Source organism: Pseudomonas chlororaphis subsp. chlororaphis (assembly GCF_003945765.1).
GTDB lineage: Bacteria > Pseudomonadota > Gammaproteobacteria > Pseudomonadales > Pseudomonadaceae > Aquipseudomonas > Aquipseudomonas chlororaphis.
The window spans coordinates 922,747-1,038,089 of the sequence record NZ_CP027712.1; the positions used below are offsets into that span (position 1 = coordinate 922,747).

Below are 115,343 nucleotides of genomic sequence, written 5' to 3' on the forward strand. Positions count from 1 at the left end.
GTTGCAGGCGCCGGGTGGGTGCTCCGGCGCCGGTTCTTTCGGTGTCGCGATCAGTGCACCAGCATGCCGGTGAACCAGTAGGCCTGGGCCAGGGTGATCAGACCGACGATGGTGGCAAAGAATAGGCTGTGCTTGAGGGTGAAGCGGAACAGGTCCGATTCCTTGCCTACCAGGCCGGTGGCGGCGCAGGCCACGGCGATCGATTGTGGCGAGATCATCTTGCCGGTCACGCCACCGCTGGTGTTGGCCGCTACCAGCAGGGTGTCGTTGACGCCGATCTGGTGCGCGGTGGTGGCTTGCAGCGAGCTGAACAGGGCGTTGGACGAAGTGTCCGAACCGGTCAGGAACACCCCCAGCCAGCCGAGGAACGGCGAGAAGAATGGGAACGCCGCGCCGGTGCCGGCCAGCACCAGGGCCATGGTCGAGGACATGCCGGAATAGTTGGTGACAAAGGCGAAGGCCAGCACCATGCCGATGGACAGGATCGGCCAGCGCAGTTCGTAGAAGGTCTCTTTCAAAGTGGTCAGACCAGTTTTGAAATTGATCTTCAGCACCAGCATCGAGATCAGCGCGGAGAAGAAAATCGCTGTGCCGGTGGCGGAAATCGGGTCGAGCTTGAACACCGCCGGAATCGCGGTCGGAGTGGCGACGATTGGCGCGCTCTTGATCACCAGCTGATCCAGGTGCGGAATCGCGAAGTTGAATACCCAGCTGTACATCGAGCCGCCGGCGGCGAACATCGCCTTGAACGGCTTGAGGGTCCAGATGGTGACCAGCACGGTGAGAATCAGGAATGGCGACCAGGCCTTGAAGATTTCACCGAAGCTGTAGGGTGAAGGCTGAGTGGTGCGCGGCTGGCCGAAACCGCCGTTGCGCACGGCAGCGGCGCCGACGCTGGCGGTGGCCGCGGCGAACGAACGCTTGGGTTGCCAGACCTTGAGGAACAGCGTCAGGGAAACCAGGCTGGCCAGGGCCGAGGTGATGTCCGGCAGCTCCGGGCCGATGAAGTTCGAGGTGAAGTACTGGGTCACGGCAAAGCTCAGGCCGGCCACCAGCGCCGCGGGCCAGGTCTCTTTGACGCCACGCAGGCCGTCCATCATGAACACCAGCCAGAACGGCACGAACAGCGACAGCAGCGGCAGCTGGCGGCCGGTCATGGCGCCGATCTTGAATGCGTCGATGCCGGTTACCTGGCCCGCCACGATGATCGGGATGCCCAGGGCGCCAAAGGCCACCGGGGCGGTGTTGGCGATCAGGCACAGGCCGGCGGCGTACAGCGGATTGAATCCCAGGCCCACCAGCAGCGCGGCGGTAATGGCGACCGGCGCGCCGAACCCGGCGGCACCTTCGAGAAAGGCCCCGAAGCAGAAACCGATCAGCAGCACCTGCAGGCGCTGGTCGTCGGTGATCGACAGCACGGAGCTGCGGATGACCTCGAATTGGCCGCTCTTGACCGTCAGTTTGTAGAGGAACACGGCGGCGACGATGATCCAGGCGATGGGCCACAGACCGTAGGCAAATCCATAGCCAGCAGCGGCAAGCGCCATGTCGGCGGGCATCTGGAAGGCGAAGATCGCCACCAGAATCGATAGCCCCAGGGTGATGCTGCCGGCGACGTGTCCTTTGAGGCGGAACACGGCCAGAGCCAGGAAGAAGAAGACGATCGGGATGACGGCGGCGAGGGCGGACAGGCCGAGGCTGCCGAGCGGGCTGTAAAGCTGTTGCCAGGTTTGCATATGGGGTGGCCCCTAATTGTTGTTGGTCAGGCACTGGTCAGCGTATTTGGTTAATTGGTAATACCAATTTACAATCGCTGTTGGCTAGGGTAAAAGCCTTGTGAGCGGTGTGTCAATTTGCCGCCCTAAAACTTTTGTCGAAGGTGCGGTGCAGATGGCATCTGATCCGCTCGCCGACATGCGTTCTGATAGGTGCTGGCGGGGCCCCGATAGGCCAGAATAGAGAGCCCGGCGCGCGGTCGGGATCGTGGAGAGTGAGTTATGGGGTTTGATCAGATTCGTCAGCGCCGTTTGTCTGACGATATTGTCGAGCGGCTCGAGGGGATGATCCTCGAGGGCACGCTGAAGTCCGGTGAGCGCCTGCCGGCGGAGCGTGCGTTGGCGGAGCAGTTCGGTGTCTCGCGACCGTCGTTGCGCGAGGCGATCCAGAAACTGACGGCCAAGGGCTTGCTGGTCAGTCGCCAGGGCGGCGGCAACTATGTGGTGGAGTCGCTGGGCTCGACCTTCAGCGATCCGCTGCTGCAGTTGTTGGAAAGCAACCCTGAAGCCCAGCGTGACTTGCTGGAGTTTCGTCACACCCTGGAAGCCTCATGCGCCTATTACGCAGCATTGCGTGCCACCGAGGTGGATCGTGAACGGCTTACCGCGGCTTTCGAGGAGCTGCAGGATTGCTATTCCCGGGCCGGGGATGTGAGTCGGGCGGAAGAGGGGGCGGCAGACGCGCAATTTCACCTGGCGATTGCCGAGGCCAGTCACAACGCTGTCTTGCTGCACACCATTCGCGGGCTATTCGATCTGCTCAAGCGCAACGTGGTGACCAACATTGGCGGCATGTACAAGCAGCGCACCGAAACCCGCGACATGCTGATCAGCCAGCACCGTGATCTGTACCAGGCGATTATCGAAGGACGTGCCGAGCAGGCGCGCGAAGTCTCCAGCCGGCACATTCTGTATGTGCAGGAAGTGCTGGAAGAGGTGCGTCAGGAAGTGCAGCGCGTGGCCCGGGCGGAGCGGCGCAGGGGGATCTAAGTCTTATCGCGAGCCAGCTCGCTCCTGGTAGGAACGAGCTGGCTCGCGATCATGGCATCAAGGCAGAAGAGCGTTACTCTTCCTTGCCCTTGTTGCGCACCGCGCGATGCAGCTCACGATCGGAGTCGCGCTCGCGTTCGGTATGACGCTTGTCGTATTCCTTCTTGCCCTTGCCGAGTGCGATCTCGCACTTGACCATGTGCTTGCTCCAGTAGAGCGACAGGCACACGCAGGCATAACCCTTCTGCTGCACGGCAGCGAACAGCTTCTCCAGCTCGCGCTTGTTGAGCAGCAGTTTGCGCGAGCGCACGGGGTCGGCGATCACATGGGTGCTGGCGGTGGTCAGTGGCGTGAAGTGGCTGCCCAGCAGCCAGGCTTCGCCGTCCTTGAGCAGCACGTAACTGTCGACCAGTTGTGCCTTGCCTGCACGCAGACTCTTTACTTCCCAGCCGGCCAGGACCATGCCAGCCTCGAACCGATGTTCGATGAAGTAATCGTGACGCGCCTTTTTATTTTGCGCGATGGTCCCTGTTGGGTGTTTCTTCTGTTTAGCCATAGGGGCGGCATTATAGGCAGTTGCACGCGTGTCGGCTACGGTGAAGCTGCGTGCTTGAGCAGGTTGAGTGAATCCCGGACAATGCGCGCTCTTTTTTCTCGGTTGGGCGCGTTTTTGATGTCGACGGACAAGGTTTCTGTCCACGGCGGCTGGGCCAGTCGCTGGGTTTTCATACTCGCTGCGACTGGTTCTGCCGTGGGCCTGGGAAGTATCTGGAAATTCCCCTATATGGTCGGCGTCTACGGTGGCGGCGCCTTTGTCCTGGTATTTCTCGCCTGCATCGCGCTGATCGGTGTGCCGGTGATGCTGGCGGAAACCCTGATCGGCCGTCGCGCCCGGCAAAGCCCGGCCAATGCCTTGAAGGCGCTGGCCCTGGAGGCCGGGCATTCGGCCAAGTGGTCCTGGGGCGCGTTCGCCGGGATGATCACGGCCTTGTTGATTCTTTCCTTCTACAGCGTCGTTGGTGGTTGGTCGCTGGACTACATCATCGATATGGGGCGTGGTGATTTCCAGGGCGTGACGGCGGATCAGGTCGGCGCCTATTTCGGCACGGTGATTGCCGACCCCTGGCGGCTGACGCTGTGGCACACGCTGTTCATGCTGTTGTCGGCGGTGGTCATCGCCAAGGGCGTGGTGGCCGGGCTTGAGCGCAGCCTGCGGATCATGATGCCGCTGTTGTTCGTGATGCTGCTGATCCTGCTGGGTTACAGCCTGACCACCGGGCATTTCATGGAAGGCGTGCATTTCATGTTCGACTTCAGCACCGACAAGCTGCTCGACGGCCTGTTGCCGGCCATGGGACATGCGTTCTTTTCCCTGAGCGTCGGTGTCGGTTCCATCATGATCTACGGCGCTTACATGCCGAAGCATTCGTCCATTTCCGGCACTATTGTCGGCGTGGCGCTGCTGGATACCTTCGTTTCGCTGCTGGCGGGGCTGGCGCTGTTCCCGATCGTGTTTGCCGCGGGGTTGAACCCGAGTGAAGGTCCAGGGCTGATGTTTGTCAGTTTGCCTTTTGCCTTTGGTAATGTGGCGTTCGGCCAGCTGATGGGCGTGGTTTTTTTTGTCCTGGTGGCCATTGCCGCCTGGAGCTCGGCGATCTCGCTGCTGGAGCCGATGGTGGCTTACCTGGTGGAGCGGACTCGAATCCGCCGCGGCTGGGTGACATTCTGGCTGGCGTTTACCTGCTGGTTCGTCGGATTGGGAACGGTGTTCTCCTTCAATATCTGGCAGCAGGCCAAGTTTTTCGTGAACGAAGGCGGGGCTTTCCACCTCTACCAATGGGGGGCGGCGGGTGGTCTGGATTTCTTCGGGGTGATCGATTTCTTCACCTCGCGGATCATGTTGCCCTTGGGTGGCCTCTGCTTTGTGGTGTTCGCGGGTTGGGTAATGGGGCGCGAGGCGGTTCGTGATGAGCTGTCGATCCGCAGTCCGCTGCTTTTTGCCCTGACCCTGTTTTTGATGCGCTATGTGGCGCCCATCGGCATTCTTATAGTGTTTGCCGCCCAGTTGTGGAAATGACGCTGACATGACGACACATATTCAACGCTCGGCCCTGTTGCCTTATCCGGCGCAGTTTTTGTACGACCTGGTCAACGACGTGGCGCGCTACCCGGAGTTTTTACCCTGGTGCTCGTCGGCCGAGGTGCTGGAGAGCAGTGAGGTGCAGATGCGCGCCAGCCTGGCCGTTGCCAAGGGCGGGCTCAGCCAGCATTTCGTGACGCGCAATACCCTGGTGCCGGGCCAGTCGATCGAGATGAACCTGGAGGAAGGGCCGTTCAACCAGTTGCACGGCGTGTGGATTTTCAAGCCGCTGGGCGAGAAGGCCTGCAAGATCAGCCTGGATTTGTCGTTCGACTACGCCGGTCCACTGGTTCGCGCGACCTTGGGGCCTTTGTTCAACCAGGCGGCCAATACTCTGGTCGATGCGTTTTGTCAGCGGGCCAAGCAGTTGCATGCTTGAGCCCATGATCGAAGTCGAGGTGGTGTATGCCGCGGTCGACCGGCAGGTATTGCTCAGTGTTGCGGTGCCAACGGGGACTACTGTTCGTGCGGCAGTGAAAGGCTGTGGGATAGGCGCGCAATTTCCAGAATTGGATCTGGACAATTGTCCGCTGGGGATCTTTGGCAAAGCGGTTGCGGACCCGGGGAAGCAGCCGGTTCGGGCGGACGACCGCATCGAAATCTACCGCCCGCTGCTGGCTGACCCTAAAGAGGTCCGACGTCTGCGCGCGGCAAAGGCGGCGCAAGCCCGGGCTCGTACTTCAGAGTCCTGAACAAATCGACAGGCAACAAAAAGCCCGGACTCGCCGGGCTTTTTTATTCCGCCACAAATTATTGCGGCGAGGTGTCCAGAGGTTCTGGCGTTGGCACCGGAACGGTCTCGACGTTGTCGACGTCCTTCTGGATCTGATCGAGCAGAGAGCCAGGCTTGGCCGGTTTTTCCGGTTTTGGCTGTTCGGCGTTTTCAGTAGGGGCGGTCACGGTGGTGCCACTGTCCTTGCCCAGGATGGCTTCGTCACGGCTTACGCCAGGCATGAAGTCACCGGAAAGGCTGACCAGTTGGTCGTTACCGTTGAAGATAACGCTGACGCGCTCCTGCTGGCGTTCACCGCCACCTGGTTGCAGGCTGTACAGATAATCCCAGCGATCGGCGTGGAACGTGTCGGTCAACAGAGGGTTGCCCATGATAAACCGTACTTGCCGGCGGGTCATTCCCGGGCGTAACTGGTCTATCATGTCCTGCGTGACGACATTGCCCTGCTGGATGTCGATTTTGTAAACCCCGGGGAATGAACAACCGGCGAGTGCGAGCAGTCCCACGAAGGTGAAACTGGTTAGCAAGAGCTTGGTGTTTTGCATCGGTGGGCGACTTCCACTATCTTGGCTGGGACAACGTAAACCCCGATCATACCCGCATTAAGAGAAGCTGCGAAGCAGCATCCGCGAGAAAGCTGACCATGGTTGAAAATAGCGAACTACGTAAAGCCGGCCTTAAAGTGACTCTGCCACGGGTCAAAATTCTACAAATGCTCGATTCCGCCGAGCAGCGACACATGAGCGCCGAGGATGTTTACAAGGCGCTGATGGAAGCTGGCGAGGATGTCGGTCTGGCCACGGTTTACCGTGTTCTGACCCAGTTTGAAGCAGCAGGCCTTGTGGTACGCCACAACTTTGATGGCGGTCATGCTGTATTCGAACTGGCTGACGGCGGTCACCACGACCACATGGTCAACGTGGATTCCGGTGAGGTGATCGAATTCTTCGACGAAGAAATCGAGAAGCTTCAGAAGGCGATTGTCGAGAAGCATGGCTTCGAGTTGGTGGATCACAACTTGGTGCTGTACGTACGCACGAAGAAATAAGCATGTCGCGCGGATGCTGTCCGCGAAACGATCGAAGGCGACCCAGGGGTCGCCTTCGTGCTTTCTGCTCTTTATTAAAGTGGCGGGGACTCAAGCCTTGGCGGTAACCACCATTTTTTTCGCGTGGGCCAGCGACTCCTTGGTCAGGTCGATGCCGCCCAGCATCCGCGCTACCTCTTCGATCCGCTCGGTCTTGCCCAGTTTGGAAACCGCGGTGTGAGTCGCATCGCTGCCGCGCACCTTGTGCACAAAAAGATGTTGATGGCCCTGGGCTGCCACCTGCGGCAAGTGGGTGACCGTCAATACCTGGCCGCGCTCGCCGAGGCGACGTAGCAGTTGGCCGACGATCTCCGCGGTCGGGCCGCCGATGCCGACGTCCACTTCGTCGAATACCAGGGTCGGGACACGAGAGGTCTGTGCGGTAATCACCTGGATTGCCAGGCTGATCCGCGACAGTTCGCCCCCGGATGCGACTTTAGCCAGGGCCTTGAGCGGCTGGCCGGGGTTGGCGCTGACCAGCAGCTCGACCTGCTCGAGGCCGTTGGGCTGCAGTTCATCGCCGCTGTTGGCGTGCAGTTCGATGGTGAAGCGGCCGCCAGGCATGCCCAGGCGCTGGATTTCCTGTTCGACGGCGCTGGCCAGGCTGGTTGCGGCCTGCTGGCGCAGCTCGCTCAGCTCCCTGGCTTTTTCGTGATAGTGCCGGGCATAGGATTTCAGCTCATCGCCCAGGCGCTCAATGGATTCGTCATTGGCATCCAGAGTTTCGATTTCCTCCAGCAGTTTCTGCTGCATGGCTGCCACCTCGGTGGGCTGGATCCGGTGTTTGCGGGCCAGGGTATAGATGGCGTCCAGCCGCTCCTCCAGTTGTTGCAGGCGCGCCGGGTCCGCATCGAAATGGTCGACGAAGCGATTCAGTTCGCCGACGGCTTCTTCGACCTGGATTTGCGCGCTGGCCAGCAGGTTGGTGGCTTCCGCCAGGGCGCCGGAGGTGTTGCCGATGCTCGACAGGCGATTGAGGCTCGCTGTGAGGGCGCTGAGGACGTTGCCCGAATCACTTTCGCTGCAATGCTCGACGACCTGCCGGCAGATGCCCAGCAGGCTTTCGGCATTGGTCAGGTTCTTGTGTTCGAGTTCCAGTTGCTCGAGTTCGTTTTCACCCAGGGCCAGGTTTTCCAGTTCCTCCAGCTGATAGCTGAGGAGCTGGTGGCGCGCCCGCTGCTCGTCCCCGGAGTTGGACAGACGCTCCAATTCCTGGCGGGTCTGGCGCCAGCGCTGGGCCGCCAGCGATACCTGGCGAGCCAGGTCGGTGGCGCCAGCGTATTCGTCGAGCAGGCGGCGGTGGGTATCGGTTTTCAGCAGCGACTGGTGTTCATGCTGGCTGTGGATGTCGATCAGCAGTTCGCCGAGTGCCTTGAGGTCGCCTAGCGGGCACGGGGAGCCATTGATGTAGCCACGGGAACGGCCTTCGGCGGTGATGACCCGGCGCAGGATGCATGGGCTGTCGTTGTCCAGGTCGCGTTCGGCGAGCCAGGTGCGGGCCTCGGGAATGTCTTCCAGGTCGAAGGTGGCGAGAATGTCGGCCTTGTCGGCACCTGGGCGGACTACGCCACTGTCGGCGCGATCACCCAGGGTCAGCCCCAGGGCGTCGAGCATGATCGATTTGCCGGCGCCGGTTTCACCCGTGATGACGCTCATCCCGCGATCCAGTTCCAGATCGAGATGCTCAACGATGGCGTAGTTGTGTACGGACAGGTGCACCAGCATAAAGGCCGCTCCCAAGCTTTAGGTCTGGTTATTTATACAGTGTTTTGTTTTCGGCTGACAATGCCCACCCTTAGCTCGATTCGCTTGCTTGACGGATTTTTTTATCGTGTGCGGGAATAATTGGTGACCGGCGTTTGGGGCCGTCCAATGATTTTTGCCGAGGGCGCGGCCCTTGAACCTGGAAAATGCGACCCCATATACCGGGGCAGAAGCGTGAGTTGAGCTCGCGGACGATATTGAAAGGAGAATTTTATGGCTGACGAACAGACGCTGGATACGCAAAATCTCGACGCCAATCAGGCCCCCGAGGCCTCGGGCGAAGATCTGGCGGCTCGTGTGCAAGTGCTCGAAGAGCAGTTGGCTGGCGCTCAGGATCAGGCATTGCGTGTTGCGGCCGATCTGCAGAACGTCCGCCGCCGTGCCGAGCAGGACGTAGAAAAAGCTCACAAATTCGCCCTCGAGCGTTTTGCTGGCGACCTGCTGCCAGTGATCGACAGTCTCGAGCGCGGTCTTGAGTTGTCCAGCCCGGACGACGAAAGCATTCGCCCGATGCGTGAAGGTATCGAACTGACCCTGAAGATGTTCCAGGACACCCTGAAGCGTTATCAGCTGGAAGCGATCGATCCGCATGGCGAACCGTTCAACGCTGAACAGCACCAGGCGATGGCCATGCAGGAAAGTGCCGACGTCGAGCCGAACAGCGTTCTCAAGGTGTTCCAGAAGGGCTATCAGCTCAACGGTCGCCTGCTGCGCCCGGCCATGGTCGTGGTCAGCAAGGCACCCGCACCGGTTTCGCCTTCGATTGACGAGAAGGCTTGAAATCGCGCGCAGGGCCCCCATTTATAGGTCAAGCGTTTAAGTGCTACCGCAGTCGGCCACCACTGCTGCGGCAACAAAATCTAAAGTTTCGGGAGAGTTAACATGGGCAAAATTATCGGTATCGACCTGGGGACTACCAACTCCTGCGTCTCCATTCTTGAAAACGGCAACGTAAAAGTTATCGAAAACGCTGAAGGCGCGCGTACCACGCCGTCCATCATCGCTTACGCCAATGATGGCGAAATCCTGGTTGGCCAGTCGGCCAAGCGTCAGGCCGTGACCAACCCGCACAACACCCTGTACGCGGTGAAGCGTCTTATCGGTCGCCGTTTCGACGAAGAAGTAGTACAGAAAGACATCCAGATGGTCCCTTACAAGATCGTCAAGGCTGACAACAACGACGCCTGGGTTGAAGTGAACGGCCAGAAAATGGCTCCGCCACAGATCTCGGCTGAAATCCTCAAGAAAATGAAGAAGACCGCCGAAGACTACCTCGGCGAGGCTGTGACCGAAGCGGTGATCACCGTTCCGGCCTACTTCAACGACAGCCAGCGCCAGGCGACCAAAGACGCCGGCCGCATCGCGGGTCTGGACGTAAAACGTATCATCAACGAACCGACCGCGGCCGCTCTGGCTTACGGCATGGACAAGGCCAAGGGCGATCACACCGTGATCGTTTATGACCTGGGTGGCGGTACCTTCGACGTATCCGTGATCGAAATCGCTGAAGTCGATGGCGAGCACCAGTTCGAAGTACTGGCAACCAACGGTGACACCTTCCTCGGTGGTGAAGACTTCGACATCCGTCTGATCGACTACCTCGTGGACGAGTTCAAGAAAGAAAGCGGCATGAACCTCAAGGGTGACCCGCTGGCCATGCAGCGCCTGAAAGAGGCCGCTGAAAAAGCCAAGATCGAGCTGTCCTCGAGCCAGCAGACCGACGTCAACCTGCCGTACATCACTGCAGACGCCACTGGTCCTAAGCACCTGAACGTGAAGATCTCCCGCGCCAAGCTGGAGTCGCTGGTCGAAGACCTGGTTCAGCGCACCATCGAGCCTTGCCGCATCGCCATGAAAGACGCCGGTATCGACGTCAGCAAGATCGACGACGTGATCCTGGTCGGCGGTCAGACCCGCATGCCGTTGGTGCAGAAGCTGGTCACCGATTTCTTCGGTAAAGAAGCACGCAAGGACGTGAACCCGGACGAAGCCGTTGCCATGGGTGCTGCCATCCAGGGCGCGGTACTGGCCGGTGACGTGAAAGACGTACTGCTGCTGGACGTCAGCCCGCTGACCCTGGGTATCGAAACCATGGGCGGCGTGATGACCGCGCTGATCGAGAAAAACACCACGATTCCTACCAAGAAATCGCAAGTGTTCTCGACTGCCGACGACAACCAGGGCGCAGTGACCATTCACGTGCTGCAGGGCGAGCGTAAGCAAGCCGCGCAGAACAAGTCCCTGGGCAAGTTCGACCTGGCCGAGATTCCACCAGCTCCACGTGGCGTGCCGCAAATCGAAGTGACCTTCGACATCGACGCCAACGGCATCCTGCACGTAGGTGCGAAAGACAAGGCGACCGGCAAGACCCAGTCGATCGTGATCAAGGCCAACTCCGGTCTGTCCGAGGAAGAAATTCAGCAGATGGTTCGTGATGCTGAAGTCAATGCTGAAGAAGACCGCAAGTTCGAAGAGCTGGCCAGCGCGCGCAACCAAGGCGATGCCCTGGTTCACTCGACTCGCAAGATGATCGCTGATGCGGGCGACAAAGTGACTGCTGAAGAGAAGGCTGCGATCGAAGCTGCCGTGGTTGCCCTTGAAGCCGCTATCAAAGGCGACGACAAGGCTGCCATCGACGCGAAGGTCGAAGAGCTGTCGAAAGTGTCGGCTCCGGTCGCTCAGAAGATGTACGCCGAGCAGGCTCAGCCGGCAGAAGGCGCAGCTTCGCAGGGTGAATCGGCCGAGAAGGCCGACGACGTCGTCGACGCTGAGTTCGAAGAAGTAAAAGACCACAAGTAAGACTGCTTGTTGGTCGGCCGGTTGACTGCCTTTGTGCGGTGACTGGTAGGATGTCGCCGCGCGGGAGCTTGCTCCCGCGTTGGCGTGTCTGGAGCAAGCGAATTTTTTACGGCGTGCGGCTCTTTTCGCGCGCTGGCGGTACGGTCGGAAATGCTCCTGCTTTCCGTTCGGGATTACCGCAGTTGTCGGCCAGTCTGTTGGCCGTCTATCCAAGACCAGGATCGTTGAATTGACGTGAGTTGGGTCCGGGCCTGTATTGGGGCTCAACGAGTTTGGCGAGGCTCAGGAGAGCATTGTCGAACGTCCTTAAGAGTGTGAAGACTTATGGCAAAGCGTGACTATTACGAAGTATTGGGTGTGGAGCGAGGCTCGAGCGAAGCCGACCTGAAAAAGGCTTACCGCCGCCTGGCGATGAAGCATCACCCGGACCGTAATCCCGGCGACAAAGCGTCGGAAGATATGTTCAAGGAGGCCAACGAGGCCTACGAAGTATTGTCTGACTCGAGCAAGCGCGCGGCTTATGACCAGTACGGTCACGCCGGTGTCGATCCGAGCATGGGCGGTGGTGGTGCCGGCTTCGGTGGCCAGAACTTCTCCGACATCTTTGGCGATGTCTTCAGTGATTTCTTTGGTGGCGGTCGTGGCGGCTCCCGTGGCGGGGCTCAGCGTGGCAGCGACTTGCGCTACACCCTGGAGCTGAACCTGGAAGAGGCGGTGCGCGGCACCACCGTGAATATCCGCGTTCCGACGCTGGTCAACTGCAAGCCTTGCGATGGCTCGGGCGCCAAGAAAGGCTCCTCGCCTGTGACCTGTCCGACCTGTGGCGGTATCGGCCAGGTGCGCATGCAACAGGGCTTCTTCTCGGTGCAGCAGACCTGCCCGCGTTGCCATGGCCAGGGCAAGATCATTTCCGATCCGTGCGATTCCTGTCATGGCGAAGGTCGCGTCGAAGAGTACAAGACGCTGTCGGTTAAGGTGCCGGCGGGCGTCGATACCGGCGACCGCATTCGTCTGTCCGGCGAAGGAGAGGCGGGAACCCAGGGCGGCCCTACGGGCGACCTGTATGTGGTGATCAATGTGCGTGAGCACTCGATCTTCCAGCGCGACGGCAAGCACCTGTTCTGTGAAGTGCCTATCAGCTTCGTTGATGCGGCGCTGGGCGGCGAGCTGGAAATCCCGACGCTGGATGGCCGGGTCAAGCTGAAGATCCCTGAGGGCACCCAGACCGGCAAGCAGTTCCGTGTGCGTGGCAAGGGTGTGGCTCCGGTGCGTGGCGGCGGTGCTGGCGACTTGATGTGCCGGGTTGCGGTGGAAACGCCGGTGAACCTGAGTCGTCGTCAGCGTGAATTGCTCGAAGAGTTGCGTGGTTCCCTGGCGGACGACAATACCCACTCGCCGAAAACCACTGGCTGGTTCGAAGGCGTGAAGCGCTTCTTCGGCGACCTGTAAGGAGCGAAGCATGCGACGTATAGCTGTGATGGGCGCCGCAGGGCGCATGGGTAAGAACCTGGTGGAGGCCGTGCAACAGCGCTCGCCGCTATCCGGGCTTACCGCGGCGATCGTGCGGCCTGGCAGTTCGTTGGTCGGTGCCGATGCTGGCGAGCTGGCATCGCTGGGGCGCATCGGTGTGCCGATGTCCGACAGCCTGGAAAAGGTTGCCGATGAATTCGATGTGTTGATCGATTTCACGCTGCCGGAAGTGATGCTGAAGAACCTGGCGTTCTGCCGCAAGGCGGGCAAGGCCATGGTGATCGGTACCACGGGCTTGGGCGCCAAGGAAAAGCAGGTGCTGGCCGAGGCAGGCAAGGATATTCCGATCGTGTTCGCCGCCAACTTCAGCGTTGGCGTCAATCTGTCGCTGAAGCTGCTCGACATGGCAGCCCGTGTGCTGGGCGATGATGCAGACATCGAAATCATCGAGGCGCATCACCGGCACAAGATCGACGCGCCTTCGGGAACTGCTCTGCGCATGGGCGAGGTGGTTGCCGATGCGCTGGGGCGTGATCTGCAGAAGGTCGCGGTGTATGGCCGTGAAGGCCATACCGGCGCTCGTGAGCGTGAAACCATTGGTTTCGCCACGGTCCGGGGTGGTGATGTGGTGGGCGATCACACGGTGTTGTTCGCTGCTGAGGGCGAGCGTCTGGAGATTACCCATAAGGCTTCCAGTCGCATGACTTTCGCCAAGGGTGCAGTACGTGCTGCGTTGTGGCTGGACGGTCGTCCGGCGGGTCTTTATGACATGCAGGATGTGCTGGATCTGCGTTGAGATGCATCCAAAACAGGGCCAGGCTTCGCGCTTGAGCCCTGTTTTACCCCGCTAAGCGATGTTCTGTCGCATTCCTCTGCCTTTAAGGCTCTTTAGCGGTGGACCAAAAAAGCCTTTTTCTGTAAGCTACAGCTTTAGTGTGTCCACTAAAAGCGCGCAGAATAATTCAGTGAAGAAGCGGGGTGACGTGTCCATACGTCACTCCGCTTTTTTACAACCTGCGATCGCCCTTTCAGGCTTTATTTACGGGAGGTCTTCTTGACTAAGCCAGCCATACTCGCCCTTGCTGATGGCAGCATTTTTCGCGGCGAAGCCATTGGAGCCGACGGTCAAACCGTTGGTGAGGTGGTGTTTAACACCGCAATGACCGGCTATCAGGAAATCCTTACCGATCCTTCCTACGCCCAACAGATCGTTACCCTGACTTACCCGCATATCGGCAATACCGGCACCACGCCGGAAGACGCCGAGTCCGATCGTGTCTGGTCGGCCGGTCTGGTGATTCGCGACCTGCCACTGGTTGCGAGCAACTGGCGTAACACCCTGTCCCTGTCCGATTACCTGAAAGCCAACAATGTTGTGGCGATCGCCGGTATCGACACCCGTCGCCTGACGCGCATCCTGCGCGAGAAAGGCGCGCAGAACGGCTGCATCATGGCCGGTGACAATATCTCCGACGAAGCGGCGATTGCCGCAGCGCGCGGCTTCCCTGGCCTGAAAGGCATGGATCTGGCGAAGGTCGTCAGCACCAAGGAAAGCTACGAGTGGCGCTCCAGCGTCTGGAGCCTGAAGACCGACAGTCATCCGACCATCGAGGCTTCCGAGCTGCCGTACCACGTGGTTGCCTACGACTACGGCGTCAAGCTGAACATCCTGCGCATGCTGGTCGAGCGCGGTTGCCGCGTGACCGTAGTGCCTGCGCAAACTCCGGCCAGCGACGTCCTGGCACTCAAGCCTGATGGCGTGTTCCTGTCCAACGGCCCTGGCGACCCCGAGCCTTGCGATTACGCCATCCAGGCGATCAAGGACGTGCTGGAAACCGAGATCCCGGTCTTCGGTATCTGCCTGGGCCACCAACTGCTGGCACTGGCCTCCGGCGCCAAGACGGTGAAGATGGGCCACGGCCACCACGGTGCCAACCACCCGGTCCAGGACCTGGACAGCGGTGTAGTGATGATCACCAGCCAGAACCACGGTTTTGCGGTGGACGAAGCCACCCTGCCAGGCAACGTGCGGGCGATCCACAAATCGCTGTTCGACGGTACCCTGCAAGGCATCGAACGTACCGACAAGAGCGCATTCAGCTTCCAGGGCCACCCTGAAGCGAGCCCGGGCCCGAACGATGTGGCGCCGCTGTTCGATCGTTTCATCAACGAGATGGCCAAGCGACGCTGAGTGCTCGCCCCTGAAGGTGGCCCCGGCCTCGGCGGCCCCTTCAGCGCTTCAGAGATTTGATCAAGACGGCTTGCCGACTGACCTGCGGATTTGAGTGACAACCCATGCCAAAACGTACAGACATTAAAAGCATCCTGATTCTCGGCGCTGGCCCGATCGTGATCGGCCAGGCCTGCGAATTCGACTACTCCGGCGCCCAGGCCTGCAAGGCCCTGCGCGAAGAGGGTTACCGGGTCATCCTGGTGAACTCGAACCCGGCGACCATCATGACCGACCCGGCCATGGCCGACGCCACCTACATCGAGCCGATCAAGTGGCAGACCGTTGCCAAGATCATCGAGAAAGAACGTCCGGACGCTCTGCTGCCGACCATGGGTGGCCAGACTGCGTTGAACTGCGCCCTGGACCTGGAGCGCGAAGGCGTTCTGGAGAAGTTCGGCGTGGAAATGATCGGCGCCAATGCCGACACCATCGACAAGGCCGAAGACCGTTCGCGCTTCGACACCGCGATGAAGGCGATCGGCCTGGAGTGCCCGCGCTCCGGTATCGCCCACAGCATGGACGAGGCCAATGCGGTCCTCGAGAAGCTGGGCTTCCCGTGCATCATCCGCCCGTCCTTCACCATGGGCGGCACCGGTGGTGGCATCGCCTACAACCGTGAAGAGTTCGAAGAGATCTGCGCCCGTGGCCTGGACCTGTCGCCGACCAAGGAACTGCTGATCGACGAATCGCTGATCGGCTGGAAAGAGTACGAGATGGAGGTGGTCCGCGATAAGAAGGACAACTGCATCATCGTTTGCTCGATCGAAAACTTCGACCCGATGGGCGTGCACACCGGTGACTCGATCACCGTGGCTCCTGCGCAAACCCTGACCGACAAGGAATACCAGATCCTGCGCAACGCCTCCCTGGCGGTACTGCGTGAGATCGGCGTGGAAACCGGTGGCTCCAACGTCCAGTTCGGCATCTGCCCGAACACTGGCCGTATGGTGGTGATCGAGATGAACCCGCGGGTATCCCGTTCTTCGGCCCTGGCTTCGAAAGCCACCGGCTTCCCGATCGCCAAGGTCGCCGCCAAGCTGGCCGTGGGTTACACCCTGGACGAGCTGTCGAACGACATCACCGGCGGCAAGACCCCGGCGTCCTTCGAGCCGTCCATCGACTACGTCGTGACCAAGCTGCCACGCTTCGCCTTCGAGAAGTTCGCCAAGGCTGACGCCCGCCTGACTACCCAGATGAAGTCGGTGGGTGAGGTGATGGCCATCGGCCGGACCTTCCAGGAGTCCCTGCAGAAAGCGCTGCGCGGCCTGGAAGTGGGTGTCTGCGGTCTGGATCCGAAGCTCGACCTGAGCAACCCGGAAAGCATGAACGTGCTTAAGCGCGAACTGACCGTGCCGGGCGCCGAGCGTATCTGGTACGTGGCTGATGCCTTCCGTGCCGGTATGACCGTCGAGCAGATCTTCGGCATGAACATGATCGACCCTTGGTTCCTGGTACAGATCGAAGATCTGATCAAGGAAGAGGAGAAGGTCAAGACTCTGGGGCTGTCGGCCATCGACCGCGACCTGATGTTCCGCCTCAAGCGTAAAGGCTTCTCCGACCAGCGTCTGGCCAAGCTGCTGGGCGTGACCGAGAAGAACCTGCGTACCCACCGCCACAAGCTGGAAGTGTTCCCGGTCTACAAGCGCGTCGACACCTGCGCGGCCGAGTTCGCCACCGATACCGCCTACCTGTACTCGACCTATGAGGAAGAGTGCGAGGCTGCACCTTCGGGTCGCGACAAGATCATGATCCTGGGTGGCGGTCCGAACCGTATCGGCCAGGGCATCGAGTTCGACTACTGCTGCGTGCACGCGGCACTGGCGCTGCGTGACGATGGTTACGAAACCATCATGGTCAACTGCAACCCGGAAACCGTTTCCACTGACTACGACACCTCCGATCGCCTGTACTTCGAGCCGGTGACCCTGGAAGACGTACTGGAAATCGTCCGCGTCGAGAAGCCAAAAGGCGTGATTGTCCAGTACGGCGGCCAGACTCCGCTGAAACTGGCGCGTGCCCTGGAAGCGGCCGGCGTGCCGATCATCGGTACCAGCCCTGACGCCATCGACCGTGCCGAAGACCGCGAACGCTTCCAGCAGATGGTCGAGCGCCTGAACCTGCGTCAGCCGCCAAACGCCACCGTGCGCAGCGAAGACGAAGCGATTCGTGCCGCGGCCAAGATCGGCTACCCGCTGGTGGTGCGTCCGTCCTATGTACTGGGCGGCCGGGCGATGGAAATCGTTTACGAAGAAGAAGAACTCAAGCGCTACCTGCGTGAAGCGGTGCAAGTGTCCAACGACAGTCCGGTGCTGCTGGACCACTTCCTCAACTGCGCCATCGAGATGGACGTGGACGCGGTCTGCGACGGCAAGGATGTGGTGATCGGCGCGATCATGCAGCACATTGAACAGGCTGGCGTGCACTCCGGTGACTCCGCTTGCTCGCTGCCGCCGTACTCGCTGCCTGCGCACATCCAGGACGAGATGCGCGAACAGGTCAAGAAGATGGCCTTGGAGCTGGGTGTGGTCGGCCTGATGAACGTGCAGCTGGCCCTGCAGGGTGAGCAGATCTACGTCATCGAAGTGAACCCGCGTGCTTCCCGTACCGTGCCGTTCGTTTCCAAGTGCATCGGTGTCTCCCTGGCGATGATCGCCGCGCGCGTCATGGCGGGTAAGACCCTGAAAGAGCTGGGCTTCACCAAGGAAATCATTCCTAACTTCTACAGCGTCAAGGAAGCAGTGTTCCCGTTCGCCAAATTCCCGGGTGTCGATCCGATCCTCGGCCCGGAGATGAAGTCGACCGGCGAAGTGATGGGTGTCGGTGACACCTTCGGTGAAGCCTTCGCCAAGGCCCAGATGGGCGCTAGCGAAGTGCTGCCGACTGGTGGTACCGCGTTCATCAGCGTGCGTGACGACGACAAGCCGCTGGTTGCGGGCGTGGCTCGTGATCTGATCAACTTGGGCTTCGAAGTGGTCGCCACTGCCGGTACTGCCAAGCTGATCGAGGCGGCAGGCCTGAAGGTGCGCCGTGTGAACAAGGTGACTGAAGGTCGTCCGCACGTGGTCGACATGATCAAGAATGACGAAGTCACGCTGATCATCAACACCACCGAAGGTCGTCAGTCGATCGCTGACTCTTATTCCATTCGTCGTAACGCCTTGCAGCACAAGATCTACTGCACCACCACCATTGCTGCGGGCGAGGCCATCTGTGAAGCGCTCAAGTTCGGTCCGGAAAAGACCGTGCGTCGCTTGCAGGATCTACATGCAGGATTGAAGGCATGAATAAATACCCAATGACCGTCCAGGGCTCCAAGGCCCTGGAAGAAGAGTTGACGTTCCTAAGCAAGGTCGAGCGGCCACGCTTGAGCCAGGCCATCGGTGAGGCTCGAGAGCTCGGTGACCTCAAGGAAAACGCTGAATACCATGCTGCCCGCGAGGAGCAGGGAATGGTTGAAGCGCGCATCCGTGATATTGAAGGTCGCCTGCAAAACTCGGTTGTCATCGATGTGACGAGCATTCCTCATACAGGCAAGGTGATTTTCGGCACTACCGTCGAAATCGCCAACGTCGAAACCGATGAGAGCGTCACTTACCAGATCGTTGGTGAGGATGAGGCTGATATCAAGCTCGGAAAGATCTCTGTAGGTTCGCCCATTGCCCGTGCCTTGATCGCTAAGGAAGAGGGTGATGTGGTTGCCGTTAAAACGCCTAGCGGCGTGATCGAGTATGAGATTGTCGAAGTCCGCCACGTCTGAACGAGGGCGCCTGCTGAATGCGGGCGCCATGCTTTGGCAACTGACTCAGATGTTGTGGGTCGGTGGTGTGTGGTTGTTGCATGTCGGCTTGTTGCCGGTGCTGGGCCAGATTGGCCTGGCGCCGCTGCTGATCGAAGAGATCGGTAATGTGCTGAGTGCGCTGCTGGTTGGTTTTTCAGCGGTATGCATTGTTCTTCAGATGCTGGTATTGGTACGTGCTGAAGGGCTGGTGAGCCTGTGGCGGGATATGCGAGGGCAGCTGCTGTTGGTGGCGTTTTGTGCGTGCACGATGTATTTCGTGGTGCGCTTCGGGCTGTCGGATGTCGAGCGCTGGCAGCTGTTCAGCTATCTTGTCTTGGCTTTTTCCGGTCTGGTGCTGGTATTGCAGCCGGTGCCTGGGTGGAGTGGCAGGGCGCGCGAAGCACGCCCTTGACCCCTGTCGACGTCAGTGGAAGCGATGGACGTTGGACAGTTGCTTGTTTACCTTGGCGTTCTTGCGATAAATCAGCGCCATTTTGCCGATGACCTGCACCAGATCCGCTTTGCCGGCCTTGCACAGTTCTGCAATGGCTTCCAGGCGGGACTCGCGTTCGAGGATGTTGAGCTTGATCTTGATCAGCTCATGATCGCTCAAGGCGCGTTCAAGTTCGGCCAACACACCTTCGGTCAAACCGTTGTCAGCCACAGTCAATACTGGTTTCAGATGGTGGCCAATGGATTTGTACTGTTTCTTCTGCTCTTGAGTGAGCGGCATAATCTGACCCCTGCGTCTGATCTTTTAAAAAGCGGCGGCCAGTTTACCCGAGCGCGTCCGGGACCGCCCACTTAATCACGACCCGTTTTATTTTTTGAGGTGGCCCGTGGCCCGTTCCAAGACAAGCCATAACTGGCTGAAAGAGCACTTCAACGACCCATTCGTCAAAATGGCGCAAAAAGATGGGTACCGTTCGCGTGCCAGCTACAAGCTGTTGGAAATCCAGGAAAAGGATCGCCTGATCCGTCCTGGAATGAGTGTTATCGATCTGGGCGCGGCGCCAGGGGGCTGGTCGCAGGTGACCAGTCGTCTGATCGGCGGGCAGGGGCGACTGATCGCTTCCGACATTCTGGAAATGGATAGCATCCCTGATGTCACCTTCATTCAGGGCGACTTCACCGAAGATGCAGTGTTGGCTCAAATCCTTGAGGCGGTCGGAAATTCCCAGGTGGACCTTGTGATTTCCGATATGGCCCCCAATATGAGTGGTACGCCTGCCGTAGATATGCCGCGGGCGATGTTTCTGTGCGAGTTGGCACTTGATTTGGCGGGGCGGGTTCTGCGTCCCGGTGGCGACTTCCTGATAAAGATTTTCCAGGGAGAAGGTTTCGACGAATACCACAAGAACGTTCGCAAGATGTTCGACAAGGTGGTGATGCGCAAACCGAGTTCTTCCCGTGATCGTTCTCGCGAGCAGTATCTGCTGGGACGTGGCTTTCGCGGGCGTATCGAGTAAAGGTTGTTTTTGACCGGGTTGATAGTTTTTTCGTATTTCGCCCCGGGGGCTTAAGCGAATATTGTGTAACCTGGGTTTCACAAAGGGTTACAGACGGCGCCTGCCAGAGCTGTAGGTAATGTAGTAAGTTAGGTCGGTGAATATCATGCGAAGCGCGCGCCAGCAGCGGAGCTTGCTTCAGAGGGTAGTTAATTGAACGATATGGCAAAGAATCTGATCCTGTGGTTGATCATCGCGGCTGTCCTGGTGACGGTGATGAACAACTTCTCCAGCCCTAACGAGCCGCAGACCCTCAACTATTCCGACTTTATCCAGCAAGTTAAGGATGGCAAGGTCGAGCGCGTAGCCGTTGATGGTTATGTGATTACCGGCAAGCGCAACGATGGCGATAGCTTCAAGACCATTCGTCCTGCGATTCAGGACAACGGCCTGATTGGTGACCTGGTGGATAACCACGTGGTCGTCGAAGGCAAGCAGCCTGAGCAGCAAAGCATCTGGACCCAACTGCTGGTCGCTAGCTTCCCGATCCTGGTGATCATCGCCGTCTTCATGTTCTTCATGCGGCAGATGCAGGGTGGTGCTGGTGGCAAGGGCGGGCCGATGAGCTTCGGCAAGAGCAAGGCGCGCCTGTTGTCCGAAGATCAAGTGAAGACCACATTGGCGGATGTCGCGGGTTGCGACGAGGCCAAGGAAGAAGTGGGTGAACTGGTTGAGTTTCTCCGCGATCCGGGCAAATTCCAGCGCCTGGGTGGACGTATTCCTCGCGGCGTGTTGATGGTTGGCCCGCCGGGTACCGGTAAGACCTTGCTGGCCAAGGCCATCGCCGGTGAAGCCAAGGTTCCGTTCTTCACCATTTCCGGTTCCGACTTCGTCGAAATGTTCGTTGGGGTGGGTGCCAGCCGCGTTCGCGATATGTTCGAGCAGGCCAAGAAACATGCCCCGTGCATCATCTTCATCGACGAGATCGATGCCGTTGGACGCCATCGTGGTGCCGGCATGGGGGGTGGTCATGATGAGCGTGAACAGACACTCAACCAGCTGCTGGTAGAGATGGATGGCTTTGAAATGAACGACGGCATCATTGTTATTGCCGCCACCAACCGTCCTGATGTGCTGGACCCAGCGCTGCTGCGTCCTGGTCGCTTCGACCGTCAGGTTGTGGTTGGTTTGCCGGATATCCGTGGCCGCGAGCAGATTCTGAAAGTTCACATGCGTAAAGTGCCAATGGGTGAAGATGTCGCCCCGGCCGTGATTGCCCGTGGTACGCCCGGCTTCTCTGGTGCCGACCTGGCCAACCTGGTGAACGAGGCGTCGCTTTTCGCTGCTCGTAGCGGCAAGCGTATCGTCGAGATGAAAGAGTTCGAGCTGGCAAAAGACAAGATCATGATGGGCGCGGAGCGCAAATCCATGGTCATGTCCGAGAAGGAAAAGCAGAACACGGCTTATCACGAAGCGGGTCACGCCATTGTCGGTCGCGTAGTGCCTGAGCACGATCCGGTCTACAAGGTTTCGATCATCCCGCGTGGTCGGGCTCTGGGTGTAACCATGTTCCTGCCGGAAGAGGATCGCTACAGCTTGTCCAAGCGTGCGCTGATCAGTCAGATCTGCTCGCTCTACGGCGGTCGTATCGCTGAAGAAATGACATTGGGCTTCGATGGTGTAACTACCGGTGCTTCCAACGACATCATGCGCGCGAGCCAGATTGCGCGGAACATGGTGACCAAATGGGGGCTTTCCGAAAAACTGGGTCCGTTGATGTACGCCGAAGAAGAGGGCGAGGTCTTTCTGGGACGCAGTGCTGGCAGCCAGCATGCAAGCCTGTCTGCGGAAACCGCCAAGCTGATCGACTCCGAAGTTCGTAGCATCATCGACCAGTGCTATGGCACCGCCAAGCAGATCCTCACGGATAACCGCGACAAGCTGGATGCGATGGCCGATGCCTTGATGAAGTATGAAACCATCGATGCCGAGCAGATCGACGACATCATGGCTGGTCGTACCCCTCGCGAGCCTCGCGACTGGGAGGGCGGCTCGGGTACCACGCCTCCGGTGGTGCAGAACGAACGTCCAGAGACACCGATCGGCGGTCCGGCTGCTGACCACTAAGGTTTGAAATGACTTCTATGTCGTCCTCGACCCGGTTGCCTTGCGGCAACCGGGTTCTTGATTTGGCCCATACACATGTCATGGGCATTCTTAATGTAACTCCCGACTCCTTCTCCGATGGTGGCCGTTTCAGTCAGCTTGATGCTGCCTTGCGCCATGCCGAAGGTATGGTGCTGGCGGGCGCGACGCTCATCGATGTGGGGGGCGAGTCCACTCGTCCTGGTGCACGGGCAGTATCGCCGCTTGAAGAGCTTGAGCGGGTAGCACCTATCGTCGAACGCATCCATCGTGAACTGGATGTCATTATTTCGGTCGATACATCCACGCCTGCGGTCATGCGTGAAACTGCGCGTCTAGGTGCGGGATTGATCAATGATGTCCGCTCGTTGCGGCGGGATGGTGCGCTGGATGCTGCAGCAGCTACAGGTTTACCGGTCTGCCTTATGCATATGCTCGGTGAGCCTGGCGATATGCAGGACAATCCGCAGTATCGGGATGTAACCAAAGAAGTGGGGGAATTCCTGGCTGACCGTATGGCTCAGTGTGCAGCAGTGGGTATCGGATCGGAACGGATCATTCTGGATCCGGGTTTTGGCTTCGCGAAGACCCTGCAGCACAACTTGAGCCTGTTCAAGCATATGGATGCCCTGCATGCCCTTGGTCGACCTCTGCTGGTCGGAGTTTCACGAAAGAGCATGATAGGTCAGGCATTGAGTCGCCCCGTCGGCGAGCGGCTGTATGGCGGACTGGCTCTTGCCGCTCTGGCAATGTCCAAAGGGGCAAAGATCCTGCGGGTCCATGATGTGGCTGAGACGGTGGATGTCGTGCGGATGATTACAGCTGTGGAGTCAGCCGAATAAGAATGATGGAGCACTTATGAGCAAGAAATACTTTGGCACCGACGGCATTCGCGGTCGTGTGGGCGTGTACCCTATTACTCCCGATTTCATGCTCAAGCTGGGCTGGGCTGCGGGTATGGCCTTTCGCAGTATGGGTGCCTGTCGTGTGTTGGTGGGCAAAGACACGCGCATTTCCGGTTACATGTTCGAGTCTGCGCTTGAGGCGGGCCTGTCCGCTGCTGGTGCGGATGTAATGCTGCTGGGTCCGATGCCCACTCCTGCCATCGCCTATCTGACTCGCACTTTCCATGCCGAGGCGGGGATCGTGATCAGTGCCTCGCATAATCCTCACGATGACAACGGCATCAAGTTCTTCTCGGGTGAAGGCACCAAGCTCCCGGATGAAGTCGAGTTGATGATCGAAGAGTTGCTGGATGCGCCGATGACTGTGGTGGAGTCCAGCAAGCTGGGTAAGGTATCGCGCATCAATGACGCCTCGGGCCGTTACATTGAATTCTGTAAGAGCAGCGTTCCTTCCAGTACCAGCTTTGCGGGTCTGAAGATTGTTGTCGATTGTGCCCATGGTGCGACCTACAAGGTAGCGCCCAGTGTTTTCCGTGAGTTGGGCGCTGAAGTGGTGGTGCTCTCCGCACAGCCTAACGGTCTGAACATCAACGACAATTGCGGCTCGACCCACATGGGGCAGTTACAGGCTGCGGTATTGGCCGAGCACGCCGATCTGGGTATCGCCTTCGATGGTGATGGCGACCGGGTGTTGATGGTCGACCATACAGGCGCCATTGTCGATGGTGACGAACTGTTGTTCATCATTGCCCGGGATCTGCATGCGCGTAACAAGCTGCAGGGTGGTGTGGTCGGTACCTTGATGAGCAATCTGGGTCTCGAGCTGGCTTTGGCTGATCTGGGTATTCCATTCGTGCGCGCCAATGTCGGTGACCGTTATGTCATTGCCGAGCTGCTTGAGCGCCAATGGCTGGTAGGCGGTGAAAACTCCGGCCATATCGTGTGCTTCCAGCACACCACCACGGGTGATGCGATCATTGCCGCCCTGCAGGTGCTGATGGCACTGAAACGGCGTGATGAAGGCTTGGCACAGTCGCGTCAGGCGCTGCGCAAATGTCCGCAGATTCTGGTCAATGTCCGTTTTGGCGGTGGTGCCAATCCTGTCGAGCATCCGGCTGTGAAAGAGGCCTGCGCGCGTGTCACTACCGCGATGGCTGGGCGTGGGCGGGTGTTGCTGCGCAAGTCGGGCACCGAGCCTTTGGTTCGCGTCATGGTCGAAGGTGATGATGAAGCCCAGGTCCGTGGCTATGCTGACGAACTGGCAAAACTGGTTGCGGAAGTTTCTGCCTGATTTCGGCTTGCCAGTGTTGATGCGGTTGGGTAACATCTGCGCCCACTTTGACCGACGAGGTACAGCATGCGTCGCCCTATGGTAGCTGGTAACTGGAAAATGCACGGTACCCGCGCCAGCGTCGCTGAGCTGATCAATGGCCTGCGTCATCTGGCCTTGCCTAGCGGTGTTGATGTCGCGGTATTCCCGTCTTGCTTGTATATCAATCAGGTGATTGATGGCTTGAAAGGCAAGTCGATTTCGGTCGGCGCGCAGAATTCTGCGGTGGAGCCCATGCAAGGTGCGCTGACAGGGGAGATTGCTCCGAGTCAGCTGGTGGATGCAGGTTGTTCCCTGGTGTTGGTTGGGCATTCCGAGCGTCGCCTGATGATGGGTGAGCGTGACGGTACGCTGAATCGCAAATTCGCAGCAGCACAGGCTTGTGGTTTGAAGCCGGTCTTGTGTGTAGGGGAAACCCTCGAGCAGCGCGAGGCCGGGAAGACTCTTGAAGTTGTCGGGCGTCAGCTGGGTAGCATCATCGAAGAGTTGGGTGTTGGCGCGTTTGCCAATGCCGTTATCGCTTACGAGCCGGTCTGGGCCATTGGTACCGGGCTGACTGCTTCGCCGCAACAGGCCCAGGATGTGCACGCAGCCATCCGGGCGCAGTTGGCGGCAGAGAATTCTGAAGTGGCACGAGGTGTGCGGCTTCTATACGGCGGCAGCGTGAAGGCGGCCAATGCGGTCGAACTGTTCGGCATGCCGGATATCGATGGGGGGCTCATTGGTGGAGCTTCCCTGAATGCAGATGAGTTCGGTGCGATTTGTCGCGCCGCGGGAAACTGAAAAAATGCTGGAAACAGTCGTAGTCGTTTTTCATCTGCTGGGTGCGCTGGGCGTAGTGGCTCTGGTATTGCTGCAGCAGGGTAAAGGTGCGGACGCTGGCGCGTCTTTCGGAGCAGGTGCTTCAAATACTGTGTTCGGAAGCCAAGGTTCCTCTACCTTTCTTAGTAAGTTTACTGCTATACTTGCCGCAGGTTTTTTCATAACCAGCTTAGGGTTAGGTTACTTTGCTAAAGAGAAAGCTCATGAGCTGACTCAAGTAGGTTTGCCAGATCCAGCGGTGCTTGAAGCGCCAAAGCAAAAACCGGCTTCTGATGATGTCCCGGTGCTCCAAGAGCAAAAGTCGGCAACCAATGCGACTGACGTACCTCCAGCTCAAGAGCAGAAGTAAGAAGAGTTTCAGGCAGTAACGTAGTCTATGCCGAGGTGGTGGAATTGGTAGACACGCAACCTTGAGGTGGTTGTGCCCATAGGGTGTAGGGGTTCGAGTCCCCTTCTCGGTACCAATTATCAGGAGAGCCCGCTGTTGCGGGCTTTCTTGTAGGTGGAAGGTTACATTGACCCAAAAAGGGATCGGTCGTATACTTCCGCCCCAGCTTTGTCGCGGGGTGGAGCAGTCTGGTAGCTCGTCGGGCTCATAACCCGAAGGTCGTCGGTTCAAATCCGGCCCCCGCAACCAGTTTTAGCGGAGCCCCTTTTCAGGGGCTTTTTGTTAGCTGGACACTTTATAACGCCGCTATTCAACGGCGTTTCCGGGATGGGCGCTTCGCCCATTTTTTATTTGCACAAGCATGCACGAGGGGGTTCAGGTGTCGAGCAAGCTAGAACAGTTGCAGGCCTTGTTGGCCCCGGTGGTCGTGGCCCTTGGCTATGAATGCTGGGGTATCGAGTTTTCGGCTCAAGGTCGCCACTCACTGTTGCGCGTTTATATCGATAAAGAAGGCGGTGTGCTGGTGGACGACTGTGCCATCGTCAGCCGTCAGATCAGCGGCGTTCTGGATGTCGAAGATCCGATCTCCGTTGAATACACCCTTGAAGTTTCCTCTCCTGGCATGGAACGCCCGCTGTTCACCCTTGAACAGTTTGCCAAGTATGTCGGTGAACAAGTGAAGATCAAGCTGCGCTCGCCTTTTGAAGGCCGGCGTAATTTTCAGGGCCTTCTCCGCGGGGTGGAGGAGCAGGACGTCGTGGTGCAGGTGGAAGACCACGAGTTCCTGTTGCCGATCGACATGATCGACAAGGCCCACATAATTCCCAGTTTTGACTGAGACGCGGATCCCGCGGATCCAATGGCTTGCGAAAGGCGAGGCGTACGATGAGCAAAGAAGTACTGCTGGTTGTTGAGTCGGTATCCAATGAAAAGGGTGTACCGGCAAGCGTAATTTTTGAAGCGCTGGAGCTGGCTCTGGCCACTGCTACCAAAAAGCGTTTCGAGGACGAAGTTGATCTGCGTGTGGAAATCAATCGCCACACCGGTGCTTACGAGACTTTCCGTCGCTGGACGGTAGTCGAGGAAGCCGATCTGGACGATCCGGCTGTGGAAACCTGGCCGAGCAAGGTCCAGGAAACCCATCCGGGCGCTAAGGTCGGTGATGTCGTCGAGGAAAAGATCGAGTCGATCGAATTCGGCCGCATTGCTGCGCAGACCGCCAAACAGGTCATCGTGCAGAAAGTCCGCGAAGCCGAGCGTGCTCAAGTTGTTGACGCTTACCGCGAGCGCTTGGGTGAAATCATCTCCGGCACCGTGAAAAAGGTGACCCGCGACAACGTGATCGTCGACCTGGGTAACAACGCTGAAGCGCTGTTGGCCCGTGAAGACATCATTTCCCGCGAGACTTTCCGTGTTGGCGTGCGTCTTCGTGCGCTGCTCAAGGAAATCCGCACCGAGAACCGCGGCCCGCAGCTGATCCTGTCGCGCACCGCGCCGGAAATGCTGATCGAGCTGTTCCGTATCGAAGTGCCGGAAATCGCCGAAGGCCTGATCGAAGTCATGGCTGCCTCCCGTGATCCGGGTTCGCGCGCCAAGATTGCGGTCCGTTCCAAAGACAAGCGCATTGACCCTCAGGGTGCGTGCATTGGCATGCGCGGTTCGCGCGTCCAGGCCGTTTCCGGTGAGTTGGGCGGTGAGCGTGTGGATATCGTCCTGTGGGACGACAACCCGGCGCAGTTCGTGATCAACGCCATGTCGCCGGCTGAAGTCGCGGCAATTATCGTCGACGAAGATGCCCATGCCATGGACATCGCCGTTGGCGCAGACAATCTGGCTCAGGCCATCGGTCGCGGTGGTCAGAACGTGCGTCTGGCTAGCCAGTTGACTGGCTGGACCCTGAACGTGATGACCGAATCGGACATCCAGGCTAAGCAGCAAGCTGAAACCGGCGACATCCTGCGCAACTTCATCGATGAGCTGGAAGTCGACGAAGAGCTGGCACAGGTGCTGGTTGATGAAGGCTTCACCAGCCTGGAAGAGATTGCCTACGTACCGTTGGAAGAAATGCTCAACATCGACGGCTTTGACGAAGACATCGTCAACGAGCTTCGCGCTCGTGCCAAGGATCGCTTGTTGACTAAAGCCATCGCTACTGAGGAAAAGCTGGCAGACGCCCATCCGGCCGAAGACCTGCTCTCGCTTGAGGGTATGGACAAGGATTTGGCGATGGAACTGGCGGTGCGCGGCGTAATTACCCGCGAAGACCTGGCCGAGCAGTCTATTGACGACCTGCTCGACATCGACGGCATTGACGATGATCGTGCCGGCAAGTTGATCATGGCCGCCCGAGCCCATTGGTTCGAGTAATAGGCGCGGCCTGAGGAGAGAAGTGCATGACGCAAGTCACGGTGAAACAACTGGCCGATGAGGTCAAAACACCGGTAGAGCGCCTGTTGCAGCAGATGCGTGAGGCAGGTCTGCCGCACACCGCCGCCGAGGAACATGTGACCGACAGTGAGAAGCAATCGTTGCTGACTCACTTGAAGAGCAGCCACAAGGCGAAAGTGGAAGAACCGCGCAAGATCACGTTGCAGCGTAAAACCACCAGCACCCTGCGTGTGGCTGGCAGCAAAAGCATCAGCGTTGAAGTACGCAAGAAGAAAGTCTTCGTACAGCGCAGCCCGGAAGAAATCGAAGCCGAGCGCCAGCGTGAACTGGAAGAACGTCGCGCAGTAGAAAATGCTGCACGTCAGAAGGCTGAAGAAGAAGCCAAGCGTCGCGCCGAAGAAGAAGCGCGTCGCCAGCCTGCTGCTGCGCAACCTGCTGCCGTTGAAGCGGTTGCCGCACCTGCGGTGGTTGCCGAGCCGATTGTTGAAGATGTTCCTGTTGTCGCTCCAGCGCCGGTCGCTGAAGTGCGCAAGAAGGACGAGCAGCGTCGTCCGGACAAGAGCCGTAACGACGACAACCGTCGTGGTGGCGATGGCGAGCGTAAAAACGCTCCGCATCGTGCTTCCGTCAAGGAAAAAGCTCCGGCTCCACGCGTTGCCCCACGTACCACCGACGAAGAAAGCGATGGCTTCCGTCGTGGTGGTCGCGGCAAGGCCAAGCTGAAGAAACGCAATGCTCACGGTTTCCAGAGCCCAACCGGCCCGGTCGTGCGTGAAGTGAAGATCGGCGAAACCATCACTGTTGGCGATCTCGCCCAGCAGATGTCGGTCAAGGCTGCCGAAATCATCAAGTTCATGTTCAAGCTGGGCACCCCGGCCACCATCAACCAGGTACTGGACCAGGAAACTGCCCAGCTGGTTGCTGAAGAGCTGGGCCACAAAGTGACCCTGATCAGCGACACCGCCCTGGAAGATTCCCTGGCCGAGTCCCTGAAGTTCGAAGGTGAAGCGGTTCCTCGTGCGCCAGTAGTGACCGTAATGGGTCACGTTGACCACGGTAAGACCTCGCTGCTCGACTACATCCGTCGTGCCAAGGTAGCGGCTGGCGAAGCCGGCGGCATCACCCAGCACATCGGTGCGTACCACGTTGAAACCGAACGCGGCATGGTCACCTTCCTCGATACCCCGGGTCACGCCGCGTTTACCGCCATGCGTGCTCGTGGTGCCAAGGCGACCGACATCGTGATCCTGGTGGTTGCAGCGGACGACGGCGTGATGCCGCAGACCGTTGAAGCCGTTCAGCACGCTCAGGCGGCTGGCGTACCTCTGGTGGTCGCGGTGAACAAGATCGACAAGCCGGGTGCTGACCTTGATCGCATCCGTAGCGAACTGTCGGTTCACGGCGTGACTTCCGAAGACTGGGGTGGCGATACTCCATTCGTTCCGGTTTCCGCGAAGATGGGTACCGGTGTCGACGAATTGCTCGAAGCCGTACTGCTGCAGGCCGAAGTGCTCGAACTGACCGCCACTCCTTCGGCTCCTGGCCGTGGTGTCGTGGTTGAATCGCGCCTCGACAAGGGCCGTGGCCCGGTGGCGACCGTACTGGTTCAGGACGGTACCCTGCGTCAAGGCGACATGGTGCTGGTCGGCTCGAACTATGGCCGCGTGCGCGCCATGCTCGACGAGAACGGCAAGCCGATCAAGGAAGCAGGTCCGGCCATTCCGGTCGAGATCCTCGGCCTGGACGGTACCCCGGACGCTGGCGACGAGATGAGCGTGGTTGCCGACGAGAAGAAAGCCCGTGAAGTGGCTCTGTTCCGTCAAGGCAAGTTCCGCGAAGTCAAACTGGCTCGCGCTCACGCCGGCAAGCTGGAGAACATCTTCGAAAGCATGGGCCAGGAAGAGAAGAAGACGCTCAACATTGTCCTCAAATCCGACGTCCGCGGTTCGCTGGAAGCTCTGCAAGGCGCTCTGAACGGCCTGGGCAACGACGAAGTACAAGTGCGCGTAGTCGGCGGCGGCGTCGGTGGTATCACCGAAAGCGACGCCAACCTGGCCCTGGCTTCCAACGCTGTACTGTTCGGCTTCAACGTGCGTGCCGATGCCGGCGCTCGCAAGATCGTCGAGCAGGAAGGTCTGGATATGCGTTACTACAACGTGATCTACGACATCATCGAAGACGTCAAGAAAGCCCTGACCGGTATGCTGGGCAGCGACGTTCGGGAGAACATCCTGGGTGTTGCCGAGGTTCGTGACGTGTTCCGTTCGCCGAAGTTCGGCGCGATCGCCGGTTGCATGGTGATCGAGGGTGTCGTTCACCGTAACCGTCCAATCCGTGTACTGCGTGAAGACATCGTTATCTTCGAAGGCGAGCTGGAATCCCTGCGCCGCTTCAAGGATGACGCTTCCGAAGTGCGTGCCGGCATGGAATGCGGTATCGGCGTGAAGAGCTACAACGACGTCAAAGTCGGCGACAAGATCGAAGTCTTCGAGAAGGTTCAGGTTGCTCGCAGCCTCTAACTCGCGCACTTCAAGAGCCATGATGGCCAGTTGCACGCAAATGCACGGCGCATCGTCCGGACTCTAAACGCAACGCCCGGTCTGGCTTCTGTCAGGCCGGGCGTTTGCCGCTTTCAGACCTTGCGGGTTTCACCGCGAGGCAGCAACAGGTAACAAGACATGGCAAAAGAATACAGCCGCACCCAACGTATCGGCGACCAGATGCAGCGTGAGCTCGCTCAGCTGATCCGTCGTGAAGTCAAAGATCCGCGCGTCGGCCTGGTCACCATCACCGCCGTTGAAGTCAGCCGTGACGTCGGTCACGCCAAGATCTTCATCACCGTGATGGGCCAGGACAACGCTGACGATATCGCTCAGAGCATCAAGGTGCTCAATTCGGCCGCCGGCTTCCTGCGTATGCAGCTGGCTCGCGAGATGAAGTTGCGCAGCGTTCCACAGCTGCACTTCCACTACGACGAAAGCGTCGTGCGGGGGGCGCATCTGTCGGCCCTGATCGAGCGCGCCGTGGCCGAAGACAGCCAGCACGCCGCTACACCCGAAGACGCCAAGGAGTAAGCGGTGGCTCAGGTCAAGCGTATCCGTCGTAACGTCAGCGGTATCATCCTGCTCGACAAGCCGCTGGGGTTTACCTCCAACGCCGCGCTGCAGAAAGTCCGCTGGTTGCTCAACGCCGAGAAGGCCGGGCATACCGGCAGCCTCGATCCCCTGGCCACCGGTGTGTTGCCGTTGTGCTTTGGCGAGGCGACCAAGTTCTCGCAATACCTGCTCGATTCCGACAAGGGTTACGAAACCCTGATGCAGTTGGGCAAGACCACCACCACGGCCGATGCCGAGGGTGAAGTCCTGCAGACTCGCGAAGTGACCGTTGGTCGCGCCGATATTGAAGCGGTGCTGCCGGAATTTCGTGGGCAAATCAGCCAGATACCGCCTATGTACTCGGCCCTCAAGCGTGATGGCCAGCCACTTTACAAGCTGGCCCGTGCAGGCGAAGTGGTGGAGCGCGAAGCGCGTTCTGTTACTATTGCGCGCTTGGAATTACTGGCCTTTGAAGGCGATACTGCGCGGCTAGCGGTGGACTGCAGCAAGGGCACCTATATCCGCACCCTGGTGGAGGATATCGGTGAGAAGCTGGGTTGTGGTGCATACGTCGCGGAACTGCGTCGCACCCAGGCCGGCCCTTTCAGTCTGGCCCAGACCGTCACGCTGGAAGAGCTTGAAGCGGTACATGCCGAAGGTGGCAACGAAGCGGTGGATCGCTTCCTGATGCCATCGGACAGCGGCCTGCTGGATTGGCCGCTGCTGCAGTTCTCCGAACACAGCGCGTTCTACTGGCTCAACGGCCAGCCGGTACGGGCTCCCGATGCACCGAAGTTCGGCATGGTGCGGGTACAGGATCATAACGGTCGCTTTATCGGTATCGGTGAAGTGAGCGAAGACGGGCGCATCGCGCCGCGTCGACTGATTCGGTCGGAATGACCGAAACCAGCCTGTGTAACAGCAGGCTGGAGAGGGTGGCTGTTAACAGGCACGGTCACAGCTCATTTATAGATACGGGGATTTGTCCCTGGCCTGTTGGTGGCGTTTCTCGGAACGCTGCCTTTTGAGAGGAAAGCCAAATGGCACTCAGCGTTGAAGAAAAAGCTCAAATCGTAACCGACTACCAGCAAGCTGTTGGTGACACTGGTTCGCCAGAAGTGCAAGTTGCACTGCTGACCGCCAACATCAACAAACTGCAAGGTCACTTCAAGGCCAACGGTAAAGACCACCACTCCCGTCGTGGTCTGATCCGCATGGTTAACCAGCGTCGTAAGCTGCTGGACTACCTGAAAGGCAAAGACCTGAGCCGTTACAGCGCTCTGATCGGTCGCCTGGGTCTGCGTCGCTAATCAGCGATTGCGCTAGAGGTTGGTTGTTTGCCGTGCGTCAGTGGGTTTCCCACAGGCGCATGGCAGGCTCCCAGCCTCAAGTTTTATCTGGACCGTAGTTTTACCTGGACAATAAAGGCCGGGCCGACTCCCGGGATTGCCCAAGAATTTCGCAAGAAACCAGTTCCCCCAAGAGCCACAAAGAAGGTAGGACACCGTGAACCCGGTAATCAAAAAATTCCAGTTCGGTCACTCGACCGTTACCCTCGAGACTGGCCGTATCGCCCGTCAGGCCTCCGGCGCAGTATTGGTCACCGTTGACGACGACGTCAGCGTATTGGTGACCGTGGTTGGCGCCAAACAAGCCGATCCAGGCAAGGGTTTCTTCCCTCTGTCTGTTCACTACCAGGAAAAGACTTACGCTGCCGGTAAGATCCCTGGCGGTTTCTTCAAGCGTGAAGGCCGTCCTTCCGAGAAAGAAACCCTGACCTCGCGTCTGATCGACCGCCCGATCCGCCCTCTGTTCCCAGAAGGCTTCATGAACGAAGTGCAGGTTGTCTGCACCGTGGTTTCCACCAGCAAGAAGACCGATCCGGACATCGCTGCGATGATCGGTACCTCGGCTGCGCTGGCGATTTCCGGCATTCCTTTCGATGGTCCGATCGGTGCTGCCCGCGTTGCTTTCCATGAAAGCACCGGCTACCTGCTGAACCCGACTTACGAGCAGCTTCAGGCATCTAGTCTGGACATGGTCGTAGCCGGTACCGAAGAAGCGGTACTGATGGTTGAATCGGAAGCCAAAGAGCTGACCGAAGACCAGATGCTGGGCGCCGTACTGTTCGCCCACGACGAATTCCAGGCCGTTATCCAGGCCGTCAAAGAGCTGGCTGCCGAAGCCGCCAAGCCAACCTGGGACTGGGCTCCGGCTCCAGAAGCCACCGACCTGCTGGGCGCTATCCGCTCCGAGTTCGGCGAAGCGATCTCCCAGGCTTACACCATCACCGTCAAGGCCGACCGTTATGCACGCCTGGGCGAGCTGAAAGACCAGGTCGTCGCCAAGCTGTCCGGCGAAGAAGGCCAGCCTTCCGCCGGCGACGTCAAAGCCGCTTTCGGTGAAATCGAATACCGCACCGTTCGCGAAAACATCGTCAACGGCAAGCCACGTATCGACGGCCGCGACACCCGCACCGTACGTCCGCTGAACATCGAAGTCGGCGTTCTGCCGAAGACCCACGGTTCGGCCCTGTTCACCCGTGGCGAGACTCAGGCCCTGGTCGTCGCGACCCTGGGTACCGCCCGTGACGCACAACTGCTGGATACCCTGGAAGGCGAGAAGAAAGACCCCTTCATGCTGCACTACAACTTCCCTCCGTTCTCGGTGGGCGAGTGTGGTCGCATGGGTGGCGCTGGTCGTCGTGAAATCGGTCACGGCCGTCTGGCCCGTCGTTCGGTTCAGGCCATGCTGCCAGCCGCCGACGTGTTCCCCTACACCATCCGCGTGGTATCGGAAATCACCGAGTCCAACGGTTCCAGCTCCATGGCTTCCGTGTGCGGTGCTTCCCTGGCACTGATGGACGCTGGCGTGCCGATGAAGGCACCGGTTGCCGGTATCGCCATGGGCCTGGTCAAGGAAGGCGAGAAATTCGCCGTCCTGACCGACATCCTGGGTGACGAAGACCACCTGGGCGACATGGACTTCAAGGTAGCCGGTACCGCCAAAGGCGTCACCGCGCTGCAGATGGACATCAAGATCAAGGGCATCACCGAAGAAATCATGGAGATCGCCCTGGGCCAGGCCCTGGAAGCTCGCCTGAACATCCTCGGCCAGATGAACCAGATCATTGGCCAGTCGCGTACCGAACTGTCGGCCAACGCTCCGACCATGATCGCGATGAAGATCGACACCGACAAAATCCGTGATGTCATCGGTAAAGGCGGCGCGACCATCCGTGCGATCTGCGAAGAGACCAAGGCTTCGATCGACATCGAAGACGACGGCTCGATCAAGATCTTCGGCGAAACCAAGGAAGCCGCAGAAGCTGCGCGTCAGCGCGTTCTGGGTATCACCGCGGAAGCCGAGATCGGCAAGATCTACGTTGGCAAGGTTGAGCGCATCGTCGACTTCGGCGCATTCGTCAACATCCTGCCTGGCAAGGACGGTCTGGTTCACATCTCCATGTTGAGCGATGCTCGCGTCGAGAAAGTGACCGACATCCTGAAAGAAGGTCAGGAAGTGGAAGTGCTGGTGCTGGACGTGGACAACCGCGGCCGTATCAAGCTGTCCATCAAAGACGTGGCAGCAGCCAAGGCTTCGGGCGTTTAAGACTCCCGTCGCACTAAGCTGAACAAGCAAACGCCCCGACTGGTTCGGGGCGTTTTGCTATCTGCCGTTTGGGTCTTGCTCCCTGCCGGGCGGGTGACATGGCAAAACCCCGGTCCCGGTGCTAGGTTTAGCCCAGCGCCCGTGTAGCTCAGCCGGTAGAGCAGCGCACTCGTAACGCGAAGGTCGCAGGTTCGATTCCTGTCTCGGGCACCAGTTGGCAGTTCAAGACGTATAAACAACAAAGCCCGCATCGAGCGGGCTTTGTCGTGTTTACTGGCCTTGAATCACTTCACCTTGCTTCTCAGGTCCTCGAGGCTGCGTTTGAGTTGGTCCAGGTTCTGGCCCTGATTGCTGACCTCGCTCTTGAGGCTGGACAGCTCGCTGGAGCTCGAACTGGAGCTTGAGCTGCTGCCACGCTTGAGGTCATCGATCTGACTCGCCAGCTTATCCAGGGTGCTGGCTTGAGTGCTGACTGTGCTCTTGAGGCTGGACAGCTCGCTGGAGCTCGAACTGGAGCTTGAGCTGTTGCCACGCTTGAGCTCCTCGATCTGCTTGCCGAGCTTGTCCAGTTCACTGGCCTGGCTACTGACCGTGCTCTTGAGGCTGGACAGCTCGCTGGAGCTCGAACTGGAGCTTGAGCTGTTGCCACGCTTGAGCTCCTCGATCTGTTTGCCGAGCTTGTCCAGTTCGCTGGCCTGGTCGCTGGTAACGCGCTTGAGGTTGTTCACTTCACTGGTGCTCGAACTGGAGCTTGTGCCGCTGTTGCGCTTGAACTCTTCAAGCTGGGTTTCCAGCTTTTTCAGCTGGTTGGCTTGCTCGCCGGTGGTTTTCTTGAGGTTGCTCACCTCACTGGCAGTGGAGCTGGAGCTGCTGCCGGTGTTGCGTTTGAGCTCTTCGATCAGGCGCGCTTGGCTGTTGACGACGTCCTTGAGCTTTTCCAGTTCGGCGCTGCTGCTCTTGAGGCCGTCCTGCAGCTTTTGTAGGTCGTCCACGGTGAAGCCGCTGGGGCGGACGGTGTACTTGAGGTCTACTTCCTGGTGCAGGGCCGAGATCCTGTCCGAGTACGAGGCGCTGCTGGAGTTGAATTCGACGGCCTGGGCGGAGAGTGACAGGCTGCTGAGGATCAGGGTGGAGAGGCTGGTGGCGAGGAAGGCGGACGAACGCTGAGTGCGGCTGAACATCACTGGGTTTCCTTGTGAAGTGCCGATATGGCACATCGCTATGACTGCGTCCTTGCCTTCTTGTTCCAGGGGCAAGAAGGCGGCTCGGGGAGTGGAATGTAACAACGTATTTTTCGTGAAAGTGCCTTGAGCGAACGGACAGGTTTTTTGTCGGTGCGCTGTAAGGATTCGTATGCATCCGCAGACAAAGGCCCTATATTCGCAGCCTGTCTGAATGGTTTTCAGATGATCCCGAATGGTTCACGGCCAGATAAATCGGCTTTCACAGCGCTTTTTTGCGGCAAAGAGATCCCAACGATCCAGATCCATCTTCCATTCCCATGATCAGAGAGAACGAGATGATTCCTAAAGAAGCCAGAATTGACGTAGCCCTTGAAAAGTACCTGGCTGCCACGCCTTCCCTGCAGGAAGAAATCAGCGCCCTGAGCCCGCAGGAGCAGAAGCAGCAGGCCCAGTGGGCGTTCGAGGACGAAGCGGAGTCGCGCGGCATCGAGCCGTGGGAGCTTGTGCTGGAGTTGGTGGCCGAGTCGCCCGAGGAACTCAAGGCCATGCGCCTGGAGGTCCATCAGGAGGTGGCCGAGGCCCTGGGCATGGACCTTCAGGACTACCTGGAACTCAACGAAATCGACGACTGATGCAAAAACGCCAGCCTTTCAGGGGCTGGCGTTTTTCTTTGGGGTACTGCGCAAGGCTTTTGAAAATCAGAGGCTCAAGCGCATCGACAGGTCGACCGCCTTCACATCCTTGGTCATCGCCCCGATCGAAATGTAATCGACGCCGGTCTCGGCGATCGGGCGCAAGGTGCTTTCATTGATCCCGCCGCTGGCTTCCAGCTTGGCCTTGCCGGCATTCAGGCGAACCGCTTCACGCATGTCGTCCAGGCTCAGCTCGTCGAGCATGATGATGTCCGCGCCCGCCGCCAGGGCTTCCTTGAGTTCTGCCAGGCTTTCCACTTCGACTTCCACCGGCTTGCCCGGGGCGATCCTGTGGGCGGCGCTGATCGCCTGGGCGATACCGCCGCACGCGGCAATATGGTTTTCCTTGATCAGGAAGGCGTCGTACAGGCCGATGCGGTGGTTGTGGCAGCCACCGCAGGTCACCGCGTACTTCTGCGCCAGGCGCAGCCCCGGCAGGGTCTTGCGGGTATCCAGCAACTTGACCTGGGTATCGGCGACGAAGTCGGCGTAATACTGTGCGCGGGTGGCCACGCCGGACAGCAGCTGCAGGAAGTTCAGGGCGCAGCGTTCGCCGCTGAGCAGCGAACGGGCCGGACCTTCGAGGTGGAACAGGGCCTGGTTGGGGCTGACGCGCTCGCCGTCACGCACCTGCCAATGCACGGCGACCCGCGGATCGAGCTGGCGGAACACCGCGTCGACCCAGGCCGTGCCACTGACGATCGCCGCTTCGCGGGTAATGATGGTGGCTTTGGCCAGGCGTTCGGCCGGGATCAGTTGCGCGGTGATATCGCCGCTGCCGATGTCTTCCAGCAACGCACGGCGCACGTTGGCTTCGATTTCGGCGGTCAGGTCGGCGAGGCGTAGATTCGGCATAGCGGGCTCCACAAACAAAGTGGCCCGATTATAGGGCCATGGCGCAAGCGAACCCAAGGCGAGCGCCTTCCCGTGGCTGCATTTGGTCGCCTGGCATGAGCCGTTTGCGAGAAAGGGCGGTCGCTATAGGAGCGCTATTTCAAAGCCCGCGCAGAGTCTGCTGGCACAAGAAGGGGCTTTTGCCAGATAATCCGACTTCTAATTGACGTCATAGCTTTGACGTTTGCCTGGCTCCCCACTATTTGAAATGCAGCGGTGCGTATCGATGCCCGCTGGGACTCGACTGTGAGCGTCGACCGACCTTTTATTGCGCGGCAGAGAAAACCTTTCAGGAGGCTTGGATGCACAACGACGGGAATGTAGTGCCTTTGCACAAGGTGGCTACGGATCAGGCGAACGCTTCGCCGCTCGCCCGCCTGCCTGTGATTCTGCTTCAGGTCCGTGACAAGGCCGCCCAGCAACTGCGCCATGGCCTGCAGGAACTGTTCGATAACGCCGACGACACCTTGTTCGAGATGGCCGACCGGGCCCAGAACAATGTCGACCAGAACACCTTTTTCGAAGCCATGCGCGACCTGCGCCTGAAACGCAAAAGCATCGAGCGCGGCTTCCTGGAAAAACTCTTTGAGGCCTTTGTCGGCCTGGTCCAGTACGACCCTGCGCCGGCGATCGCCCAGGCCGTCGCCTACGTCCCACCCGCTGACACCTGCCAGGATGACCTGGAGCGCACCGTGGCCCTCGAGGCGATGGTCGCCAAGGCCGGCAATCGTGACGGCTTTGCCCTTGGCCAGCTCACCGCGCGCCTGAACGCGCTGCTGGGCAAGCGCCTGGATGACCGCAGCAACCCCTTGGGCCCGGCCATGCTCTGCGAGTATTTCCTCGAGTCTGGGCGCAGCCTGGGGGTGGAGATCAAGGTCAAGCTGATCATTCTCAAGCTGTTCGAACGTTATGTGCTCAGCGAAGCCGACCAGCTGTACGCCGAAGCCAATCAACTGTTGGCCGCCACGGGCGTGTTGCCGGAGCTCAAGCCCGCGCCGGCGCGCCGGTCTATCGATCAGGCGGCCGCAAGTATCCAGGCCACGCCGGAGCCCGGCGAGGCGCAGATGGACGAAAGCGTTCAGCAAGTGTTCGCCGCCTTGCAGGAGCTGCTGTTGCATGTCCGCGGCAGCGTGGTGCCGACCCTTGAGGCGAGCGCCGAAACCCAGCCCATTTCCACCCGTGACCTGCTGCGCCTGCTGTCTCACCTGCAGCACTACGTGCCGGCGGGCACCCAGGACGATTTCGACCTGCGCAACCACTTGGAACAGCTGCTGACCCGGGTCAGCGTGAAAAGCGGCAAGTCGCGGGTGGTCGGGGTGGCCGACGAGGACGTGATCAACCTGGTGGCCATGCTCTTCGAATTCATCCTGGCCGATCGCAACCTGCCGGAATCCTTGAAGACCCTGATCGGCCGCTTGCAGATCCCCATGCTCAAGGTCGCGGTGCTGGACAAGAGTTTCTTCAGCCGCAGCAGCCATCCGGCCCGCCGCCTGCTCAATGAAATTGCCGCCGCGGCCATGGGCTGGGGCAGCTGCGACGATTATCAGCGCGACAGCCTGTACCTGCGTATCGAGCAGGTGGTGCAGCGGTTGTTGAGTGACTTCGTCGACGACCCGGCGATCTTTTCCGAGCTGCTCGCCGAGTTTCTCGCCTTCACCAGTGACGAGCGGCGCCGCAGCGAGCTGCTGGAGCAGCGCACCCGTGACGCCGAAGAGGGCCGGGCCAAGGCTGAACTGGCGCGCCGTCGCGTCGAGCGGGTGTTAAACGAGGGATTGCTGGGCAAGGTCCTGCCGCTGACGGTCGTCGAGTTCGTGCAACAGGCCTGGAGCAAGGTCTTGCTGTTGACCTGTCTCAAGCATGGCGAGCAGTCCAGCGAATGGCGCCAGGGGCTGCAGACCATGGAGCAACTGATCTGGAGCGTGCAGCGTCACACCGATCCGGATGCCGCCATGCAACTGCTGGCGCTGGTGCCCGACCTGCTCAAGGCGCTGCGCGACGGCTTGAACAGCGCGGCGTTCGATCCGTTCGCCACCAGCGAGTTCTTCAGCCAGTTGGAAGCCTTGCACCTGCAGGCGTTCGAGCACTTTGCTCAGGACGCCGGGCCGCATCGGCCGGGCGTGGCGGACGAGCAGCCGGCGATGGTCGCGGTCGAGGAGCACATCATCCTGCCCTGTGCCGAAGAGGGCCCGCTGGAGGCCGCGCCCCTGGCGCTGGCGGCCAACGATCCCGGGTTGCTGCGGGTCGAACAGCTGCGGCTGGGGGCCTGGGTCGAATTCCTCGAGGACGAGGACAACAGCGTGCGCTGCAAGCTGGCGGCCATCGTTCAACCCGGCGACAAGTACATCTTCGTCAACCGCACCGGCATGAAGGTCCTGGAGCGCACCCGGGTCGGCCTGGCCCTGGAGTTTCAGCGCGGGGCCGTGCGTGAGCTGGACGACACCTTGCTGTTCGACCGGGCGCTGGAATCGGTGATCGGCAGTTTGCAGCGACTCAATCGCGGCAAGTGATCGCAACCTGGGCGTGGAACGCGGCATACTGAGCCGTCACAGGCTTTGTTGAAGGAATCGGTATGCAGTTGGACCCCGCAAGCGGCTGGTGTCACGGCGTTCGCCATTGCCCGTCACCCAATTTCAACGCACGCCCCGCGGATGAAATTTCCCTGCTGGTGATCCACAACATCAGCCTGCCGCCGGCGCAATTCGCGACGGGCAAAGTGCAGGAATTCTTCCAGAACCGTCTCGATGTCACAGAGCACCCCTATTTTGCCGGGATCGCCGACTTGCGCGTGTCAGCACATTTCCTGATCGAACGTGACGGAACCGTGACTCAGTTTGTCTCCTGTCTGGACCGCGCCTGGCACGCGGGTGTGTCGTGGTTCGACGGGCGCGAAAGCTGCAATGATTTTTCCCTGGGGATCGAACTGGAAGGCACCGACGAGCTGCCATTCACCGATGCCCAGTACGACGCGCTGGTTGCCTTGACCCGGCAGTTGCAGCAGGCCTTCAAGGCCATCACCCCACAGAGGATTTGTGGGCACAGCGATATCGCTCCGGGGCGCAAGACCGATCCGGGGCCCGGATTCGACTGGGTACGCTATCGCGCGGCCCTGAACGAAGGGGAAGGACAATGAGTTTTCTGGTGTTGTTGCTGGCGGTCTGGATCGAGAAGTTCTCGGCCTTGCGCCAGCGCGTTCAGCATGACGAGCCGTGGCTGCGCCAACTGCTTGGGCAGGAAGCCAGCCCGCGTCTGGCCAAGCGTCCCTGGTGGGTGCTGGCGCTGCTGGTGCTGCTGCCGGCAGTGCTGCTGGGGTTGCTGTTGCTGGTACTGGAGCCGCTGGCCTACGGCCTGCTGGCGTTGCCGGTGCATCTGCTGGTGGTGATCTACAGCCTGGGGCGGGGCGACCTGCTGGGCGAACTCGGACCGTTCCGCGATGCCTGGCGCCGCGAGGACCTGCAAGCCGCGGCGCATGTCGCCAAGCGCGACCTGGATATCTGCGCCGACAGTGGCGAGCAGTTGCTCGAGCGGGTTCAGGGGCACCTGCTGTGGCAGGCCTACCAGAGCTTTTTCGCGGTGATCTTCTGGTACTTCCTGCTGGGCCCGGTGGCCGCATTGAGCTATCGCCTGCTGGCGCTGGCCGCCGAGCACAGCAAGAACCCGGCGGTCGCCGAGCGCGCCGGGCAGTTGCGGCATGCCTTCGACTGGTTGCCGGTACGCCTGCTGGCGGCCAGCTTTGCCCTGGTGGGCAACTTCGTCGCGGTCAGCCGCGTGATGCTCCACGAACTGCTGAACTGGAACATCAGCGCCGCGCAGCTGGTGGAAAAGGTCGGCCTGGTCGCCGCGGAAATCCCTGCGCCGATCACCGGGCCGGACGGCATTCTCAGCCTGGACCGGATCTGGGAACTGTTGCTGCGGGCCGCGGTGCTCTGGTACGCCGGTTTCGCCCTGTGGACCGTGCTGCCCTGACGACGAGCAGCGAGTGAGCGCTGGCGAGCCCCGGTCTCGCCAGCGCAACTGAAGCCTTCCATCCGTCCGCCGTCCCCGCGGTTAACCTTAAGTTACAAACCCTTTTGCCGATTTGAGCTATACAGAAGCAGCGCCAAATAGTGGCTATCTGCCGTCTTCGCGTACCTGCCAATAAAAATAAAAGCAAAAAGGGAGACTTCTTGTGAAGAGCTTGCTCTATCCCGCCATTGCCCTGATGAACCGCCTGAGCTTCGGCATGAAGTTCAGCTTGATCAGCGTGCTGTTTTTTCTGCCGATGCTGGTCACCAACTTTTATCTGGTGCGCGATTCCTACCGTGAATTCCAGGGCACCCAGGTCGAGCTGCAAAGCCTGGACCTGCTGGGCAGCAGCCTGACCTTGCGCCGCGACCTGGAAACCCTGAACAACCTGGTGCAGATCAACGCGACCCTGGGGCAGTCCGGCAAGGCCGGGGATATCGAGAGCAAGATAGGCACCCTGGAAAAGTCCGTGCTTGAGCGCTTGCAGGGCTTGGCTGCGGTCACCGTGGACCCCGAGCAGATCGGCGTGTTCGACGGCAAGCGCGATGAAATGATCGCCGCCTTCAAGGCGCAACAGGCGGAAAGCTCGCTGCAAAGCAAAAGCGCGCTGATTGGCAAGCTCCTGGGCAATGCGCAGATTTTCAGCCAGATCATCGCCAGCCAGTCGGGCCTGAGCCGCGACACCCAGAGCGATGTGCGGCAGCTGAGCGAACTGCTGACCAGCGTCACGCCCCAGGTGACCCAGGTCCTCGGCGAAGGGCGGGCGATGGGCGCGTATTCCCTGGGCCAGGGCTTTCTCAACTCATCCGCCAGCACCCGTTTCGACGAGTTGCTGGTGCAGATCGAAAAACTCCAGGCCGAATACGGCCTGAAACTGCAGGATGCGCTGGGATCGAGCAAGGCCGCCCAAGGCGCGCTGGACGCCCTGGCCAGCGCCAGTAAAGGCAGCCTCAAGCAAGCCAGCGAGCTGTTCGAAGAACAGGTGGTGATGGCCGATACCCTGGATGCACCCTGGCAGGGTTTTTACGATCAGGTCAGCGGGCTGATGGCGCAGACCTACCAGCTCAACGAGGCGACCCTGAAGTTCCTCGGCGAGGAACTGCAACAACGGCTGGGGCAGAACCGCACGCACATGGTGCTGCTGGTGGTGGCGCTGGCGGCGGTGTTCCTGCTGATCTTCTATCTCTACGGCGCGTTCTATGTCTCGACCCGCACCACCCTCAAGCGCCTGGGCGCGATGATGGACAAGGTGGCGGCCGGCGACATGACCGTCACCTTCGATGCCCAGAGCCGCGATGAACTGGGGGAACTGGGCACTGTGTTCAACGGCACCGTGGCGAAGATCCACGACCTGATCGAGTTGGTGGGCAAGACCGTCGGCGAAGTCGAGCACCAGGCCGGGCAGGTGGAAGCCGTGTCGGCCCAGAGCAACCAGGCGGTGGCCGGGCAGCGCAGCCAGATCGAGCAGGTGGCGACGGCGATGAACCAGATGTCCGCCACGTCCCAGGAAGTCGCGCGCAGCGCCGCGGCCGCGGTCAGCAGCGCCCACAGCGTCAACGACGAGACCATCAGCGGGCGCGGGCTGGTGGAATCCCAGCAAGGCAGCATTGCCCAGTTGGCCAGCGAGATCGACCAGTCGGTGTTGGTGATCAATCAACTGGCCAGCGACAGCCAGGCCATCAGCCGGGTGCTGGAGGTGATCAAGAGCATCGCCGAGCAGACCAACCTGCTGGCCCTCAACGCCGCCATCGAAGCGGCCCGCGCTGGCGAGCAGGGCCGCGGCTTTGCGGTGGTGGCCGACGAAGTGCGGACCCTGGCCAAGCGCACCCAGCAATCGACCGAGGAAATCGAGCAGATGATCGTCAAGCTCCACGGCGGCGTGGGGGCTGCGGTCAAGGCCATGGGCATCAGCCACCAGATGGCCAATGGCACGGTCGGGCAGTCGGAAAAGGTCCAGCAGGCGCTGGAGAACATCCTCGGGGCAGTGGGCATGATCGTCGACCAGAACCAGCAGATCGCCGCGGCGGTGGAGCAGCAGACCGCGGTGGCCCACGACATCGATCAGAACATCGTCGAGATCAACCGCGCCGGCGAGCGCACCGCCGAAGGTGCGTACCAGACTGAAAACGCCAGCCGCCAGCTGTCCGCGCAGGTGGTGCAGTTGAAGCAGTTGATCAGCGCGTTCCGGGTCTGATTCAGGCGCTGTGGGGCCAGCCGAACAGCGCGCAAGCGTTGGCGGTACTGGCCGCCGCCAGTTGTTCGGGGCTGATGGCCATGAGCTCGGCCAGGGCCGCGCAGATGTCGGGCAGGTGCTGCGGGCTGTTGCGCTGGCCGGGGTACATGGCCGGCGCCATGTCCGGCGAATCGGTTTCCAGCACCACCGCGTCCAGCGGCAAGTCGGCGATGACCTTGCGCAGGCGCAGGGCCTGCGGCCAGGTTGCGGCGCCCCCCAGGCCCAGTTTGAACCCCAGCTTGAGGTACTCGCGGGCTTCCTCGCGGCTGCCGGCGAAGGCGTGGATGATGCCGGCGCGCTTGAGCTTGAAGCGCTTGAGGGTGGCAATCACCGCGGCATGGCTGCGCCGTACGTGGAGCAGGGCCGGTAGCTGGAAGTCCGCAGCCAGCTGCAGTTGCGCTTCGAACAGCTGCTGCTGGCGCTGGCGATCCAGCTGCTCGAGAAAATAATCCAGGCCGATCTCGCCCACCGCGCACAGCTGCGGATGGCCCGCCAGGCGGCTCAGCCAGTCGCCCAGCTCAACCAGGTCGGCCGGTTGGTGCTCGTCGAGATAAACCGGGTGCAGGCCGAAGGCGGCGTGCAGGTCGGCATCGCTCTGCACCAGCTCCCAGAGCCGCTGCCAATTGCGCTGATAAACCCCCAGCACCACCATCCGCCGCACGCCGAGGGCGCGGCTGGCAGCCAGCAGCGCCTGACGATCCGCATCGAAATCCGGAAAATCCAGATGGGTGTGGCTGTCGATCAGTTCCACGTTCAAGCCTCGTGAATGCGCTGCTTGAAGGTTCGGGCGATGGCGTTCACGCCGGGTTGGTAATGGGCTTCTTCAATGGCGGCCAGGGCCAGTTGCAGGGCCTTGTCGGCGATCAGCTGGTGCTGCTGGGCCATGGCATTGACCGGCAGCGGCAAAAAGTCCAGAAGCTGGGTATCGCCGAAGGTGCCCAGGCGCAGCGGCCGCGACTTGAGCGGAAAGTCATGCAGCGCGTCGAACACTCCTTGCAGCAACACATAGGAGGTGGTCACCAGGGCATCTGGCAGATGGCCCAGGCGCTCCAGCAGCGCCTCCATCAACTGGCGCCCGCAGTCGCGGCTGAAGGCTTCGCCCTGTTCGATCAGCACCTGGCCGTCGAAACCTTCCAGCGCCTGCTTGAAGCCGGCGGCGCGTTCGCGGCTGATGCCCAGCTCGGGGCGGGCGCCGATCAGGGCGATCTGCCGCGGCTGGGGCTGCAGCAGGCTGCGGGTCAATTGCAGGCTGGCTTGTTGATCGTCGCTGATCACCGAGCAGAAAAACTCCGGTTCCATCACCCGGTCGATGGCGATGATCGGCAGGCCCTGGGCCTGCAACAGGCGATAAGTGTCATCCTCCGGCGGCAGGCAGCTGGCGACGAACAGCGCATCGCAGCGGCGCGCGCGGAACAGTTGCAGCAACTGCCGCTCGCTGTCCGGGGCATCGTCGGAGCTGGCGATCAGCAGCTGGTAGCCACGGGCGCGGGCGCCTTGTTCGAGCAACTTGGCAATGCGCGCGTAACTGGGGTTTTCCAGGTCCGGCAGGATGAAACCCAGGGTCCGGGTCCGCCGACTGCGTAGCCCGGCGGCTTGAGGGTTGGGCGTGAAGCCATGTTCCTCGACCACCGCCCGGACCCGTTCGACGGTCGCGTTGCTGATGCGTTGCTGTTCGGCCTTGCCGTTGATGACGTAGCTGGCGGTGGTGACGGACACACCGGCCAGTCTGGCGATATCGCTGAGTTTCAACCCGGGTTTTCCTTGTTTTCTGGAGCTTGCCCCGACATTTTCGCCAATCCTAACCGATATGGGCAGGCGACCAATGTCGGAACGTGCAGCCGACAGGTAGGACTTCAAGGATGATTGATTATCGAGTAACGTGCCCGTCATTGTAGATTAAACGTTTCAGCACGCGTATTTTCTAGGAATATGAGCAAACGGAAACAGGGCCTTGCCAAGCCGACGGTCCCGTTTGTGGCATTAACGCCGCCTGACTGATTCACTCAAAACAATACCTAGCGCCCCAGCGCTAAATAGGAGAAAGCATGCTCGAGCTCACTATTGAGCAGATATCCATGGGCCAGTCGGCCGTGGATAAGTCCGCCGCACTGCACCTGCTCGCCGACAAACTGGTGGCCGACGGCCTGGTCGCCGAAGGTTACCTGGCTGGCCTGCAGGCCCGCGAAGCCCAGGGCTCGACCTTTCTCGGTCAAGGTATTGCCATTCCCCACGGCACCCCGGAAACCCGCGACCAGGTGTTCGCCACTGGCGTGCGCCTGCTGCAATTTCCCGAGGGCGTGGACTGGGGCGATGGCCAGATCGTCTATCTGGCGATCGGCATCGCCGCCAAATCCGACGAACACCTGCGCCTGCTGCAACTCTTGACCCGCGCCCTCGGCGAAACCGACCTGGGCCAGGCCCTGCGTCGCGCCAGCTCGCCCGAAGCCCTGCTGAAACTGCTGCAAGGCGCGCCGCAGGAGCTGGCGCTGGATGCGCAGATGATCGGCCTGGGCGTGGCCGCCGAAGATTTCGAAGAACTGGTATGGCGCGGCGCCCGTCTGCTGCGCCAGGCCGATTGCGTGAGCAACGGTTTTGCCGCGGTGCTGCAACAGGTCGAGGCGCTGCCCCTGGGCGATGGCCTGTGGTGGCTGCACAGCGAGCAGACCGTCAAGCGCCCGGGCCTGGCCTTCGTCACCCCGGACAAACCGATTCGTTACCTCGGCCAACCCCTGGCCGGGCTGTTCTGCCTGGCCAGCCTGGGCGAGGCCCATCAGGCCCTGCTTGAGCACCTGTGCGCGCTGCTGATCGAAGGCCGTGGCCATGAACTGGGCCGGGCCACCAGCAGCCGTGCGGTGCTGGAAGTGCTGGGCGGCGAACTGCCGGCCGACTGGCCGAGCGCGCGCATCGTGTTGGCCAACGCCCACGGTTTGCATGCGCGCCCGGCGAAGATCTTGGCGCAGTTGGCGAAAAGCTTCGAGGGCGAGATCCGCGTGCGCATCGTCGACACACCGGGCTCCGCCGTCTCGGTGAAGAGCCTGAGCAAGCTGCTGAGCCTCGGCGCCCGCCGTGGCCAGACCCTGGAGCTGATCGCCGAACCGAACATCGCCGCCGACGCCCTGCCAGCCTTGCTGGCGGCCATCGCCGAAGGGCTGGGGGAAGAAGTCGAACCGGTGGCACAAGCCAGCGCGCCCCAGGACGTGCCGGAAGAAATCGAGGTGCCCATCAGCGCGCCGGCTTCCGGCAGCCTGGTCCAGGCCATCCCGGCGGCGCCCGGCATCGCCATCGGCCCGGCGCATATCCAGGTGATCCAGCCATTCGACTACCCGTTGCGCGGCGAATCCACCGCCAGCGAGCGCGAGCGCCTGCAAACGGCCCTGGCCGAGGTCCGTCATGACATCGACGGCCTGATCCAGCGCAGCAAGGCCAAGGCGATTCGCGAGATTTTCGTGACCCACCAGGAAATGCTCGACGACCCGGAACTGACCGACGAAGTCGACACCCGCCTCAAGCAGGGCGAAAGCGCCGCAGCGGCCTGGATGACGGTGATCGAAGCCGCCGCCCGGCAACAGGAAGCCTTGCACGATGCGCTGCTGGCCGAACGCGCCGCCGACCTGCGGGACATCGGCCGGCGGGTGCTGGCCCAGCTGTGCGGAGTGCAGACCCCGGTCGAGCCGGATGAACCCTACATCCTGGTGATGGATGAGGTTGGCCCGTCGGACGTGGCGCGCCTCGATCCGGCGCGGGTGGCCGGCATTCTTACCGCCCGTGGCGGCGCCACCGCCCACAGCGCGATCGTTGCCCGCGCCCTGGGGATTCCGGCGCTGGTCGGCGCCGGGGCTGGCGTGCTGCTGCTCAAGCCGGGCACACCGCTGCTGCTCGATGGCCAGCGCGGTCGCCTGCATGTGGACGCCGATGCCGGCACCCTGCAACGGGCCACCGAAGAGCGCGATACCCGCGAGCAACGGCTCAAGGCCGCCGCCGAACAGCGCCATGAACTGGCGCACACCACTGATGGCCATCACGTCGAGGTCTTCGCCAATATCGGTGAAAGCGCGGGCGTGACCAGCGCCGTGGACAACGGCGCCGAAGGCATTGGCCTGCTTCGCACCGAGCTGATTTTCATGGCCCACCCACAAGCGCCGGACGAAGCCACCCAGGAAGCCGAATACCGCCGCGTGCTCGATGGCCTGGCCGGGCGGCCGCTGGTGGTGCGCACCCTGGATGTCGGTGGCGATAAACCGCTGCCGTACTGGCCGATCGCCAAGGAAGAAAACCCCTTCCTCGGCGTGCGCGGCATCCGCCTGACCCTGCAACGTCCGCAGATCATGGAAGCCCAGCTGCGCGCGCTGCTGCGCTCGGCGGACAACCGCCCGCTGCGGATCATGTTCCCCATGGTCGGCAGCGTCGACGAATGGCGCGCCGCCCGCGACATGACCGAGCGCCTGCGCCTGGAGATCCCGGTGGCCGACCTGCAACTGGGGATCATGATCGAAGTGCCGTCCGCCGCCTTGCTGGCGCCGGTGCTGGCCAAGGAAGTGGACTTCTTCAGCGTCGGCACCAACGACTTGACCCAATACACCCTGGCCATCGACCGTGGTCACCCGACCCTGTCGGCCCAGGCCGACGGCCTGCACCCGGCGGTGCTGCAACTGATCGACATCACCGTGCGCGCGGCCCATGCCCACGGCAAGTGGGTCGGTGTGTGCGGCGAGCTGGCGGCCGATCCGCTGGCGGTGCCGGTGCTGGTCGGCCTGGGTGTGGACGAACTGAGCGTCTCCGGACGCAGCATCGCCGAGGTCAAGGCACGCATTCGCGAACTCAGCCTGACCCAGGCGCAAACCCTTGCTAAACAGGCCCTGGCCGTCGGCAGCGCGAACGATGTGCGCGCCCTTGTGGAGGCCATGTAATGGCAAAGATTCTTACCCTGACCCTGAACCCGGCGCTGGACCTCACCGTCCAGCTGACGCGCCTGGAGCCGGGGCAGGTCAACCGCAGCGAAGCCATGCACACTCACGCCGCAGGCAAGGGCGTGAACGTGGCCCAGGTGCTGGCCGACCTTGGCCATCAGCTGACCGTCAGCGGCTTTCTTGGTGCAGACAATCCCCAGGCCTTCGAGGCGTTGTTCGCCCGGCGCGGTTTTGTCGACGCCTTTATTCGCGTGCCGGGGGAAACCCGCAGCAACATCAAGCTGGCCGAACAGGATGGGCGCATCACCGATCTCAACGGCCCCGGCCCGGAGGTCGACGCGGCGGCGCAACAGGCGCTGCTCGAACGCCTGGAACAGATCGCCCCGGGGCATGACGCGGTGGTGGTGGCCGGCAGCCTGCCGCGCGGCGTCAGCCCGCAATGGCTGCACGCCTTGCTGACCCGTCTCAAGGCACTGGGTCTGAAAGTGGCGCTGGACACCAGCGGCGAAGCCCTGCGCGCCGGCCTGGCCGCCGGGCCCTGGCTGGTCAAGCCGAACACCGAGGAGCTGGCCGAGGCCCTGGGCAGCCCGCTGCTGTCGCTGGCGACCCAGGCCGCAGCCGCCAGGCGCCTGCACGCCCAGGGCGTCGAGCATGTGGTGATTTCCCATGGCGCCGAAGGCGTGAACTGGTTCAGTGCCGCGCCGGCCCTGCAGGCGTTGCCGCCGAAGGTCAGCGTGGCCAGCACCGTCGGGGCCGGCGACTCGTTGCTGGCCGGCATGCTCCACGGCCTGCTCAGCGCCCACGCTTTTGAACAGACCCTGCGCACCGCCACGGCCATCGCCGCCATGGCCGTGACCCAGATCGGTTTCGGCATCACCGATGCCGCGCAGTTGGCACAGCTTGAACAGGGGGTGCGTGTTCATCCCCTCATAGAACAATAAGAGGGTTGGTCATGAAGTTAGCCATTGTTACCGCCTGCCCGAACGGCATGGTCACCAGTGTGCTGTGCGCCCGGTTGCTGGACGCCGCGGCCCAGCGCCAGGGCTGGAGCACCAGCGTCGAAGTGCATGACGAGGCGCACCCGGAACGGCAATTGTCGGCCGCCACCCTCGAAGCGGCCGAGTGGGTGCTGGTGGTCAGCACCGGGCCTTTGGACATGTCGCGCTTCGTCGGCAAACGGGTGTTCCAGAGCTCGCCTTCCGTGGCCCTGCAGGACGTCGACGGCGTGCTGCGCCGTGGCGCCGAGGAGGCCCAGGTGTATGCCGCGGCCGCAGCCGTGGCCGAGCCCGCGCCGGCCAGCAAGAACGCGCCACGGCTGGTGGCGGTCACCGCTTGCCCGACCGGCGTGGCCCACACCTTTATGGCGGCCGAGGCCTTGCAGCAGACCGCCAAGCGCTTGGGGTACGAGCTGCAAGTGGAAACCCAGGGCTCGGTGGGTGCGCGCAATCCGTTGAGCGCCGAAGCCATCGCCGCGGCGGACGTGGTGCTGCTGGCCGCGGACATCGAAGTGCCCACCGAGCGCTTCGCCGGCAAGAAGATCTACCGCTGCGGTACCGGCATCGCCCTCAAGCAAGCCGAGGCGACCCTGAACAAGGCCCTGGCCGAAGGCCAGGTGGAATCGGCAGCGGCGGGCGCTGGCGCGGCGCCGGCCAAGCAAGAGAAAACCGGGGTCTACAAGCACCTGCTGACCGGTGTGTCGTTCATGCTGCCGATGGTGGTGGCGGGGGGCTTGATGATCGCCCTGTCCTTCGTCTTCGGCATCACCGCGTTCAAGGAGGAGGGGACCCTGGCCGCGGCGCTGATGCAGATCGGCGGCGACACCGCGTTCAAGCTGATGGTGCCGTTGCTGGCCGGTTACATTGCCTATTCCATCGCCGACCGCCCGGGCCTGGCGCCGGGGATGATCGGCGGCATGCTCGCCAGCACCCTGGGCGCGGGCTTTATCGGCGGGATCATTGCCGGTTTCATCGCCGGCTATGCGGCCAAGGCCATCAGTAAATACGCGCGCTTGCCCCAGAGCCTGGAGGCCTTGAAGCCGATCTTGATCATCCCGTTGCTGGCCAGCCTGTTCACCGGCCTGGTGATGATCTATGTGGTGGGCAAGCCGGTGGCGGGCATGCTCGCCGGCCTGACCCACTTCCTCGACAGCATGGGCACCACCAACGCGATCCTGCTCGGGGTACTGCTCGGCGGCATGATGTGCGTCGACCTTGGCGGGCCGATCAACAAGGCGGCCTATGCCTTCTCCGTGGGGCTGCTGGCGTCGCAGAGTTATGCACCGATGGCGGCGACCATGGCCGCCGGCATGGTGCCGCCGATCGGCCTGGGCATCGCCACCTTTATCGCCCGGCGCAAGTTTGCCCAGAGCGAGCGGGAAGCCGGCAAGGCGGCGCTGGTGCTGGGGCTGTGCTTTATCTCCGAAGGGGCGATTCCGTTCGCCGCCAAGGACCCGTTGCGGGTGATCCCGGCGAGCATCGCCGGCGGCGCGCTGACCGGGGCGCTGTCGATGTATTTCGGCTGCAAACTGATGGCGCCCCATGGTGGGTTGTTTGTGATGCTGATTCCGAATGCGATCAACCATGCGTTGTTGTATTTGCTGGCGATTGTGGCGGGGAGTTTGCTGACGGCGGTGGTGTATGCGCTGGTGAAGCGGCCGGAGGCGGCTGAGCTGGCGCTGGAGCCGGCCAAGGCCTGATGGCTGTTCTGCGTTGACTTCGATGGCGCCCGGGTGGCGCCATTGTTGTTTCTGGTGATCGCTGACTCTGTAGGAGCGAGGCTTGCCCGCGATTGCGCCCGCTCCGGCGCTGCATTTTTTGGACGGGGTACATATCCGTTTCTGCGGTAACGGCTGCTGGCGGTTTCGCCCTTACGGCGAGTCACTTTTTTTCAAACGCCAAAAAAAGTAACCAAAAAACGCTTGCCCCTGCGTACGGCCTTCGCTGCGCTCAGGTTCCCTCGCTCCGGCGTCCATCAGGGGGCATCGACTCCGGTCGGCTTCGCTTCAACCTCCATACGATGTCCTCGACTGCGTCGAGGGGCGCTGCGCGCCATCCCCCTGATGAACACCTCCACTCGGCCTTCCGATGGGGCGGGTGGATCAAGAGCAGAATCAAAAGCCAAAGCCAAAGCCAAAGCCAAAGCCGGAGCCAAAGCCGGAGCAAAAGCGATGTTGCGGTTTGATGGTGGCCGGGTGGCCGACGTTAAACCCTGTAGCCGCTGCCGAGCCTGCGAGGCTGCGATCGACTGCGCAGCAGGCGCAGGATCTTGAGCCCGCTGGAGGACCTTCGGTCCTATCGCAGCCTGCGGCAGCGGCTACAGGGATCGCGGTTATATCGGAGTTTTTTGTAGGAGCAAGCTTGCTCGCGATCAGGTCCCGCGGCTGACAGGTTTGTTGTGTAAGACGCTGTCTGAAAGTGAGGCTCTTCGCTTTCCTTTGTAAGGCTTTTCCGAGAAACTCCGGGCCGCTTGCGTCTGGGAAGGGCGCTGTCTAGCCTCGGGTTTGTCACTGGTTTTTCAGTGGCCGGGTTTAGCAGCTCGGTAAGTCTCAGGCGTATAAGACACCATGTCTTCCTGGTCGGATTTTATTCTGGCTGGTCTGTTATGGCGGCTGTACGTGGGGCACCTTCGGGTGCGCCGGGTTCCTGAGCCCTGGTCTGCTAACCCGCGTCCAGCTGCCACCCTCAATCGTTTAGCAGCGACGGGTGAACGCTCCATTGCTCGGGAGTTACACCATGAAAAAACTCGTCCCCGATCCACCCGTTTCCCTGCCGTTCTCACGCCGCAATCCAGACCACGACCAGGCCAATGAGCAGGTCCGTCAGGCGTTGGCCAACCATCCGGTGGAAGGTTCGTTGCTCGCAGCCTTGAAACCCACCGCGGCGGGGCCTGCGGGTAACGATTCGCTCTTCACCGTCCGCCCCGGCATCAGCGCCGAAGAGGCGTTGCTTCACGTCTCTATGCTGCTCAAATCCGCCGAGGAGGTTTCCGACGAAATCACCGAACACGCCAGCGGTATCGAGCGTGGCCTGATCTGGTCGTTGGTGCATTCCGTGGAGATGGCGCGCGGAGTGGTGGACGCCTTGCTCGACGGTAATCGCCTCTGATCGACAACTGGCCGCTGACCGCGTCGCCCAGGGCGAACGGGTTCACTGCCGAATAGGCAGCTGCGATAAACGCATTGAAGGTATGGCCCAACTCGCTTTAACGACTGGCGTTAATGGTCGGTAGAGTGGGAGCTCGCCTCGATCCCGGTCGGGGCGTTTTTTGTCTGTAGACCCGTAAGAGGCGAGCTACCAAAACAGCCACGTCATCAAAGTTCAGAATCGTCTTACAGCCTTGCCTTTCGCCACTTGCTAGGTTCGGGGAGTTGCAAAGAATCAGAGCCTCCCCCCACGGATCAGCTAAGGCAAGGATGATAAATGCTCCCCTCTGCTCGCCTGGGCGACAAACACGTCTGCCCACTTCCAGGTCATGGCACCACCTCGATTACCTCCGCTTCCAGTGACATAAACATCAACTTCATGGGTGCCGCCCGAGTTGGAGACACCTGCGGTTGTGGTGCGGTTATTACCACGGGGTTTCCCTCGATCATCTTGAACGGGCGCCCAATGGCTCACCTGGGCAGCCCTACCAGTCACGGCGGAACGATCATCTCGGGCAGCCCCGATACTTTCGGAGGCTTCCAGTTCGGTGGTGCAGCAATCCAGGCTATCGTTGACTTCGCCAAGCTAGGTGCCGTGCGCGCGGACGGCTCAGTGAACGATCAGCTGATGTCTGAGCTGTTGGCCGATCCACAACTGGAGCAGCGCGCCTTGCTCTCGGGCGCTCTGGTGCAACCTGGCAGTTCGTCCTTAACAACCCCGAAGGAGCCGTTGACTCCCGAGCTAATCGCAGTCGCCGGCAGCCAGCACGACACAAGCTCGGGCAACCAAATGATGTTCATCGGCCAGGCTGTGCGCGAGCTGGCTGAATTCAAGCGCAGCAAGCCTGCCCTGGCGCGGACGCTGGTGGTATTCACTCCGTCGTACAGTGAAGCAATGCTCAGTGCTGCACGCGGATCCGCCGATGGCTATGGTGCTGGCTTTATTGGCGTGGCCAACGTCCAGGAGCTGATCGACTACCTGAACCAAGGCAAGGACCGCAAGCAATCCCCCATCGAACACCTATCGCTATTCAGCCACGGAGTTCCGCATCGGATCGCCTTTGGCTATCAGCTTGCCGGGGACTTCCAAATGTCCTTGGATGTACTGAGCTACGATAAAATTTTACCTTCGGCGTTTACCAGTTCGGCGCAGATCGACAGTTACGCCTGTAGGACCGGCATGGGTAATCGCTCGGACTTCCCCGTCGAAGACGGCATTCAGTTCTTTCCGCAGACGAATGAGAGCCTGGCGCAGTTGCTGGCCAATCATCTGCAGATCAAGGTGCACGCCTTTGTTCGACGCTCGGACTACAAGAACACCTGGGGTTCGTTCGATGAGCGCCGCATGGGCGATCTTTGCGGAATCAGTGGCAACGCAGCACCTGGGAAAGAATGGTGCAGGAAGTGGGGCACATTGAAGGACGAGCGAAAGCTATCTCACAAGAAACATAGGTTCACCTATCAGACCATGGGGGCCATCAACCCTGTGATCTCAGGTGACACACCAGTTGGCGTACCAGGAGGCCATTTTGAGTTTCTACCGAAGTAAAGGCTTCTGGATAGCCGTCACAATTATTTCTCCCTTGCTGCTGACCGCGGCCAACTACGGACTCAAGGTAATGACGAGTGTATACAAGACAGACTTGGGCAACGGCGTAGTGATCTATGCCGACGATTACGTGAAGACCGGACGCTGGGTGTTCGACTGCGAGTATTCACGATTGATCAGCCGTGAGCCGCTGCCAGTCCCTCTCTCCGAACTGGAAAGCGTAGGGAGACTCACCATTGGCAATGCCCTCCTGAAAGAGGTAGACGAGCAGCCTGCCAAGGAGGCATTGAAGGCTGTTACGGGCAATCGCGACTGGTATAAGAATCTGCGCTATCTCTACTCTGCACTGGATGAGAGTAGCGACTTGAATTCCCATGCGTTCTATCTGGTCGCCCAGCACGCTGGCCGGTCATGGGCTGTGGAGGTAGACCAGTCAATCGGCTACGACGGCATGTCTCACTTTACCGTGACTATTGAACCCTACGATCCCAAAACCTACGTGGACTACGCAAAGGCGCTCCAGGCCGCCGCCAAGAGCTGTCCTGTTCCACAGTAAAAGCAGGCACAGCTCCAGGAGCTGGTGGATCTGGTGAAACAGGACCAGACCATGGGAGCTATCAACCCTGTGATTTCAGGCGACACGCCCATTGGAGTACCAGGAGGCCATTTTGAGTTTCTACCGAAGTAAGCCCTTCTGGATCGCAATAGCCATTTTCTCACCGCTACTACTGGTTGCGAGTTACTACGGGTTCAAGTTGATGACGAGCAAATTCAAGACGGATTTTGGCAACGGCGTGGTGATCTATGCCGACGATTATGTAAAGACCGGTCGCTGGGTGTTTGACTGTGAATATTCGCGCTTGATCAGTCGTGAACCACTAACAGCACCAATAGCAGAGCTTGAAGGAACCGGGAAGCTAACAATCAGTGACATGTACTCCCTGAAAGAGACTGACAGGGAGCAGGCAAAGGTGGCAATTAGAGCGATAACTGGAATTGACGGCTGGTACAAAAAACTACGCTATCTCTACTCCGGCCTGGATGAAAACAGCGATCTCAATTCGCACATTTTTGATCTGCTAGCCAGGCATGATGGTAGGCAGTGGGCATTGAAAGTTAGGCAGAGAATTAACTACCAGGGCAAGTCGAGTTTCAGGATTACTGCAGAGCCATACGATCCAGAAACTTACGTGGATTACGGCAAGGCACTCCAGGCCGCAGCCAAGAGCTGTCCTGCTCCACAGTAAATGGCGGGCCTGATCCTTTCCGTCCTTGAATCACCCTGAATGAGCACACGCTGACAGCTGCGGCGGGCAGGTAGCATTCGATTACGAGCCGCTCGCCACAGATGATCGAGCCTGAACGAATGTCTGCACTCGCGGAACAGGCGTTCACTGCCGTACAGGCAGCCCCAACGCCTATCCCCCAGCATCCGCCAGTGCCGGGAATAACACCGCGTCCCGTTTTTGCAGCCATGACATTTGCCAGCCCCGTCCCTTGTCATATCCCCTTCATCGCCGCCTACTAAGGTTGCCTTTTGACAGGTGGTCAGGGAGCAACCATGAGCGATTTCACTCTCGGTCGGCGGCGTTTGATTCAGGTGGCGGGTGCGGGGTTGTTGCTGCCGGGGCTGGCGCCGGTGGTGATCGCGTCGCCCAAGGACCGGCCGAAGATGGTCGATGGCGTGCAATCCGGGGATTTGCTGGGCGATCGGGCGATGGTCTGGAGCCGTACCGACCGGCCGGCGCGGATGGTGGTGGAGTGGGATACCCGCAGCCTGTTCAGCAATCCGCGGCGGTTTGTCTCGCCGCTGGTCGATGCCCGCACCGACTTCACCGCGCGGGTCGAGCTGGGCGGTTTACCCACCGATCAGGCGATTTTTTATCGGGTGTATTTCGAGGACGCGCAGACCGGCGTGCGCAGCAAGCCCTGGTTCGGCCATTTGCGCAGCGTGCCGCAGACTCGCCGCGATATCCGTTTTGTGTGGAGCGGCGACACCGTCGGCCAGGGTTTTGGCATCAACCCGGACATTGGCGGCATGCGCATCTACGAGGCCATGCGCCGGCGCCTGCCGGACTTTTTTATCCACAGCGGCGACACCATTTACGCCGACGGCCCGGTGCCGGCGCAGTTGACCACCGAGAACGGCCGGGTGTGGCGCAATATCACCACCGAGGCCAAGAGCAAGGTCGCCGAGACCCTCGACGAATACCGCGGCAACTACCGCTACAACCTGCTGGACGAGAACGTGCGGCGCTTCAACGCCGAGGTGCCGCAGATCTGGCAGTGGGACGACCATGAGGTGGTCAACAACTGGTCGCCGAGCAAGGTGCTGGATGAGCGCTACACCAACAAAGATATCCACACCCTGGTGGGGCGTGCGCGGCAGGCCTGGCTGGAGTACGCGCCGATGCGCTTGCAGAGCGCCGACCAGGGCGGGCGCATCTATCGCAAGCTGAGCTACGGGCCGCTGCTGGATGTGTTCGTGCTGGACATGCGCAGCTATCGCGGCGGCAACGACGACAACCTTGGCGCGGCCAAGCCGTTCCTCGGCCGCGAACAGCTGGACTGGCTCAAGCAGGGGCTCAAGCACTCCAAGGCGCAGTGGAAGGTGGTGGCGGCCGACATGCCCATCGGCCTTGGCGTGCCGGACGGCGAGGTCAGCCCCGGCGTGCCGCGCTGGGAGGCGATCGCCAATGGCGACCCGGGCCCGGCCCAGGGCCGCGAGCTGGAGATCGCCGAGTTGCTGGCGTTCCTGCGCAAGCACAAGGTGCGCAACCATGTGTGGCTGACGGCGGATGTGCACTACTGCGCGGCGCACCATTACCACCCGGACCGCGCGGCGTTCCAGGATTTCGAACCGTTCTGGGAATTCGTCGCCGGGCCTTTGAATGCCGGCAGTTTCGGGCCCAACGCGCTGGACCAGACCTTCGGCCCGGAGGTGGTGTTCCAGAAGGCGCCGCCGGCGCAGAACACCTCTCCGTTCGCCGGGTTCCAGTTCTTCGGCGAGGTGCAGATCGAAGGGCAGAGCGGGGAGTTGAAGGTGACGCTGCGGGACCTGGACGGGGTGGCGGTGTTCGAGCGCAAGTTGCAGCCGGTGTAGTCATGTAGGAGCGAGGATTGCCCGCGATGGCGGTATCAAGGCCGCTACCGGCCTTTGGCCTATCGCGAGCAAGCTTCGCTCCTACAGAAGCGTGGAGTGGGTCAGTAGACGTCGCGGCGATAGCGGCCTTGTTCGATCAGCTGTTCGACGACCTCGGCGCCCAGCACCTCGTTGAGCACCTGATCCACGCCCGAGGCCATGCCTTGCAGGCTGCCGCAGATGTAGATCGCGGCGCCGTCGGCCAGCCATTGCTTGAGGCGTTCGGCCTGTTGGCGCAGGCGATCCTGGACGTAGATCTTCTCGGCCTGGTCGCGGGAGAACGCCAGGTCCAGGCGGCGCAGATCGCCGGCGGTCAGCCATTCCTGCAACTCGTCCTTGCAATAAAAGTCATGCTCGGCGTTGCGCTCGCCGAAGATCAGCCAGTTGTCTTGTTGGCCGTCGGCGATGCGCGCCTTGAGCAGGCTGCGCAAGCCGGCCAGGCCCGTGCCGTTACCCAGCAGGATCAGCGGGCAAGGCTCGGCCGGCAGATGGAAGCCGCTGTTGCGCCGCACCCGCAGGCTGATGGCCGAACCGACCGGCGCATGCTCGGTGAGCCAGCCGGAGCCGATGCCCAGGCTGCCGTCGGGGTGACGCTCCTGGCGCACCAGCAACTCCAGCTGGCCATCGCTGGCAATCGAGGCGATGGAGTATTCGCGCATGGCCAGCGGCACCAGGGCATCGACCAGCGCCTGGGCATGCAGGCCCACCAGGTGGGCACGGTTTTCCGGGAGCTGGCGGCTGGCCAGGGCCTGGGTCAGGGTTTCCGTCAGGCCGTCGAGCTGCACCGTGGCGCTGCCGTCCAGGCCGAGGCCGTCGAGGAAGAACTCGATGGCCCACGCGCAATTGCGCGGCAGCACTTCTACCAGGTCGCCGGCCAGCCAGCTGCTCGGCTGCGGTGGGGTGAGGCCCAGCAGGTAGACGCCCGAACCGCTGCTGTCCGGGTTCAACAGCTCGCGTTGGTTCAGGGTCCAGTTGTCGTAGGCGGGTGCCTGCCACAGGTCCACCGGCGCCTGGCCGATCAACTGGCCCAGTTGCTGCTGCCAGTGGCGCAAGGCGTAGCTGTCGCCGCTGTCGACTTCCACCGGGGCGAACAGGGTGTTGCCGCCATGTTCGGCCAGCCAGCCATGCAGGCGCTTGGCAAAACCGCAGAAGTGCGGGTATTGCCGGTCGCCCAGGCCCAGTACGGCGTACTTGAGGTTGTCCAGGGACAGGGCGCGGCCCAATACCTTGCGCTCGAAGCCCCGGGCGCTGTCCGGCGCTTCGCCGTCGCCGAAGGTGCTGACCACGAACAATGCGTTCTGGGTATTGAGCAGGTCCTGCTCGCTGACGCTGGCCAGCGGCTGGACCTTGGTCGGTACGCCGGCGGCCTGCAATTGCCCGGCGGTCTGCCAGGCCAGTTGTTCGGCGAAACCGCTCTGGCTGGCGAAGCCGATCAGCCAGGCCGAGGCATCGCCGGTGTCGGTGCTCAGGCCCTGGCGCGCGTCCTTGATCTGGCGTTTCTTGCGCCGGCGATCCAGGTACAGCAGCCAGCCGGTGATAAAGAACAGCGGCATGGTCAGCGAAGCAATGGTCACCAGGATCCGCCCGACAATGCCGAAGTAGCTGCCCACGTGCAGGGCATAGATGCTGGTCAGCAGCTGGGCCTTAAGGCTCTTGTCGCTGTAGCGGTCATGGCGGCTGACCACGCCGCTCTTGGGGTCGATGGTGATCTGGTTCAGCGCCCGGTCATGGGGCGAATTCTTCAGCAGGTAGAACACGGTCGCCGGCTGGCCGGCCACTGCTGGCATGCGGATGTTGTAGGAACTCAGGTCCTTGCCGGCGGTGCTGTAGATACCCAGCCACATGGCGTTGTAGTCGGCGGTCGGCGCCGGGCCCTTGGGCGGCGCGCCCCGGTTTTTCATGCGTTGGCTCTGTGGCGAGTCGGCCAGCAGTTTGTTCAGGCCCTTGTTGTACCACTCGTAGGACCAGGACAAGCCAGTCAGCGCGGCCAGTAGATAGAACAACAGGCACCAGGTCCCGGCCACGGCGTGCAGGTCCCAGTTGAAGCCACGGCCTTTTTTCGCCCAGTCCAGGGTCAGCCAGGCGCGCCAGCTCGCCACCTGGCGCGGCCAGCGCAGGTAGAGGCCGGACAGGCAGAAGAAAATCAGGATCAGGGTGCAGGCGCCGGTGATCTGCCGGCCGCTGTCGCCCATGGCCAGGAAACGGTGCAGTTGCAGCATCAGGCCGAAGAAGTCCTGGCCCAGGGCGGCGCCCATGAATTCGCCGGTGTAGGGGTCGAAATAACGCATTTCGCCACGGCGCTGGCCTGGTGGCGGGGTGAACCACACGCGGGCAGCGTTGCCGCTGTCGGCTTCCACGGTGAGCATCGACACGGTCTTGCCCGAGGCCGCCTGGATTTTTTCCACCAGCTCGGCGGGTGGCAGGACGCCGGCCGGCTGCTTTTCCACCTGCAGTGTGGAAGGGTTGAGGGCACGCAGGATTTCATCCTGGAACGACACCGTCGCGCCGGTAATGCCCATCAAGGCCAGGACCAGGCCGGCGCTGATGCCGAAAAACCAGTGCAACTGGAACAGGGTTTTCTTCAACACATCGACCGCCTCGTTGGTTCTTAAGTCTGTGCCACGGCGCGCATTATGCCGTGAGTTGTCGAGAAACATTCTTTCTTACGCACAAAAGCCCCACTCATGAAAATGTGTGGGGCTTATGGGGTGTAGCCGCTGCCGAAGGCTGCGATCGATCTGGGCGGTATTCCGACAACGCGGGCGCGGGATCTAGAGATCGCTGAAGGCCTGCGGCCTTATCGCAGCCTTCGGCAGCGGCTACACGACGCCCGGATGCGCCAGGCGTCGCATTCCACCTCGTCAGAAGTGGAAGTTGGTGGTGAACAAGGCGGTACGGCCGGCTGCCTGGTTGGCAAAGTGCGCCGAGTAGGCTTTGTCGTAGTAGGTCTTGTCGGTCAGGTTCTGCACGTTCAGCTGCAGGTCGACGTTCTTGCTCAGCTTGTAGCTGGCCATGGCGTCGTAGCGGGTGTAGGACGGCACATACACGGTATTGCCGGCATCGCCATACACCTCGTCGACATAGAACGCACCGCCGCCTACGGTCAGCTTCGGCAACACTTCATAAGTGGTCCACAGGCTGAAGCTGTTTTTCGGCGTGTTCGGCATTTCATTGCCTTTGTTCGAACCGGCGCTGACGACCCCGTTACGCCCATTGAGGCCGGCGTCCACCAGCTCGCTTTTCAGGTAGCTGTAGCCGGCGAAGACTTGCCACTTGTCGGTGATCTTGCCGCTGGCCGACAGCTCCAGGCCGTCGACGCGGGATTCACCGGCGTTCTGGTAGGTCAGGGCGTCCACCAGGATGCGGGTGTTTTTCTTCTCGGTACGGAACACCGCGGCGGTCAGGGACAGGCGGTCGTTGAACACGTCCCACTTGGTGCCCAGCTCGTAGTTGACGGTTTCTTCCGGTTGCAGATCGCTGACGCTGGCGCCGGCGGACAATGGGTTGCCGTCCGCGCCCTCGCCGACCAGGCCGCCCGCTGGCGAGGCCGAGGTGGCGTAGGAGGCGTAGACGCTGCCGTTGTCCGTCGGTTTCCACACCAGGCCGGCCTGCCAGTTCCAGAACTGGCTGTCGTCCTTGATCTTGGTGCGTCCGGTGGCGGCGTTGGTATTGGCCTCGGTGTCGAAGGTGTCGTAGCGCAGGCCGACGTTGAGCAGCCATTGCGGATCGAGTTCGATGGTGTCGAACACATAGGCCGCGCGGCTGGTGGCTTTGGTGTTGGTGCCGTTGTAGTTGCGGCTAATGGCGCCGGTCCAGGCGTCGTCCGGGTTCGGGTTGCTCAGCGAGGTGCAGCTGGGGATGCTGCCCGGATTACAGACTTTCGCGGTGTTGCCGGCGATGTTGTAGCTGCTGACGCGTGTCTCTTCGCCAGTGAACTCAAGGCCCGTGGAGTAGGTGTGCTTGAAGCCCAGGGCCTGGAATTCGCCGAACAGATCGGTCTGGTTGGTGGTGGTTTCGGTGGTGGACACCCGCGAGTTGGCGCGACGCCACACGGTTCCGTACTTGTTGACGTTGAACTTGCTGTCGTCCGGCTGGGTGAGGATGTAGTCCTGGCCGGTGTTGCCATGACGCAGGGTGTTTTTCAGCGTCATGTTGTCGTTCAGGTCGTGCTCGATGGAGACGGTGCTGATGTCCGCGCGGGTCTTGCGGAAGTCCCGATCCTTCAAGCCATAGAAGTTGTCGCTGTCGCCGCCGTCGGTGGGTTTGTCGTGCTTGTGGGCGGTGGCGCTGGCCGAGCTGTAGCCATAGGGAATGCCCGAATCCGGCAGATCGTCGCTTTCCATGTGGTAGTAGCTGAAGTTGACCCGGGTTGGGGTGCCCAGGCCGAAGGTCAGGGACGGTGCCACGCCCCAGCGGTCGTAGTTGACGGCGTCGCGACCGGCCACGTTCTGCTCGTGGCTCATCAGGTTCAGGCGGAAGGCGGCGCTGTCGAGGAACTGGCGGTTGACGTCCAGCACATAACGGCGGGTCTGGTCGGAACCGTAGGTGAAGCCGCCGTTGAGGAAGTCTTGCTGCTTGGGCGTCTTGCTCACCAGGTTGAGGCTGCCACCGGCCGAGCCACGACCGCCGAAGGAGGAGTTGGGCCCCTTGCTGACTTCGATCGATTCGATGTCGAAGATCTCGCGGCTCTGGCCGCCGGTATCGCGCACGCCATCGAGGTAGGTGTCGCCCTGGGCATCGAAGCCACGGATGAACGGACGGTCGCCTTGCGGGTTGCCGCCTTCGCCGGCGCCGAAAGTAATGCCCGGCACGGTGCGCAGCGCATCCTGCAGCGAGGTGGCGGCGGTGTCCTTGAGCACTTGTTGAGGCACCACGGTGACCGAGCGCGGCGTGTTGACCAGCGGTGCGGTGTACTTCTGCGACGAGGCTTTTTCGACCTGGTAGGACGTCTGGTCCTGGGCTTCGCCAGTGATGCTGGTGGCATCCAGGGAAATGGCATTGCCGGCGGCTTTCTTCTCGGTGTTTTCCGCGGCATAAGCCATATGGGCTGCGGAGCCGGCGGTGATCGCCACGCCAATCGCAGACGCCAGCAGGCGTGGTGAACCGAGCGGTAATTGTGGTGGTTGGCGCGACATGGTGATTCCCCTCCCCAAGGATTTGAGGCGGCGGAATATAAGGCGAACAAGTCTATGTATCAATTGCGAAATATTGCTATTCGCATGGAATTTACATTCTTTACAATTTCGCTTTACGGTTTTTACGCTTTCATTCGTCTGCGCATTTTACATTTGCAATAAGAATCAATATCATTTGCACCCCCTTTTCTTTCAGGTATTGCCTCATGCTCCTGCATATTCCCGGCCTGTTCTCCCGTGAAGAAGTGCTGCGTATCCGTGAGGCCCTGGAGCAGGCGGACTGGGCCGACGGCAAGATCACCGCCGGTTACCAGTCGGCCAAGGCCAAGCACAACCTGCAACTGCCCGAGGGCCATCCGCTGGCCCAGGAGATTGGCGCGGCGATGCTCGAGCGCCTGTGGCAGCACCCGCGCTTCATGTCGGCGGCGCTGCCGCACAAGGTTTTCCCGCCGCTGCTCAACTGCTACACCGCCGGTGGCAGTTTCGACTTTCATATCGACAACGCTGTGCGCCAGCCCAAGGGCAGCGTCGAGCGGGTGCGGACCGACCTGTCGTCGACCCTGTTTTTCAGCGACCCGGAGGACTACGACGGCGGCGAGCTGGAAATCCAGGACACCTTCGGCACCCAGCGGGTGAAGCTGCCGGCCGGCGACATGGTGCTGTACCCGGGCACCAGCCTGCACAAGGTCAACGCGGTCACCCGCGGCACCCGTTACGCGTCGTTCTTCTGGACCCAGAGCCTGGTGCGCGAAGACAGCCAGCGCGCCCTGCTGTTCGAGATGGACGAGGCGATCCAGCAACTGACCCGCGACATGCCGGAGCATCCGTCGCTGATCCGCCTGACCGGCACCTACCACAACCTGTTGCGTCGCTGGGTCGAGGTGTAAGCCGTGAGTTTCCAGTTACGCCGCGAGGAAGTCCTCGACGGCGAGCAACTGCGCGCCATGCTCGAACAGAGCCCGGCCCGGGCCGCCCAGGCGATCCTGCTGGCGGCCGGGCAGGGCGTGCCGGATGCCCAGGCGCTGCTCGGGCAGATCCTGCTCGATGGTCTGGGCATCGAGCGCGACCAGGCGCTGGCGCTGCGCTGGTTCGCGATCGCCGCCAAGGGCGGGCAACTGATGGCGCGCAACATGCTGGGGCGTTGCCACGAGCATGGCTGGGGCTGCGAGGCCGATGCCCAGGCCGCCGCCGGGCATTATCGCCAGGCCGCCGAAGCCGGGCTTGACTGGGCGCTGTACAACTACGCCAACCTGCTGGCCACCGGTCGCGGGGTCGCTGAAAACCAGGCCCTGGCCTTGAGCTGCTACCAGCGGGCGGCCACCATGGGGCACGCCAAATCCATGAACCTGTTGGGCCGTTATCTGGAGGAGGGGCGTCACTGCCCCAGGGATGTCGCGGCGGCCTGTGACTGGTATCGCCGTTCCGCCGAGGGTGGGGATTTTCGTGGGCAGTTCAGCCATGCCGCGGTGCTCGCCGATGCCGGGCGTATCGACGAGGCGCTGGCTTGGCTAAACAAGGCCCTGGAAGGCGGCAACCTGAATTTCCTGCGGGTCGCCCGCGGCGCCTTGTTGCAGGCGGCCCATCCGCAGATCCGCGGCCTGGCCCTGGCCTATCACCAGCGTGCGGCAGAGCTGGGTGACGAGCGGGACTTGGCGCTGCTTGCTGCTCAGGTGTAAATCACTATGATTGAAAGTTAATCACTCTTCATCATTTTGATACGGCGGAGATAGAACCATCATGACCGCAACTAAAGTGCTGACCGCACATGTGCCGTTGGAGTTGGCCGACAAGGTCGACCAGATGGCCTCTCGGCTGGAGCGCTCGCGCGGCTGGATCGTCAAGCAGGCTCTGGTGGCGTGGGTCGATCAGGAAGAGGAACGCAGTCGCCTGACCCATGAGGCTTTGGCCGATGTGGATGTTGGGCGGGTCATCGATCACCAGGCGGTCCAGGCATGGGCTGAAAGCCTGATGAGTGACAAGCCTTTGCCGGTGCCCAAGTGAGGGAATTGAAATGGACGAGCAAGGCACTGTCGGACCTGGCCCGACTGTTTGAGTTTCTTGCTCCGGTGAACCGTTCGGTGGCAGCTCGAACTGTGCAATCGCTCACGCAGGCCCCGGATACCTTGCTGACCAATCCGCGTATCGGCGAACAGTTGGAGGAGTTTCAGCCTCGCGATGTTCGGCGTTTATTGGTCGGGCCTTACGAGATGCGTTACGAGATCCAGGATGCGACGCTCTACATCCTGCGAGTGTGGCATGTACGAGAAGACCGCTAGTGAGTCGAGTCGCCCGATGCCCTGAATGAAAAAGCCCATGACCAGTCATGGGCTTTTTCGTTGCGGCGTGGCGCTTACAGGTAGAAGGATTTCAGGGGCGGGAAGCCGTTGAATTCCACAGCGCTGTAGCTGGTGGTGTAGGCACCGGTGGACAGCCAGTACAGGCGGTCGCCGATGGCCAGGTTCAGCGGCAGGCCGTACTTGTAGTTCTCGTACATGATGTCGGCGCTGTCGCAGGTCGGGCCGGCGATCACCACTTCTTCCGTCTCGCCTTTTTTCTCGGTCCAGATCGGGAACTTGATGGCTTCGTCCATGGTTTCGATCAGGCCGGAGAATTTGCCCACGTCGGTGTAGATCCAGCGTTCCACGGCGGTCCGGGATTTACGCGCCACCAGCACCACTTCGCTGACCAGGATGCCGGCGTTGGCGATCAGCGAACGGCCAGGCTCGAGGATGATTTCCGGCAGCTCGTCGCCGAAGTCTTCCTTGAGGAAGCGGATGATTTCCTCGGCGTAGGTTTCCAGGCTGTTGGTCCGGGTGATGTAGTTGGCCGGGAAGCCGCCACCCATGTTGATCAGCTTGAGGTGGATGCCATCTTCTTCCTTCAGGCGCTCGAAGATCACCTTGACCTTGGCGATCGCCGCGTCCCAGACGCTGATGTCGCGCTGTTGCGAACCCACGTGGAACGACACGCCGTAAGGCACCAGGCCCAGGTCGCGGGCGAGGATCAGCAGGTCCATGGCCATGTCGGTCTGGCAGCCGAACTTGCGCGACAGCGGCCAGTCAGCGGTGGTCGAGCCTTCGGTGAGGATGCGCACATAGACTTTCGAGCCCGGCGCGGCCTTGGCGATGTTGCGCAGGTCGGCTTCGGAGTCGGTGGCATACAGACGCACGCCCTTCTCGTAGAAGTAGCGGATGTCCTTGGATTTCTTGATGGTGTTGCCGTAGCTGATCTGGTCCGGGCTGACGCCGCGGCCCAGCACCTTGTCCAGCTCGTAGATCGAGGCGATGTCGAAGTTCGAACCTTTTTCCCGCAGCAGGTCGATGATTTCGACGGCCGGGTTGGCCTTTACCGCGTAGTAGACCTTGGCGAACTCGAAACCGGCACGCAGGTCATCGTAGGCCTGGGCGATCATCTGGGTGTCGATGACCACGAACGGGGTTTCTTGCTTGTCGGCGAACGCCTTCATTTTCTGAAAGGTTTCGCGCGCGAAATAGTCTTCGACCTGAATCGACATACCTGGGAGCTCCTAATGGCAAACGGGTAAAAACAATGGGTGCAAATGAACGTCCTCCGTATCCCCACTTTGGTTCGCCTACTTCCCAAGGCATTGCCGCCGAAAGCAAAAAGGCCACCCAGATCGTTTGAGAGCTACTGCGTGCTGTGCGCCTTCGGCGCTACGCGAGCAATACTGCGTTGGGGAGAGGCTCGGAATGCTCATTTACAGCCAGTAAACTCCGCTTCCTCGCCTCTTCCCGCCTTGTCTTGCCTGCGCTCGCTACGCTCTCAAACGATCTGCAAAAGGTTTCCCTATGGCCTTGCTGTCTCGTCGTCAGTACTTGAGCCGGATGGATCGTTTCCAGCATGGACGTTCGGCGCGAACTTTAGGGCGTGAGGGGCCTGAGATCAACAAAAAATGTCGCGTTTTTGCACGCGTTCGTCGCGTGGCCCGAGCCAGTCATTTATGTAACCGACCCAGATGACAGGCTGATGTTCCCCAGGGTGGGGAATCCGTGGCGTGAGGGGCCCAGTGCGGGCTGGTGCCGCGAGGCACTGTAGCCGCTGCCGAGGCACGAGGCTGCGATCGACTGCGAAGCAGGCGCAGACCCGGCACCTCGGTATATCAGGGCACCGAGGGCAGGGGGCACGGCCGCTTCGCGGCCGATCGCAGCCTCATTCTTCGGCAGCGGCTACACGATCCGGCCGATGCGGCAGGTCAGGCCAATGCTGTCTCGGCCGGCGAGACGATGTTGGTCTTCATGCCGCGCGAGCGCCCGGAGCTGAGGTAGGCGGCAATCGATTCCTGGGTCACCTCACCGAGGAACACCCGCTCGGCATCCAGCACCGGCAGCCACGAACGGTTGAACTCGTACATCCGCGACAGCAGGATCCGCAGGTGTTCGTCGTAGGCGGCGGTGGCGTTGAATTCGCGCAGGTACTGGGCGCAGGTGCCGGCCTGGCGGTGCAGGTCGCGGCGGCGCACATACCCCAGGGCCTTGTTGTCGGCGCAGGTCACCACCAGGTAGCGGCGGTCGTGTTCGTCCATCAGTTCCAGGGCGTCGGCCACCGGCGTTTCCGGGCTCACCGACGGCGCGTTGTCGGCGGCGTCCTCGGCCTTCACCAGCAGCAGGCGCTTGAGGGTGCTGTCCTGGCCGACGAAGTTGCTGACGAACTCGTCCGCCGGATGGGCCAGCAGGGTGTCCGGATGGTCGATCTGCAACAGCTTGCCGGCGCGGAAGATGGCGATCTTGTCGCCGAGCTTGATGGCTTCGTCGATGTCGTGGCTGACCATGATCACGGTCTTGTTCAGCGCCCGCTGCATCTCGAAGAACTCGTTCTGGATCATCTCGCGGTTGATCGGGTCGACCGCGCCGAAAGGTTCGTCCATCAACAGCAGCGGCGCATCGGCCGCCAGTGCGCGGATCACGCCGATCCGCTGTTGCTGGCCTCCCGACAGTTCCCGTGGGTAGCGATGCAGATATTGCTTGGGTTCGAGCTTGATCATGCTCATCAGCTCGCGGGCGCGGTCATGGCATTTCTGCTTGTCCCAACCCAGCAGCTTGGGCACCACCACAATGTTTTCCTCGATGGTCATGTTGGGGAACAGGCCGATCTGCTGGATCACGTAGCCGATGTTGCGGCGCAGGGTCACTTCGTCCAGGCCGGTGGTGTCTTCGCCATTGATCAGCACCTTGCCCGAGGTGGGCATGATCAGGCGGTTGATCATCTTCAGCGTGGTGCTCTTGCCGCAGCCCGATGGCCCAAGGAACACACAGATTTCGCCTTCATTGACGGTCAGGCTTACGGAGTCGACGGCGGTGATGGTCTTGCCGTTGCTTTGGAAGGTCTTGGTCAGGTTTTGAAGTTCGATCATTTGAGCAGTCCTTTTGGAGTCAGCGAACGTTGCAGCCATTGCAGAAGCAGGTCGGCGAAGATGGCCAGGAGGCTGACCAGCACCGCGCCGACGATCAGCATCGACATGTCGCTGCGGCTGATGGAAGCAAGAATGAGCACACCCAGGCCGCCGGCACCGATGGTGGCGGCGATGGTCATCACACCGATGTTCATCACCACCGCGGTACGCACGCCGGCGAGGATCACTGGCACGGCGATCGGCAACTCGACCATGCGCAGGCGCTGGCCGAAGGTCATGCCGATGCCGCGGGCGGCTTCGCGAATCCCCGGCTCGACGCCGGTCAGCGCCAGGTAGGTGTTACGCATAATCGGCAACAGGGAGTAGAGAAACACCGCGGTGATCGCCGGCAGCGGCCCCAGGCCCTGGCCGAACCTGGAATAGAACGGCAGCAGCAGGCCGAACAGGGCGATCGACGGAATGGTCAGCAGCACGGTGGCGCTGGCTTGCAGCGGGCCGGCCAGGCTCGGGAAGCGGGTCATCAGGATGCCCAGGGGCACGCCGAAGAGGATCGCCAGGGTCACGGCGATGCCCACCAGGGTGATGTGCTGCCAGGTCAGCTGGATGACTTGCTGCCAGTCGAGATGGGAAAAGGCGTTGAGAAATTCCATGGCTCTTTCCTCCCTCAATTCAGTGGATGCTGGCGCAGGAAATCTGCGGCAACGGCGGATGGGCTTTCATGGTCGACGTCGACCCGGGCGTTGAGCTGGCGCATGGTTTCGTCGTCGAACAGTTCGGCCAGCGGCTTGAGGTCGGCGGCCAGTTGCGGGTGGGCGTCGAGGTAGGCCTGGCGCACCACGGGGGCCGCGGTGTAGTCCGGGAAGTAATGCAGGTCGTCGTTGAGCAATTTCAGCTTGAAGGCATTGAGCCGGCCGTCGGTGGTGTACACCAGGCCGGCGAACACCTGGCCGTTGCGCAGGGCGGTGTAGACCAGCCCGGCGTCCATCTGCCGGATGTTCTTGCGGGTCAGGTCCATGCCGTACAGCTTGACCATGCCTTGCAGGCCGTCGGAGCGGTTGGCGAACTCGGTATCCAGGGCGATCAGGTGGTGGTCCTGGCGTTCGGCGTCGAGGACGTGTTTCAGGTCGCTGACGCTGTTGATCTGCGGGTATGCGTCCGCGACGTTTTTCGGCAGGGCCAGGGCGTAGGTATTGCTGAATTTCGACGGGGTCAGCCAGACCAGGCCTTTTTTCCCGTCGAGTTCCTTGACCCGGTCGTAGGACTGTTGGCTGTCGAGTTTTTCCGTCACGTGGTTGTAGGCCACCAGGGACACCCCGGTGTATTCCCAGAGCATGTCCAGTTGCCCGCTTTCGTGGGCGCTGCGTGCCAGGTTGCTGCCCAGGCCGCCGGTGACCCGGGTGTCGTAGCCCTTGCCGCGCAGGTACTGCGAGGTGATTTCCGCCAGCAGCGTCTGCTCGGTGAAGACCCGGGCGCCGATGCGGATCACCGGTTTTTGCGCGGCCTGGGCAATTCCCGCGCACAGCAGGACGCAGCCTATGATCAAAGCTATTTTTTTCATGTGAATTCCTTCGCGCAGGCTTAAGACGGGCGCAGGCCGCGTTCCAGCCAGAGGCGGCTGGCCAGTGTCACCAGGCCGTCGAGCAGCAGCGCCAGCAAGGCGGTGCAGGCTGCGCCGAGCAGCAGTTGCGGCTGGTTGTTCAGGGCGATGCCGGGGAAGATCAGGCTGCCGAGGCTGTTGGCGCCGATCAGGAAGGCCAGCGGCGCGGTACCGACGTTGATCGCCAGGGCCACGCGCACGCCACCGATGATGATCGGCACGGCGTTGGGCAGCTCGACTTTCCACAGCACCTGGCGCGGCGTCATGCCGATGCCGACGGCGGCTTCCTTGAGGGAACCCTGGACGTTTTTCAGGCCTTCGTAGGTGTTGCGCACGATGGGCAGCAAGGAGGCGAGGAACAAGGCGAAGATGGCCGGCCCGCTGCCGATGCCGAGGATCCCCAGAGCGATGGCCAGGACGGCCAGGGGAGGGACGGTGTTACCGATGTTGAACACCTGCATGAAGCGCTCGGCACGCCCGACCATCTGCGGTCGGCTGAGGAAGATGCCGGCGGGTATCCCCACCACGAGGGCGGCGAACATTGAAGCGAGTACCAGGTACAGATGGGCTTGCAGGTAAAACAACAGATCGTCGCGGTAGTGTTCGATCGTACTGATGCCGATCCAGTGGACCAGCAGGGCCAGGAGAGCGATGACCGCCGCGCCTCCTATCAGCCCTTTGCCATAGCGAATAGCCACAGGCGGACTCCTTTTTCATGTCGGCGAGCATTCTTTCGTGTGGCAAGGCCATACCTGGCTGCCAAAAGAACGGTCGCGAGAAGCAGCTCGTCGATGCGCTGGAAACAGCGCGGGATCGAGCCATACGCATAGCCTCGTCAGGCTAACTTGCTGATTTTTCTACCCCTGACGAAAGCTCGTAACAGGGGAGTGGACGCCTCCACCTTTTAAAAGGTTCCATATTTGGCAGCGTTTGGCCACCCTCAATCCCATAACTCCGATATCTCTGATGCCTGGCCTCCCGTAGCCGCTGCCGAGCGCAGCGAGGCTGCGATCGGCGGCGCAGCCGTCGCAGAACCTGCCTCCTCGGCATACCTGACAGAGCAACATCGCAATGCCGCCCAGCCTGATCGCAGCCTCGCGCTGCTCGGCAGCGGCCACAGGGGCAAGGGTTGCAGGGGCGAGGGCCGAACGGTGGTCCGTGGAGCTTGCTTTGCGCTATACTCGCCGCCCTTTTTTTGAATCACCTGCCAGGCGATTTCCCATGACCAAACAGGCCGCCGAAGTCGCGAAACGCCGCACTTTCGCCATTATTTCCCACCCGGATGCGGGTAAAACCACCATCACCGAGAAGCTCTTGCTGATGGGCAAGGCGATTGCCGTTGCCGGTACGGTGAAGTCCCGCAAGTCCGACCGCCACGCCACCTCCGACTGGATGGAGATGGAGAAGCAGCGCGGTATTTCCATTACCACGTCGGTCATGCAGTTCCCTTATCGCGAACACATGATCAACCTGCTCGACACCCCGGGCCACGAAGACTTCTCGGAAGACACCTACCGCACCCTGACCGCGGTGGATTCGGCGCTGATGGTGCTCGACGGCGGTAAGGGCGTAGAGCCACGGACCATCGCCCTGATGGACGTCTGCCGTCTGCGCGACACGCCGATCGTCAGCTTCATCAACAAGCTCGATCGTGACATCCGCGACCCGATCGAACTGCTCGACGAAATCGAAGCGGTCCTGAAGATCAAGGCGGCGCCCATCACCTGGCCGATCGGTTGCTACCGCGACTTCAAGGGTGTGTACCACCTGGCGGGCGACTACATCATTGTCTACACCCCCGGCCACGGTCACGAGCGCACCGAAACCAAGATCATCGAGAAGCTCGATTCCGATGAAGCCCGCGCCCACCTGGGCGACGAGTACGAGCGCTTCATCGAGCAGTTGGAGCTGGTGCAGGGCGCCTGCCATGAGTTCGACCAGCAGGCGTTCATGGACGGCCAGCTGACCCCGGTGTTTTTCGGTACCGCCCTGGGCAACTTCGGTGTGGACCACGTGCTCGACGCCGTCGTCGACTGGGCGCCGCTGCCGCTGGCGCGCGTGGCCAACGAGCGTACCGTGGAGCCGCAGGAAGAGAAGTTCACCGGCTTCGTGTTCAAGATCCAGGCGAACATGGACCCCAAGCACCGCGACCGTATCGCCTTCATGCGCATCTGCTCGGGCAAGTACGAGAAAGGCATGAAAATGCGCCACGTGCGCACCGGCAAGGACGTGCGCATCGGCGATGCGTTGACCTTCTTCTCCTCCGAGCGTGAACAGCTCGAAGAAGCCTACGCCGGCGACATCATCGGCTTGCACAACCACGGCACCATCCAGATCGGCGACACCTTCACCGAGGGCGAGGCCCTGGGCTTCACCGGTATCCCGCACTTCGCCCCGGAACTGTTCCGCCGCGTGCGCCTGAAGGACCCGCTGAAATCCAAGCAACTGCGCCAGGGCCTGCAACAGCTGGCCGAAGAAGGCGCGACCCAGGTGTTCTTCCCCGAGCGCAGCAACGACATCATCCTCGGCGCCGTCGGTGTGCTGCAGTTCGATGTGGTCGCCAGCCGCCTGAAAGAGGAATACAAGGTCGAGTGCTCCTACGAGCCGATCACCGTGTGGTCCGCGCGCTGGATCGATTGCAGCGACAAGAAGAAGCTCGAGGAATTTTCCAACAAGGCCGTGGAAAACCTGGCACTGGACGGCGGCGGCCACCTGACCTACCTGGCCCCGACCCGGGTCAACCTGGCGCTGATGGAAGAGCGCTGGCCCGACGTGAAATTCCGCGCGACCCGCGAGCATCACTAAGGTCTGAGCGACGCCCCAACCAAAAGCCCCGCTGCCAGACAGCGGGGCTTTTTTATGTCCCTATGCTGCAGGAGCGAGGCTTGCCCGCGAAAGCACCGGTTCGGGCAATGATTTTCTCCCGGCAGAACGGAGTTGGCAGGTTTGGGGCCGCTGCGCAGCCCATCACGAGCAATCGAGCGTCGACCGGCAGCTCCTACGGATGCGTGGCAGGCCTGTGAGGCGCGAAGCGCATCCGGCACACCAGGGTGGGATCCGGCTCAGTTGTACACCAGCACATAACTGACCACCGCATCGGCTTTACCGGCTTTCACCTCGCCACCGCTCGGGACGTAACGGGCCTGGCCAGCAAAATGGTAGACCTCGGCGTCGGGTTGGCTGTATTGCCAGTCAAGGTTGAGGGCCTTGCCCGGGGTGAAGGGAAGCCGGGTGCCCTTGCCGTTGGTGAGTTCGATGGCCGCGCCGCTGGCGACATGGCTTTGCCCGGCATCGTTGAACTTGAGCAGGCCATCGCTGGTGGTGGCGCCTTCGAAATAGATCTTGACCGGTGCCGGCTGGGTGGGGCGCAGGCCCTTGCAGTACACATTCAAATTGAAATTCTGCGCCTGGGTGTTGCCTGTACGGATATTGGCGACGGCGACTTTTCCCATTGGGACGATGATGCTCTTGACCTGTGCTTCGCAGGCGCTGAAGTAAATGCTGTTGGTCACATCGGTCGTCAGGCCCGTACCGACAAAAGGGACAGTGGTTATACCGGGTGCCCAGAATTCGGCCTTGAAACCGAATGAGATCGGGCCCTTGCCCACGGCGGTGCCAGTGCGGACGAATTCAATGACCACATGGGTGGGAAGGGGCACGGGAGCGAGTGGATGTGTCCCTCTTTGAAACGGCGGATATTTGATCTCTCCCCAGTTCCAGCTGGATGGGACATCGAAACCGATTCTGACTCCGACACCTTCAACACTGGTTTTGTGCACATTGGGCAACCCGGCAGGTTCCAGCCCAGTGACATTCATGGTCATGCCCACGTAATCGTAATTGCAGGATATGGGGTAGTAGCTCCCTTTTGAAAAAGAGATTGTCTGTGACGCCATGACTTGGCCGATTGGTGCCGGGGATAGGCTAGTGGTGCCTGCCAGCGGAGGTATGGTGAATCTTCCTCCTGGTGGCGGGTAATAGTCCCATCTACATGCGGCAAAAGCCGAATGGGTTCCGGCTAGCGTGGCAAGCAGTGTCAATGCCGACAGCATTTTCTTGAAAAGCATGGATGACTCCTGGCAGGTCGTGAAAATGAATGAAGAAGGCTTTTCTCTTCCGCTTGTTGAGGAAAGATTCGCTTAGCCCGCTGTGCTGAATGTGCTGCTCGATGATAGGGATCGATGGTGTTGTGGATGAGTTTCAGCCGGGGGGAGGGAATGCTATCGATCCCGGGCATATCGATGAATAAGATGAATCTGATATGCGTGCAGGGCGCTCTGCGTGTAGGTCTTGACGTTGCGTTATCCCCGTAGGAGCGAGGCTTGCCCGCGAAAGCGCCGGTTCGGGCAACGATTTTCTCCCGGCAGAACGGCGTTGGCAGGTTTGGGGCCGCTACGCAGCCCATCGCGAGCAATCGAGCGTCGACCGGCAGCTCCTACGGAAGCAGGGCATAACCGCAGGTTTTAGGGCCTAGTCGAAAGCCGTCTATCCAGTGGGCGGATAGCTAGCTCCCTATCTGGAAAAGCGCCAGCTTCGGGGCTAGGTTTCAGGGGCAAGGTTTCATACGAAAGCGCGCCTTGCAGGTCAGGGTCTGTGGCCATCATTGATTCACCTACATAAAGGGACGGAATCAACATGAATGTCTTCCAACGGGGTGTGCTGTTGCTCAAGGTGCTGGTGCTGTTGTCGCTGGGCATATCCGCGGCCTGGGCCGGCGACCAGGCCGCACGGGTGCCGGGTTTCTGGGGGCCGGGGCATTTGCAGAACGGGGTGCAGATGATCGCCAAGTCGGAATCCGAGCCGGGCGACCAGGGGCAGGGTGGTAGCGAGGGCGATGACGATTCGACCACCGACGAGCCGGACCCCGACAGCGACGACGAGGCTAGCCAGGGCTGAGCCAGGCTGGCGGAAAAAAGAAACCCCTCCTGCCGGACTGATGCGCAATCCGGCAGGAGGGGTTTGGTCAACACAGATGAGGCGCCGCGGGTCACCGCGGCGCCTTTTTTTGCCGGCTCAGCCGAGGAACTGTTCGGCGTAGTGGCAGGCCACCTGGCGGGTGTCGAGCAGGCGCAGGGCCGGCTCTTCGCTGCTGCAACGCTCGGTGGCGTATGGGCAGCGCTTGTGGAACGCACAGCCGGATGGCGGGTTCAACGGGTTGGGCAATTCGCCGACGATCTTGATCTTCGGCTTGTCCGGGTCCGGGTGAATGGTCGGCGTGGCCGACAACAACGCCTGGGTGTAAGGGTGCAGCGGACGGGTGTAGATGTCCTCTTTCGGGCCCATTTCCACCGGCCGGCCGAGGTACATCACCATCACGTGGTCGGCGACGTGACGCACCACCGCCAGGTTGTGGGAGATGAACACATAGGCGGTGTTGAACTCCTGCTGCAGGTCCATGAACAGGTTCAGCACCTGGGCCTGGATCGACACGTCGAGGGCCGAGGTCGGTTCGTCCGCCACCAGCACTTTCGGTTGCAGCATCATCGCCCGCGCCAGGGCGATACGCTGGCGCTGGCCGCCGGAGAACATGTGCGGGTAGCGCTGATAATGTTCGGGGCGCAGGCCCACCTGCTTCATCATCGCCTGGACCTTGTCCCGTCGCTCGCTGGCCGACAGCTGGGTGTTGATCAGCAGCGGCTCGGCCAGTTGATCGCCGATCTTCTGCCGTGGGTTGAGCGAGGCGTAGGGACTCTGGAACACCATCTGCACGTCTTTGCGCAGTTGCTTGCGCTGGGCCTTGTCGGCGCCGGCGACTTCCTGGCCGGCGATTTTCAAGGAGCCGGAAGACGGTTCTTCGATCAGGGTCAGGGCCCGGGCCAGGGTGGATTTGCCGCAGCCGGACTCGCCGACGACGGCGAGGGTCTTGCCGGCTTCCAGCTCGAACGACACGCCGTTGAGGGCGCGCACGGTGGCGTGGCCCTTGAACAGGCCGCGGGACACTTCGTAGTGACGGGTCAGGTTGCGGGCGGTAAGAACGACGGCCATTACGCCACCTCCTGATTCAGCGGGTAGAAGCAGCGGGCGAGGCTGGCGGCTTTCGGATCGAGGCCTGGACGCTGCTGGCGGCAGTTTTCCTGCACGTACGGGCAGCGCGGCGAGAGCAGGCAACCTTGCGGACGGTCGTAGCGACCGGGAACGATGCCCGGCAACGTCGACAGGCGCGCGGCGCCCATGCTGTGCTCGGGAATCGCTGCCAGCAGCGCTTCGGTGTAGGGATGGGCGGGGATGTCGAACAACTCCGGCACCTGGCCCACTTCCACCGCTTGCCCGGCGTACATCACGCACACGCGCTGGGCGGTCTCGGCGACCACCGCCAGGTCGTGGGTGATCAGCACCAGGCCCATGTTCTGCTCGCGTTGCAGGTTGAGCAGCAGCTCCATGATCTGCGCCTGGATGGTCACGTCCAGGGCGGTGGTCGGTTCGTCGGCGATCAGCAGCTTCGGCTCGCCGGCAATCGCCATGGCAATCGCCACGCGCTGGCTCATGCCGCCGGACAGTTGGTGCGGGTAGGCGTCCATGCGGCTGGCGGCGCCCGGGATCTCGACTTTTTCCAGCAGTTCGATGGCGCGCTTGCGGGCCGCCTTGCCGGACATCTTCAGGTGCAGGCGCAGCACTTCCTCGATCTGGAAGCCCACGGTGTAGCTCGGGTTCAGCGCGGTCATCGGGTCCTGGAACACCATGGCCAGGTCCTTGCCGACGATCTGCCGGCGTTGCCGGGCGCTGAGCTTGAGCATGTCCTTGCCGTCGAAGCTGAGGGCGTCGGCGGTGACGATGCCGGGATGCTCGATCAGCCCCATCAGCGCCATCATGGTCACGGACTTGCCGGAGCCGGATTCGCCGACGATGGCCAGGACTTCGCCCTTGTCCACGTTCAGGTCCAGGCCATCCACCACGGGAACGGCCTGGGCGTCGCCGAAGCGCACGTTGAGATTCTTGATTTCTAGCAGTGACATGGGAATCTCCTCAGGCGGCGTTCTTGAGTTTCGGGTCCAGCGCATCGCGCAGGCCGTCGCCCATCAGGTTGATTGCCAGCACGCTGAGCAAAATGGTCAGGCCGGGCAGGCTCACCACCCACCAGGCGCGTTCGATGTAGTCGCGGGCCGAGGCCAGCATGGTGCCCCACTCAGGGGTGGGCGGCTGGACGCCAAGACCGAGGAAACCCAGGGCCGCGGCATCGAGAATCGCCGAGGAGAAGCTCAGGGTCGCCTGGACGATCAGCGGCGCCATGCAGTTGGGCAGCACGGTGATGAACATCAGGCGCGGCAGGCCGGCACCGGCCAGGCGCGCGGCGGTCACGTAGTCGCGGTTGAGCTCGCCCATCACCGCGGCGCGGGTCAGGCGCACGTAGGACGGCAGGGACACCACGGCGATGGCGATCACGGTGTTGATCAGGCCTGGGCCGAGGATGGCGACGATCGCCACGGCCAGCAGCAGGGACGGCAGGGCCAGCATGATGTCCATCAGACGCATGATGGTCGGGCCGAGCAGGCGCGGGAAGAAGCCGGCGAACAGGCCCAGGAGGATGCCCGGGATCAGCGACATGACCACCGACGACAGGCCGATCAGCAGCGACAGGCGCGAACCGGTGATCAGGCGCGACAGCAGGTCGCGGCCCAGTTCGTCGGTGCCGAGGATGAACTGCCATTGGCCGCCTTCGAGCCAGACCGGCGGGGTCAGCAGGAAGTCGCGGTATTGCTCGCTCGGGTTATGCGGGGCGACCCAGGGCGCGAAGATCGCGCAGAAAATCACCAGCAGCATGAACAACAGGCCGGCCACCGCGCCCTTGTTGCGCGAGAACGCCTGCCAGAATTCCTTGTACGGCGACGGGTACAGCAGGCTTTGATCCACGGCCACGGCGGATACGGCTACTGAGGAGGTTGGAGTGCTCATGAGTATTGTCCTCAGCGCTGGTGACGAATGCGTGGGTTGGCAAAGCCGTAGAGGATGTCCACCACGAAGTTGACGAGGATCACCAGGCAGGCGATCAACAGGATGCCGTTCTGCACCACGGGGTAGTCCCGGGCGCCGATGGCTTCGATCAGCCATTTGCCGATGCCGGGCCAGGAGAAGATGGTTTCGGTCAGGACCGCGCCGGCCAGCAGGGTGCCGACTTGCAGGCCGACCACGGTCAGCACCGGGATCAGCGCGTTGCGCAGGCCGTGCACGAACACCACGCGCGCCGGCGACAGGCCCTTGGCCTTGGCGGTGCGGATGTAGTCTTCGCGCAGCACTTCGAGCATCGAGGAACGGGTCATCCGCGCGATCACCGCCAGCGGAATGGTGCCAAGCACGATGGCCGGCAGGATCAGGTGGTGCAGGGCGTCGAAGAAGGCGCCGGTGTCATCGGCCAGCAGGGTGTCGATAAGCATGAAGCCGGTTTTCGGCTCGATGTCGTAGAGCAGGTCGAGCCGCCCGGAAACCGGGGTCCAGCCCAGGCTCACGGAGAAGAACATGATCAGGATCAGGCCCCACCAGAAGATCGGCATCGAATAGCCGGCAAGGGAGATGCCCATCACCCCGTGGTCGAACAGGGATCCTCGTTTCAGCGCGGCGATCACCCCGGCCAGCAGGCCGATCACGGCAGCGAACAGCATCGCGGCCGAGGCCAGTTCCAGGGTCGCCGGGAACAGGGAGCTGAACTCGCTCCACACACTCTCGCGAGTACGCAGGGATTCACCCAGGTCGCCCTGGGCGAGTTTGCCGATGTAGTCCAGGTACTGCGCATACAGCGGTTTGTTCAGACCAAGGCGTTCCATTGCCTGGGCATGCATCTCAGGGTCGACCCGGCGCTCGCCCATCATGACTTCCACGGGATCGCCGGGAATCATGCGAATCAATGCGAACGTCAGCAAGGTGATGCCGAAGAATGTGGGAATCAACAACCCCACACGGCGGGCAATAAAACTAAACATCTTCTGGTGTACCTCATCAGCCGGTTAGGCGTGTCCGGCAATCCCTGGGGTCAGGGATGCCGGGCGTTTCTTATCTACTTCACCTGGGTGGTAGCGAAGTTGTTGGTGGTCAGGGGACTCTGGTGGTAGCCCTCGACGTTCTTGCGCATTGCCGTGAACATTTTCGGATAGGCCATGGGGATCCAGGGTTGTTCCTTGTCGAAAATATCCTGGGCCTGTTCATAGAGTGCGGTCCGTTTGGCCGGCTCGGATTCGGCGCGGGCCTGATCGATCAGGCTCTGGAACGCTTTATTGCACCAGCGAGCGTAGTTTTCGCCGTTTTTGGCGGCCTCGCAACTGAGGTTGGGGGTCAGGAAGTTGTCCGGGTCCCCGTTATCCCCCGCCCAGCCGGCGGAAACCATGTCGTGCTCGCCGTTCTTGGCGCGCTTGAGCATCTCGCCCCATTCCATGACGCGGATATCGATCTTGAGGCCGATCTTCGCCAGGTCGTACTGCATCATCTGTGCGCCGAGCAGCGGGTTGGGGTTGGTCGGGCCACCGCCGTTGCGGGTGAACAGGGTGAAGACCGTGCCTTCCGGCACGCCGGCTTCCTTGATCAGGGCGCGGGCCTTGTCCAGGTCGCGGGCCGGGTTGCCCAGGCTGGTGTTGAAGCCCAGCAGGGTCGGCGGGTAGGGGCCGGTGCCGACCACCGCGTTGCCCTTGCCGTACAGGCTATTGACGTAGGCTTCCTTGTCGAAGGCGATGTTGATGGCCTGACGGACACGCGGGTCGCTCATGTACTTCTTGGTGGTGTTCAGGGCCACGTAGCCCACGGTCATGGCGGCCAGGTCGTCGACCTTCAGGTTGGTGTCGGCCTTGATGCTCGGGATGTCGTCCGGCTTCGGATACAGGGCGACCTGGCACTCGTTGGCCTTGAGCTTCTGCAGGCGCACGTTGTTGTCGGTGGTGATCGCCAGGATCAGCGCGTCGGCCGGCGGCTTGCCACGGAAGTAGTCCGGGTTGGCCTTGAACCGCACCTGGGCGTCCTTGGCGTAGCGCTGGAAGACGAACGGGCCGGTGCCGATCGGCTTGCTGTTCAGTTCGCCGGGCTTGCCGGCCTTGAGCAACTGGTCGGCGTATTCGGCCGGGAAGATCGAGGCGAAGGCCATGGCCACGTCGGCCAGGAACGGTGCTTCGCGACGGGTCAGGGTGAAGACCACGGTGTGGTCGTCGGTTTTCTCGACGCTTTTGAGCAGTTCCTTGAAACCCATGCTCTCGAAATAGGGGAAGCCCACGCTGGACTTGTCATGCCACGGGTGTTTCGGGTCCAGCTGACGCTGGAAGCTCCAGAGCACGTCGTCGGCGTTCATCTCACGGGTTGGCTTGAAGTAATCGGTGCTGTGGAACTTGACGCCTTTGCGCAGGTGGAAGGTGTAGATCAGGCCGTCCGGGCTGATCTCCCAGGACTCGGCCAGGGCCGGCTCGATGTCCGTGGTGCCGGGCTTGAAGTCCACCAGGCGGTTGAAGATGGTTTCCGCCACCGCGTCGGCAGTGACTGCAGTCGTGTACTGGACCATATCGAAGCCTTCCGGGCTGGCTTCGGTACAGACCACCAAGGGCTTGGCCGAGACGCCTGCGACGACGCTCAGCAGTGCGGCAGCGATGGCCGCTTTCAGGGGAAGCATTTTCATCTAGAACCCTCTGCAATCGGTTGAACCAGAGTAGCTGGTTGGCGAATTCGTCATGAATTCGCCAACCAGCCGATGTGTTTTTTAGAGAATCTTGAACGGGATGGTGGTGACCAGGCGGAACTCGTTGATGTTGCCGTCGGCCTGGTTTTCACTGGCGCGGTGGGTAGTGTAGGTCGCCCGGATCGCGGTTGCCTTCAGCGGACCGCTCTGGACTGCATAAGACGCGCCAATACCGTATTCGTAGTGGGTTTCGCCATCCATTAGGCTCAGGTCGCCGCGCTGGGCGCCTGGGTCGGTGTAGGCGGTGCCGCGGTAGTGGGTACCGTCGATGCCCCAGCCGCGTGCCGAGTAGATGTTGAACTTCAGGCCTGGCACGCCGTATTCGGCCATGTTCAGACCGTAGGCGATCTGGAAGGACTTCTCGTTCGGGCCGTTGAAGTCCGAGAGCAGGGAGTTGGCCAGGTAGATACCGTTGGTTTCATGCAGGTAGTCGAAGTACTCGTTACCGTTCACTTGCTGGTAGGAGAAGGTCAGGCTGTGGGCCTGGTGAGTCAGGCCGAGCGACAGCGAGTAGGTGTCGTTGTCGATCTCGCCCATCAACTTCTTACCTTCGTCGACGGTCTTGTAGTAGTTCAGGCCGGTGGTCAGGCTCAGTACCTGGCTGTCACCCAGCTCGTGGGTGGCGCCGAAGTAGTACTGGTTCCAGAAGTCTTTGACGTTGGCGCCATACAGGCTGGTTTTCAGGCTCTTGAACGGCTGGTAGTTCACACCTGCGGTGTAGACCTTGTCGGTTTCCACGCCAGTGGCGGAATACTCGGTGCGGAATTTCGACAGGCTCTGTTCGGTACGCGGCGAAACGCGATCGAAACCGGCCAGATCGAACGACAGGTTGTTGAACTCTTCGCTGTGCAGGCTCACACCTTCGAAACTCGAAGGCAGGGCACGGTTGCCGATGACGTCGACGATCGGCGTGCTGAAGTTCTGGCGACCGGCGGTCAGGGTGGTGTTGGAGACGCGGAACTTGACGTTGGCCAGGCCCAGTTTGCTCCACTGGCCGACAGCGTCGCCGTCGGAGTGGGTCAGGGTACGGTTGTTCTTGCCGGCGATGTCCTTGCGGTCACGATCCAGCGCGATGGCGTTGTAGGCGGCCACCTCGGTGCTGACCCCGACAGTACCTTCGGTGAAGCCCGAGCTGTAGTTGAGGATGGTGCCCTGGACCCAGTTGATCCGGCGTGGGGTCGAAGTCGGCTGGCCGTTGTGGTTGTAGGAGAAGCGGTCGTCACGACGCTTCAGCTCGTTGGCGTACCAGTTGCGGGTCGTGCCCGACAGGCTCTGGCCTTCGACGAAGCCCTTGGCCTCCGCCTGGGCGCTGGTGCCGTTCAGCTCGGTCGGAACGAATTCCTGACTCACGCTTTCCGCATGGGCCATGGCCGTGATGCTGCTGATGGCCAGGGCCAGTAACGCGGTGTTGCTCGGTTTCATGGGTGAAGCTCCTTTGCTTTCTTTATTTTTATGCCGGTCTTTTTGGGTTGACCGGCTTTTGCTTTACAACTCATTCAAGGCATCGCAAACGTTTGCATGAGGCTTGATCGCCGAATTCAGGCAACAGATTTGCGTGGGGGCGAATATCGCCCCCAGCGGCCTGGCTAATCATTTATTGGTCGATGCTGACGCCCGAGAACACGTTGCGGCCGAAGGGGCTGACCTTGAATCCTTCGACTTTGGCGCTCAACGGCTGGTTGACCGTCGAGTGGGCGACCGGGGTGATCGGTACCTGCTGCTTGAGCAACTGCTGGGCCTGTTGGTAGAGCACCGTGCGCTGTTCGCGATCGGTGACGATCTTGGCCTGCTTGATCAGCTTGTCGTACTGCGGGTCGCACCACATGGAGTAGTTGTTGCCGCCAATGGCGTCGCAGCTGTACAGGGTGCCGAGCCAGTTGTCCGGGTCGCCGTTGTCGCCGGTCCAGCCGATCAGGCTGATGTCGTGCTCGCCATTCTTGGTGCGCTTGATGTACTCGCCCCATTCGTAGCTGACGATCTTCACTTTCAGGCCGATCTTGCCCCAGTCGGACTGGAGCATTTCGGCCATCAGCTTGGCGTTGGGGTTGTAGGGACGTTGCACCGGCATGGCCCAGAGGGTGATTTCCGTGCCTTCCTTGACCCCGGCGGCCTTGAGCAGCTCACGGGCCTTTTGCGGGTTGTAGGCGGCGTCCTTGATGCTGGTGTCGTAGGACCACTGGGTCGGCGGCATGGCGTTGACCGCCAGCTGGCCGGCGCCCTGGTACACGGCGTTGAGGATGCCCTGCTTGTTCACCGCCATGTCCAGCGCCTGGCGCACTTCGAGCTGGTCGAAGGGCTTGTGGCGAACGTTGTAGGCGATGTAGCCGAGGTTGAAGCCGGGCTTTTCGATCAGTTGCAGTTTCGGGTCTTTTTTCAGCGCTTCGACATCGGCCGGCCGCGGGTGCAGGGTGATCTGGCATTCGCCGGCCTTGAGTTTCTGCACGCGCACCGAGGCATCGGTGTTGATGGCGAAAATCAGCTGGTCGAGCTTGACCCGGCTCGGGTCCCAGTACTGCTTGTTGGCGGTGTAGCGGATGTTCGAGTCTTTCTGGTAGCTCTTGAACACGAACGGCCCGGTGCCGATCGGCTTCTGGTTGATGTCGCTGGGTTTGCCGGCCTTGAGCAACTGGTCGGCATATTCGGCCGAGAGAATCGCCGCGAAGCTCATGGCGATGTTCTGGATGAACGCGGCGTCCACCGAGTTCAGGGTCATCACCACGGTCAACGGCCCGGTCTTCTCGACCTTGGCGATGTTCTTGTTCAGGCTCATCCCGTTGAAGTAGGGAAACTCGGTGGGGTAGGCCTTGCGGAAGGGCTGCTCGGGATCGAGCATGCGGTTGAAGGTGAAGAGCACGTCGTCGGCGTTGAAATCACGCGTCGGCTTGAAGTACGGCGTGGTATGGAACTTCACCCCCTCGCGCAGATGGAAGGTGTACTGCAGGCCGTCCGCGGAAATATCCCAGCGGGTGGCCAGGCCCGGCACCACATTGGTCGCGCCTTTTTCGAACTCCGCCAGGCGGTTGTACAGCGGCTCTGCCGCGTCGTTGTCGGTGGCGGTGGTGTATTGCGCGGTGTCGAAACCGGCCGGGCTGCCTTCGGAGCAGAACACCAGGCTGTTGCCGGCCGCCAGGCTGGCGGAGGTTGCGGTCAACAGACCGGTGCCCAGCAGGGCGGATAAAACCAGGGAATGACGCATGACGATCCCTCTCCCTTTTTATTGTTTTGATCGATGAGCAGTCGCCCCATCCGGAGGCGGTCATGTCATTGATCCCAAGTCTCGCTTGCAGCAAATGCCGGGCAATGGATGCACCACTCCATGCTTTGACGGTAGGGGTCGCCGCATGGGTAGTAAATGCCAAAGAGCCTGAAAGACATGTAAGGAACTTCCGAAATGCCCGTACTCACCACGATGGGGCGCAGCAAGAGGAAGAGCGTTCGAGTTCCGGCAGTCCTGGCAGGTAAGGCAACGGCGACGTCAGCTGACGTCGCCGTTGCAGACCCTTATTTGCTGATGCTGACGCCGTAGAACGAGTTCAGGCCAAAGGGGCTGATCTTGAAGTCCTGAACGTTGGCGCGCATGGGTTGGAACACCGTCGAGTGGGCGATAGGTGTCATCGGGACCTGGTCTTTGAGGAGGTGTTGCGCCTGCTTGTACAGCTCGGTGCGTTTAGCCACGTCCGGGGTGGCCTTGGCTTGCTTGATCAGTGCGTCGTACGGCTTGTCGCACCATTTGGAGAAGTTGTTGCCGTTCATGGCGTCGCAGCCGAACAGGGTGCCGAGCCAGTTGTCCGGGTCACCATTGTCGCCGCTCCAGCCGATGATCATCGCCTGGTTCTCGCCACCCTTGGAACGCTTGATGTACTCGCCCCATTCGTAGCTGACGATGTTGACCTTCAGGCCGATCTTCGCCCAGTCGGACTGCAGCATTTCAGCCATCAGCTTGGCGTTCGGGTTGTACGGACGCTGCACCGGCATGGCCCACAGGGTGATCTGGGTGCCTTCCTTGATGCCGGCTTCCTTGAGCAGCGCCTTGGCTTTCTCGGGGTCGTACTTGGCATCCTTGATGGTGTCGTCATAGGACCACTGGGTCGGTGGCATGGCGTTGACCGCCAGCTGGCCCGCGCCCTGGTAGACCGAGTCGATGATCTGCTGCTTGTTCACCGCCATGTCCAGCGCCTGACGGACCTTGAGGTCGGCCAGCGGGTTGGCGTCGGTGCGACCCTTGAGCACAGGCATCACGTTGTAGGCGATGTAGCCGAGGTTGAAGCCGGCTTGCTGCGGCAGCTTGAGGGTCTTGTCCTCGCCCAGGGCCTTGAGGTCGGCCGGGCGCGGGAACAGGGTGACCTGGCATTCGTTCTTTTTCAGCTTCTGGATGCGTACCGACGGGTCGGTGGTGATGGCGAAGATCAGGTTGTCGATCTTCACGTCTTCAGGCTTCCAGTACTCCTTGTTGCCGGTGTAACGGATGTTGGAGTCTTTCTGGTAGCTCTTGAACACGAACGGCCCGGTGCCGATCGGCTTCTGGTTGATGTCGCCCGGCTTGCCTTCCTTGAGCAGCTGGTCGGCGTACTCGGCGGACTGGATGGAGGCGAAGCTCATCGCCAGGTTCTGGATGAACGCGGCGTCTACGGTTTTCAGGGTGAACTTGACGGTCTTGTCGTCGACTTTCTCGACCTTGGTGATGTTGGTGTCCATCCCCATGTCGGTGAAGTAAGGGAATTCGGTGGGGTACGCCTTGCGGAACGGCATGTCCTTGTCGAGCATGCGGTTGAACGTGAAGAGCACGTCGTCGGCGTTGAAATCACGAGTCGGCTTGAAATACGGCGTGGTGTGGAACTTCACCCCATCGCGCAGATGGAAGGTGTAGGTCAGGCCATCGTCGGAAATGTCCCAACTGGTCGCCAGGCCAGGAACGACGGCGGTGCCGCCACGCTCGAACTGGCTGAGACGGTTGAACAGGGTTTCTGCTGAGGCGTCGAAGTCGGTTCCGGTGGTGTACTGGCCTGGGTCGAAACCGGCCGGGCTCCCTTCGGAGCAGAACACCAGGTTAGTCGCCGCTTGGGCGAAGGGTGCGCTGGCGAGCAAGCCGGCGCTGACTAAAAGCGGAATGACTGCTTGTTTGAACATGGTTGCCTCATGATTTGTTGTCATTTTTGGTGTAGAGGGCGACCTTATGAGTCGACCCGCCGATACTTATGCAGGCCCCATACCCAATGCAAGATGCGGGGCCGTCACAAGTATCAAGGAGTGGAACGAACGTACAGGAATGACGCATTTGTATAAATATTGGCGCATTTGACCGTGTGCGCTGGTTTTTTCTGGTGCATGGGTTGCCTTCTTACGGGGCATCCGGAGCGAGTCGTGCCTCCGCTTGGTGCGTCGATGGGGCAGGTGTCGACCGGCTTCTGGTTGAGCCGCCTGTCCATGCCTGCCTGGCGCAAGTGTTTGGCGCATTGGGTTGACCGGATGAAGTAGGACGGCTTGGTGAGGGAGGCCGTGGAGAACGGATGCCCGGGACCTTGCAGGCGATGGCGGATGCACAGCACATCGTCGGCGGCGTTGATATTGTGGCTCGCAGTGAAGTTGTCACTGTGGAGGTTGCGGGTGGCGTGCGACAGTGGGATGCCGAGGATCAGCCTCGCTGTCTGCCAAACCTGGAGCGGAAAGGTCTTACGCATGCAAACCTCATTTTTTCTTTTTCTAGGGCATATCTGAGGATTGGCCTTGTGGGCCGGGGCAACTCGCCTTCTATGGGGAGTGGATGCAGCCCCATGGACCCTGTGCGGCGATGGCGATCGCTTTGTTGTGGGTTGATTGACGATTCGCCGATGCCGAAATTAAGTCATGCTGAAATCGTTGTCAACGAAAATTAAGCGTGACTAACATTTCTCTTGCGCACGGGGTGTCTGTGAGGTTGCGCAGGCGGCCACGGGGCGGGTTCAGGCCGCTGAATGGTCGTCGAACAGGCCCATGGTCGTGACGGTCAATACTTCTGCCGGGCCGTTGCCAGCGTTAGCCAGGTAGTGCGGTTTGGTCGAGTCGAAGTGCACCGAGTCGCCGGCGCCGAGGGGGTACTGCTGCCCCTCGATGGTGTAGACAATCTGCCCCGAAAGAACGTAGGAGAACTCGGCGCCATCATGGGAGATCAGTTCCGACTGGTAGCCCACCGGTATGTTCATCTTCACCGCGTTGATCAGGTTGCCGGGAAAGGAACTGGACAGCCGCTCGTAGGACAGGGGCTGGCCTTCGATGGTGTAGCGCACCCGCTTGCCGTCGTGGGAGTCGGGTTGTGCCTGGGTCGGCTGGTCGAAGAGGGCGTTCAGCGGAACGTTCAGGGACTTGGCAATGTTGACCAGGGAGGAGATCGAGACTCCGGTGAGATTGCGTTCCGCCTGGGAGAGGAAACTGGCGGTCAGACCGGATTCGCTGGCGATCTGACGCAGGGTTTTCTTGGCGGCGCGGCGATAGCGACGCAGGCGTTCGCCGATGCGGTCTGCGGTCATTGGAGAGACTCTTATAGGAAAGGCGCAGTATACCCGGTGGACGTCAATGACGTCTGATAGGCGCCATACCGGGGGCCGTAACTTTAGCATCACCGATGTGGCCGAGTTCACCCCCTCCACTCCAAAAAAAGGCGAGTCCCTCAGGCTGGGTTGAAACAGTGGGTAGCAAAAAAACGCGGTAACCTCATTGGTGCTGGAGGTCACCGCCGTTTTTTTGGGGACGGGCAGGGAAAACGTTACGGCATCAGGACTTCGATCGAGCCATCGGCGGTCATGCTGACCTGGCTGGTGCCGGCCTCGACTTCCGGAGTGACCGGCGCCGCATCCATGCCCGCGGCTTTCATCATCACCGGTCCGCGCAGATACGGTTGTGGATAACCGTTGCTGTTGAGGTTCAGGTTGACGATCTTGTAGCCCTTGCCTCCCAGCGCTTCGGTGGTCAGCTGCGCACGAGCCTTGAAGGCATCGACCGCTTCCTTGAGCAGTTTGTCTTCGCTGGCCTTGCGGGTCGGGTCGGCGATGGCGAAATCCATCCCGCCCATCTTCAGGTCGGTCAGCAGTTCGCCGGTGAGCTTGGACAGCGCGGCGAAGTCCGAGCTTTCCAGGCGCAGTTCGGCGCGCTCGCGCCAGCCGGTGATCTTCTGGCCCTTGGTGTCGTAGATCGGGTAGCTGTTGCGGCTGCCCTGGCGCAAGGTGATGTCCTTGACCTGGCGTGCCTGGCCCAGGGCCTTGTTCATAGTGGTGGTGATTTCCGCGGCGAGCTTGGCCGGGTCGGCGTTCTGCGATTCGCTGTAGAGGGTGACGATCATCAGGTCGCGGGCCACTTCCTGACTGACTTCGGCGCGCAGGGAGATCTGGTTGTAATGAAGTTCATCGGCGGCCAGGGCCGGCAGGCTGGCGAGGGTGCCGGCGCTGAGGGCGAGAAGGGCGGCGCTGCGACTGAATGTATGCATGAAAACTCCTTGAGTGCGGTCCGCAGGTATTGGGTCCCAGCCTGCGTGAAACCATCAGACTCTAGCTTTTATTGTCTGGTTCGGTCCGTTAACAACTTCTATACATCTATTACCCAACGCCAACTACGGAGGTTTTTGTAGCCGCTGGCGAAGCCTGCGCTCGACTGCGCAGCAGTCGTAATCTGTTCTCGAGCCGGACTCTGAGATGGGGATGGCGAGCGCTTTGCGCTCTATCGCGGGCAAGCCTCGCTCCTACAGGCAGGTGGTGTTTTTGCAGGCAAGGCTTGCCCGCGACTGGCCATTGCCCAAGACTGTGGCGGTTTGCCGCAGTTTTGCCTGTCTGGGCCGCTGCTTGGTTATACTCGTCGCGATCCGCCTGGAGCGCTCATCAGGAGAGCTCATGCTCGCCCCCGTACAACTGCTTTCCGCCACTCGCCAGAACCTCTGGCGTCTGACTTTCATCCGCATCCTGGTTCTGGCCGCTCAGGCCGGCTCGGTGGGGCTCGCCTACTGGTTCGACCTGCTACCGCTGCCCTGGCTGCAACTGGCCGTCACCCTGGGCCTGTCGCTGATCCTCTGCGCCTTCACCGCCATTCGCCTGCGCACCTCGTGGCCGGTCACCGAGCTGGAATATGCCGTGCAACTGGCTTGTGATTTGTTTATCCACAGCGCCCTGTTGTATTTCTCCGGCGGTTCGACCAACCCCTTCGTCTCCTATTACCTGGTGCCGCTGACAATCGCCGCCGTGACCTTGCCATGGCGCTATTCGGTGGTCCTTTCCGGTATCGCGCTGACCATGTACACCTTGCTGCTGGCGCAGTTCTACCCGCTGCAGACTTTCCCCATCGCCCGGGAGAACCTGCAGATCTACGGGATGTGGCTGAGCTTCGCCCTAGCCGCGGCGGTGATCACCTTCTTCGCCGCGAGAATGGCCGAGGAGCTGCGGCGGCAGGAGGAGCTACGGGCGATCCGCCGCGAAGAGGGCCTGCGCGACCAGCAGTTGCTGGCTGTCGCGACCCAGGCCGCTGGCGCCGCCCACGAGCTGGGAACGCCCCTGGCGACCATGAGCGTACTGCTCAAGGAAATGCGCCAGGACCACCTCGACCCAATGCTGCAAGATGACCTGGGCGTGCTCCAGGACCAGGTCAAACTGTGCAAGGAAACCCTGCAGCAACTGGTGCGCGCCGCCGAGGCCAACCGCCGGCTGGCGGTGGAGATGCAGGATGTCACCGTCTGGCTCGACGAAGCGCTGAACCGCTGGCACCTGATGCGCCCCGAAGCCAGCTACCGCTTCCAATTGCTGGGCAAGGGCACGATGCCGCGGCTGGCGCCGCCGCCGGACCTGACCCAGGCGTTGCTCAACCTGCTGAACAATGCAGCCGATGCTTGTCCGGAAGGGCTGGAAGTCCAGCTGGATTGGGACGCCGAGAACCTGACCATCAGTATTCGTGACCACGGCGCCGGTGTGCCGCTGGCCATCGCCGAGCAGATCGGCAAACCGTTTTTTACCACCAAGGGCAAAGGTTTCGGCCTGGGCCTGTTTTTGAGCAAAGCCAGCGTGACACGCGCCGGCGGCTCAGTGAAACTCTACAGTCATGAGGAAGGCGGCACGCTCACCGAGCTGCGCCTGCCCCACGGCGCCCGAGGAGACCAACATGAGTGACGAAATCCAAGTCGAAGGCGAAGAACTGCCGCATCTGTTGCTGGTGGATGACGACGCCACCTTCACCCGGGTGATGGCGCGGGCCATGAGCCGTCGCGGCTTTCGCGTCAGCACCGCGGGTTCCGCCGAGGAAGGCCTGGCCCTCGCCCAGCAGGACCTGCCGGACTTCGCCGCGCTGGACCTGAAGATGGACGGCGACTCCGGCCTGGTGCTGCTGCCCAAGCTGCTTGAGCTCGATCCGGAAATGCGCGTGGTGATCCTCACCGGTTATTCGAGCATCGCCACCGCGGTCGAAGCGATCAAGCGCGGCGCCTGCAACTACCTGTGCAAACCGGCGGACGCCGACGACGTACTGGCCGCGCTGCTCTCCGAGCACGCCGACCTCGACACCCTGGTGCCGGAAAACCCGATGTCGGTGGACCGCCTGCAATGGGAGCACATCCAGCGGGTGCTGACCGAACATGAAGGCAACATCTCCGCCACTGCCCGTGCCCTGGGCATGCACCGCCGAACGCTGCAGCGCAAGTTGCAGAAGCGCCCGGTTCGTCGCTGAACCGCGACTGAACGAATGTCCTCAGGGCAAGTGAAAAAGCGAGCCGATCCTCTATGATCGGCTCGATGCTTGTCCCTATCCCAATCGAGCCTTGATGATGAATCAGAACGCTGAGTATTCCGCGGTCAACGATGCTGTGCGCGGGCAGTTTTTCCGTCGTGTCTGGGAAATGACTACGCCTTACTGGCGCAGCGAGGAGAAGGGCAAGGCCTGGTTGCTGCTGTGCGCGGTGGTGGCCCTGACCCTGTTCAGCGTGGCGATCTCGGTGTGGATCAACAGCTGGTACAAGGATTTCTACAACGCCCTGCAAAAGAAGGACGAAGCGGCGTTCTGGCAGCTGATCCTGTATTTCTGTGGGATTGCCGCGGTGGCCATCCTGGCCGCGGTCTACCGGCTCTACCTGACCCAGATGCTGACCATCCGCTGGCGGGCCTGGCTCACGGAAAAACACTTCGCCCGCTGGCTGGGCCACAAGAACTACTACCAGCTGGAGCAGGGCGGCTACACCGATAACCCGGACCAGAGGATTTCCGAAGACCTCAACAGCTTCACCAGCAATACCCTGGGGCTCGCCCTGGGCCTGCTGCGTACCGTGGTCAGCCTGGTGTCGTTCTCGATCATCCTGTGGGGCGTGTCGGGCAGTATCGAAGTCTTCGGCTACACCATTCCCGGCTACATGTTCTGGTGCGCCCTGGTGTACGCCGCCGTCGGCAGCTGGCTGACCCACTTGATCGGTCGACGCCTGATCGGCTTGAACAACAACCAGCAACGTTTCGAGGCAGACCTGCGTTTTTCCATGGTGCGGGTGCGGGAGAACGCCGAGAGCATTGCCCTGTATGACGGCGAGCCGAATGAGAACAAACGCCTCAGCGCTCGCTTCGGCATGGTCTGGCACAACTTCTGGGACATCATGAAAGTGTCCAAGCGCCTGACCTTCTTCACCTCGGGCTACGGCCAGATCGCGATCATTTTCCCCTTCATCGTCGCGGCCCCGCGTTACCTGACGGGCAAGATCGAACTGGGCGAGCTGATGCAGATCAACTCGGCATTCGGCAACGTCCAGGAGAACTTCAGCTGGTTCATCACCGCCTATTCCGAGCTTGCGGCATGGCGCGCCACCTGCGACCGGCTGCTGAGCTTCCGCCAGGCCATGAGCGAAAACGAAGAGCGCGCGCCAGCCATCGACGTGCAGAGCCAGGGTGAAACCCTGCAGGTGCATAACCTTGGCCTGGACCTGGCGGACGGCCGGCACCTGCTGGCCGGTGCCGAAATGACCGTGACCCCCGGTGAGCGCCTGATGCTCAGCGGCCGTTCCGGCAGTGGCAAAAGTACCCTGCTGCGGGCGATGGGGCGGCTCTGGCCGGCCGGTCACGGCAGCATTCGCATGCCTGCCGAGCGTTATCTGTTCCTGCCGCAAAAGCCTTACCTGCCGATCGGCAGCCTGCGCGAAGCCTTGAGTTATCCACAGTCGGGCGACACCTACCCGCAGGAGCGTTACGTGCAGGTGTTGGAAACCTGCCGGTTGCCGCACCTGGTGTCTCGCCTGGACGAGAGCAATCACTGGCAGCGCATGTTGTCCCCGGGCGAGCAGCAGCGCCTGGCCTTTGCCCGTGCGTTGCTCTATGCGCCGCAATGGCTGTACATGGATGAGGCCACCTCGGCCATGGACGAAGAAGACGAGGCGACCCTGTACCAGGCGCTGATCGACCAGTTGCCGGGGCTGAGCATTGTCAGCGTCGGGCATCGCAGCAGCCTCAAGCGTTTCCACCCGCGGCACATCCGCATCGAGCGCGGGCATCTGGTCGACCAGGCGGTGACGGTGTAGTCAACAGTGATCGTACAACCCGGCTGAGCTATGATGCGTCATCAGTTTTCGGAGAAAGAACTTCACCATGGACAACCAGAACACGGCGCCCCGCCTTCCACGCAAGCGCCGTAGCCTCGCCCAGGAGCTGGTGACCGTGCTGTCGGAGCAGATTCGCGACGGTCAGCTCAAGCGCGGTGACAAGTTGCCCACCGAGTCGGCGATCATGGAGGCCCATGGCGTCAGCCGGACCGTGGTGCGCGAAGCCATTTCCCGCTTGCAGGCCGCCGGCCAGGTGGAAACCCGCCACGGTATCGGCACTTTTGTGCTCGACACGCCAAGCCCGAGCGGCTTCAGGATCGATCCGGCGACCGTGGTGACCTTGCGCGATGTGCTGGCGATCCTGGAACTGCGCATCAGTCTGGAAGTGGAGTCGGCCGGACTGGCCGCGCAGCGGCGCAGCGGCGAGCAACTGGCGGCGATGCGGGCGGCGCTGGATGCCCTCAATGAAAGCGCGGCCCACGACAGCGATGCGGTGGCCTCGGATTTCCAGTTCCACCTGCAGATTGCCCTGGCCACGGGCAACCGCTATTTCACCGACATCATGACCCACCTGGGCACCAGCATCATTCCGCGCACCCGCCTGAATTCGGCACGCCTGGCTCACGACGATCAGCAGCACTACATGAGCCGCCTGAGCCGCGAGCATGAAGAAATCTATGAAGCCATTGCCCGCCAGGATTCGGACGCGGCCCGGGCGGCCATGCGTCTGCACCTGACCAACAGCCGCGAACGGCTGCGCCATGCCCATGAAGAGGCAGAGGCGCAGCGCGGATAAGCGCAACAGGCGCCAGACCGGGGAGGTTGGGCGCCTGTGTCAGGTTATCGTGCCGTTATTGCGGGCAAGTCGGATCGCCGCCCGCTCGCCCCCACAGAAACACTGCTGGTCTTCGGTAGGAGCGAAGCTTGCCCGCGATGCTTTTAGCGGTTTTTGAGAATCGAGCGATCCACCCTCACGGCCAGTTGCCCGGCGCCGGGTTTGGCATTGAAGGTCACATGCCCTTGCTGGTCGACGGTTGCCCGCGCGACGGGAGAGCCGTTGACCAGCAGTTCCAGGGGCGCGCCCTGCAGGGATTGGCCCGAGGCCAGTGCTAGAGTCAGATTGATAGCCATGTCGATGTCCTTATCAGGCATTGCGGTCGATGTAAGTGGTGGCGGTCTTGTCGATCGAGGCGATCAGCTCCGGCGAGCCACCGCGGAACTGGCGGAAAATGTTACGTCCGCTGGAACCGCCGCTGGTGTCCACCGGCACATTCAGGGTCGGCTGGAAGCGCTCGCTCAGTTCGGCGTAGGCGGACCACGGGCCGATGTACGACTCGTTCAAACCGTTGGTGTAGCTGAAGGCATAACGCACGGCATTGCCGGGCAGCCAGTTGGGTTCGCTGGGTGTCTGGCTCTGCCAGCCATCGGCCTGGATGCTCGGGGCAAGCGTCGGTGCTTCCAGGTAGCCCGCTGGCTTGTTGGGCTTGTAGTCCTTGAGCAGCAGGTAGGTGCTCCAGCCCCACCAGTTGTCGATGGTCTTGGTGTCGTTCAGGTTGTTCACGTCGCTGCGTCGCAGCACCTTGTCGCCCTGCATCACGAACAGTGGTGAAAAGTTGCCGCTCTTCGCCGCGTTCAGGTCCGGCAACAGCTTCAGCGCCGTGAAGTTGCCGGGCGTCGGGGCCGCACCGCTGAGGTAGCTTTCGAAGATTTCGTCCGCCGAGCGTTGCACGGCCAACTTGACCTGCTTGCGGTTGTTGCTGTCGAGGGTGTCGAAATAACGCTTGTCGCCATAGGCATGCCAGCGGTCGCCCTGGGCGTTGCTGACGTTGAGGCCGAACTTGCTGTCCTCGTCGTGCATGAAGCGGGTGATCAGCGAACCGAGATCGCTCGGCGTGACCACCGCCGCCAGTTGCTTGCGCGGTACCCGCACATGGCCGGCGGAGAACAGGTCGGTGAGGAAGTGATCGGCGAAGGCGTTCATGGCGTAGGCCAGTTCCAGCTGCTTTTCGTCGGCGTTCTTGTGCGCCAGTACCGCCTGCTGCAGGGCCGCGGTGTGCCCGGCGATATAGGCCAGCAGCGCCCACTCGCCGAAATGGTCGGCATTGTTGGCCGCCAGCTTCAGGTAGCGGCCCAGGGGGAACAGCGCCGAGGCGAAGCTGCCGCCGCCGGTGATCTTGTTCCACTCTTCGGACAACGTATCTCCCAGGGCGTCATAGGCCTCGTGAGGTTGCCTGCCGTCCTTGAGCGCCTGGTTGGCGGCGGCGATTTCCTTCTGCATTACCGCGAGAATCTGTTTCGCCTCGTCCTTGGCCGCCGGCAACACGGCGAGGGAGTTGAACGCGGCGGTAAAACGCTGCAAACGATCCACCGGCGTCGCGCCTTCGCAGATCGGCTGGTCGGGGATGCCATAGAAATCGCCGCCCAGCGCCACCACCTGGCCGTAGGTCAGGGCCAGGCCATTGGGCAGGTGCAATTCGACCTGCCAGGCTGGAACGCCGGGGGCGTCCTTGACGAAACGCAGCAGGGTGGCATCGCCGATGGCGGTGTGCTCGCCACCCTCGAAACGCAGCTGGGGCAGGGCCTTGAGGTTTTTGCCCGGTGCCGCGGGGAGGAGCCCGGGCTGGTGATACTTGATGGTGTGATGACCGTCGGCGATCAGCACCAGGTGGTCGCCATCACCGGAAATGGCAATGCCGCGTTCGCTGAAAAGGCTGTCCAGATCGGCAACGACCTGGCTTTTGTGCTGCAGCTGTTCCCGCTGCTGAGTGTGTAGACCTGACATTTCTAGCTCCTTGATATGTCGTAGGTATTTCAAGAAATTAACTGTATGTATATACAGTTAATTGCGAGCATAAAGCAAAATCCTGACTCGTCAAGCAGGTATTTTTTGCCGCGTATTTTGGCGATGGCTGACGAATTGCTGTTGACGATTGTTTTTTAAGTTGTACGATGACTTACAACTTCGGCCAAGGCTGATGTGTTTTTCATCACAATGTGCGTCCCAGGGTGTTCGAATAATGAATCCACAAGAACTGAAGTCCATCCTCTCCTCCGGCCTGCTGTCTTTCCCGGTGACCGATTTCAACGCCCAGGGCGATTTCCATCGCGCGGGCTATATCAAGCGCCTGGAATGGCTGGCCCCATACGGCGCCTCGGCGCTGTTCGCGGCAGGCGGCACCGGTGAGTTTTTCTCCCTGGCGGCCAGCGAATATTCGGAAATCATCAAGACTGCGGTCGACACCTGCGCCACCAGCGTGCCGATCCTGGCCGGCGTCGGCGGCTCGACCCGCCAGGCCATTGACTACGCCCAGGAGGCCGAACGCTTGGGTGCCAAGGGCCTGTTGCTGCTGCCGCACTACCTGACCGAAGCCAGTCAGGATGGGGTCGCCGCTCATGTGGAAGCGGTGTGCAAATCGGTGAAGATCGGTGTGGTGGTCTACAACCGCAACGTCTGCCGCCTGACCGCGCCGCTGCTGGAGCGCCTGGCCGAGCGCTGCCCGAACCTGATCGGCTACAAGGACGGCCTGGGCGATATCGAGCTGATGGTGTCGATCCGTCGCCGCCTCGGCGATCGCTTCAGCTACCTGGGCGGCCTGCCGACCGCCGAAGTCTACGCCGCGGCCTACAAGGCCCTGGGCGTGCCGGTGTACTCCTCGGCGGTGTTCAACTTCATCCCGAAAACCGCGATGGATTTCTACCACGCCATTGCCCGGGAAGATCACGCCACGGTCGGCAAGATCATCGATGACTTCTTCCTGCCTTACCTGGATATCCGCAACCGCAAGGCCGGTTATGCCGTGAGCATCGTCAAGGCCGGAGCCCGCATCGTCGGCCATGACGCAGGCCCGGTGCGGGCGCCGTTGACCGACCTGTTGCCGGAAGAATATGAAGCGCTGGCGGCGTTGATCGACGCCCAGGGCGCGCAGTAATCCATCCCCGGGGCCGCTGAGCAATCAGCGGCCTTTTGCGTAAGGCTTTTGTGTAAGGAGAGGGCGCGTGGCAGAGGTAAAACGCTTCGATAACTACATCGGTGGCCAATGGCTTGCCGGTGCCGACTACTCGACCAATATCAACCCGTCCGAGTTGTCCGATGTCATTGGCGAATACGCCAAGGCCGACCTGGCTCAGGTGCATGCCGCGATCGATGCGGCGCGCGATGCATTCCCGGCCTGGTCGACTTCCGGTATCCAGGCGCGCAGCGATGCCCTGGACAAGGTCGGTAGCGAGATCCTCGCCCGCCGCGAAGAGCTCGGCACCCTGTTGGCCCGGGAGGAGGGCAAGACCCTGCCCGAAGCCATCGGCGAGGTGACCCGCGCCGGCAACATCTTCAAGTTCTTTGCCGGCGAGTGCCTGCGCCTTTCGGGGGATTACCTGCCGTCGGTGCGTCCGGGGGGCAACGTCGAAGTGACCCGCGAAGCCTTGGGCGTGGTCGGCCTGATCACCCCGTGGAACTTCCCGATCGCCATCCCTGCGTGGAAGATCGCCCCGGCCCTGGCCTACGGCAACTGCGTGGTGCTCAAGCCCGCCGAGCTGGTGCCGGGCTGTGCCTGGGCCCTGGCGGAAATCATCTCCCGCGCCGGCTTCCCGGCCGGGGTGTTCAACCTGGTGATGGGCAGCGGCCGGCTGGTCGGCGATGCCCTGGTCAACAGCCCGAAAGTCGACGGCATCAGCTTCACCGGTTCCGTGGGCGTGGGCCGGCAGATCGCTGTCAGCTGCGTCTCGCGCCAGGCCAAGGTGCAACTGGAGATGGGCGGCAAGAACCCACAGATCATCCTCGACGATGCCGACCTCAAGCAGGCGGTGGAGCTGGCGGTACAGAGTGCCTTCTATTCCACCGGGCAGCGTTGCACCGCTTCCAGCCGGCTGATCGTCACTGCGGGCATCCACGACCGGTTCGTCGCGGCGATGGCCGAACGCATGGGTTCGATCAAGGTCGGCCATGCGCTGCGGGCCGGCACCGATATCGGTCCGGTGGTGTCCCAGGCGCAGCTCGAACAGGACTTGAAATACATCGATATCGGCCAGTCCGAAGGGGCGCGGCTGGTCAGCGGTGGTGGCCTGGTGACCTGCGATACCGAAGGTTATTTCCTCGCGCCGACCCTGTTCGCCGACAGCCAGGCCTCGATGCGCATCAGCCGCGAAGAGATCTTCGGCCCAGTGGCCAACGTGGTACGGGTGGCTGATTACGAGGCGGCGCTGGCCATGGCCAACGACACCGAGTTCGGCCTGTCGGCGGGCATCGCCACCACGTCGCTGAAATACGCCAACCACTTCAAGCGCCATTCCCAGGCCGGGATGGTCATGGTCAACCTGCCGACGGCCGGCGTCGATTACCACGTACCTTTTGGTGGCCGCAAAGGTTCATCCTATGGTTCCCGCGAGCAAGGTCGCTACGCGCAGGAGTTCTACACCGTGGTGAAGACTTCCTACATCGGATCCTAAGCCCCGCCGTACCCCCGCCGGCCGTTGCCTGAGGCTCGGCGGGGTCGATGAAACGCATGTTTACCCGCATAAAAATAACTAGTGGGAGTACATCCATATGCAAGCGACCAAGCCGACTCGCGTCCGCTACCTGATCCTGTTCATGCTGTTCCTAGTGACCACGATCAACTATGCCGACCGCGCCACCATCGCCATCGCGGGTTCCAGCCTGCAAAAAGACCTCGGCATCGACGCCGTCACCCTCGGTTATATCTTCTCCGCATTCGGTTGGGCTTATGTAGCGGGGCAGATCCCCGGCGGCTGGCTGCTCGACCGCTTCGGCTCGAAAAAAATCTATGCCATGAGCATCTTCACCTGGTCGCTGTTCACCGTGCTGCAGGGTTATGTCGGTGAGTTTGGCGTCTCCACCGCGGTGGTGGCGCTGTTCATGCTGCGCTTCCTGGTGGGGCTGGCCGAGGCACCGTCCTTCCCCGGCAACGCGCGGATTGTCGCGGCCTGGTTCCCCACTGCCGAGCGCGGTACGGCTTCGGCGATCTTCAACTCGGCGCAGTATTTCGCCACGGTGCTGTTCGCCCCGCTGATGGGCTGGATCGTCTATCACTTCGGCTGGCAGCACGTGTTCATCGTGATGGGGGTGATCGGCATCGTCTTCTCGCTGGTCTGGCTCAAGGTCATCTATAGCCCGCGCCAGCACCCGCTGATCAACGAGGCCGAGTTCAAGCACATCGCCGACAACGGCGGCATGGTCGACATGGACCAGGACGGCAAAGGCAAACGCAGCGACGGCCCGAAATGGGACTACCTGCGCCAGTTGCTGAGCAATCGCATGATGCTCGGCGTGTACCTGGGCCAGTACTGCATCAACGGCATCACTTACTTCTTCCTGACCTGGTTCCCGGTGTACCTGGTGCAGGAGCGTGGCATGACCATTCTCAAGGCTGGCTTCATCGCGTCCTTGCCGGCCATCTGCGGTTTTATCGGTGGGGTGCTTGGCGGGGTGATTTCCGACTACCTGCTACGCAAGGGGCATTCCCTGACCTTCGCCCGCAAGGCGCCGATCATTGCCGGCCTGCTGGTCTCCAGCAGCATCGTGGCCTGCAACTATGTGGACATCGAATGGATGGTGGTGGGCTTCATGGCCCTGGCGTTCTTCGGCAAAGGCGTGGGCGCGCTCGGCTGGGCGGTGGTGTCCGACACTTCGCCGAAGCAGATCGCCGGCTTGAGCGGCGGCCTGTTCAACACCTTCGGCAACCTGGCGTCGATCACCACGCCGATCGTCATCGGCTACATCATCAGTTCCACCGGCTCGTTCAAATGGGCGCTGGTGTTCGTCGGCTGCAACGCGCTGCTGGCAGTGTTCAGCTACCTGGTGATCGTCGGCCCGATCAAGCGCGTGGTGCTCAAGGAACCACCAAGCAACGGCCCCGAGCTGACCCAACTTTCCCAAGCGCATTCCTGAAGGGGCGGCGTCATGCAGTTGATTGAACATTCCGATTCGCCGCGCTACATCCGCCTGCACGAGCGGGACAACGTGGTGGTTGTGGTCAATGACCAGGGCGTACCGGCAGGCACCGCGTTCGCCGACGGCCTGGTGACCCTGGACTTCGTCCCCCAGAGCCACAAGGTGGCGCTGGAGGATATCGCCGAAGGTGGCCCGGTGATCCGCTACGGCCAGACCATCGGTTATGCCTTGCAGCCGATCCTGCGCGGCAGCTGGGTCAGGGAAGAGCAGTTGCGCATGCCCAGCGCGCCGCCGCTGGACAGCCTGCCGCTGTCCACCGAAGTGCCGGCGGCCCAGGCGCCGCTGGAAGGCTTTACCTTCGAGGGTTATCGCAATGCCGACGGCACGGTCGGCACGCGCAACATTCTGGGGATCACCACCACCGTGCAATGTGTGGCCGGAGTGCTCGAACATGCGGTCAAGCGCATCAAGGACGAACTGCTGCCCAGGTATCCCCATGTCGACGATGTGGTGGCGCTGACCCACAGCTATGGCTGCGGCGTGGCGATCACCGCCACCGATGCCTATATCCCGATCCGCACCGTGCGCAACCTGGCGCGCAACCCGAACCTGGGGGGCGAAGCCCTGGTAATCAGCCTGGGCTGCGAGAAGTTGCAGGCCGGGCAGGTGATGCACGAAGGCGACAGCTCGGTGGACCTCAGCGAGCCCTGGCTGTACCGCCTGCAGGACGCCAGCCACGGTTTTACCGAGATGATCGAGCAGATCATGCAGCTGGCCGAAGTGCGTTTGCAGAAGCTCGATCAGCGGCGCCGGGAAACCGTGCCGGTCTCGGAGCTGGTCCTCGGTATGCAATGTGGTGGCAGTGATGCCTTTTCCGGAATCACCGCCAACCCGGCCCTGGGCTATGCCTCGGACCTGTTGCTGCGGGCCGGCGCGACAGTGATGTTTTCCGAAGTCACCGAGGTGCGCGATGCCATCTACCTGCTGACTTCCCGCGCCGAATCCACAGAAGTGGCCCGGGAGCTGGTGCGCGAGATGGACTGGTACGACCGCTACCTGGCCAAGGGCGAGGCCGACCGCAGCGCCAATACCACGCCGGGCAACAAGAAGGGCGGGTTGTCGAACATCGTCGAGAAGTCCCTGGGGTCCATCGTCAAGTCCGGCAGCAGTGCGATCAATGGCGTGCTGGGGCCGGGCGAGCGCTTTACCCGCAAGGGCCTGATCTTCTGCGCGACGCCGGCCAGCGATTTTGTCTGCGGCACCTTGCAGCTGGCGGCGGGGATGAACCTGCATGTGTTCACCACCGGGCGTGGCACGCCTTACGGGCTGGCGATGGCGCCGGTGGTCAAGGTCTCGACCCGCTCCGAACTGGCCCAGCGCTGGCCGGACCTGATCGACATCGACGCCGGGCGCATCGCCACCGGGCGGGCGAGTATCGAAGAGCTGGGCTGGGAGCTGTTCCGCTTCTACCTGGACGTGGCCAGTGGCAAGCAGCAGACCTGGGCCGAACGGCACAAGCTGCACAACGACATCACCTTGTTCAATCCGGCGCCGATTACCTGAACCGTAATGGCTGTTGCAGGAGGCGATATTCAGCGTGGCTGAGTACGCCAGCGCCCCTTCGGGTCGATCGCAGCCTGCGGCAGCGGCTACCCGGATTGCGACCTGCCAATCAACCGAGCCCGACACAAACCCTGTAGCCGCTGCCGCAGGCTGCGATCGACCGCATCGCGGGCGTGGCCTTTGAGGGCCGCGAACGCCTGCGGCCCGATGGGTCGGCTTGCGGTCCGGGCAAATCTATCGGGCTTAAGCGCGCGGGCTGGCTTATCATTAGCCGCCTAACGACAGGTTCAAGGTTGACCCGGCATGCTGGCCATTTTTCTCGAAACGCTGAATATCACCGCGCCGGTATTCGCCATGTTGTTTCTCGGTGTGCTGCTCAAGCGCATCGGCTGGATCAACGACGGTTTTATCCACACAGCGTCGGCCCTGGTGTTCAACGTCACCATGCCGGCGCTGCTGTTTCTCGGGATTCTGCATGCCGACCTGCATTCGGCGCTCAAGCCCGGGCTGCTGATCTATTTCGCCGTGGCCACCCTGGCCAGCTTTGCCTTCGCCTGGGGCTGGGCGATCTGGCGCTGCCCGCGGGAAGACCGGGGTATCTACACCCAGGGCGCCTTTCGCGGCAACAACGGGGTCATCGGCCTGGCGCTCGCGGCCAGCATGTATGGCGACTACGGGATTTCCCTCGGGGCGATTCTCGCGGCGCTGGTGATCCTGTTCTACAACACCCTGTCGACCATCGTCCTGGCGGTGTACAGCCCGGTGATCAAGTCCGATCCGTGGAGCATCTGCAAAAGCGTGGTCAGCAACCCGTTGATCATCAGCGTCCTGGCGGCAGCGCCTTTCGCCGTGTTCCAGATCGGCCTGCCGACCTGGCTGGAGACGTCTGGCCAGTACCTGGCGCAGATGACCCTGCCGCTGGCCTTGATCTGCATTGGTGGCACCTTGTCCCTGGCGGCGCTGCGCGAGAGCGGCGACCTGGCCTTGAGTTCGAGCCTGGTGAAAATGGTCGGCCTGCCGATCCTCGCCACCTTGGGGGCCTGGCTCTGCGGATTCCGCGGGGCGGAACTGGGGATTCTGTTCCTGTATTTCGGCAGCCCGACCGCGGCGGCGAGTTTTGTCATGGCCCGGGCGGCCAATGGCAATCATGAGCTGGCGGCGGCAATCATCGTCATCACCACGCTGATGGCGGCGGTGACCACCAATATCGGGATCTTTCTGCTGCAGTGGGGCGGGTGGATCTGATCGGGGCTCTGTAGGGGTGAGCAGGCGGCGATCCGACTTGCCCGCGATAGTGATATGTCTGATACGCCGCTATCGCGGGCAAGCCTCGCTTCTACAACGGATCATTCCGGCTTCTGGTAAGTGTCGATCACTTCCTGGGCGGCGCGGAACGCGTCGATCGCCGCCGGTACGCCGGCATACACCGCGCAATGCAGCAGTGCCTCGCGAATCTCTTCCACCGTGCAGCCGTTATTCAGGGCGCCGCGGACATGGCCTTTGAGCTCCTGCGGGCACTTGAGCGCGGTCAGGGCGGCGAGGGTGATCAGGCTGCGGGTTTTCAGCGGCAGGCCTTCGCGGTTCCAGACTCCGCCCCAGGCATGTTCGTTGACGAAGTCCTGCAACGGCTGGCTGAACTCGGTGGCATTGCCCAGGGCGCGGTCGACAAAGGCATCGCCCATCACCTGGCGGCGCATCTGTACGCCCTGCTTTTTATTCTCGGTCATTGCGCTTCCCCTTTTTTATGTTGGCGGCGCCAGGCCCGCAGCGAACTGAACAGCAGGAACGCCACCAGCACTGGCAGGACGTAAAACAGCATCAAGTTTTCCAGCTTGCCGGCCAGCGGCATGCCGGTGGTGAAAGACACCACGTGCAGCCCATAGGCCAGGTACAGGCCGAGAAACAGCAGGCCTTCGGCGCGGGTGACCCGATAACCGGAATAGAACACCGGCAGGCACAGCACCGCGACGCCGAGCATTACCGGCAGGTCGAAGTCCACGGCATTGGGTGATACCGACAAGGGCGTCGGCGCCACCAGGGCGGTGAAACCCAGGACCCCCAGCAGATTGAACAGGTTGCTGCCGATGACGTTGCCCACGGCAATGTCGCGTTGGCCACGCAAGGCCGCGATCAGCGAGGTGGCCAGGGCCGGCAGGGAGGTGCCGACGGCGACTATGGTCAGGCCGATGATGCGCTCGGACAGCCCCAGGTCGGTGGCGACTTCCACCGCCGCCTCGACCAGCAGATGGCCGGCGAACACCAGCATGAGCAGGCCACCGATCATCCACAGCAGGCTGCTCAGCCAGTGCGCGCGGGGTGCGTCGGAACCTTGCTGGGACTGTGGGCGCGCCGAGTGCCGTGACTGGCGCAGCAGCAACCCCAGGTAGAGGATCAGGGTCGCCAGCAGGATCAGGCCGTCGAGGGGCGTCAGTTCTTCGTTGTAGGCCAGGGTGAACACCAGCAGGCTGGCGAGGATCATCAACGGGATATCCAGCCGCACCAGCTGGCGCGATACCCGCAGCGGAATGATCAGGGCGGACAGGCCGAGGGTTACCAGGATGTTGAAGATGCCGCTGCCGATCACGCTGCCGACGGCGATGTCGGTGTTTTCCGCCAGGGTGGCTTGCAGGCTGACGGCCATCTGCGGGGCGCTGCTGCCGAAGGCGACGATGCTCAGGCCGATGATCAGCGCTCGTACGCGCAGGCGGGCGGCGAGGCGGACCGCGCCGCGTACCAGCAATTCGGCGCCGGCGACCAGCAGGACCAGGCCGCTGAACAATTGAAGGACGCTGAGCAGCGGTAAATCGGTTAATCCGAAAATGATCAGGGCTCCGTGGGTCAGTCGCTGATGGCTTGCACGCGCACCTTGGCGGTGCCGCTTCTGATCATACCCAACTGTTGCGCGGCGGCACGCGACAAATCGATCAGGCGGCCACGGGTATGCGGACCGCGGTCGTTGATCCGGACCACGACGCTCTTGTCGTTATTGAGGTTGGTGACTTTGACGCGGGTGCCGAATGGCAGCTCGCGGTGCGCGGCGGTCATGCCGTGCTGGTTGAAGGGTTCGCCGCTGGCGGTGCGTTTGCCATGGTGCTTGGCGCCGTAATAGGAGGCGACGCCGGTCTTGTCGTAACCCCGCGGATCGATGACATGGCTGGCGCAGCCGGCCAGGAGTGAGAAAAGGGCCAGGCAGCCCAGCAAGCGTTTCATCAATACGGGACCCCAGATACAAGAGTAGGAGCGAGCTTGCTCGCGATAGCGTCCTGTCTGAGACAACGCAATCGCGAGCATGCTCGCTCCTACAGGGGCGGAATATTCGAACTCCGCCATCAACACTGCAGTCAGCCTTCGAGTTTGCTTTTCAGCAATTCGTTCACTTGCTGCGGGTTGGCCTTGCCTTTGGAAGCCTTCATCGCCTGGCCGACGAAGAAGCCGAACATCTTGCCGCGCTTGGCTTCATCGGCGGCGCGATACTGTTCGACCTGCTCGGCGTTGGCCGCCAGCATTTCGTCCAGCACGGCGGAGATGGCGCCGGTGTCGGTGACCTGCTTGAGGCCGCGCTTGTCGATGATTTCGTCGGCGTTGCCTTCGCCATTGGCCATGGCTTCGAACACGGTCTTGGCGATCTTGCCGGAGATGGTGTTGTCCTTGATCCGCAGCAGCATGCCGCCCAGTTGCTCGGCCGAGACCGGCGCCTCGTCGATTTCCAGGCCCTGCTTGTTCAGCAGGCTGCCCAACTCGACCATGACCCAGTTGGCGGCGAGCTTGGCATCACCGGCGATGCTCGCGACCTTCTCGAAGTAGTCCGCCTGTTCGCGGCTGGTGGCCAGCACGCTGGCGTCGTAGACCGACAGGCCGAACTGCGCCTGGAAGCGCTCGCGTTTCTGCGGTGGCAGCTCGGGCAGGGTGGCGCGTACCTGGTCGAGGAACGAGTCCTCGATGACCACTGGCAGCAGGTCCGGGTCGGGGAAGTAACGGTAGTCGTTGGCTTCTTCCTTGCTGCGCATCGGACGGGTCTCGTCCTTGTTCGGGTCGTACAGGCGGGTCTGCTGGATCACCTTGCCGCCGTCCTCGATCAGTTCGATCTGACGCTGGACTTCCGAGTTGATGGCTTTCTCGATGAAGCGGAACGAGTTGACGTTCTTGATCTCGCAGCGAGTGCCGAACTCGGCCTGGCCTTTGGGGCGTACCGAGACGTTGCAGTCGCAACGCAGGGAGCCTTCGGCCATGTTGCCGTCGCAGATCCCCAGGTAACGCACCAGGGCGTGGATCGACTTGACGTAGGCCACGGCTTCCTTGGCGCTGCGCATGTCCGGCTCGGAAACGATTTCCAGCAGCGGGGTGCCGGCGCGGTTCAGGTCGATGCCACTGGCGCCGTTGAACTCTTCGTGCAGGCTCTTGCCGGCATCTTCTTCCAGGTGCGCGCGGGTGATGCCGACGCGTTTGACCGTGCCGTCTTCCAGCGGGATGTCCAGGTGGCCCTTGCCGACGATCGGCAGTTCCATCTGGCTGATCTGATAGCCCTTGGGCAGGTCGGGGTAGAAGTAGTTCTTGCGGGCGAACACGTTGTGCTGGCCGATCTCGGCGTCGATGGCCAGGCCGAACATGACCGCCATGCGCACTGCTTCCTGGTTCAGCACCGGCAGTACGCCGGGCATGCCCAGGTCCACCAGGCTGGCCTGGGTGTTGGGCTCGGCACCGAAGGCGGTGGAGCTACCGGAGAAAATCTTCGATTTGGTGGTGAGCTGGGTGTGAATCTCCAGCCCGATCACGACTTCCCATTGCATGTGTTTCTCCTCAGAAGCCGGTTGGTGTGCGGGTGTGCCAGTCAGTGTTCAACTGATACTGGTGGGCAACGTTCAACAGACGGCCTTCCTGGAAATACGGGGCGAGCAGCTGCACGCCGACCGGCAAGCCGTCGACGAAGCCAGCGGGCATGGACAAGCCCGGCAGACCCGCGAGGTTGGCGGTAATGGTGTAAACGTCTTCCAGATACGCAGCGACCGGGTCGCTGCTCTTGTCGCCGATTTTCCAGGCCGGGTTCGGCGTGGTCGGGCCAAGGATGATGTCGACTTCATTAAAGGCAGCCATGAAGTCGTTCTTGATCAGGCGACGGATCTTCTGCGCCTTCAGGTAGTAGGCGTCGTAGTAACCGGCCGACAGGGCATAGGCACCGACCATGATCCGGCGCTGCACTTCGCTGCCGAAACCTTCGCCACGGGAGCGCTTGTACAGGTCTTCCAGGTTTGCCGGGTTCTCGCAGCGGTAGCCGAAGCGCACGCCGTCGAAACGCGACAGGTTGGAGGAGGCTTCCGCCGGCGCGATCACGTAGTACGCCGGGATGGCATGCTGCATGTTCGGCAGGCTGATTTCCTTGATCACGGCGCCGAGCTTTTCCAGCTCCTTGACGCTGTTGTGGATCAGCTCGGCGATGCGTGGGTCGAGGCCGGCGCTGAAGTATTCCTTGGGTACGCCAATGCGCAGGCCCTGCAGCGAGCCGTTGAGGCTGGCGCTGTAGTCCGGCACCGGTTCGTCGATGCTGGTGGAGTCCTGCGGGTCGAAGCCGGCCATGCCTTGCAGCAGGATCGCGCAGTCCTCGGCGGTGCGCGCCAGCGGGCCGCCCTGATCGAGGCTGGAGGCGTAGGCGATCATGCCCCAGCGCGAAACGCGACCGTAGGTCGGTTTCAGGCCGGTGAGGTTGGTCAATGCAGCCGGCTGGCGGATCGAGCCGCCGGTGTCGGTGCCGGTGGCGGCAGGCAGCAGGCGCGCAGCGACCGCGGCCGCCGAACCGCCGGACGAGCCGCCCGGAACGCGTTCCAGGTTCCACGGGTTTTTCGCCGCGCCGTAATAGCTGGTCTCGTTGCCCGAGCCCATGGCGAATTCGTCCATGTTGGTCTTGCCCAGGGTCACGGTCCCGGCGGCGGCCAGCTTGGCGACTACGGTGGCGTCGTAGGGCGCCTTGAAATTGTCGAGCATCTTCGAGCCGCAGCTGGTGCGGATGCCCTGGGTGCAGAACAGGTCCTTGTGGGCGATCGGCGCGCCGAGCAGGGCGCCGCTCTCACCGTTCGCGCGACGGGCGTCAGCGGCCTTGGCCTGCTGCAGCGCGAGATCTTCGGTGAGGCTGATGAAGCTGTTGAGCTGCGGGTCGAGCTGGGTGATGCGCGCCAGCAGGGTCTTGGTCAGCTCTTCGGAGGAAAACTTCTTGTCGGCGAGTCCGCGGGCGATCTCGGCCAGGGTCATGTGATGCATTGCAGGCTCTTTCCCTTTAGTCGATGACTTTCGGAACCAGGTACAGGCCGTTTTCGACCGCTGGTGCGATGGACTGATAGGCCTCGCGATGATTGGACTCGGTCACAACGTCTGCGCGCAGGCGCTGGCTGGCTTCCAGCGGGTGGGCCAGGGGCTCGATACCGTCGGTATCGACTGCCTGCATTGCATCCACCAGCCCGAGAATGCTGTTCAGGTCGCAGGTGATATGTGGAAGATCGGCTTCATTGAGGCCAAGGCTGGCCAGATGAGCGATTTTTTCCACGTCGGAGCGTTCAAGCGCCATGGGATTCTCCAGTGGAAAACAGAACGGATCTCGTCCGTGTGTTAGATTGTCGGAACACTACCGCATTTCTACGGTCATAAGGCCGCGATTGTGGGGGTTGGTGCACAGAAAAGCGGTCAATTTAACATATTGGCGCCTTGCCCAAAATCCCTGTCGTTGTTAGAGTTTGCCGCACTTTTTTACCCACGCGTTGCCTAGGGTCCCTTTCCCATGTTCAAGAAACTGCGTGGCATGTTTTCCAGCGATCTTTCCATTGACCTGGGCACTGCCAACACCCTTATTTACGTGCGCGAGCGCGGTATTGTCCTGAATGAACCATCGGTTGTGGCCATTCGGACCCACGGTAATCAGAAAAGTGTCGTGGCTGTCGGTACCGAAGCCAAGCGCATGCTCGGTCGTACTCCGGGCAACATTGCTGCCATTCGTCCGATGAAGGACGGCGTGATCGCCGACTTCAGTGTCTGCGAAAAGATGCTGCAATACTTTATCAACAAGGTTCACGAAAACAGTTTTCTGCAGCCCAGCCCTCGTGTGCTGATCTGCGTTCCATGCAAGTCCACCCAGGTCGAGCGTCGTGCCATCCGTGAATCGGCCCTCGGTGCCGGTGCCCGTGAAGTGTTCCTGATCGAAGAGCCGATGGCGGCCGCGATCGGTGCCGGCCTGCCGGTCGAAGAAGCCCGCGGTTCGATGGTCGTGGATATCGGTGGCGGTACCACCGAGATTGCCCTGATCTCCCTGAACGGTGTGGTTTACGCCGAATCCGTACGTGTCGGCGGCGACCGTTTCGACGAAGCGATCATCACCTACGTGCGTCGCAACTACGGCAGCCTGATCGGCGAATCCACCGCCGAGCGCATCAAGCAGGAAATCGGTACTGCCTACCCGGGCGGCGAAGTCCGTGAAGTCGACGTTCGTGGCCGTAACCTGGCCGAAGGCGTGCCACGCGCATTCACCCTGAACTCCAACGAAGTGCTGGAAGCTCTGCAAGAGTCCCTGGCAACCATCGTTCAGGCGGTGAAAAGCGCGCTGGAGCAATCGCCTCCGGAACTGGCTTCGGACATCGCCGAGCGCGGTCTGGTGCTGACCGGTGGTGGCGCCCTGCTGCGTGACCTGGACAAGTTGCTGGCCCAGGAAACCGGTCTGCCGGTGATCGTCGCCGAAGACCCGCTGACCTGCGTAGCCCGCGGCGGTGGCCGTGCATTGGAAATGATGGACAAACACACCATGGACCTGCTCTCCAGCGAATAATCGCGCCGGATGCATCCATGTGTTCCGCTCGCAGGCAGCACTTTGCAGTGCTGCCTGTTGGCGTTTATCTTCTGTCATTCTGCTCCAGGCCGGTTTGAAGCCGTATGAATAAAGAGAACATTTGCCTGGGAGGAGCGGCTTATTAAACCGCTTTTCGCCAAAGGCCCCTCATTGGGCGTACGCCTGTTGGTGCTGGTCGTGCTATCGGTCGCGCTGATGGTGGTCGATGCCCGCTTCACACTGCTCAAGCCAGTGCGTAGCCAAATGTCGCTGGTGCTGATGCAGTCCTACTGGATCACCGACTTGCCACAACGGCTATGGCAGGGTGTGGCCAGCCAGTTTGGCAGCCGCACCGAACTGGTCGCCGAAAACGAAAAACTCAAGACCGAAAACCTGTTGCTCCAGGGCCGCATGCAAAAGCTCGCCGCCTTGACCGAGCAGAACGTTCGCCTGCGCGAGTTGCTCAACTCCTCCGCGCTGGTCAACGAGAAGGTCGAAGTGGCCGAGCTGATCGGCATGGACCCCAACCCCTTCACTCATCGCATCATCATCAACAAGGGTGAGCGCGACGGCGTGGTGCTCGGGCAACCGGTACTCGATGCCCGTGGCCTGATGGGGCAGGTGGTCGAGCTGATGCCTTACACCTCTCGCGTGCTGCTGCTCACCGACACCACTCACAGCATTCCTGTCCAGGTGAACCGCAACGGTCTGCGGGCGATTGCCAGCGGTACCGGCAATCCGGAACGCCTTGAGCTGCGTCATGTGGCCGACACCGCGGACATCAAGGAAGGCGACCTGCTGGTCAGCTCCGGCCTGGGTCAGCGTTTCCCGGCAGGTTACCCAGTGGCGACGGTCAAGGAAGTGATCCATGACTCCGGCCAGCCATTTGCCATAGTGCGCGCTGTGCCGACGGCCGCCTTGAACCGCAGCCGTTACCTGTTGCTGGTGTTCAGCGATAACCGCACCGCCGAAGAACGTGCCAACGATGCCGCCCAGGCTCAGGAAGCGCAGGACCAGCAGGGCGGCACCGCCACGCCGGTGGTCCCGGCGACCGTGCCCAAGCCTGTCGTGCCCGCGACGCCGGCCACCGCGACCGCTCCTGCCGCACCGGCCGCTGCCCCCGCGACGCCAGCCGCCACGACGCCGGTCAAACCCGTGGCCCATCCGGCTCCGGTCAAGCCCGCCGCCACCAGACCCGCCGCGCCCAAGCCGCCTGCAGCGGCCCCGGCCTCCACGGGAGGAAGAGAATAATGTCCCGAAACGGCTGGATGGTCTGGCTGACCTTCGCCATCGGCATGCTGCTCAGCGTGTCGCCTTTGCCACAATTCATGGAAATCCTGCGCCCGCTCTGGCTGGCCTTGCTGCTGGCGTTCTGGGCCCTGGCCCTGCCGCACAAGGTCGGCATGGTCACGGCCTGGTGCCTGGGGCTGGCCGAGGATGTGCTGTATGGCACATTGCTGGGGCAGAACGCGCTGATCCTGACCCTGATCACCTTCCTGGTGTTGTCGTTGCAACAGCGCTTGCGCATGTTCCCGATGTGGCAGCAAAGCCTGGTGATCCTGGTGATCTTCGGCCTGGCGCAACTGGTCCAGCTGTGGCTCAGCGCCTTGACCGGCAACCGTCAACCGACCCTTGCGCTGGTGCTGCCGGCATTGGTCAGTGCCTTGCTCTGGCCTTGGGTCAGCTTCGGTTTGCGCGGGTTGCGCCGACGTTTCAAAATCAACTGATTCGGTCAGGCATTTGCCCGTACCTCGACAGGGAGATGTCTTGATGAAATCGCTTTACCTCGCCTCAGGCTCGCCGCGTCGACGGGAACTGCTCACGCAGATCGGCGTGTCTTTTACCGCCATCAGCGCGGATATCGATGAAACCCCTCTCCCCGATGAAAACCCAGCGGCCTATGTCGAGCGCCTGGCGCGCGACAAGGCGGCGGCCGGGTATGCGCTGATCGCCGATGGCCAGTCTGCGGCCTGTGTCCTGGGCGCCGACACCGCGGTGGTCCTTGATGGGCAGATCCTGGGCAAACCGCTGGACCAGGCCGATGCGCAGTCGATGCTCATGGCCCTGTCGGGGCGCGAACATGAAGTGCTGACCGCCATTGCCGTGCTCGATGGCCAACGCTGCGAGTCGCGGGTGGTCCGCAGCCTGGTGCGCTTCCGGGCGATCGGCGATAACGAGGCGGCCCGCTACTGGGCCAGCGGCGAGCCCCGCGACAAGGCTGGCGGCTATGGCATCCAGGGGCTTGCGGCGGTATTCGTGGCAGGGCTCAATGGCAGTTATTCCGCTGTCGTCGGCTTGCCGGTATGCGAAACCGCAGAATTACTTGGCCATTTCGGCATACCCTGTTGGCAAAACCTTGCAGTGCGCTAAGCGCCGTACCTACCGATGCGGCCATCCATAGTGAATATGCCTGAACGAGACCCTGCCATGAGTGAAGAGATTCTGATCAACATCACGCCGATGGAGTCGCGCGTGGCGGTGGTCGAAAACGGTGTGCTGCAAGAAGTCCATGTCGAGCGGACCCAGCGTCGCGGGATTGTCGGCAATATCTATAAAGGCAAGGTGGTCCGGGTTCTGCCCGGCATGCAGGCGGCGTTCGTCGATATCGGCCTGGATCGCGCGGCGTTCATTCATGCCTCGGAAATCTCCCTGCGCGAAGGGCCGGCGGTGGAAAGCATCGGCGCCCTGGTCCATGAAGGGCAGAGTCTGGTGGTGCAGGTGACCAAGGACCCGATCGGCTCCAAGGGCGCGCGCCTGACCACCCAGCTGTCAATCCCTTCGCGCTACCTGGTGTACATGCCGCGCACCGCCCATGTCGGCATCTCTTTGAAGATCGAGGACGAAGCCGAGCGCGAGCGCCTGAAACAGGTGGTCAGCGATTGCGTGGCCCAGGAAGGCATCAAGGAAGCCGGTGGTTTCATCCTGCGTACCGCCGCCGAGGGCGCGGGCGCCGACGAAATCATGATGGACATCCGTTACCTGCGCCGCTTGTGGGATCAGATCGGCGCGCAGATCAAGACCATCGGCGCCCCCAGTGTCATTTACGAAGACCTGGGCCTGGCCCTGCGTACCCTGCGTGACCTGGTCAGCCCGAAGATCGAGAAGATCCGCATTGATTCCCGGGAAACCTTCCAGAAAACCACGCAGTTCGTCGCCGAACTGATGCCGGAAATCGCCGATCGCCTGGAACACTATCCGGGCGAGCGACCGATCTTCGACCTGTATGGCGTCGAAGACGAAATCCAGAAAGCCCTGGAACGCAAGGTACCGCTCAAGTCCGGCGGTTACCTGGTGGTCGACCCGGCGGAAGCGATGAGCACCATCGACGTCAACACCGGGGCTTTCGTCGGTCACCGCAACCTCGAAGAAACCATCTTCAAGACCAATCTCGAAGCGGCGACCGCTATTGCCCGCCAGCTGCGCCTGCGCAACCTGGGCGGGATCATCATCATCGACTTCATCGACATGGAAGATGAAGAACACCAGCGCCAGGTGCTGCGCACTCTGGAAAAACAGCTGGAGCGCGATCACGCCAAGACCAACATCATCGGCATTACCGAGTTGGGCCTGGTGCAGATGACCCGCAAGCGTACCCGGGAAAGTCTTGAGCAGGTGCTCTGCGAGCCCTGCAGCAGCTGCCAGGGCCGCGGCAAGCTGAAAACCCCGGAAACCATCTGCTACGAAATCTTCCGGGAAATCCTGCGTGAGGCGCGGGCCTATCAGGCCGAAGGTTATCGGGTTCTGGCGAACCAGAAAGTGGTCGACCGGCTGCTCGACGAAGAGTCGGGCAACGTCGCGGAGCTGGAGGCCTTTATTGGCCGGACCATCCGTTTTCAGGTCGAAACCATGTATTCCCAGGAACAATACGACGTGGTGCTGCTCTGAGTCCGCGTACCCTACATTTACCGGATACAGCTGGCCCCGGTTTTCACATGACTCTTGCCACGGGGGCCAACTGACATGGAGCGTCTGATGCGCTTTCTTGCTGCTCTGACCCGCTGGGGGCTGGGGCTTTGTGCGTTACTGCTGGTGCTGACGGCCTTGTACGTCAGCCTGGGTCGGGAGCTGACCCCGCTGGTGGCTGAATATCGGGCCGAGGTCCAGGCCAAGGCTCAGGAATCCTTGGGCATGCCGGTGCAGATCGGCCGGCTGGAAGGCAGCTGGAGCGGTTTCTCGCCCATCCTGCTGGCCCACGATGTGACAGTCGGCGAGGGCGCCAACGCCTTGCGCCTGGATCAGGTGCGGGTGGCGCCCGACCTGCCCGGCAGCGCCCTGGCGCGCCAACTGCGGGTCAAACACCTTGAATTCAGCGGCCTCAACCTGAGCCTGAAGGAAGGTCCGGATGGGCGCTGGGCGCTCGAAGGCCTGCCGGTGCAGGATAACCAGCCTCTCGACCCCGAGCAGTTGCTCAACCGCATGCAGATGGTCAGTGAGCTGTCGGTGCTCGACAGCCAGGTGACCCTGCAACCGCTCGATCATCCCGCGATTGCCTTGACTTACGTCGGCCTCAATCTGCGTGTCGGCCCCGGCCGTCAACGCCTGGATGCGCGCCTGACCCTGCCGGACGGTCAGCCCCTGGCTGTCAGCTTGCGCACGCGAATCCGCGCCAGCGCCTGGCGCGAAGGGCAGGCCGACGCCTACCTGAGCCTGCCACAAAGCGACTGGGCGAAATGGCTGCCGCCGCGCGTGACCCAACAGTGGACGTTCTCCGAACTCAAGGCTGGTGGCGAGTTCTGGCTCAGTTGGGGCGATGGCCTACTGCAGAGCATGGTCGCCCGCCTGAACGCGCCGCAGGTCAGCGGGGCCTATGACGAGCGCAAACCGGTCACCGTGAAGAACCTGGCGCTCAATGCCTATTTCCAGCGCAACGAGCAGGGCCTCAGCGTCGCCTTCGACTCGCTGGCCATGAACATCGGCGAGACGCGCTGGGAGTCCCGCCTGCACCTGCAGCAGACCGGTACCGTCAACAGTGCCGAAGAGCTCTGGCACTTGCAGGCCGACCGCCTCGACCTGACGCCGATCACGCCGGTCCTGGATGCCTGGGCGCCGTTGCCGGAAAAGGCCGCGACCCTCATCGACAACCTCAAGGTCACGGGCGCGCTGCGCAATATCCTGTTCGACTTCCGGCCGCAGGTCAGCGGCGATCAGCGCCTGAGTTTTGCCGCCAACCTGGAGCAGGTCGGGTTCAACGCCTATCGCGGCGCGCCGGCGGCCCGTAACGTCAGCGGCAGCATCAGCGGCGACCTGGGGCAGGGCGAGCTGCGCATGGACAGCAAGGACTTTGCCTTGCACCTGGACCCGATCTTCGCCAAGCCCTGGCAATACCTGCAGGCCAATGCCAGGCTGACCTGGAAGCTCGATCAGCAGGGGTTCACCCTGATCGCGCCGTACCTCAAGGTCCTGGGCGAGGAGGGCAAGATCGCCGGCGACTTCCTGATCCGCCTGCATTTCGACCACACCCAGGAAGACTATATGGACCTGCGGGTCGGTCTGGTCGATGGCGACGGTCGTTATACCGCCAAGTACCTGCCCGAGGTGCTCAGCCCGGCCCTGGACGAATGGCTGCGCACGGCAATCCTCAAGGGCGCGGTGGATGAAGGTTTCTTCCAGTACCAGGGTTCGCTGAACCATGGTGCAGCCGACACCGCGCGCAGCATCAGCCTGTTCTTCAAGGTGCACGATGCCGAGCTGGCCTTCCAGCCGGGCTGGCCGCACATCGGCAAGGTCAGCGGCGATGTGTTCATCGAAGACAGCGGTGTGCGCATCCTGGCCAGCCAGGGTCAGTTGCTCGACACCCAGGTGAAGGATGTCTACGTCAATATTCCCCATGTGCCCGCGGGACAAAGCCCCCACATGTTTATCGACGGCGAGTTCGCCGGCGGCCTGGGCGATGGCTTGAAGATCCTTCAGGAAGCGCCGATCGGCACGGGCCCGACCTTTGCCGGCTGGCAGGGCGATGGCGACCTGCAGGGCAAGCTGAAACTGGATATCCCGCTGGTCAAGGGCGAAGAGCCGAAGGTGCTGGTGGACTTCAAGACCAGCAAGGCACGGCTCAAGTTGAGTGAGCCGGAGCTGGAGTTGAGCCAGCTCAAGGGCGATTTCCGCTTCGACAGCAGCAAAGGGCTGAGCGGCCAGGGCATCAGCGCCCAGGCCTTCGAGCGCCCGGTGACCGCGCAGATTTTTGCCGACGGCCGTCCTGGCAAGCTCGATACCCGGGTCGTCGCCAAGGGCCAGGTGTCGGTCAATAAGCTCACGGAGTGGCTGAAATACAACCAGCCGCTGCCGGTTTCCGGTGACATTCCCTACCAATTGCAGCTCAACCTCGATGGCGCGGACAGCCAACTGATGGTCAGCTCCAGCCTCAAGGGGGTTGCCATCGACTTGCCAGCGCCTTTCGGCATGGCGGCCGGCCAGGGACGTGACAGCGTATTGCGCATGACCTTGCAGGGCGCCGAGCGGCGTTACTGGTTCGATTACGGCGATCTGGCCAACTTTACCTTCGCCGCGCCGAGCGGCAATTTTGCCGATGGCCGTGGCGAGTTGTTCCTCGGCGAGGGCGATGCCGTGCTGCCGGGGGCCAAGGGCCTGCGGGTACGCGGCGTACTGTCGGAACTGGACGTGGAGCCGTGGAAGGCGCTGGTCGATCGGTATGCCGGGCAGGACGCGGGCGGTAGTGCCAAGCAGCTGCTCAGCGGCGCCGACTTTCGGGTCGGCAAGCTCAGCGGTTTCGGCACGACCCTGGACGAGGCCCGTGTGCAGTTGACGCGCAAGCCGTCCTCCTGGGCCCTGCAGCTCGACAGCCAGCAAGCCAAGGGCAACGTGGCGATTCCCGATGCCAAGGCGGCGCCGATGGCAATCAATCTGCAGTATGTGCGCCTGCCGGCCGCCGATCCGACGGTGCAGGCCGACGAGAACGCACCGGACCCGCTGGCCTCGGTCGACCCGAAGAAAGTCCCGGCGCTGGATCTCTCGATCAATCAGCTGTACCAGGGCAACGACCTGATCGGCGCCTGGTCGCTGAAAGTGCGCCCGACCGCCAAGGGCATGGCCTTCAACAGCCTCGACCTGGGCCTCAAGGGCATGGTCCTGCAAGGCTCCGGCGGCTGGGAAGGCGAACCTGGCGCGGCCACCAGCTGGTACAAAGGCCGCCTGGGCGGCAAGAACCT

96 protein-coding genes and 3 tRNA genes (1 of these 99 running past the window's edge) are annotated in these 115,343 nt (G+C 61.6%); 63 read left to right on the top strand and 36 right to left on the bottom strand.

Annotation, left to right across the window (positions count from 1 at the left end):
* Positions 1-50 precede the first annotated feature (50 nt).
* Complete coding sequence (locus C4K27_RS04030; RefSeq protein ID WP_053259598.1) at positions 51-1,736, bottom strand: lactate permease LctP family transporter; 1,686 nt, start codon at positions 1,734-1,736, stop codon at positions 51-53.
* 261 nt (positions 1,737-1,997) lie between these two features.
* Between C4K27_RS04030 and C4K27_RS04035 the strand changes: the two genes are divergently transcribed.
* A complete protein-coding gene (locus C4K27_RS04035) occupies positions 1,998-2,765 on the top strand; it encodes an FCD domain-containing protein (RefSeq protein WP_053259599.1) in 768 nt (255 codons plus the stop codon).
* Positions 2,766-2,838: 73 nt separating this feature from the next.
* Here the strand turns inward: C4K27_RS04035 and smpB are convergent, their stop codons facing one another.
* Positions 2,839-3,321 (bottom strand): SsrA-binding protein SmpB, encoded by a 483-nt coding sequence (gene smpB / locus C4K27_RS04040; RefSeq protein WP_009042112.1) that lies wholly within the window; start codon positions 3,319-3,321, stop codon positions 2,839-2,841.
* Positions 3,322-3,438: 117 nt separating this feature from the next.
* Here smpB and C4K27_RS04045 point away from each other — a divergent pair, with 117 nt between their 5' ends.
* Genes C4K27_RS04045 through C4K27_RS04055 form a run of 3 tightly spaced genes read left to right on the top strand, consistent with a single transcriptional unit; the run spans position 3,439 to position 5,597 of the window.
* Positions 3,439-4,842 carry a sodium-dependent transporter gene (locus tag C4K27_RS04045; protein WP_053259600.1) on the top strand — a complete coding sequence of 468 codons (1,404 nt, stop codon included), beginning with the start codon at positions 3,439-3,441 and terminating at the stop codon, positions 4,840-4,842.
* Positions 4,843-4,849: 7 nt separating this feature from the next.
* Positions 4,850-5,284, top strand: a complete 435-nt coding sequence (locus C4K27_RS04050) for a type II toxin-antitoxin system RatA family toxin (RefSeq protein WP_007920838.1) — start codon at positions 4,850-4,852, stop codon at positions 5,282-5,284.
* Positions 5,277-5,597 (top strand): RnfH family protein, encoded by a 321-nt coding sequence (locus C4K27_RS04055; RefSeq protein ID WP_053259601.1) that lies wholly within the window; start codon positions 5,277-5,279, stop codon positions 5,595-5,597. The genes C4K27_RS04050 and C4K27_RS04055 overlap by 8 nt, the downstream gene beginning before the upstream one ends.
* A 58-nt stretch (positions 5,598-5,655) precedes the next feature.
* On the opposite strand, the gene C4K27_RS04060 is transcribed toward C4K27_RS04055, so the two are convergent.
* A complete protein-coding gene (locus tag C4K27_RS04060; protein WP_007920839.1) occupies positions 5,656-6,183 on the bottom strand; it encodes an outer membrane protein assembly factor BamE in 528 nt (175 codons plus the stop codon).
* A gap of 98 nt (positions 6,184-6,281) precedes the next feature.
* Here C4K27_RS04060 and fur point away from each other — a divergent pair, with 98 nt between their 5' ends.
* Positions 6,282-6,686: a ferric iron uptake transcriptional regulator gene (gene fur / locus C4K27_RS04065; RefSeq protein ID WP_007920840.1), complete on the top strand. Its 405-nt coding sequence runs from the start codon at positions 6,282-6,284 to the stop codon at positions 6,684-6,686.
* A 90-nt stretch (positions 6,687-6,776) separates the two neighbouring features.
* Here fur and recN read toward each other — a convergent pair whose 3' ends face one another.
* The gene (recN, locus tag C4K27_RS04070; protein WP_053259602.1) at positions 6,777-8,450 is read right to left on the bottom strand and encodes a DNA repair protein RecN; all 1,674 of its coding nucleotides are present in this window, start codon (positions 8,448-8,450) and stop codon (positions 6,777-6,779) included.
* Between the two features lie 252 nt (positions 8,451-8,702).
* On the opposite strand from recN, the gene grpE reads away from it, so the two are divergent.
* From grpE to C4K27_RS04110, 8 genes are all read left to right on the top strand, one after another.
* Positions 8,703-9,269: a nucleotide exchange factor GrpE gene (gene grpE / locus C4K27_RS04075; protein ID WP_007920848.1), complete on the top strand. Its 567-nt coding sequence runs from the start codon at positions 8,703-8,705 to the stop codon at positions 9,267-9,269.
* A 102-nt stretch (positions 9,270-9,371) separates the two neighbouring features.
* Positions 9,372-11,288 carry a molecular chaperone DnaK gene (dnaK, locus tag C4K27_RS04080; protein ID WP_007920851.1) on the top strand — a complete coding sequence of 639 codons (1,917 nt, stop codon included), beginning with the start codon at positions 9,372-9,374 and terminating at the stop codon, positions 11,286-11,288.
* A 324-nt stretch (positions 11,289-11,612) separates the two neighbouring features.
* Complete coding sequence (dnaJ, locus tag C4K27_RS04085; RefSeq protein ID WP_007920853.1) at positions 11,613-12,737, top strand: molecular chaperone DnaJ; 1,125 nt, start codon at positions 11,613-11,615, stop codon at positions 12,735-12,737.
* 10 nt (positions 12,738-12,747) lie between these two features.
* Complete coding sequence (gene dapB, locus C4K27_RS04090; protein ID WP_053259603.1) at positions 12,748-13,554, top strand: 4-hydroxy-tetrahydrodipicolinate reductase; 807 nt, start codon at positions 12,748-12,750, stop codon at positions 13,552-13,554.
* Positions 13,555-13,812: 258 nt separating this feature from the next.
* The gene (gene carA / locus C4K27_RS04095) at positions 13,813-14,949 is read left to right on the top strand and encodes a glutamine-hydrolyzing carbamoyl-phosphate synthase small subunit (protein ID WP_007920857.1); all 1,137 of its coding nucleotides are present in this window, start codon (positions 13,813-13,815) and stop codon (positions 14,947-14,949) included.
* A gap of 104 nt (positions 14,950-15,053) precedes the next feature.
* On the top strand, positions 15,054-18,275 hold the full coding sequence (gene carB / locus C4K27_RS04100; RefSeq protein ID WP_007920860.1) for a carbamoyl-phosphate synthase large subunit: 3,222 nt from the start codon (positions 15,054-15,056) through the stop codon (positions 18,273-18,275).
* On the top strand, positions 18,272-18,748 hold the full coding sequence (gene greA / locus C4K27_RS04105; protein WP_007920862.1) for a transcription elongation factor GreA: 477 nt from the start codon (positions 18,272-18,274) through the stop codon (positions 18,746-18,748). The genes carB and greA overlap by 4 nt, the downstream gene beginning before the upstream one ends.
* A gap of 28 nt (positions 18,749-18,776) precedes the next feature.
* Positions 18,777-19,181, top strand: coding sequence for a hypothetical protein (locus C4K27_RS04110; RefSeq protein ID WP_053259604.1), 405 nt, complete (start codon positions 18,777-18,779; stop codon positions 19,179-19,181).
* 12 nt (positions 19,182-19,193) lie between these two features.
* Here C4K27_RS04110 and C4K27_RS04115 read toward each other — a convergent pair whose 3' ends face one another.
* Positions 19,194-19,502, bottom strand: coding sequence for a YhbY family RNA-binding protein (locus tag C4K27_RS04115; protein WP_007920867.1), 309 nt, complete (start codon positions 19,500-19,502; stop codon positions 19,194-19,196).
* A gap of 106 nt (positions 19,503-19,608) precedes the next feature.
* Here C4K27_RS04115 and rlmE point away from each other — a divergent pair, with 106 nt between their 5' ends.
* The 16 genes from rlmE (at position 19,609) to C4K27_RS04195 (ending at position 35,115) form a co-directional block, all read left to right on the top strand.
* Complete coding sequence (gene rlmE / locus C4K27_RS04120; RefSeq protein WP_007920869.1) at positions 19,609-20,238, top strand: 23S rRNA (uridine(2552)-2'-O)-methyltransferase RlmE; 630 nt, start codon at positions 19,609-19,611, stop codon at positions 20,236-20,238.
* Positions 20,239-20,439: 201 nt separating this feature from the next.
* Positions 20,440-22,344, top strand: coding sequence for an ATP-dependent zinc metalloprotease FtsH (gene ftsH / locus C4K27_RS04125; protein WP_009046930.1), 1,905 nt, complete (start codon positions 20,440-20,442; stop codon positions 22,342-22,344).
* Positions 22,345-22,352: 8 nt separating this feature from the next.
* On the top strand, positions 22,353-23,204 hold the full coding sequence (gene folP, locus C4K27_RS04130; RefSeq protein ID WP_053259605.1) for a dihydropteroate synthase: 852 nt from the start codon (positions 22,353-22,355) through the stop codon (positions 23,202-23,204).
* 16 nt (positions 23,205-23,220) lie between these two features.
* Positions 23,221-24,558 carry a phosphoglucosamine mutase gene (glmM, locus tag C4K27_RS04135; RefSeq protein ID WP_009046932.1) on the top strand — a complete coding sequence of 446 codons (1,338 nt, stop codon included), beginning with the start codon at positions 23,221-23,223 and terminating at the stop codon, positions 24,556-24,558.
* A 66-nt stretch (positions 24,559-24,624) separates the two neighbouring features.
* A complete protein-coding gene (gene tpiA, locus C4K27_RS04140; protein ID WP_053259606.1) occupies positions 24,625-25,380 on the top strand; it encodes a triose-phosphate isomerase in 756 nt (251 codons plus the stop codon).
* A gap of 4 nt (positions 25,381-25,384) precedes the next feature.
* Complete coding sequence (gene secG / locus C4K27_RS04145) at positions 25,385-25,768, top strand: preprotein translocase subunit SecG (RefSeq protein WP_009042126.1); 384 nt, start codon at positions 25,385-25,387, stop codon at positions 25,766-25,768.
* 29 nt (positions 25,769-25,797) lie between these two features.
* Positions 25,798-25,883, top strand: a tRNA-Leu gene (locus tag C4K27_RS04150).
* 96 nt (positions 25,884-25,979) lie between these two features.
* A tRNA-Met gene (locus C4K27_RS04155) sits at positions 25,980-26,056 on the top strand.
* A gap of 130 nt (positions 26,057-26,186) precedes the next feature.
* Complete coding sequence (rimP, locus tag C4K27_RS04160) at positions 26,187-26,645, top strand: ribosome maturation factor RimP (RefSeq protein WP_007920877.1); 459 nt, start codon at positions 26,187-26,189, stop codon at positions 26,643-26,645.
* 47 nt (positions 26,646-26,692) lie between these two features.
* On the top strand, positions 26,693-28,174 hold the full coding sequence (gene nusA, locus C4K27_RS04165) for a transcription termination factor NusA (protein WP_007920878.1): 1,482 nt from the start codon (positions 26,693-26,695) through the stop codon (positions 28,172-28,174).
* A 26-nt stretch (positions 28,175-28,200) separates the two neighbouring features.
* A complete protein-coding gene (infB, locus tag C4K27_RS04170) occupies positions 28,201-30,714 on the top strand; it encodes a translation initiation factor IF-2 (protein ID WP_007920879.1) in 2,514 nt (837 codons plus the stop codon).
* Positions 30,715-30,873: 159 nt separating this feature from the next.
* Positions 30,874-31,269, top strand: a complete 396-nt coding sequence (rbfA, locus tag C4K27_RS04175) for a 30S ribosome-binding factor RbfA (protein ID WP_007920881.1) — start codon at positions 30,874-30,876, stop codon at positions 31,267-31,269.
* A gap of 3 nt (positions 31,270-31,272) precedes the next feature.
* Entirely contained in the window at positions 31,273-32,190 is a 918-nt protein-coding gene (gene truB, locus C4K27_RS04180) for a tRNA pseudouridine(55) synthase TruB (protein ID WP_007920884.1), read from the top strand.
* 140 nt (positions 32,191-32,330) lie between these two features.
* Positions 32,331-32,600: a 30S ribosomal protein S15 gene (gene rpsO / locus C4K27_RS04185; RefSeq protein WP_009042128.1), complete on the top strand. Its 270-nt coding sequence runs from the start codon at positions 32,331-32,333 to the stop codon at positions 32,598-32,600.
* Between the two features lie 196 nt (positions 32,601-32,796).
* Positions 32,797-34,902, top strand: a complete 2,106-nt coding sequence (gene pnp, locus C4K27_RS04190; RefSeq protein WP_053259607.1) for a polyribonucleotide nucleotidyltransferase — start codon at positions 32,797-32,799, stop codon at positions 34,900-34,902.
* 137 nt (positions 34,903-35,039) lie between these two features.
* A tRNA-Thr gene (locus tag C4K27_RS04195) sits at positions 35,040-35,115 on the top strand.
* A 71-nt stretch (positions 35,116-35,186) separates the two neighbouring features.
* Here C4K27_RS04195 and C4K27_RS04200 read toward each other — a convergent pair.
* A complete protein-coding gene (locus C4K27_RS04200; protein WP_053259608.1) occupies positions 35,187-36,083 on the bottom strand; it encodes a hypothetical protein in 897 nt (298 codons plus the stop codon).
* Between the two features lie 338 nt (positions 36,084-36,421).
* Here C4K27_RS04200 and C4K27_RS04205 point away from each other — a divergent pair, with 338 nt between their 5' ends.
* Positions 36,422-36,718 (top strand): DUF6388 family protein, encoded by a 297-nt coding sequence (locus C4K27_RS04205; protein ID WP_007922267.1) that lies wholly within the window; start codon positions 36,422-36,424, stop codon positions 36,716-36,718.
* A gap of 66 nt (positions 36,719-36,784) precedes the next feature.
* Here the strand turns inward: C4K27_RS04205 and nadC are convergent, their stop codons facing one another.
* A complete protein-coding gene (gene nadC / locus C4K27_RS04210) occupies positions 36,785-37,633 on the bottom strand; it encodes a carboxylating nicotinate-nucleotide diphosphorylase (protein ID WP_053259609.1) in 849 nt (282 codons plus the stop codon).
* A gap of 341 nt (positions 37,634-37,974) precedes the next feature.
* Here nadC and C4K27_RS04215 point away from each other — a divergent pair, with 341 nt between their 5' ends.
* From C4K27_RS04215 to C4K27_RS31700, 4 genes are all read left to right on the top strand, one after another.
* Positions 37,975-40,179, top strand: a complete 2,205-nt coding sequence (locus C4K27_RS04215) for a DUF1631 domain-containing protein (RefSeq protein ID WP_053259610.1) — start codon at positions 37,975-37,977, stop codon at positions 40,177-40,179.
* 62 nt (positions 40,180-40,241) lie between these two features.
* A complete protein-coding gene (gene ampD, locus C4K27_RS04220; protein ID WP_053259611.1) occupies positions 40,242-40,802 on the top strand; it encodes a 1,6-anhydro-N-acetylmuramyl-L-alanine amidase AmpD in 561 nt (186 codons plus the stop codon).
* Positions 40,799-41,635: a regulatory signaling modulator protein AmpE gene (gene ampE / locus C4K27_RS04225; protein WP_007922276.1), complete on the top strand. Its 837-nt coding sequence runs from the start codon at positions 40,799-40,801 to the stop codon at positions 41,633-41,635. The genes ampD and ampE overlap by 4 nt, the downstream gene beginning before the upstream one ends.
* 1,528 nt (positions 41,636-43,163) lie before the next feature.
* Entirely contained in the window at positions 43,164-43,868 is a 705-nt protein-coding gene (locus tag C4K27_RS31700) for a methyl-accepting chemotaxis protein (protein WP_370686828.1), read from the top strand.
* A gap of 1 nt (position 43,869) precedes the next feature.
* On the opposite strand, the gene C4K27_RS04235 is transcribed toward C4K27_RS31700, so the two are convergent.
* Complete coding sequence (locus C4K27_RS04235) at positions 43,870-44,658, bottom strand: TatD family hydrolase (RefSeq protein ID WP_053259613.1); 789 nt, start codon at positions 44,656-44,658, stop codon at positions 43,870-43,872.
* A 2-nt stretch (positions 44,659-44,660) separates the two neighbouring features.
* Positions 44,661-45,656, bottom strand: a complete 996-nt coding sequence (gene cra / locus C4K27_RS04240; RefSeq protein ID WP_053259614.1) for a catabolite repressor/activator — start codon at positions 45,654-45,656, stop codon at positions 44,661-44,663.
* A 296-nt stretch (positions 45,657-45,952) separates the two neighbouring features.
* On the opposite strand from cra, the gene ptsP reads away from it, so the two are divergent.
* The 8 genes from ptsP to C4K27_RS04280 all read left to right on the top strand — a co-directional run bounded on the left by ptsP (position 45,953) and on the right by C4K27_RS04280 (position 57,607).
* The gene (ptsP, locus tag C4K27_RS04245; protein ID WP_053259615.1) at positions 45,953-48,814 is read left to right on the top strand and encodes a phosphoenolpyruvate--protein phosphotransferase; all 2,862 of its coding nucleotides are present in this window, start codon (positions 45,953-45,955) and stop codon (positions 48,812-48,814) included.
* Positions 48,814-49,755 (top strand): 1-phosphofructokinase, encoded by a 942-nt coding sequence (gene pfkB, locus C4K27_RS04250; RefSeq protein ID WP_053259616.1) that lies wholly within the window; start codon positions 48,814-48,816, stop codon positions 49,753-49,755. Before ptsP ends, pfkB begins: the two co-directional genes overlap by 1 nt.
* Before the next feature lie 11 nt (positions 49,756-49,766).
* The gene (locus C4K27_RS04255) at positions 49,767-51,509 is read left to right on the top strand and encodes a PTS fructose-like transporter subunit IIB (RefSeq protein ID WP_053259617.1); all 1,743 of its coding nucleotides are present in this window, start codon (positions 49,767-49,769) and stop codon (positions 51,507-51,509) included.
* A gap of 1,036 nt (positions 51,510-52,545) precedes the next feature.
* Positions 52,546-52,917: a DUF6124 family protein gene (locus C4K27_RS04260; RefSeq protein ID WP_053259618.1), complete on the top strand. Its 372-nt coding sequence runs from the start codon at positions 52,546-52,548 to the stop codon at positions 52,915-52,917.
* Positions 52,918-53,232: 315 nt separating this feature from the next.
* Positions 53,233-54,504, top strand: coding sequence for a PAAR domain-containing protein (locus C4K27_RS04265; protein ID WP_053259619.1), 1,272 nt, complete (start codon positions 53,233-53,235; stop codon positions 54,502-54,504).
* On the top strand, positions 54,485-55,060 hold the full coding sequence (locus tag C4K27_RS04270; protein ID WP_053259620.1) for a hypothetical protein: 576 nt from the start codon (positions 54,485-54,487) through the stop codon (positions 55,058-55,060). The genes C4K27_RS04265 and C4K27_RS04270 overlap by 20 nt, the downstream gene beginning before the upstream one ends.
* Before the next feature lie 112 nt (positions 55,061-55,172).
* Positions 55,173-55,751 (top strand): hypothetical protein, encoded by a 579-nt coding sequence (locus C4K27_RS04275; RefSeq protein ID WP_125737963.1) that lies wholly within the window; start codon positions 55,173-55,175, stop codon positions 55,749-55,751.
* A gap of 314 nt (positions 55,752-56,065) precedes the next feature.
* Positions 56,066-57,607, top strand: a complete 1,542-nt coding sequence (locus C4K27_RS04280; RefSeq protein ID WP_053259622.1) for an alkaline phosphatase D family protein — start codon at positions 56,066-56,068, stop codon at positions 57,605-57,607.
* A gap of 101 nt (positions 57,608-57,708) precedes the next feature.
* On the opposite strand, the gene C4K27_RS04285 is transcribed toward C4K27_RS04280, so the two are convergent.
* Entirely contained in the window at positions 57,709-60,234 is a 2,526-nt protein-coding gene (locus C4K27_RS04285) for a PepSY domain-containing protein (protein WP_053259623.1), read from the bottom strand.
* Positions 60,235-60,507: 273 nt separating this feature from the next.
* Complete coding sequence (locus tag C4K27_RS04290) at positions 60,508-62,781, bottom strand: TonB-dependent receptor (protein WP_053259624.1); 2,274 nt, start codon at positions 62,779-62,781, stop codon at positions 60,508-60,510.
* 206 nt (positions 62,782-62,987) lie between these two features.
* On the opposite strand from C4K27_RS04290, the gene C4K27_RS04295 reads away from it, so the two are divergent.
* From C4K27_RS04295 to C4K27_RS04310, 4 genes are all read left to right on the top strand, one after another.
* Positions 62,988-63,668 carry a Fe2+-dependent dioxygenase gene (locus C4K27_RS04295; protein WP_009042146.1) on the top strand — a complete coding sequence of 227 codons (681 nt, stop codon included), beginning with the start codon at positions 62,988-62,990 and terminating at the stop codon, positions 63,666-63,668.
* Between the two features lie 3 nt (positions 63,669-63,671).
* Positions 63,672-64,457, top strand: a complete 786-nt coding sequence (locus C4K27_RS04300; RefSeq protein ID WP_053259625.1) for a tetratricopeptide repeat protein — start codon at positions 63,672-63,674, stop codon at positions 64,455-64,457.
* Between the two features lie 61 nt (positions 64,458-64,518).
* Complete coding sequence (locus C4K27_RS04305; RefSeq protein ID WP_053259626.1) at positions 64,519-64,782, top strand: CopG family ribbon-helix-helix protein; 264 nt, start codon at positions 64,519-64,521, stop codon at positions 64,780-64,782.
* Entirely contained in the window at positions 64,779-65,057 is a 279-nt protein-coding gene (locus tag C4K27_RS04310) for a type II toxin-antitoxin system RelE/ParE family toxin (protein ID WP_009042149.1), read from the top strand. Before C4K27_RS04305 ends, C4K27_RS04310 begins: the two co-directional genes overlap by 4 nt.
* Before the next feature lie 74 nt (positions 65,058-65,131).
* On the opposite strand, the gene C4K27_RS04315 is transcribed toward C4K27_RS04310, so the two are convergent.
* The 5 genes from C4K27_RS04315 to C4K27_RS04335 all read right to left on the bottom strand — a co-directional run bounded on the left by C4K27_RS04315 (position 65,132) and on the right by C4K27_RS04335 (position 70,447).
* A complete protein-coding gene (locus C4K27_RS04315; RefSeq protein ID WP_009042150.1) occupies positions 65,132-66,295 on the bottom strand; it encodes a type III PLP-dependent enzyme in 1,164 nt (387 codons plus the stop codon).
* A gap of 699 nt (positions 66,296-66,994) precedes the next feature.
* On the bottom strand, positions 66,995-68,152 hold the full coding sequence (locus C4K27_RS04320) for an osmoprotectant ABC transporter ATP-binding protein OsmV (protein ID WP_007923834.1): 1,158 nt from the start codon (positions 68,150-68,152) through the stop codon (positions 66,995-66,997).
* Positions 68,149-68,802, bottom strand: a complete 654-nt coding sequence (locus C4K27_RS04325; protein WP_053259627.1) for an ABC transporter permease — start codon at positions 68,800-68,802, stop codon at positions 68,149-68,151. Before C4K27_RS04325 ends, C4K27_RS04320 begins: the two co-directional genes overlap by 4 nt.
* A 14-nt stretch (positions 68,803-68,816) precedes the next feature.
* The gene (locus C4K27_RS04330) at positions 68,817-69,710 is read right to left on the bottom strand and encodes a glycine betaine ABC transporter substrate-binding protein (protein WP_053259628.1); all 894 of its coding nucleotides are present in this window, start codon (positions 69,708-69,710) and stop codon (positions 68,817-68,819) included.
* A 20-nt stretch (positions 69,711-69,730) separates the two neighbouring features.
* The gene (locus C4K27_RS04335; protein WP_009042154.1) at positions 69,731-70,447 is read right to left on the bottom strand and encodes an ABC transporter permease; all 717 of its coding nucleotides are present in this window, start codon (positions 70,445-70,447) and stop codon (positions 69,731-69,733) included.
* A gap of 523 nt (positions 70,448-70,970) precedes the next feature.
* On the opposite strand from C4K27_RS04335, the gene C4K27_RS04340 reads away from it, so the two are divergent.
* On the top strand, positions 70,971-72,554 hold the full coding sequence (locus C4K27_RS04340; RefSeq protein WP_007923830.1) for a peptide chain release factor 3: 1,584 nt from the start codon (positions 70,971-70,973) through the stop codon (positions 72,552-72,554).
* 257 nt (positions 72,555-72,811) lie between these two features.
* On the opposite strand, the gene C4K27_RS31150 is transcribed toward C4K27_RS04340, so the two are convergent.
* On the bottom strand, positions 72,812-73,816 hold the full coding sequence (locus C4K27_RS31150) for a fimbrial protein (RefSeq protein WP_162235119.1): 1,005 nt from the start codon (positions 73,814-73,816) through the stop codon (positions 72,812-72,814).
* Positions 73,817-74,384: 568 nt separating this feature from the next.
* Between C4K27_RS31150 and C4K27_RS04350 the strand changes: the two genes are divergently transcribed.
* Complete coding sequence (locus tag C4K27_RS04350; RefSeq protein WP_053259629.1) at positions 74,385-74,645, top strand: hypothetical protein; 261 nt, start codon at positions 74,385-74,387, stop codon at positions 74,643-74,645.
* A gap of 117 nt (positions 74,646-74,762) precedes the next feature.
* Here C4K27_RS04350 and C4K27_RS04355 read toward each other — a convergent pair whose 3' ends face one another.
* The 11 genes from C4K27_RS04355 to C4K27_RS04405 form a co-directional block, all read right to left on the bottom strand.
* Positions 74,763-75,734: a peptide ABC transporter ATP-binding protein gene (locus tag C4K27_RS04355; RefSeq protein WP_053259630.1), complete on the bottom strand. Its 972-nt coding sequence runs from the start codon at positions 75,732-75,734 to the stop codon at positions 74,763-74,765.
* Entirely contained in the window at positions 75,734-76,702 is a 969-nt protein-coding gene (locus C4K27_RS04360) for an ABC transporter ATP-binding protein (RefSeq protein WP_009042158.1), read from the bottom strand. Before C4K27_RS04360 ends, C4K27_RS04355 begins: the two co-directional genes overlap by 1 nt.
* Before the next feature lie 10 nt (positions 76,703-76,712).
* Positions 76,713-77,639: an ABC transporter permease subunit gene (locus tag C4K27_RS04365; protein ID WP_007927027.1), complete on the bottom strand. Its 927-nt coding sequence runs from the start codon at positions 77,637-77,639 to the stop codon at positions 76,713-76,715.
* Positions 77,640-77,650: 11 nt separating this feature from the next.
* The gene (locus C4K27_RS04370) at positions 77,651-78,661 is read right to left on the bottom strand and encodes an ABC transporter permease subunit (protein ID WP_053259631.1); all 1,011 of its coding nucleotides are present in this window, start codon (positions 78,659-78,661) and stop codon (positions 77,651-77,653) included.
* 74 nt (positions 78,662-78,735) lie between these two features.
* Entirely contained in the window at positions 78,736-80,331 is a 1,596-nt protein-coding gene (locus C4K27_RS04375) for an ABC transporter substrate-binding protein (RefSeq protein ID WP_053259632.1), read from the bottom strand.
* 81 nt (positions 80,332-80,412) lie between these two features.
* On the bottom strand, positions 80,413-81,813 hold the full coding sequence (locus C4K27_RS04380) for an OprD family porin (RefSeq protein ID WP_053259633.1): 1,401 nt from the start codon (positions 81,811-81,813) through the stop codon (positions 80,413-80,415).
* A gap of 172 nt (positions 81,814-81,985) precedes the next feature.
* Complete coding sequence (locus C4K27_RS04385; protein ID WP_053259634.1) at positions 81,986-83,587, bottom strand: ABC transporter substrate-binding protein; 1,602 nt, start codon at positions 83,585-83,587, stop codon at positions 81,986-81,988.
* Between the two features lie 305 nt (positions 83,588-83,892).
* Positions 83,893-85,518 carry an ABC transporter substrate-binding protein gene (locus tag C4K27_RS04390; RefSeq protein ID WP_053259635.1) on the bottom strand — a complete coding sequence of 542 codons (1,626 nt, stop codon included), beginning with the start codon at positions 85,516-85,518 and terminating at the stop codon, positions 83,893-83,895.
* A gap of 113 nt (positions 85,519-85,631) precedes the next feature.
* A complete protein-coding gene (locus C4K27_RS04395) occupies positions 85,632-86,069 on the bottom strand; it encodes a hypothetical protein (RefSeq protein ID WP_053259636.1) in 438 nt (145 codons plus the stop codon).
* A 261-nt stretch (positions 86,070-86,330) separates the two neighbouring features.
* Complete coding sequence (locus C4K27_RS04400) at positions 86,331-86,894, bottom strand: cupin domain-containing protein (protein WP_009042163.1); 564 nt, start codon at positions 86,892-86,894, stop codon at positions 86,331-86,333.
* A gap of 236 nt (positions 86,895-87,130) precedes the next feature.
* A complete protein-coding gene (locus C4K27_RS04405) occupies positions 87,131-87,847 on the bottom strand; it encodes an SIMPL domain-containing protein (RefSeq protein ID WP_007927039.1) in 717 nt (238 codons plus the stop codon).
* Between the two features lie 400 nt (positions 87,848-88,247).
* Between C4K27_RS04405 and C4K27_RS04410 the strand changes: the two genes are divergently transcribed.
* From C4K27_RS04410 to C4K27_RS04425, 4 genes are all read left to right on the top strand, one after another.
* Entirely contained in the window at positions 88,248-89,510 is a 1,263-nt protein-coding gene (locus tag C4K27_RS04410; RefSeq protein ID WP_007927040.1) for an ATP-binding protein, read from the top strand.
* Complete coding sequence (locus C4K27_RS04415; RefSeq protein ID WP_009046975.1) at positions 89,503-90,063, top strand: response regulator transcription factor; 561 nt, start codon at positions 89,503-89,505, stop codon at positions 90,061-90,063. The genes C4K27_RS04410 and C4K27_RS04415 overlap by 8 nt, the downstream gene beginning before the upstream one ends.
* 97 nt (positions 90,064-90,160) lie before the next feature.
* The gene (locus C4K27_RS04420; protein ID WP_053259637.1) at positions 90,161-91,888 is read left to right on the top strand and encodes an ABC transporter ATP-binding protein/permease; all 1,728 of its coding nucleotides are present in this window, start codon (positions 90,161-90,163) and stop codon (positions 91,886-91,888) included.
* Between the two features lie 67 nt (positions 91,889-91,955).
* A complete protein-coding gene (locus tag C4K27_RS04425) occupies positions 91,956-92,705 on the top strand; it encodes a FadR/GntR family transcriptional regulator (protein WP_053259638.1) in 750 nt (249 codons plus the stop codon).
* A gap of 143 nt (positions 92,706-92,848) precedes the next feature.
* Here C4K27_RS04425 and C4K27_RS04430 read toward each other — a convergent pair whose 3' ends face one another.
* Positions 92,849-93,040, bottom strand: a complete 192-nt coding sequence (locus C4K27_RS04430; RefSeq protein WP_053259639.1) for a hypothetical protein — start codon at positions 93,038-93,040, stop codon at positions 92,849-92,851.
* Positions 93,041-93,053: 13 nt separating this feature from the next.
* Positions 93,054-94,691, bottom strand: a complete 1,638-nt coding sequence (locus C4K27_RS04435; RefSeq protein ID WP_053259640.1) for a hypothetical protein — start codon at positions 94,689-94,691, stop codon at positions 93,054-93,056.
* A 235-nt stretch (positions 94,692-94,926) separates the two neighbouring features.
* On the opposite strand from C4K27_RS04435, the gene kdgD reads away from it, so the two are divergent.
* The 5 genes from kdgD to C4K27_RS04460 all read left to right on the top strand — a co-directional run bounded on the left by kdgD (position 94,927) and on the right by C4K27_RS04460 (position 101,621).
* Complete coding sequence (kdgD, locus tag C4K27_RS04440; RefSeq protein ID WP_053259641.1) at positions 94,927-95,838, top strand: 5-dehydro-4-deoxyglucarate dehydratase; 912 nt, start codon at positions 94,927-94,929, stop codon at positions 95,836-95,838.
* Between the two features lie 67 nt (positions 95,839-95,905).
* Positions 95,906-97,351, top strand: a complete 1,446-nt coding sequence (locus tag C4K27_RS04445; protein WP_053259642.1) for an aldehyde dehydrogenase family protein — start codon at positions 95,906-95,908, stop codon at positions 97,349-97,351.
* A 97-nt stretch (positions 97,352-97,448) separates the two neighbouring features.
* Positions 97,449-98,810, top strand: a complete 1,362-nt coding sequence (locus tag C4K27_RS04450; RefSeq protein ID WP_053259643.1) for an MFS transporter — start codon at positions 97,449-97,451, stop codon at positions 98,808-98,810.
* A 12-nt stretch (positions 98,811-98,822) separates the two neighbouring features.
* Positions 98,823-100,376: a galactarate dehydratase gene (garD, locus tag C4K27_RS04455; protein ID WP_053259644.1), complete on the top strand. Its 1,554-nt coding sequence runs from the start codon at positions 98,823-98,825 to the stop codon at positions 100,374-100,376.
* A gap of 303 nt (positions 100,377-100,679) precedes the next feature.
* Positions 100,680-101,621: an AEC family transporter gene (locus C4K27_RS04460; protein WP_007929928.1), complete on the top strand. Its 942-nt coding sequence runs from the start codon at positions 100,680-100,682 to the stop codon at positions 101,619-101,621.
* A gap of 101 nt (positions 101,622-101,722) precedes the next feature.
* On the opposite strand, the gene C4K27_RS04465 is transcribed toward C4K27_RS04460, so the two are convergent.
* The 6 genes from C4K27_RS04465 to gatC all read right to left on the bottom strand — a co-directional run bounded on the left by C4K27_RS04465 (position 101,723) and on the right by gatC (position 106,929).
* Complete coding sequence (locus C4K27_RS04465) at positions 101,723-102,103, bottom strand: carboxymuconolactone decarboxylase family protein (protein ID WP_053259645.1); 381 nt, start codon at positions 102,101-102,103, stop codon at positions 101,723-101,725.
* Entirely contained in the window at positions 102,100-103,155 is a 1,056-nt protein-coding gene (locus tag C4K27_RS04470; RefSeq protein WP_053259646.1) for a calcium/sodium antiporter, read from the bottom strand. Before C4K27_RS04470 ends, C4K27_RS04465 begins: the two co-directional genes overlap by 4 nt.
* Before the next feature lie 59 nt (positions 103,156-103,214).
* Positions 103,215-103,586 (bottom strand): septal ring lytic transglycosylase RlpA family protein, encoded by a 372-nt coding sequence (locus C4K27_RS04475; RefSeq protein WP_037035547.1) that lies wholly within the window; start codon positions 103,584-103,586, stop codon positions 103,215-103,217.
* Positions 103,587-103,717: 131 nt separating this feature from the next.
* Positions 103,718-105,163, bottom strand: coding sequence for an Asp-tRNA(Asn)/Glu-tRNA(Gln) amidotransferase subunit GatB (gatB, locus tag C4K27_RS04480; RefSeq protein ID WP_053259647.1), 1,446 nt, complete (start codon positions 105,161-105,163; stop codon positions 103,718-103,720).
* 10 nt (positions 105,164-105,173) lie between these two features.
* Positions 105,174-106,625 (bottom strand): Asp-tRNA(Asn)/Glu-tRNA(Gln) amidotransferase subunit GatA, encoded by a 1,452-nt coding sequence (gene gatA / locus C4K27_RS04485; protein WP_007929915.1) that lies wholly within the window; start codon positions 106,623-106,625, stop codon positions 105,174-105,176.
* A 16-nt stretch (positions 106,626-106,641) separates the two neighbouring features.
* Positions 106,642-106,929 (bottom strand): Asp-tRNA(Asn)/Glu-tRNA(Gln) amidotransferase subunit GatC, encoded by a 288-nt coding sequence (gene gatC, locus C4K27_RS04490; protein ID WP_007929913.1) that lies wholly within the window; start codon positions 106,927-106,929, stop codon positions 106,642-106,644.
* 210 nt (positions 106,930-107,139) lie between these two features.
* On the opposite strand from gatC, the gene mreB reads away from it, so the two are divergent.
* The 6 genes from mreB to C4K27_RS04520 form a co-directional block, all read left to right on the top strand.
* Positions 107,140-108,177 (top strand): rod shape-determining protein MreB, encoded by a 1,038-nt coding sequence (mreB, locus tag C4K27_RS04495; RefSeq protein ID WP_002555108.1) that lies wholly within the window; start codon positions 107,140-107,142, stop codon positions 108,175-108,177.
* Positions 108,178-108,318: 141 nt separating this feature from the next.
* On the top strand, positions 108,319-109,428 hold the full coding sequence (mreC, locus tag C4K27_RS04500; RefSeq protein WP_081002210.1) for a rod shape-determining protein MreC: 1,110 nt from the start codon (positions 108,319-108,321) through the stop codon (positions 109,426-109,428).
* Positions 109,428-109,904 (top strand): rod shape-determining protein MreD, encoded by a 477-nt coding sequence (gene mreD, locus C4K27_RS04505; protein WP_009042183.1) that lies wholly within the window; start codon positions 109,428-109,430, stop codon positions 109,902-109,904. The genes mreC and mreD overlap by 1 nt, the downstream gene beginning before the upstream one ends.
* A gap of 43 nt (positions 109,905-109,947) precedes the next feature.
* Positions 109,948-110,547, top strand: coding sequence for a Maf family protein (locus C4K27_RS04510; protein WP_053259648.1), 600 nt, complete (start codon positions 109,948-109,950; stop codon positions 110,545-110,547).
* 57 nt (positions 110,548-110,604) lie between these two features.
* Positions 110,605-112,062: a ribonuclease G gene (gene rng, locus C4K27_RS04515; RefSeq protein ID WP_007929907.1), complete on the top strand. Its 1,458-nt coding sequence runs from the start codon at positions 110,605-110,607 to the stop codon at positions 112,060-112,062.
* A gap of 75 nt (positions 112,063-112,137) precedes the next feature.
* Positions 112,138-115,343: the 5' portion of a YhdP family protein gene (locus C4K27_RS04520; protein ID WP_053259649.1), read on the top strand. Its footprint extends 598 nt past the window's final position; only the first 3,206 of its 3,804 coding nucleotides appear in the window; the start codon lies at positions 112,138-112,140; its stop codon lies off the right edge, out of view.

Coding starts and splice junctions, on each gene's coding strand:
- greA (WP_007920862.1), top strand. CDS start 18,272: ATGAATAAATACCCAATGACCGTCCAGGGCTCCAAGGCCCTGGAAGAA.
- dnaJ (WP_007920853.1), top strand. CDS start 11,613: ATGGCAAAGCGTGACTATTACGAAGTATTGGGTGTGGAGCGAGGCTCG.
- tpiA (WP_053259606.1), top strand. CDS start 24,625: ATGCGTCGCCCTATGGTAGCTGGTAACTGGAAAATGCACGGTACCCGC.
- C4K27_RS04030 (WP_053259598.1), bottom strand. CDS start 1,736: ATGCAAACCTGGCAACAGCTTTACAGCCCGCTCGGCAGCCTCGGCCTG.
- C4K27_RS04280 (WP_053259622.1), top strand. CDS start 56,066: ATGAGCGATTTCACTCTCGGTCGGCGGCGTTTGATTCAGGTGGCGGGT.
- C4K27_RS04055 (WP_053259601.1), top strand. CDS start 5,277: ATGCTTGAGCCCATGATCGAAGTCGAGGTGGTGTATGCCGCGGTCGAC.
- C4K27_RS04430 (WP_053259639.1), bottom strand. CDS start 93,040: ATGGCTATCAATCTGACTCTAGCACTGGCCTCGGGCCAATCCCTGCAG.
- C4K27_RS31150 (WP_162235119.1), bottom strand. CDS start 73,816: ATGCTTTTCAAGAAAATGCTGTCGGCATTGACACTGCTTGCCACGCTA.
- C4K27_RS04320 (WP_007923834.1), bottom strand. CDS start 68,152: ATGATCGAACTTCAAAACCTGACCAAGACCTTCCAAAGCAACGGCAAG.
- C4K27_RS04510 (WP_053259648.1), top strand. CDS start 109,948: ATGAAATCGCTTTACCTCGCCTCAGGCTCGCCGCGTCGACGGGAACTG.
- gatC (WP_007929913.1), bottom strand. CDS start 106,929: ATGGCGCTTGAACGCTCCGACGTGGAAAAAATCGCTCATCTGGCCAGC.
- ptsP (WP_053259615.1), top strand. CDS start 45,953: ATGCTCGAGCTCACTATTGAGCAGATATCCATGGGCCAGTCGGCCGTG.
- C4K27_RS04405 (WP_007927039.1), bottom strand. CDS start 87,847: ATGCATACATTCAGTCGCAGCGCCGCCCTTCTCGCCCTCAGCGCCGGC.
- C4K27_RS04050 (WP_007920838.1), top strand. CDS start 4,850: ATGACGACACATATTCAACGCTCGGCCCTGTTGCCTTATCCGGCGCAG.
- mreD (WP_009042183.1), top strand. CDS start 109,428: ATGTCCCGAAACGGCTGGATGGTCTGGCTGACCTTCGCCATCGGCATG.
- C4K27_RS04425 (WP_053259638.1), top strand. CDS start 91,956: ATGGACAACCAGAACACGGCGCCCCGCCTTCCACGCAAGCGCCGTAGC.
- C4K27_RS04200 (WP_053259608.1), bottom strand. CDS start 36,083: ATGTTCAGCCGCACTCAGCGTTCGTCCGCCTTCCTCGCCACCAGCCTC.
- C4K27_RS04395 (WP_053259636.1), bottom strand. CDS start 86,069: ATGCGTAAGACCTTTCCGCTCCAGGTTTGGCAGACAGCGAGGCTGATC.
- C4K27_RS04205 (WP_007922267.1), top strand. CDS start 36,422: ATGATTCCTAAAGAAGCCAGAATTGACGTAGCCCTTGAAAAGTACCTG.
- rng (WP_007929907.1), top strand. CDS start 110,605: ATGAGTGAAGAGATTCTGATCAACATCACGCCGATGGAGTCGCGCGTG.
- rbfA (WP_007920881.1), top strand. CDS start 30,874: ATGGCAAAAGAATACAGCCGCACCCAACGTATCGGCGACCAGATGCAG.
- dnaK (WP_007920851.1), top strand. CDS start 9,372: ATGGGCAAAATTATCGGTATCGACCTGGGGACTACCAACTCCTGCGTC.
- C4K27_RS04385 (WP_053259634.1), bottom strand. CDS start 83,587: ATGCGTCATTCCCTGGTTTTATCCGCCCTGCTGGGCACCGGTCTGTTG.
- smpB (WP_009042112.1), bottom strand. CDS start 3,321: ATGGCTAAACAGAAGAAACACCCAACAGGGACCATCGCGCAAAATAAA.
- ampE (WP_007922276.1), top strand. CDS start 40,799: ATGAGTTTTCTGGTGTTGTTGCTGGCGGTCTGGATCGAGAAGTTCTCG.
- C4K27_RS04460 (WP_007929928.1), top strand. CDS start 100,680: ATGCTGGCCATTTTTCTCGAAACGCTGAATATCACCGCGCCGGTATTC.
- nadC (WP_053259609.1), bottom strand. CDS start 37,633: ATGCCGAATCTACGCCTCGCCGACCTGACCGCCGAAATCGAAGCCAAC.
- C4K27_RS04350 (WP_053259629.1), top strand. CDS start 74,385: ATGAATGTCTTCCAACGGGGTGTGCTGTTGCTCAAGGTGCTGGTGCTG.
- C4K27_RS31700 (WP_370686828.1), top strand. CDS start 43,164: ATGTCCGCCACGTCCCAGGAAGTCGCGCGCAGCGCCGCGGCCGCGGTC.
- kdgD (WP_053259641.1), top strand. CDS start 94,927: ATGAATCCACAAGAACTGAAGTCCATCCTCTCCTCCGGCCTGCTGTCT.
- secG (WP_009042126.1), top strand. CDS start 25,385: ATGCTGGAAACAGTCGTAGTCGTTTTTCATCTGCTGGGTGCGCTGGGC.
- C4K27_RS04330 (WP_053259628.1), bottom strand. CDS start 69,710: ATGAAAAAAATAGCTTTGATCATAGGCTGCGTCCTGCTGTGCGCGGGA.
- C4K27_RS04295 (WP_009042146.1), top strand. CDS start 62,988: ATGCTCCTGCATATTCCCGGCCTGTTCTCCCGTGAAGAAGTGCTGCGT.
- C4K27_RS04390 (WP_053259635.1), bottom strand. CDS start 85,518: ATGTTCAAACAAGCAGTCATTCCGCTTTTAGTCAGCGCCGGCTTGCTC.
- C4K27_RS04450 (WP_053259643.1), top strand. CDS start 97,449: ATGCAAGCGACCAAGCCGACTCGCGTCCGCTACCTGATCCTGTTCATG.
- folP (WP_053259605.1), top strand. CDS start 22,353: ATGACTTCTATGTCGTCCTCGACCCGGTTGCCTTGCGGCAACCGGGTT.
- C4K27_RS04115 (WP_007920867.1), bottom strand. CDS start 19,502: ATGCCGCTCACTCAAGAGCAGAAGAAACAGTACAAATCCATTGGCCAC.
- C4K27_RS04360 (WP_009042158.1), bottom strand. CDS start 76,702: ATGTCACTGCTAGAAATCAAGAATCTCAACGTGCGCTTCGGCGACGCC.
- C4K27_RS04370 (WP_053259631.1), bottom strand. CDS start 78,661: ATGTTTAGTTTTATTGCCCGCCGTGTGGGGTTGTTGATTCCCACATTC.
- ftsH (WP_009046930.1), top strand. CDS start 20,440: ATGGCAAAGAATCTGATCCTGTGGTTGATCATCGCGGCTGTCCTGGTG.
- C4K27_RS04465 (WP_053259645.1), bottom strand. CDS start 102,103: ATGACCGAGAATAAAAAGCAGGGCGTACAGATGCGCCGCCAGGTGATG.
- C4K27_RS04400 (WP_009042163.1), bottom strand. CDS start 86,894: ATGACCGCAGACCGCATCGGCGAACGCCTGCGTCGCTATCGCCGCGCC.
- carB (WP_007920860.1), top strand. CDS start 15,054: ATGCCAAAACGTACAGACATTAAAAGCATCCTGATTCTCGGCGCTGGC.
- C4K27_RS04340 (WP_007923830.1), top strand. CDS start 70,971: ATGACCAAACAGGCCGCCGAAGTCGCGAAACGCCGCACTTTCGCCATT.
- C4K27_RS04035 (WP_053259599.1), top strand. CDS start 1,998: ATGGGGTTTGATCAGATTCGTCAGCGCCGTTTGTCTGACGATATTGTC.
- gatB (WP_053259647.1), bottom strand. CDS start 105,163: ATGCAATGGGAAGTCGTGATCGGGCTGGAGATTCACACCCAGCTCACC.
- ampD (WP_053259611.1), top strand. CDS start 40,242: ATGCAGTTGGACCCCGCAAGCGGCTGGTGTCACGGCGTTCGCCATTGC.
- fur (WP_007920840.1), top strand. CDS start 6,282: ATGGTTGAAAATAGCGAACTACGTAAAGCCGGCCTTAAAGTGACTCTG.
- C4K27_RS04420 (WP_053259637.1), top strand. CDS start 90,161: ATGAATCAGAACGCTGAGTATTCCGCGGTCAACGATGCTGTGCGCGGG.
- C4K27_RS04255 (WP_053259617.1), top strand. CDS start 49,767: ATGAAGTTAGCCATTGTTACCGCCTGCCCGAACGGCATGGTCACCAGT.
- C4K27_RS04375 (WP_053259632.1), bottom strand. CDS start 80,331: ATGAAAATGCTTCCCCTGAAAGCGGCCATCGCTGCCGCACTGCTGAGC.
- C4K27_RS04290 (WP_053259624.1), bottom strand. CDS start 62,781: ATGTCGCGCCAACCACCACAATTACCGCTCGGTTCACCACGCCTGCTG.
- glmM (WP_009046932.1), top strand. CDS start 23,221: ATGAGCAAGAAATACTTTGGCACCGACGGCATTCGCGGTCGTGTGGGC.
- C4K27_RS04415 (WP_009046975.1), top strand. CDS start 89,503: ATGAGTGACGAAATCCAAGTCGAAGGCGAAGAACTGCCGCATCTGTTG.
- C4K27_RS04380 (WP_053259633.1), bottom strand. CDS start 81,813: ATGAAACCGAGCAACACCGCGTTACTGGCCCTGGCCATCAGCAGCATC.
- rpsO (WP_009042128.1), top strand. CDS start 32,331: ATGGCACTCAGCGTTGAAGAAAAAGCTCAAATCGTAACCGACTACCAG.
- C4K27_RS04260 (WP_053259618.1), top strand. CDS start 52,546: ATGAAAAAACTCGTCCCCGATCCACCCGTTTCCCTGCCGTTCTCACGC.
- C4K27_RS04315 (WP_009042150.1), bottom strand. CDS start 66,295: ATGTCGATTCAGGTCGAAGACTATTTCGCGCGCGAAACCTTTCAGAAA.
- C4K27_RS04305 (WP_053259626.1), top strand. CDS start 64,519: ATGACCGCAACTAAAGTGCTGACCGCACATGTGCCGTTGGAGTTGGCC.
- garD (WP_053259644.1), top strand. CDS start 98,823: ATGCAGTTGATTGAACATTCCGATTCGCCGCGCTACATCCGCCTGCAC.
- infB (WP_007920879.1), top strand. CDS start 28,201: ATGACGCAAGTCACGGTGAAACAACTGGCCGATGAGGTCAAAACACCG.
- C4K27_RS04410 (WP_007927040.1), top strand. CDS start 88,248: ATGCTCGCCCCCGTACAACTGCTTTCCGCCACTCGCCAGAACCTCTGG.
- recN (WP_053259602.1), bottom strand. CDS start 8,450: ATGCTGGTGCACCTGTCCGTACACAACTACGCCATCGTTGAGCATCTC.
- dapB (WP_053259603.1), top strand. CDS start 12,748: ATGCGACGTATAGCTGTGATGGGCGCCGCAGGGCGCATGGGTAAGAAC.
- C4K27_RS04355 (WP_053259630.1), bottom strand. CDS start 75,734: ATGGCCGTCGTTCTTACCGCCCGCAACCTGACCCGTCACTACGAAGTG.
- C4K27_RS04215 (WP_053259610.1), top strand. CDS start 37,975: ATGCACAACGACGGGAATGTAGTGCCTTTGCACAAGGTGGCTACGGAT.
- C4K27_RS04265 (WP_053259619.1), top strand. CDS start 53,233: ATGCTCCCCTCTGCTCGCCTGGGCGACAAACACGTCTGCCCACTTCCA.
- C4K27_RS04110 (WP_053259604.1), top strand. CDS start 18,777: ATGCTTTGGCAACTGACTCAGATGTTGTGGGTCGGTGGTGTGTGGTTG.
- C4K27_RS04475 (WP_037035547.1), bottom strand. CDS start 103,586: ATGAAACGCTTGCTGGGCTGCCTGGCCCTTTTCTCACTCCTGGCCGGC.
- nusA (WP_007920878.1), top strand. CDS start 26,693: ATGAGCAAAGAAGTACTGCTGGTTGTTGAGTCGGTATCCAATGAAAAG.
- C4K27_RS04325 (WP_053259627.1), bottom strand. CDS start 68,802: ATGGAATTTCTCAACGCCTTTTCCCATCTCGACTGGCAGCAAGTCATC.
- gatA (WP_007929915.1), bottom strand. CDS start 106,625: ATGCATCACATGACCCTGGCCGAGATCGCCCGCGGACTCGCCGACAAG.
- C4K27_RS04060 (WP_007920839.1), bottom strand. CDS start 6,183: ATGCAAAACACCAAGCTCTTGCTAACCAGTTTCACCTTCGTGGGACTG.
- grpE (WP_007920848.1), top strand. CDS start 8,703: ATGGCTGACGAACAGACGCTGGATACGCAAAATCTCGACGCCAATCAG.
- C4K27_RS04045 (WP_053259600.1), top strand. CDS start 3,439: ATGTCGACGGACAAGGTTTCTGTCCACGGCGGCTGGGCCAGTCGCTGG.
- mreB (WP_002555108.1), top strand. CDS start 107,140: ATGTTCAAGAAACTGCGTGGCATGTTTTCCAGCGATCTTTCCATTGAC.
- pfkB (WP_053259616.1), top strand. CDS start 48,814: ATGGCAAAGATTCTTACCCTGACCCTGAACCCGGCGCTGGACCTCACC.
- C4K27_RS04365 (WP_007927027.1), bottom strand. CDS start 77,639: ATGAGCACTCCAACCTCCTCAGTAGCCGTATCCGCCGTGGCCGTGGAT.
- C4K27_RS04435 (WP_053259640.1), bottom strand. CDS start 94,691: ATGTCAGGTCTACACACTCAGCAGCGGGAACAGCTGCAGCACAAAAGC.